General features: G+C 48.3%; 117 protein-coding genes, 1 tRNA gene and 1 riboswitch (2 of these 119 running past the window's edge). Of the genes, 35 read left to right on the plus strand and 83 right to left on the minus strand.

Translation table 11 applies throughout. The features are described from left to right. The 47 genes from BWI97_RS07115 to BWI97_RS07355 all read right to left on the minus strand — a co-directional run. Positions 1 to 242, minus strand: the 5' portion of a protein-coding gene (locus tag BWI97_RS07115; RefSeq protein WP_102200510.1) for a hypothetical protein. It extends 166 nt beyond the left edge of the window; 242 of the gene's 408 nt are visible here — the first part of the coding sequence; its start codon is at positions 240 to 242; its stop codon lies beyond the left edge, outside the window. Between the two features lie 127 nt (positions 243 to 369). Further along, positions 370 to 603: a hypothetical protein gene (locus BWI97_RS07120; RefSeq protein WP_102200511.1), complete on the minus strand. Its 234-nt coding sequence runs from the start codon at positions 601 to 603 to the stop codon at positions 370 to 372. An 83-nt stretch (positions 604 to 686) separates the two neighbouring features. Beyond that, the gene (locus BWI97_RS07125; protein WP_102200512.1) at positions 687 to 1361 is read right to left on the minus strand and encodes a hypothetical protein; all 675 of its coding nucleotides are present in this window, start codon (positions 1359 to 1361) and stop codon (positions 687 to 689) included. A gap of 89 nt (positions 1362 to 1450) precedes the next feature. Then, positions 1451 to 2431, minus strand: coding sequence for a hypothetical protein (locus BWI97_RS07130; protein WP_146010888.1), 981 nt, complete (start codon positions 2429 to 2431; stop codon positions 1451 to 1453). A 95-nt stretch (positions 2432 to 2526) separates the two neighbouring features. Then, entirely contained in the window at positions 2527 to 2994 is a 468-nt protein-coding gene (locus BWI97_RS07135) for a hypothetical protein (protein WP_102200514.1), read from the minus strand. A 13-nt stretch (positions 2995 to 3007) separates the two neighbouring features. Further along, entirely contained in the window at positions 3008 to 3883 is an 876-nt protein-coding gene (locus BWI97_RS07140) for a S49 family peptidase (protein WP_102200515.1), read from the minus strand. 80 nt (positions 3884 to 3963) lie between these two features. Continuing rightward, positions 3964 to 4518: a hypothetical protein gene (locus BWI97_RS07145; protein ID WP_102200516.1), complete on the minus strand. Its 555-nt coding sequence runs from the start codon at positions 4516 to 4518 to the stop codon at positions 3964 to 3966. 190 nt (positions 4519 to 4708) lie between these two features. After that, positions 4709 to 5203: a hypothetical protein gene (locus tag BWI97_RS07150; RefSeq protein WP_102200517.1), complete on the minus strand. Its 495-nt coding sequence runs from the start codon at positions 5201 to 5203 to the stop codon at positions 4709 to 4711. 285 nt (positions 5204 to 5488) lie between these two features. Continuing rightward, entirely contained in the window at positions 5489 to 8965 is a 3477-nt protein-coding gene (locus BWI97_RS07160; protein ID WP_102200519.1) for a hypothetical protein, read from the minus strand. 17 nt (positions 8966 to 8982) lie between these two features. Next, the gene (locus BWI97_RS07165; RefSeq protein WP_102200520.1) at positions 8983 to 10458 is read right to left on the minus strand and encodes a hypothetical protein; all 1476 of its coding nucleotides are present in this window, start codon (positions 10456 to 10458) and stop codon (positions 8983 to 8985) included. A gap of 16 nt (positions 10459 to 10474) precedes the next feature. Then, entirely contained in the window at positions 10475 to 10993 is a 519-nt protein-coding gene (locus BWI97_RS07170; protein WP_102200521.1) for a hypothetical protein, read from the minus strand. Positions 10994 to 11051: 58 nt separating this feature from the next. After that, positions 11052 to 11321 (minus strand): hypothetical protein, encoded by a 270-nt coding sequence (locus BWI97_RS07175; protein WP_146010889.1) that lies wholly within the window; start codon positions 11319 to 11321, stop codon positions 11052 to 11054. Positions 11322 to 11369: 48 nt separating this feature from the next. Continuing rightward, on the minus strand, positions 11370 to 12779 hold the full coding sequence (locus BWI97_RS07180; RefSeq protein ID WP_102200523.1) for a hypothetical protein: 1410 nt from the start codon (positions 12777 to 12779) through the stop codon (positions 11370 to 11372). Continuing rightward, positions 12779 to 14485 (minus strand): DUF5977 domain-containing protein, encoded by a 1707-nt coding sequence (locus BWI97_RS07185; protein WP_102200524.1) that lies wholly within the window; start codon positions 14483 to 14485, stop codon positions 12779 to 12781. Before BWI97_RS07185 ends, BWI97_RS07180 begins: the two co-directional genes overlap by 1 nt. Before the next feature lie 377 nt (positions 14486 to 14862). Beyond that, positions 14863 to 15297, minus strand: a complete 435-nt coding sequence (locus BWI97_RS07190; protein WP_102200525.1) for a hypothetical protein — start codon at positions 15295 to 15297, stop codon at positions 14863 to 14865. Then, positions 15290 to 16132 (minus strand): hypothetical protein, encoded by an 843-nt coding sequence (locus BWI97_RS07195; RefSeq protein WP_102200526.1) that lies wholly within the window; start codon positions 16130 to 16132, stop codon positions 15290 to 15292. The genes BWI97_RS07190 and BWI97_RS07195 overlap by 8 nt, the downstream gene beginning before the upstream one ends. 65 nt (positions 16133 to 16197) lie before the next feature. Further along, positions 16198 to 16614, minus strand: coding sequence for a hypothetical protein (locus tag BWI97_RS07200; RefSeq protein WP_102200527.1), 417 nt, complete (start codon positions 16612 to 16614; stop codon positions 16198 to 16200). Continuing rightward, a complete protein-coding gene (locus tag BWI97_RS07205; RefSeq protein ID WP_102200528.1) occupies positions 16614 to 17243 on the minus strand; it encodes a hypothetical protein in 630 nt (209 codons plus the stop codon). The genes BWI97_RS07200 and BWI97_RS07205 overlap by 1 nt, the downstream gene beginning before the upstream one ends. Then, positions 17168 to 17947: a hypothetical protein gene (locus tag BWI97_RS07210; RefSeq protein ID WP_102200529.1), complete on the minus strand. Its 780-nt coding sequence runs from the start codon at positions 17945 to 17947 to the stop codon at positions 17168 to 17170. Before BWI97_RS07210 ends, BWI97_RS07205 begins: the two co-directional genes overlap by 76 nt. 3 nt (positions 17948 to 17950) lie before the next feature. Next, positions 17951 to 18931 (minus strand): DUF6712 family protein, encoded by a 981-nt coding sequence (locus BWI97_RS07215; protein ID WP_102200530.1) that lies wholly within the window; start codon positions 18929 to 18931, stop codon positions 17951 to 17953. Further along, positions 18931 to 20235 (minus strand): hypothetical protein, encoded by a 1305-nt coding sequence (locus BWI97_RS07220; protein ID WP_102200531.1) that lies wholly within the window; start codon positions 20233 to 20235, stop codon positions 18931 to 18933. Before BWI97_RS07220 ends, BWI97_RS07215 begins: the two co-directional genes overlap by 1 nt. Before the next feature lies 1 nt (position 20236). Then, positions 20237 to 20614: a hypothetical protein gene (locus tag BWI97_RS07225; RefSeq protein WP_102200532.1), complete on the minus strand. Its 378-nt coding sequence runs from the start codon at positions 20612 to 20614 to the stop codon at positions 20237 to 20239. Positions 20615 to 20661: 47 nt separating this feature from the next. After that, positions 20662 to 21087, minus strand: coding sequence for a hypothetical protein (locus BWI97_RS07230; RefSeq protein ID WP_102200533.1), 426 nt, complete (start codon positions 21085 to 21087; stop codon positions 20662 to 20664). Beyond that, positions 21087 to 23870 (minus strand): hypothetical protein, encoded by a 2784-nt coding sequence (locus BWI97_RS07235; RefSeq protein ID WP_102200534.1) that lies wholly within the window; start codon positions 23868 to 23870, stop codon positions 21087 to 21089. Before BWI97_RS07235 ends, BWI97_RS07230 begins: the two co-directional genes overlap by 1 nt. Before the next feature lie 79 nt (positions 23871 to 23949). Further along, entirely contained in the window at positions 23950 to 24210 is a 261-nt protein-coding gene (locus tag BWI97_RS07240; RefSeq protein WP_102200535.1) for a hypothetical protein, read from the minus strand. 58 nt (positions 24211 to 24268) lie between these two features. Further along, on the minus strand, positions 24269 to 24475 hold the full coding sequence (locus tag BWI97_RS07245) for a hypothetical protein (protein ID WP_102200536.1): 207 nt from the start codon (positions 24473 to 24475) through the stop codon (positions 24269 to 24271). Positions 24476 to 24485: 10 nt separating this feature from the next. After that, on the minus strand, positions 24486 to 24635 hold the full coding sequence (locus BWI97_RS27615) for a hypothetical protein (protein ID WP_158242707.1): 150 nt from the start codon (positions 24633 to 24635) through the stop codon (positions 24486 to 24488). Between the two features lie 12 nt (positions 24636 to 24647). Beyond that, complete coding sequence (locus BWI97_RS07250; protein ID WP_102200537.1) at positions 24648 to 26036, minus strand: hypothetical protein; 1389 nt, start codon at positions 26034 to 26036, stop codon at positions 24648 to 24650. A gap of 40 nt (positions 26037 to 26076) precedes the next feature. Next, positions 26077 to 26679: a hypothetical protein gene (locus tag BWI97_RS07255; protein ID WP_102200538.1), complete on the minus strand. Its 603-nt coding sequence runs from the start codon at positions 26677 to 26679 to the stop codon at positions 26077 to 26079. Then, positions 26676 to 26939 (minus strand): hypothetical protein, encoded by a 264-nt coding sequence (locus BWI97_RS07260; protein ID WP_102200539.1) that lies wholly within the window; start codon positions 26937 to 26939, stop codon positions 26676 to 26678. The genes BWI97_RS07255 and BWI97_RS07260 overlap by 4 nt, the downstream gene beginning before the upstream one ends. Before the next feature lie 58 nt (positions 26940 to 26997). After that, positions 26998 to 27327 carry a hypothetical protein gene (locus BWI97_RS07265; protein WP_102200540.1) on the minus strand — a complete coding sequence of 110 codons (330 nt, stop codon included), beginning with the start codon at positions 27325 to 27327 and terminating at the stop codon, positions 26998 to 27000. Further along, positions 27324 to 28388, minus strand: coding sequence for a hypothetical protein (locus tag BWI97_RS07270; protein ID WP_102200541.1), 1065 nt, complete (start codon positions 28386 to 28388; stop codon positions 27324 to 27326). The genes BWI97_RS07265 and BWI97_RS07270 overlap by 4 nt, the downstream gene beginning before the upstream one ends. A gap of 98 nt (positions 28389 to 28486) precedes the next feature. Further along, a complete protein-coding gene (locus BWI97_RS07275; protein ID WP_102200542.1) occupies positions 28487 to 29413 on the minus strand; it encodes a hypothetical protein in 927 nt (308 codons plus the stop codon). An 84-nt stretch (positions 29414 to 29497) separates the two neighbouring features. Further along, entirely contained in the window at positions 29498 to 29728 is a 231-nt protein-coding gene (locus BWI97_RS07280) for a hypothetical protein (protein WP_102200543.1), read from the minus strand. Then, complete coding sequence (locus tag BWI97_RS07285) at positions 29728 to 30648, minus strand: amidoligase family protein (protein WP_102200544.1); 921 nt, start codon at positions 30646 to 30648, stop codon at positions 29728 to 29730. Before BWI97_RS07285 ends, BWI97_RS07280 begins: the two co-directional genes overlap by 1 nt. Before the next feature lie 353 nt (positions 30649 to 31001). After that, entirely contained in the window at positions 31002 to 31280 is a 279-nt protein-coding gene (locus BWI97_RS07295; protein WP_102200546.1) for a hypothetical protein, read from the minus strand. A 117-nt stretch (positions 31281 to 31397) separates the two neighbouring features. Further along, positions 31398 to 31589, minus strand: a complete 192-nt coding sequence (locus tag BWI97_RS07300; RefSeq protein ID WP_102200547.1) for a hypothetical protein — start codon at positions 31587 to 31589, stop codon at positions 31398 to 31400. A 151-nt stretch (positions 31590 to 31740) separates the two neighbouring features. Next, entirely contained in the window at positions 31741 to 32163 is a 423-nt protein-coding gene (locus tag BWI97_RS07305) for a hypothetical protein (RefSeq protein ID WP_102200548.1), read from the minus strand. A 38-nt stretch (positions 32164 to 32201) separates the two neighbouring features. After that, positions 32202 to 32357 carry a hypothetical protein gene (locus BWI97_RS27620; RefSeq protein WP_158242708.1) on the minus strand — a complete coding sequence of 52 codons (156 nt, stop codon included), beginning with the start codon at positions 32355 to 32357 and terminating at the stop codon, positions 32202 to 32204. Positions 32358 to 32488: 131 nt separating this feature from the next. Continuing rightward, entirely contained in the window at positions 32489 to 32917 is a 429-nt protein-coding gene (locus BWI97_RS07310) for a hypothetical protein (protein WP_102200549.1), read from the minus strand. A gap of 403 nt (positions 32918 to 33320) precedes the next feature. Further along, a complete protein-coding gene (locus BWI97_RS07315) occupies positions 33321 to 33644 on the minus strand; it encodes a hypothetical protein (RefSeq protein ID WP_102200550.1) in 324 nt (107 codons plus the stop codon). After that, complete coding sequence (locus tag BWI97_RS07320) at positions 33628 to 34161, minus strand: hypothetical protein (RefSeq protein WP_102200551.1); 534 nt, start codon at positions 34159 to 34161, stop codon at positions 33628 to 33630. The genes BWI97_RS07315 and BWI97_RS07320 overlap by 17 nt, the downstream gene beginning before the upstream one ends. A gap of 375 nt (positions 34162 to 34536) precedes the next feature. Then, on the minus strand, positions 34537 to 34857 hold the full coding sequence (locus BWI97_RS07330; RefSeq protein WP_102200553.1) for a hypothetical protein: 321 nt from the start codon (positions 34855 to 34857) through the stop codon (positions 34537 to 34539). Positions 34858 to 34869: 12 nt separating this feature from the next. After that, complete coding sequence (locus BWI97_RS07335) at positions 34870 to 36237, minus strand: helix-turn-helix transcriptional regulator (protein WP_102200554.1); 1368 nt, start codon at positions 36235 to 36237, stop codon at positions 34870 to 34872. 7 nt (positions 36238 to 36244) lie between these two features. Continuing rightward, positions 36245 to 36787 carry a hypothetical protein gene (locus BWI97_RS07340; RefSeq protein WP_102200555.1) on the minus strand — a complete coding sequence of 181 codons (543 nt, stop codon included), beginning with the start codon at positions 36785 to 36787 and terminating at the stop codon, positions 36245 to 36247. A gap of 135 nt (positions 36788 to 36922) precedes the next feature. After that, positions 36923 to 37001: transfer RNA gene (locus tag BWI97_RS07345), tRNA-OTHER, on the minus strand. Between the two features lie 663 nt (positions 37002 to 37664). After that, complete coding sequence (locus BWI97_RS07355; RefSeq protein ID WP_102200557.1) at positions 37665 to 37937, minus strand: hypothetical protein; 273 nt, start codon at positions 37935 to 37937, stop codon at positions 37665 to 37667. A gap of 134 nt (positions 37938 to 38071) precedes the next feature. On the opposite strand from BWI97_RS07355, the gene BWI97_RS07360 reads away from it, so the two are divergent. Both BWI97_RS07360 and BWI97_RS07365 read left to right on the plus strand, forming a co-directional pair. Then, complete coding sequence (locus BWI97_RS07360) at positions 38072 to 38521, plus strand: helix-turn-helix transcriptional regulator (RefSeq protein WP_102200558.1); 450 nt, start codon at positions 38072 to 38074, stop codon at positions 38519 to 38521. Positions 38522 to 39044: 523 nt separating this feature from the next. Next, complete coding sequence (locus BWI97_RS07365) at positions 39045 to 39602, plus strand: hypothetical protein (protein ID WP_233207774.1); 558 nt, start codon at positions 39045 to 39047, stop codon at positions 39600 to 39602. A 275-nt stretch (positions 39603 to 39877) separates the two neighbouring features. Here the strand turns inward: BWI97_RS07365 and BWI97_RS07370 are convergent, their stop codons facing one another. From BWI97_RS07370 to BWI97_RS07410, 9 genes are all read right to left on the minus strand, one after another. Continuing rightward, complete coding sequence (locus BWI97_RS07370) at positions 39878 to 41236, minus strand: Gfo/Idh/MocA family protein (protein ID WP_102200559.1); 1359 nt, start codon at positions 41234 to 41236, stop codon at positions 39878 to 39880. Positions 41237 to 41682: 446 nt separating this feature from the next. Then, positions 41683 to 42210, minus strand: a complete 528-nt coding sequence (locus tag BWI97_RS07375) for a ferritin-like domain-containing protein (RefSeq protein WP_094810831.1) — start codon at positions 42208 to 42210, stop codon at positions 41683 to 41685. A 174-nt stretch (positions 42211 to 42384) separates the two neighbouring features. Next, positions 42385 to 45537, minus strand: a complete 3153-nt coding sequence (locus tag BWI97_RS07380) for an efflux RND transporter permease subunit (protein ID WP_102200560.1) — start codon at positions 45535 to 45537, stop codon at positions 42385 to 42387. 92 nt (positions 45538 to 45629) lie between these two features. After that, positions 45630 to 46685 (minus strand): efflux RND transporter periplasmic adaptor subunit, encoded by a 1056-nt coding sequence (locus BWI97_RS07385; protein ID WP_102200561.1) that lies wholly within the window; start codon positions 46683 to 46685, stop codon positions 45630 to 45632. 18 nt (positions 46686 to 46703) lie between these two features. Then, positions 46704 to 48044: a TolC family protein gene (locus tag BWI97_RS07390; RefSeq protein ID WP_102200562.1), complete on the minus strand. Its 1341-nt coding sequence runs from the start codon at positions 48042 to 48044 to the stop codon at positions 46704 to 46706. A gap of 38 nt (positions 48045 to 48082) precedes the next feature. Continuing rightward, positions 48083 to 48562: a MarR family winged helix-turn-helix transcriptional regulator gene (locus BWI97_RS07395; protein WP_158242709.1), complete on the minus strand. Its 480-nt coding sequence runs from the start codon at positions 48560 to 48562 to the stop codon at positions 48083 to 48085. A 150-nt stretch (positions 48563 to 48712) separates the two neighbouring features. After that, positions 48713 to 49117, minus strand: a complete 405-nt coding sequence (locus tag BWI97_RS07400) for a hypothetical protein (protein ID WP_102200563.1) — start codon at positions 49115 to 49117, stop codon at positions 48713 to 48715. A gap of 143 nt (positions 49118 to 49260) precedes the next feature. Next, positions 49261 to 50754, minus strand: coding sequence for a glycoside hydrolase family 130 protein (locus BWI97_RS07405; protein ID WP_102200564.1), 1494 nt, complete (start codon positions 50752 to 50754; stop codon positions 49261 to 49263). A gap of 106 nt (positions 50755 to 50860) precedes the next feature. Further along, positions 50861 to 53122 carry a glycosyltransferase family 4 protein gene (locus tag BWI97_RS07410; protein WP_094811018.1) on the minus strand — a complete coding sequence of 754 codons (2262 nt, stop codon included), beginning with the start codon at positions 53120 to 53122 and terminating at the stop codon, positions 50861 to 50863. A gap of 268 nt (positions 53123 to 53390) precedes the next feature. Between BWI97_RS07410 and BWI97_RS07415 the strand changes: the two genes are divergently transcribed. After that, positions 53391 to 54242: an SDR family oxidoreductase gene (locus BWI97_RS07415; RefSeq protein WP_102200565.1), complete on the plus strand. Its 852-nt coding sequence runs from the start codon at positions 53391 to 53393 to the stop codon at positions 54240 to 54242. A 54-nt stretch (positions 54243 to 54296) separates the two neighbouring features. On the opposite strand, the gene BWI97_RS07420 is transcribed toward BWI97_RS07415, so the two are convergent. From BWI97_RS07420 to BWI97_RS07435, 4 genes are all read right to left on the minus strand, one after another. Continuing rightward, positions 54297 to 54740, minus strand: a complete 444-nt coding sequence (locus tag BWI97_RS07420) for a response regulator (protein ID WP_102200566.1) — start codon at positions 54738 to 54740, stop codon at positions 54297 to 54299. A 167-nt stretch (positions 54741 to 54907) separates the two neighbouring features. Continuing rightward, on the minus strand, positions 54908 to 55237 hold the full coding sequence (locus tag BWI97_RS27625; RefSeq protein WP_158242710.1) for a hypothetical protein: 330 nt from the start codon (positions 55235 to 55237) through the stop codon (positions 54908 to 54910). Between the two features lie 28 nt (positions 55238 to 55265). Continuing rightward, the gene (locus BWI97_RS07430; protein WP_102200567.1) at positions 55266 to 55811 is read right to left on the minus strand and encodes a hypothetical protein; all 546 of its coding nucleotides are present in this window, start codon (positions 55809 to 55811) and stop codon (positions 55266 to 55268) included. Between the two features lie 153 nt (positions 55812 to 55964). After that, the gene (locus BWI97_RS07435; protein WP_102200568.1) at positions 55965 to 57308 is read right to left on the minus strand and encodes an FAD-binding domain-containing protein; all 1344 of its coding nucleotides are present in this window, start codon (positions 57306 to 57308) and stop codon (positions 55965 to 55967) included. Between the two features lie 142 nt (positions 57309 to 57450). On the opposite strand from BWI97_RS07435, the gene BWI97_RS07440 reads away from it, so the two are divergent. From BWI97_RS07440 to BWI97_RS07450, 3 genes are all read left to right on the plus strand, one after another. After that, positions 57451 to 58047, plus strand: a complete 597-nt coding sequence (locus BWI97_RS07440) for an outer membrane beta-barrel protein (protein ID WP_094810689.1) — start codon at positions 57451 to 57453, stop codon at positions 58045 to 58047. A 250-nt stretch (positions 58048 to 58297) separates the two neighbouring features. After that, on the plus strand, positions 58298 to 59020 hold the full coding sequence (locus BWI97_RS07445; RefSeq protein WP_158242711.1) for a carboxypeptidase-like regulatory domain-containing protein: 723 nt from the start codon (positions 58298 to 58300) through the stop codon (positions 59018 to 59020). A gap of 278 nt (positions 59021 to 59298) precedes the next feature. After that, a complete protein-coding gene (locus tag BWI97_RS07450) occupies positions 59299 to 59694 on the plus strand; it encodes an Hsp20/alpha crystallin family protein (RefSeq protein WP_102200570.1) in 396 nt (131 codons plus the stop codon). A gap of 132 nt (positions 59695 to 59826) precedes the next feature. On the opposite strand, the gene BWI97_RS07455 is transcribed toward BWI97_RS07450, so the two are convergent. Then, complete coding sequence (locus BWI97_RS07455) at positions 59827 to 60276, minus strand: hypothetical protein (protein ID WP_158242712.1); 450 nt, start codon at positions 60274 to 60276, stop codon at positions 59827 to 59829. Positions 60277 to 60335: 59 nt separating this feature from the next. On the opposite strand from BWI97_RS07455, the gene BWI97_RS07460 reads away from it, so the two are divergent. After that, the gene (locus tag BWI97_RS07460) at positions 60336 to 61052 is read left to right on the plus strand and encodes a YebC/PmpR family DNA-binding transcriptional regulator (protein WP_094810697.1); all 717 of its coding nucleotides are present in this window, start codon (positions 60336 to 60338) and stop codon (positions 61050 to 61052) included. A gap of 119 nt (positions 61053 to 61171) precedes the next feature. Here the strand turns inward: BWI97_RS07460 and msrB are convergent, their stop codons facing one another. Beyond that, a complete protein-coding gene (gene msrB / locus BWI97_RS07465) occupies positions 61172 to 61723 on the minus strand; it encodes a peptide-methionine (R)-S-oxide reductase MsrB (protein ID WP_094810699.1) in 552 nt (183 codons plus the stop codon). 194 nt (positions 61724 to 61917) lie between these two features. Here msrB and corA point away from each other — a divergent pair, with 194 nt between their 5' ends. Both corA and BWI97_RS07475 read left to right on the plus strand, forming a co-directional pair. After that, on the plus strand, positions 61918 to 62997 hold the full coding sequence (gene corA / locus BWI97_RS07470) for a magnesium/cobalt transporter CorA (RefSeq protein ID WP_102200571.1): 1080 nt from the start codon (positions 61918 to 61920) through the stop codon (positions 62995 to 62997). A gap of 96 nt (positions 62998 to 63093) precedes the next feature. Beyond that, a complete protein-coding gene (locus BWI97_RS07475; RefSeq protein ID WP_102200572.1) occupies positions 63094 to 65436 on the plus strand; it encodes a bifunctional UDP-N-acetylmuramoyl-tripeptide:D-alanyl-D-alanine ligase/alanine racemase in 2343 nt (780 codons plus the stop codon). A gap of 48 nt (positions 65437 to 65484) precedes the next feature. On the opposite strand, the gene BWI97_RS07480 is transcribed toward BWI97_RS07475, so the two are convergent. Together BWI97_RS07480 and BWI97_RS07485 are read right to left on the minus strand one after the other, a co-directional pair. Further along, complete coding sequence (locus BWI97_RS07480; RefSeq protein WP_094810703.1) at positions 65485 to 66156, minus strand: hypothetical protein; 672 nt, start codon at positions 66154 to 66156, stop codon at positions 65485 to 65487. A gap of 130 nt (positions 66157 to 66286) precedes the next feature. Next, positions 66287 to 67489 (minus strand): hypothetical protein, encoded by a 1203-nt coding sequence (locus BWI97_RS07485; protein ID WP_233207775.1) that lies wholly within the window; start codon positions 67487 to 67489, stop codon positions 66287 to 66289. A gap of 114 nt (positions 67490 to 67603) precedes the next feature. Between BWI97_RS07485 and BWI97_RS07490 the strand changes: the two genes are divergently transcribed. Continuing rightward, positions 67604 to 69067 (plus strand): MFS transporter, encoded by a 1464-nt coding sequence (locus tag BWI97_RS07490; RefSeq protein ID WP_094810769.1) that lies wholly within the window; start codon positions 67604 to 67606, stop codon positions 69065 to 69067. Between the two features lie 47 nt (positions 69068 to 69114). Here the strand turns inward: BWI97_RS07490 and BWI97_RS07495 are convergent, their stop codons facing one another. After that, positions 69115 to 70770, minus strand: coding sequence for a sensor histidine kinase (locus BWI97_RS07495; protein WP_158242713.1), 1656 nt, complete (start codon positions 70768 to 70770; stop codon positions 69115 to 69117). Between the two features lie 193 nt (positions 70771 to 70963). Then, a complete protein-coding gene (locus BWI97_RS07500; protein ID WP_102200574.1) occupies positions 70964 to 71737 on the minus strand; it encodes a response regulator in 774 nt (257 codons plus the stop codon). Between the two features lie 1083 nt (positions 71738 to 72820). Here BWI97_RS07500 and BWI97_RS07505 point away from each other — a divergent pair. The 3 genes from BWI97_RS07505 (at position 72821) to BWI97_RS07515 (ending at position 74931) form a co-directional block, all read left to right on the plus strand. Continuing rightward, positions 72821 to 73855: a PmoA family protein gene (locus BWI97_RS07505; protein WP_102200575.1), complete on the plus strand. Its 1035-nt coding sequence runs from the start codon at positions 72821 to 72823 to the stop codon at positions 73853 to 73855. Between the two features lie 91 nt (positions 73856 to 73946). Continuing rightward, positions 73947 to 74465, plus strand: coding sequence for an AAA family ATPase (locus BWI97_RS07510; RefSeq protein WP_304529125.1), 519 nt, complete (start codon positions 73947 to 73949; stop codon positions 74463 to 74465). Position 74466: 1 nt separating this feature from the next. After that, complete coding sequence (locus BWI97_RS07515; RefSeq protein WP_094810713.1) at positions 74467 to 74931, plus strand: methylglyoxal synthase; 465 nt, start codon at positions 74467 to 74469, stop codon at positions 74929 to 74931. An 80-nt stretch (positions 74932 to 75011) separates the two neighbouring features. Here the strand turns inward: BWI97_RS07515 and BWI97_RS07520 are convergent, their stop codons facing one another. Then, a complete protein-coding gene (locus BWI97_RS07520; RefSeq protein ID WP_094810715.1) occupies positions 75012 to 76181 on the minus strand; it encodes an MFS transporter in 1170 nt (389 codons plus the stop codon). A gap of 47 nt (positions 76182 to 76228) precedes the next feature. Continuing rightward, positions 76229 to 76624, minus strand: a complete 396-nt coding sequence (locus BWI97_RS07525; protein ID WP_102200577.1) for a DoxX family membrane protein — start codon at positions 76622 to 76624, stop codon at positions 76229 to 76231. Positions 76625 to 76846: 222 nt separating this feature from the next. Between BWI97_RS07525 and BWI97_RS07530 the strand changes: the two genes are divergently transcribed. Then, a complete protein-coding gene (locus BWI97_RS07530; protein WP_146010890.1) occupies positions 76847 to 77377 on the plus strand; it encodes a GNAT family N-acetyltransferase in 531 nt (176 codons plus the stop codon). A 64-nt stretch (positions 77378 to 77441) separates the two neighbouring features. Here the strand turns inward: BWI97_RS07530 and BWI97_RS07535 are convergent, their stop codons facing one another. Beyond that, positions 77442 to 77876 carry a hypothetical protein gene (locus tag BWI97_RS07535; RefSeq protein ID WP_102200579.1) on the minus strand — a complete coding sequence of 145 codons (435 nt, stop codon included), beginning with the start codon at positions 77874 to 77876 and terminating at the stop codon, positions 77442 to 77444. Positions 77877 to 78045: 169 nt separating this feature from the next. On the opposite strand from BWI97_RS07535, the gene BWI97_RS07540 reads away from it, so the two are divergent. Both BWI97_RS07540 and BWI97_RS07545 read left to right on the plus strand, forming a co-directional pair. Beyond that, positions 78046 to 78672 carry a DUF1080 domain-containing protein gene (locus BWI97_RS07540; RefSeq protein WP_102200580.1) on the plus strand — a complete coding sequence of 209 codons (627 nt, stop codon included), beginning with the start codon at positions 78046 to 78048 and terminating at the stop codon, positions 78670 to 78672. 215 nt (positions 78673 to 78887) lie between these two features. Further along, positions 78888 to 80528, plus strand: coding sequence for a M1 family metallopeptidase (locus BWI97_RS07545; RefSeq protein ID WP_102200581.1), 1641 nt, complete (start codon positions 78888 to 78890; stop codon positions 80526 to 80528). Between the two features lie 162 nt (positions 80529 to 80690). Here BWI97_RS07545 and BWI97_RS07550 read toward each other — a convergent pair whose 3' ends face one another. Next, positions 80691 to 80876, minus strand: coding sequence for a hypothetical protein (locus BWI97_RS07550; protein ID WP_094810725.1), 186 nt, complete (start codon positions 80874 to 80876; stop codon positions 80691 to 80693). A gap of 52 nt (positions 80877 to 80928) precedes the next feature. Beyond that, positions 80929 to 81777: an SPFH domain-containing protein gene (locus BWI97_RS07555; RefSeq protein ID WP_094810727.1), complete on the minus strand. Its 849-nt coding sequence runs from the start codon at positions 81775 to 81777 to the stop codon at positions 80929 to 80931. 533 nt (positions 81778 to 82310) lie between these two features. Here BWI97_RS07555 and BWI97_RS07560 point away from each other — a divergent pair. From BWI97_RS07560 to BWI97_RS07570, 3 genes are all read left to right on the plus strand, one after another. Beyond that, complete coding sequence (locus tag BWI97_RS07560; RefSeq protein WP_304529126.1) at positions 82311 to 83066, plus strand: DUF4290 domain-containing protein; 756 nt, start codon at positions 82311 to 82313, stop codon at positions 83064 to 83066. 82 nt (positions 83067 to 83148) lie between these two features. After that, positions 83149 to 84456, plus strand: a complete 1308-nt coding sequence (murA, locus tag BWI97_RS07565) for a UDP-N-acetylglucosamine 1-carboxyvinyltransferase (RefSeq protein ID WP_094810731.1) — start codon at positions 83149 to 83151, stop codon at positions 84454 to 84456. Between the two features lie 112 nt (positions 84457 to 84568). Continuing rightward, positions 84569 to 85555, plus strand: coding sequence for a polysaccharide deacetylase family protein (locus BWI97_RS07570; protein WP_102200583.1), 987 nt, complete (start codon positions 84569 to 84571; stop codon positions 85553 to 85555). A gap of 54 nt (positions 85556 to 85609) precedes the next feature. On the opposite strand, the gene BWI97_RS07575 is transcribed toward BWI97_RS07570, so the two are convergent. The 5 genes from BWI97_RS07575 to BWI97_RS07595 form a co-directional block, all read right to left on the minus strand. Next, on the minus strand, positions 85610 to 86362 hold the full coding sequence (locus BWI97_RS07575; RefSeq protein ID WP_102200584.1) for an NIPSNAP family protein: 753 nt from the start codon (positions 86360 to 86362) through the stop codon (positions 85610 to 85612). A 132-nt stretch (positions 86363 to 86494) separates the two neighbouring features. Next, on the minus strand, positions 86495 to 88645 hold the full coding sequence (locus BWI97_RS07580; RefSeq protein ID WP_094810735.1) for a carboxy terminal-processing peptidase: 2151 nt from the start codon (positions 88643 to 88645) through the stop codon (positions 86495 to 86497). Positions 88646 to 88798: 153 nt separating this feature from the next. Next, on the minus strand, positions 88799 to 89560 hold the full coding sequence (locus BWI97_RS07585) for an FKBP-type peptidyl-prolyl cis-trans isomerase (protein WP_094810737.1): 762 nt from the start codon (positions 89558 to 89560) through the stop codon (positions 88799 to 88801). A 238-nt stretch (positions 89561 to 89798) separates the two neighbouring features. Further along, positions 89799 to 91199, minus strand: a complete 1401-nt coding sequence (locus BWI97_RS07590) for a hypothetical protein (protein WP_102200585.1) — start codon at positions 91197 to 91199, stop codon at positions 89799 to 89801. A gap of 364 nt (positions 91200 to 91563) precedes the next feature. Then, positions 91564 to 94749: a DUF5689 domain-containing protein gene (locus tag BWI97_RS07595; protein ID WP_158242715.1), complete on the minus strand. Its 3186-nt coding sequence runs from the start codon at positions 94747 to 94749 to the stop codon at positions 91564 to 91566. 383 nt (positions 94750 to 95132) lie between these two features. Here BWI97_RS07595 and atpA point away from each other — a divergent pair, with 383 nt between their 5' ends. The 5 genes from atpA (at position 95133) to BWI97_RS07620 (ending at position 100853) form a co-directional block, all read left to right on the plus strand. Next, on the plus strand, positions 95133 to 96722 hold the full coding sequence (gene atpA / locus BWI97_RS07600; protein WP_094810743.1) for a F0F1 ATP synthase subunit alpha: 1590 nt from the start codon (positions 95133 to 95135) through the stop codon (positions 96720 to 96722). Between the two features lie 79 nt (positions 96723 to 96801). Next, positions 96802 to 97683, plus strand: coding sequence for an ATP synthase F1 subunit gamma (gene atpG, locus BWI97_RS07605; RefSeq protein WP_094810745.1), 882 nt, complete (start codon positions 96802 to 96804; stop codon positions 97681 to 97683). A 213-nt stretch (positions 97684 to 97896) separates the two neighbouring features. Further along, entirely contained in the window at positions 97897 to 98859 is a 963-nt protein-coding gene (locus tag BWI97_RS07610; RefSeq protein WP_094810747.1) for an alpha-E domain-containing protein, read from the plus strand. A 153-nt stretch (positions 98860 to 99012) separates the two neighbouring features. Further along, positions 99013 to 99759: a peptidase gene (locus BWI97_RS07615; protein WP_094810749.1), complete on the plus strand. Its 747-nt coding sequence runs from the start codon at positions 99013 to 99015 to the stop codon at positions 99757 to 99759. Positions 99760 to 100001: 242 nt separating this feature from the next. Beyond that, positions 100002 to 100853: a transglutaminase family protein gene (locus BWI97_RS07620; protein WP_102200587.1), complete on the plus strand. Its 852-nt coding sequence runs from the start codon at positions 100002 to 100004 to the stop codon at positions 100851 to 100853. Between the two features lie 4 nt (positions 100854 to 100857). Here BWI97_RS07620 and BWI97_RS07625 read toward each other — a convergent pair whose 3' ends face one another. From BWI97_RS07625 to BWI97_RS07640, 4 genes are all read right to left on the minus strand, one after another. Beyond that, positions 100858 to 101109 (minus strand): NifU family protein, encoded by a 252-nt coding sequence (locus tag BWI97_RS07625; RefSeq protein ID WP_094810753.1) that lies wholly within the window; start codon positions 101107 to 101109, stop codon positions 100858 to 100860. A gap of 93 nt (positions 101110 to 101202) precedes the next feature. After that, positions 101203 to 102312 carry an Mrp/NBP35 family ATP-binding protein gene (locus BWI97_RS07630; protein ID WP_094810755.1) on the minus strand — a complete coding sequence of 370 codons (1110 nt, stop codon included), beginning with the start codon at positions 102310 to 102312 and terminating at the stop codon, positions 101203 to 101205. 125 nt (positions 102313 to 102437) lie between these two features. Further along, positions 102438 to 103430 (minus strand): GSCFA domain-containing protein, encoded by a 993-nt coding sequence (locus BWI97_RS07635; protein ID WP_102200588.1) that lies wholly within the window; start codon positions 103428 to 103430, stop codon positions 102438 to 102440. Between the two features lie 56 nt (positions 103431 to 103486). Then, on the minus strand, positions 103487 to 104164 hold the full coding sequence (locus BWI97_RS07640; RefSeq protein WP_102200589.1) for a YggS family pyridoxal phosphate-dependent enzyme: 678 nt from the start codon (positions 104162 to 104164) through the stop codon (positions 103487 to 103489). A 148-nt stretch (positions 104165 to 104312) separates the two neighbouring features. Between BWI97_RS07640 and BWI97_RS07645 the strand changes: the two genes are divergently transcribed. The 11 genes from BWI97_RS07645 to moeB all read left to right on the plus strand — a co-directional run bounded on the left by BWI97_RS07645 (position 104313) and on the right by moeB (position 113779). After that, on the plus strand, positions 104313 to 105287 hold the full coding sequence (locus BWI97_RS07645; protein ID WP_102200590.1) for a hypothetical protein: 975 nt from the start codon (positions 104313 to 104315) through the stop codon (positions 105285 to 105287). A gap of 172 nt (positions 105288 to 105459) precedes the next feature. Next, positions 105460 to 105822, plus strand: a complete 363-nt coding sequence (gene rpsF / locus BWI97_RS07650) for a 30S ribosomal protein S6 (protein WP_094810761.1) — start codon at positions 105460 to 105462, stop codon at positions 105820 to 105822. An 83-nt stretch (positions 105823 to 105905) separates the two neighbouring features. Then, a complete protein-coding gene (gene rpsR, locus BWI97_RS07655; protein ID WP_094810763.1) occupies positions 105906 to 106157 on the plus strand; it encodes a 30S ribosomal protein S18 in 252 nt (83 codons plus the stop codon). An 87-nt stretch (positions 106158 to 106244) separates the two neighbouring features. Further along, complete coding sequence (gene rplI, locus BWI97_RS07660; RefSeq protein WP_094810765.1) at positions 106245 to 106688, plus strand: 50S ribosomal protein L9; 444 nt, start codon at positions 106245 to 106247, stop codon at positions 106686 to 106688. Positions 106689 to 107123: 435 nt separating this feature from the next. Continuing rightward, a riboswitch (TPP riboswitch) is annotated at positions 107124 to 107218 on the plus strand. Between the two features lie 102 nt (positions 107219 to 107320). Further along, positions 107321 to 107524: a sulfur carrier protein ThiS gene (gene thiS, locus BWI97_RS07665; protein ID WP_094808180.1), complete on the plus strand. Its 204-nt coding sequence runs from the start codon at positions 107321 to 107323 to the stop codon at positions 107522 to 107524. Position 107525: 1 nt separating this feature from the next. After that, a complete protein-coding gene (gene thiC, locus BWI97_RS07670; RefSeq protein ID WP_102200591.1) occupies positions 107526 to 109391 on the plus strand; it encodes a phosphomethylpyrimidine synthase ThiC in 1866 nt (621 codons plus the stop codon). Next, positions 109388 to 110152 carry a hydroxymethylpyrimidine/phosphomethylpyrimidine kinase gene (locus BWI97_RS07675; protein ID WP_102200592.1) on the plus strand — a complete coding sequence of 255 codons (765 nt, stop codon included), beginning with the start codon at positions 109388 to 109390 and terminating at the stop codon, positions 110150 to 110152. The genes thiC and BWI97_RS07675 overlap by 4 nt, the downstream gene beginning before the upstream one ends. Then, positions 110149 to 110781, plus strand: a complete 633-nt coding sequence (locus BWI97_RS07680; protein ID WP_102200593.1) for a thiamine phosphate synthase — start codon at positions 110149 to 110151, stop codon at positions 110779 to 110781. The genes BWI97_RS07675 and BWI97_RS07680 overlap by 4 nt, the downstream gene beginning before the upstream one ends. Beyond that, positions 110753 to 111529: a thiazole synthase gene (locus BWI97_RS07685; RefSeq protein ID WP_102200594.1), complete on the plus strand. Its 777-nt coding sequence runs from the start codon at positions 110753 to 110755 to the stop codon at positions 111527 to 111529. The genes BWI97_RS07680 and BWI97_RS07685 overlap by 29 nt, the downstream gene beginning before the upstream one ends. Before the next feature lie 70 nt (positions 111530 to 111599). Continuing rightward, positions 111600 to 112715 (plus strand): 2-iminoacetate synthase ThiH, encoded by a 1116-nt coding sequence (gene thiH / locus BWI97_RS07690; protein ID WP_102200595.1) that lies wholly within the window; start codon positions 111600 to 111602, stop codon positions 112713 to 112715. Next, positions 112712 to 113779, plus strand: coding sequence for a molybdopterin-synthase adenylyltransferase MoeB (gene moeB / locus BWI97_RS07695; RefSeq protein WP_102200596.1), 1068 nt, complete (start codon positions 112712 to 112714; stop codon positions 113777 to 113779). The genes thiH and moeB overlap by 4 nt, the downstream gene beginning before the upstream one ends. On the opposite strand, the gene BWI97_RS07700 is transcribed toward moeB, so the two are convergent. The 3 genes in view from BWI97_RS07700 to rfbC are tightly spaced (at most 52 nt apart) and all read right to left on the minus strand, a layout consistent with a single transcriptional unit that may run on beyond the window. After that, a complete protein-coding gene (locus tag BWI97_RS07700) occupies positions 113750 to 114316 on the minus strand; it encodes a thiamine phosphate synthase (RefSeq protein ID WP_102200597.1) in 567 nt (188 codons plus the stop codon). The two genes, moeB and BWI97_RS07700, sit on opposite strands and share 30 nt — an antisense overlap. Further along, positions 114313 to 114834, minus strand: coding sequence for a hypothetical protein (locus tag BWI97_RS07705; RefSeq protein ID WP_102200598.1), 522 nt, complete (start codon positions 114832 to 114834; stop codon positions 114313 to 114315). The genes BWI97_RS07700 and BWI97_RS07705 overlap by 4 nt, the downstream gene beginning before the upstream one ends. A gap of 52 nt (positions 114835 to 114886) precedes the next feature. Further along, a protein-coding gene (rfbC, locus tag BWI97_RS07710; RefSeq protein WP_094808171.1) for a dTDP-4-dehydrorhamnose 3,5-epimerase crosses the window boundary here: on the minus strand, positions 114887 to 115343 show its 3' portion. Its footprint extends 113 nt past the window's final position; 457 of the gene's 570 nt are visible here — the last part of the coding sequence; its start codon lies beyond the right edge, outside the window; the stop codon is at positions 114887 to 114889.

A 115343-nucleotide genomic window follows, 5' to 3' on the forward strand; every position in this document is an offset into this window, starting at 1 on the left:
GCTTGGGAGGTTGCTTTGGGAGTTGTTGCCTTTGGCGGAGCCTTGGGTTTCACTTCCTTTTTTTTTACCTCCTGTACTACTGGAGGAATAACTTGTGTGCTGCTTGTGGAGCTAAGGTCGCCAGCTTCTGCGAGTTGTGCAAGGATTTCGTTGACTTTTGCTCGATTTGCTTCTGTAGGATTGGCAGTTTGTGCCAGCTGAGCCAGGTGGAGTTGTGCCTGGAGTTTTACGATTGATGCCATAAGGGTTCGTTTGGTTAAAAAAATAGCCCGAAAGACCGGGCTATTTTTTAGAACTACTACTCAGTATTACGTTAATCAATTGAAACCAAGATGAAAATGTTAGATGGTTTGAATTGCTATTTAATTATTACTTTTTTTCAACTTCTGCCGCTGGTTCTGCAGCAGCGTTAAGTGCGGGTGTGGATTTGGGTTTGCTTTGGGTTACTGCTTTAAAAAGCTTACATCCGGCTTCAATTACGCGTTCAGCGGTTTTATCATCCTGGATGGATGAAACCGAACGAGTCTGGCCATCGATGTAGTAATGCTCTGTTTCGGCTTGTTCCTGAAGACCGGCAGGGATTTCGTATTTGACGAGTGCCATCTGTTTAAAATCTAAGTATCTTGTTGTAAAAAGTGAAAGTGAATAGTAAGCCCGGGCAGTGGCGGCTGCCCGGGCGGGCCTGCCTAGACGGTTTCTGCAGGCAGGGGTTCGATGGCGAACACTACCGAGTTGTTCATTGGCAACACCGGCGTCATGTAGCCATCATTCTTACAGGTGAAGGTCATCTCTTTCGGATCAGCACCTTTTGCACCTGAATCCCCACTGATTTCAAGTTCGAGCGGCACCTCGGTAGTACCGATCACATAGAGCTGGTTGTCGTTACCCCGGGCAATGATCACGCAAGGCACGTTCAGCAGAGACGTGGCCAGTGCAATCGACTGCTTATCAATCCGGGAAACTTTAAAGGTGATATTGTGCTCGAAAGACTGGTTACCTACTTTACCTTTTGAGGCAAAACCAAATTTAGTTGTATCGTAAGCAGCTTGGATTTCGACGAATTTAGCGGCTGCAGGGGTTGAGATCAGGGGGATGGTGCCTGCAATCTCACCAGCTACCCCATCTTCATATTTGGGCCACTCTACGTCCTGGAAACGGTCAATGGGTGCGATGTACAAACGCTTGGATCCACCAGGTTTTGCCCCACCAATCTTCCGACGTAGACCCACCAGGGCAACAGCCCCCATCATTGCGGATCCACCAGGTACATTGAAAAGATTCAGAAGCATTTGCTGACCAAACAGAAATGCCCCAAATACTAAAAAGCCGATCAAATGGCTATAATTTTTAAGTTTTTTCATGGTATATACTTTGATCTGATAGTAGGATTCGGCTCCTAAATAGTAGCCGAATCCAGTTTAAGTTAGGGGGAAAGGAAGGCGGCTAAACCCTAGTATTTGCCGTTATGGAACATGAAGTTTCCGTAGGCATAGTCGAAAAGACCACGGAAGAATACGTTGACTTTCAAGCCCTTCAGGTCATCAATAATTTTGATTTTATTGATACCTACATCAGAATCCATACCGAAAATCAGGTTTGATTTAGGGGCAACGATGATCGTGTCTTTTTCTGCTAGACCAGGATCTTCTACGAACGTGATGCCGTCGTAATCATCCGGATGTGAAGCGGTTTCACCGGGTCCAACGGATTGCGGAAATTTCGTACGGCGGTTCCGATCATACTTCAGCTTGGTTGCTTTAGCAAGACGCATTTCCAAGGGATACGAAAGAAGATCCTCCTTGTGTTTTAGGATTGCATCACAGATACCCTGAACGTGATCGTAAGCGTTTTTTTCATCCAGAGCGGCCGCTGGGGTGATCACGTGCTCTTCGGGAATATCTGCATCGCTGCCTGCAGTACCGGCAGCGACTTTTTTCAGAATACCATCCACTGCATTAGCAGCTCCGGTACCAGCAGCGTTCCGGCTCCCTTTAAAAGAACCGTTTCTACGCATGAAACCGCCCTGAGCACGCAGAACTTCCCGAAGGAACATCAGCTCTAACGGATTGTCTAACGCTTCATTCACATCAGATACGCCAGTAAATTGGCGAGTATGAGATAAAGCGATACTCAATACCTGAGAACGAGGAATGTAGAAGTCGAAATCAACGTTCTGCAGCTGAGCTTTACGCAGGTTTAAGGCAGAAGCCTTGGCGGGCTTGAAGTCATCATCAGCTACCCGGGCCACGTCAAACGCCGTGAGACTGTACAGGTAGGCTTGATCTTCAAGGTAGGTAGTGGTAAAATCGTTTTGAAGAGATTCAAATCCTTCCCGAATAATATCGGTGATCAGGACAGGACTCTCTTCAACGAGCGTCATCACGTCCTGGGGAAGTGATGAAACATCAGGGGTGGAAGAAGTATAGGGCATAGTTTAAGTTTGGGATTTTTGCCCTGGCTCCCGGCTTGCCCATAACTCAGGCAAACGGGGAGCACGCGGGGCCATTAGTATTGTTATTCAGGCTCTTATTTCGCTTTTCTCTTAGCAGCGTTGGCTACGGTCATTTCGTAGGCAATCCGGTTGGGGTGGTTGGCACTGAGCTTCGCAATCTTCTCAGGTAGAGCACCTTCCCCTTCACTGGCGTCAGCTTTACTCGTTGAGCTGTCGATGGCTGCTTTGTGGTTATCGTACCAGCCTTGCAGCTTACCGTTGGTTTCCTTAAGGCCATTGGCTTCGGCCTCCAGCGTGGAGTGCTTGCCTTGCAGATCCTTCAGGCTGGCTTCGGCCGTAGTGGCCCGGGTAACAGCAGCTTCTAAATCAGCTTTCATTTGCTTGTTGCCATCCTGGAGAGCTTCGATGCGAGCAGCTGCTTCGCTGGCATCGGTCGTGAAAGAATTAAATTGCTCGGTGCTGAGCTGCTCACTGAGAACCTTTGCCGAATTCGGAAAAAGGTCCGACATGACCTGCGTGATGGGTTTGGTTTGTTTTGACATTTAAGTTTGGGGGTTAGGCATTTTTTGCGAGTTGTAAGGCCCGCGTGATGGCCTGGGATAGTGATCCAACGCGATCGGCAAGACCTAGCTCCAGTGACTTTTTGTTTTTGAAAACAGCCCCATTAAACGCTTCATCGCTAGTGATTTTACCTGCTCGGCCCCGGCGAACAAACCCTACAAATTCATTTCGAGCCTCTGTCATCTCCGCTTTCATGGTGCTTATTAGCTCAGGTGTAAGCGGCTCGATGCCGTTGACCCGGTTTTTCTGCTCACTGCCATCCGCCCGGATGATCTGTACGTTTAATCCCTCTTTTTCCAGTGCTTTGGATTCATCCAAGTACACAGCCAATACACCGATTGACCCAATCCGGGTCTCGGTTTGGTCTTCTAACCAGAATTCTTGGGTTTGGCTGGCAACGTAGTAAGCAGCTGAACAGCAAAAGGGAGTTTGGCTGATCATCGGTTTGGCCTTCTGAAAGTCAATGATTGACTCGGCCAGCATCCGGGTAGAGTCGACGGTACCTCCCGGGGAATACGGGCGAAGGACAGCGGCATGAATGGAGGGTTCGTTCTTAGCCAGGGCAATGATTCGGGCAAGTTGCTCATTGCCAATATTGCAATAGCCATTACGGCTCATACTTCCTTCGATGGGGATAACAGCTACTTTACCCCCACCGGCTTTCTGGAATTGTCTTAAGAGGTAGCGATCCTCGGTTTGATCGCCAAATTCGTCTTCGGGCGAAGCGAGAAGTGAAGAAGAAGACTGAGCTCGCAGATAAGACGGAAAAGGTTCCTTCCCTGCCTGGAGGCGGGGAAAGATGATTCCGCTCATTTGACTGGCAAAATCACCATTAATGTACCATAGGCCTGAAAAAGTATGTCCGGTCATGCTGCCGTCGCGTGTTGTAGTGTTTGAGGCTACGAACTTCCGCGATGACAGACATGATCTAAAGGACGATAATGATAGGCTCAGTTACCCCCAAAAGCGAAAGAAAAGGCCGAAGAGAACGCGGAGCCGGGATTTTGGGAAGGTAAAGAGCTTATATAATAGTAGGGATGGGCAAAGCGGGAAGAAAACGTAAATAAAGTTGTGTTTTGATCGGTAACGCTCCGGGAAGTGGCCAGGGCCATACCGTTACCCGGTTCTCCTGCCATCCCATAGAGACCTGATCGTTCCCGCCAGCAGACCAGCCAACGCTTGCCCTGGTGTTTATTGATCCAGGCAGAAAGTTTGGGATGATTGCGAGGTATTCGCATACTGATTGCAGGACTGTAGGAGCTTCCATCCTCACCTTCACCTTGGGATTCGTTGAGTGAGGCCTCTTTTGCTGGGAAGCTGAATATATAGATGACGGCTTCCGGCTTGAATTTAATGCAGCTGATAGGTAAGGTAAAGTCCGGATCCACTCCATAAGGAAGATCAATCGATTCAACCTGCTCGATGTCGATCAGGACTAATCGGTTTAGGTAGCCTGGGGCTGGCTGAGATGCCCAATTCCCCACGCGTTCAGTCGTTAATTTCATGGCTTTTGAGCGGACGGGTTTTGCTAGGGTTCCCGCTTATTGAAAAACTTATAATTCACGGCGTTTCAGGCTTTTAAGCCTAATTCCCAACCTTACTAAACGCCGTTTTCGCTGACGAAACACCGTTTTTGCTGACCAATCGCCGAAAACGCTGACGAAACGCCGTGAAATTTTTTTATTTTTTTTCTACCTAAACGGCCACAGACATGGCCTGGTAGAAGGTCAAATCACCTTGGAACTTCTGCTGGTGAGAGGCCATTTTCGCTTCCCAATCCTTGACAATTTTAGCCAGGGAGTTTACCGACACTTCATCATCAGTGATCGAATACATATCCAAGAAACGGCGGACATGTGGCTCGTAAGACTTGGTAAAGGTGTAACCCGATAGACAGTAGTTTATAACAGCCTGTTCAAACTGTTCTTTTAAAATCAATCCCAACACTTTTGCTCGTATCGGCGGGATGTGCAGTAGCTTCGGCTCTTGATACATCGATACTGTGATGTGACACTCCGAGGGCTTCTTCGTGGGTACACTCGTATGATTTTTCTCTAAAAACGATTCAACCAGGCGGCCAAGTGGCTCGTCTCTTCTAAGCGTAATGATACCGTCTTTGACCAGGTGGGTTTGTAGGAGGTACTTTTCTACATAGGTAGGTACGGGGATGTCGAATTTATAACGACGCATGACAACTCGGTGGTTTGATTAAGTTAGTTTATAGGGGCGGAACTATACGGATGTGGGATAATCAAATTCACAAAAAGTGCGTCAGGGCTTTCGGTACTTAAACTTATTGAAAACCCGATCAAAGGCAGACTGGCGAAGCAATAGTACTTTAGTCAGGATACTTGCCCACCGGCCAGTCCGGAGGGCACGCAGGGCATAGTACAAAAAAGGAAGGGGGCTTAACAGCCAGAAGAGTAATTCGAAGATGATACGTTTTAGCATAGGTGAATTCGCTTTTAAATATACTTACTTTCCAGATAAAGATGAAATCCCGCCGATGATCGCGTCGAGTCGACCCGCCTGATTGGTTCCCCAAATCGCTCCTTCCACGTTACGAACGGCTCCGGCCGTCTCAGCGGTCGTGCCTACAACCCGGTTTAAAAGTGCCGAATTTTCAACACAGGCATCCCGGATGTCCTGAAGGAACTGTAACTGCATTTCTCCCTGCTCCTGAGCCTGAGCGGCCATGGCACTGGCTTCCGCAGACGCTCCGGCCATATCAGCCCCATCGTATCCGCCAGCGGCTCCCAGGTCTTTCATCATGGCGTCAGCATCGGCCTGAGCTTTATCAGCTTCTGCCTGAGCTTCAGCTTTCATTCGTTCAGCTTCCTTACGTTTCTTACTACCAAACAGGGCAAACGTTTTTTCCCAGAACGGAGCAACAGGTACGTAAGAGCTATACGAGCCACCATCCCCGCCTAGCTTTCCCCCATCGCGGTACGAGGGTGACGTGTTGATCGGTTGGAGTTTGCGGTTTTGGCTTTGCCAGGTTAGCTGATCCAGTAAGGGTTCGTGGTACTTGGAGGCTTCTCTTGAGAGAATGTACATATACTCACCACCTTCAGCTTCACCCACTTCCCGGCCGCTAGCCCGGTCCACCATGGCGATCCCACCTTCACCGTATTTGGATCCGTGCCGGCCGCCTTCGAGTACTCCAGCATTCCTGACTTTACCCCCCTTGGCAAACGTAGGCTCCGGTTGTGACTTGATCATGCCGACCTGGATAGCACTGGCTGCAATGGTAGCGGCCATAAATACCAAGTTTAGGGGAAAAATACCTGAAGCCAGGGCTTTCACGGCTGCAACGGCCCCGTTGATCACGGCACTGGCTATATCGGCCTTTTGCTGAGCCTTCCAGGCTTTAAGTTTTGAAGCTTTCTGGTCAGCTGCAGCTTTATCATCGATGTCCTTTTTGGTCGCTTCGAACTCCTCCTTGGCATCGATGGCCATCTCATCATACTTCTTATTGATGTCGGTCTTTTTATCGGCCAGATCCTGCTCAATTTTCTTAGAACCATCTGCTCCGAGCTTGGTCTGGTACAAGTTCTCTTTTACCGTCAAAACCTTATCATCACGTTCCTTCTGCAGGCGTTCGGCTTCCTCCTTATTGCCCTGGTCACGAGCGGCTTTAATCCTTGCTTGATAGTCGAGTTCGAGCCGCTCTTTCTCCCGGGTGAACCGTGTATTCAGATCGGTTAATTCTGCTTTAGAAAGCTTTTGAGCCAGCAGCTCCTGCTCCAGACGTTCCATCTCGGCTGCTTTCTCCGTCTCAATCTGTTTGATACGGGCCTGTTGTTGCTCATCTAAATCCTGAAGTCGTTGTTTTTTAGCTCGCTCAGACTCAGCAATTTCCCGATCAGCACGTTTCTGGGCCAAATTATTGAGAAAGCTGGTAGCAGCGTTAGCAATAGCCCCTACCTGATCGGCATACTCCATAGCAGCCTTGGCCCGGGCTGATAGGGAAGCAGAGTCTTTCTGAAAGAGGGAAGCAATTCGGCCGATAGCATTGGTATAATTCCCCTGATCCAGATCGTTGATTGCGTCGGTAAAGGCTGAGAAGCGATTACGACGCTGCTCTAACTTATCTGCCTCCAGAGCAGCTACTTCACTATTATTCTGGTCTTGATTCGCTTTTCTTAACGCATCATACTTTGCCTGAATAGCCGTAAGGGTTTCTTCCAGTACTTCTTTATTAGAAATCGACTTACGAGCCTTCTCTTCTTCAGCTGCCTGTTCATCATCCAGACTCTTTTTCGTATAGGTTAAGTCCAGATCCAACCGATCCTTTTTGATAGCAAAAAGGCGACGGGCATTATTACCGGCTAAGGCTTCCTGAGAGTTAAGTATTGCGACATTGGCATCATACTCCAGCTTACGGAGATTGGCATTCTGCTCCCGCTCCCGGGTAGCGTACTCCGTTTTAATCAACTCGATATCACGCTTGGTATTTGACTCCAGTAGCTTCAGAGCAGCGGCCTTTTCCTTTTCATCCGTGATTGTTTTTTCAATCCGGAGTTTTTCATACCCTGCTTCGAGTTCGGCCTTTTTCTCCTTACGCTTCAACTCGTCCGTCTCCATTTCCATGGTCAAACGGGCGAATTCATTAAGAGCTTTCTGGCGGTTAATAGCAACTTTCCCTTCGTCTTCAGCCTGAGCCTTCCGGATTCCGTCAATTTCGGTCTTCAGCCAGTCCTGGATCTTCTTCTCCATCTGAGCCAGTTGCTCCTTATCCGCAATTGACTTCCGGGCAATGGCTAACTCCGAATCAGCAAATCCTTGGGCTTTTTTGATTTTCTTAACGAATTCATCCTCCAGCCAGCGTTCATTGAGTTGATCCTGACGCTTCTGGGCATCGGCCTTGATTTTCTCAATATTCTGGGTGTGAAGGGTTTCTTCAGCTTCCCGCTCCCGATCCAGCTGGGCCTTAGAGGCCTTGGAATTCTTAATACGGTCCAGCTCCCGCTTGTGCCTGATTTCTTCAGCAGCCTTTTCCCGCTCCAGATCATTCTCAATGGCTTTTACTTTCAGATCATCTGTACGCTTGATAGAATCCTGAGTTGCTTTAAAAGCCTCCTTGGCCCGTTTTTCACCGGCTTTCTTTTCGGTTTCAGAAATGACATTCTGCGTTTTCTGGGAAAGATCACCAGCCGCAAGTTCAGCTTCCTTCGTGACTTTTTTGGGAGCATCGACAAAGGCTCCAGACCATGCTTTTTTTACGGAGTCAAAGCCATCTGTAAACCCTTTGACAATGTTTGTACCACGCTGTTTGACCTGATCCCAGGCTGCTGTAGCTCCGGCAAAATCCCCACTAAAAAACTTATTTAAAGCATCTCCAGCGGATAGCAGCATTCCAAAAGTATTGATCAGGGTGCCGACCGTGACCACAATTGCTACCAATGCCGTCTGAAGTACGGCCATGATTCCGCTCAAAAACTTCATGGTGTTACCGGCTGAAGCAGTTTGGTTTTGAAGGCCGGGAAAAAGGATATATACCAATTGCATGACATACTCCCCCACCTTGCCAAACCATACCCCCATTTCCCGGAGGATCATGTTAAAGGGTCCAGACTTTTCGGTCATTTCAATAAAGAAATTGATACCCTTTAAAATCAGATTCAAAAAGAAATCAAAGACCGGTTTCAACCCTTCGCCAATTGTTACCCGGAGGGCTTGCATGCCGTCACTCATATTGGAAACTTTTCCGGACATCGTTTCCATCATGGCAGCGTTAGAATTCGCTACGCCATTCATCTGACCCATCGACACCATCGCGGCCTTCACGGCTTCTTCCTGGGATTTAAAGGATTTGACGACTTTGCCATTGATGACAACGTCGAATCCATCTCCCATCTTTTTCACTTCCGTAGTGGCTCCTTTGAAAGAAAAGCTCAGATCATCCCCGGCTTTCTTGCCCCGGATCCCGAATTCTTTTAAACGCTCCATTTCGCCGGTCTGAGCATCTAAAAGAGCTTCGACGTACTGATCAAAGGTTTTACCCTGCTGGCCGCTAAATCGGCCATGGCCATCATCTCTTTTTTAGTCGGGTAGATACCCCGATTGACCATTTTTACGTACCCATCCGTCAATTCTTCAACCCCGTAAATAGTCTTGGCTGCCATGTCCTGTAAGGCTTGCATGGACTCTTTGGCAGCAGCAGAAGCTTGCTGAGCGGCAACCTTTGCTTCAGCAGCGGTTTTCGTAGGTTTGGTAAAGGCGTTGGTAAGAACGGCCTCGTACTTTTCAAACTTGGCCGTGTCTTCAAAGATGACTTTACCAATCGAGATGATCGTATCGAGAAGCCACAGGATCCCGCTGGCTGCCAGTATTCCCTTAAAACCCGTGGTAAAAGTGCTGATATAGCCCATTACCCCCTTCTCACCATTCTTAAATTCAGCACTGATCTTCTTTACATCCCCTTCAACTTTGCCCAAATCGGCCTGGGTTTGAGCTAGGTTTTTCGTGGCAGCGATAAACTTTTCGGTACCAGGCTTCAACTCTTTTAGCTCAGCGTTCAGGAGTTCCACCTTTTTCTTTAGATCACCGTAGCTGAGTTCGCTATTCTTGGTCGCTTTGATCTGGGTATTGATCTCCGTGGTAACGTCATCAACCGACTTTTTGACGTTGTCGTAATAGGTTTTCGTCTGCTGGAGCTTTTTACTGGTGTCGATAAATTCCTGACTTTCGACGGGGAGCTCACCTAACTTCTTACGGAGTAATTCGGCCTTTTGTCCCAACTGATCCAGGGTAAGCTTGGAGTCATCCGTTTCGAGGAGTTTTTTGTGAAAAGCTGCTACCTCTTTCGAACTCTTAGCCAGAGCCTCCGTAGTGCCATTTACATTTCGGGTCACTTCATCGTAGGCCGCCTTTGTCTGCTGTAACTTTTTACTGGTGTCGATGAATTCCTGGCTTTCAACGGGGAGCTCAGCCAGTTTCTTTTTTAAGAGTTCGACCTTTTGACCCAGCTCGGAATAAGTAAGACCGGAGTCTTTACTCTCCAGCAATTTTTTCTGAAACGCTGCGGCGGCTTTCTGGCTTTCTTCCAGAGCTTTAGAGGTTCCGTCAACCTCCTTTTTAACTTCCTCCAGTCGGGTTTTGACCTTATTGAGTTCGGCCGTTTTGGCCACAAATTCAGCCGAACCTGGAGCAAGTGTTTTTAACTCTTTGGAAAGCGTACGGACCTGCTTTTCCATCTGGCCATAGGTCGCCGTGGCAATGTCAAATTCCTTTTTGACAGCACGAATAGTCGTTTCCACCTGGTTCATTTCCTGACGCAGTTCCTTCCAGCGATCAGACTTTTTACCAAGCGGATCCGTTTGTTCAATTTCCTTAAGTTCTTTCCTAAGGTCTTTTGCCTTTTGTTCGAGCTTATCAAGAGCCTCCATAGCGGACTTGCCCTCGATGCCAAACTCCAGCACCTGTTTGTCGGTAGTTTGCATAAATTTTTGGGGGTAGTTAATCGGCAAGGATCTCTCTCAATTCCTGAATAGCCAGGCGGGCACCGGCCTGGGAAACTTCGCTCCGGAGAGCTCCCATTTTTCCTTTGACTACTTCGTTGTAAATCCCTCGGTAGCCCCGTTTCACGTCAGGTTTTTGCATCCGGGCTTTACGAATAGCCCAGGCAACCCGTTCGATGGCAATGGTTTCTGAAGAAGGAGTCCGATCACCGTAGCCGGGTACGTAAAAGCGGTCGATTCCGGTTTTTTCGACGAAGTACTCCATGGCAGCCAATGGTGGCATGCGGGCGTAATGCATCGAGCGTAAGTCTTTGATGCGGAAGTAACCGGCCGTCTCGACCATTTGGGAGATGTAAGTGTTACCGGCCTGAAGGGATTTGATTTTAAAAGAGTCCAGCAACTCTCCAGTCAGCTCCAGTCCAGCTGATCGAATACGGCGTTGAAACTCAGAGACGGCTTCCCGAACAAATTGTTCGAGTAATGCCTGAAATCTTTTAGAGGAAAGAGAAAGCCCCATAGTCTTGCCTTTTTTAGGAACTATGGGGCTAGAAAGGCTTTTGAAAGGACAGTATTCGCTAAACTTCAGCGGGAAACTCTATAACTTCTATCTCTGAAACTATTGACTCTATCTGTGCAAAGATTTTTTTTGCATCTACATTGTCATCAACCTTAATCACTAGAACTGTCAATTCATCATTATCTGAAAATCTCTCAGATAAAATCATTTCTTTTTTAGCGTCATCCATAGATGCATACTCATATCCAAGCTCACTAAGTTTAGTTTTTGCGGCTTGTAACTCATCGGTTTTGTGAAGAACTACTAGGTATTGCTTTGAATGTTTCATTTGGTAAACCATTGATAAGGGGCTTACAAAATTAACATTTAATATAAATCAATTCTCTAGTACTAGAAGAGTTGATACTGTTGATGTTAAAGGTAAATTTCCTGATACTCTAACTATGAAGTAATTGCATCCGTTAACATGAATTGATTTTTTGAAATTTAGTGTAGCAATATCCGTTTCGTCGAGAATCATCTGAGCATCCAGATAAGATAACCCCCTTCTAAACTTCTCCGTTCGCTGCCAGCAGGTTTCAAACACACCTCCTACCCCATTCCAAAAAAGGCTTTTTCCAGCCAGTGTGGGCAGTGCCCGGGGCAAACCACTTTGCAGGCCGTTCCAGAGTAGGAGCCGGGGCGACCAGGTACTGGCCAGCTGGGAGAAGAGTTCGGTGGATCCTACTTGTTTAGTCGAAGCTAAACCAGATTCCTGATCGATCAGCAGCGTACTGAAGGACGTGGTGAGTTTGGCAATGGATAGATCCGGAGCAAACTCTGGAGTCAGGTAATCGGCCAACTGCTCTGGTTTATCTTTCTGCAACTGATCCCCTGAATCCAGCGACATCGACAGCTGCAGGCGACGGTTTCTTTCGATGATCTTTCTTCCCCCTTTCACGAGTTTATCCGACCAGTCAAGCGTGGCCGGTGTGCTCAGGATATCATCCGTCGCATCGATCTCCAGCACTTTGTTAACCGTATCAAACGTAAAGCTCAGATTCAAGAGTTTCCGGAGTTCGATCAGCAGCTGGATCAGCGTCATTTCCCCGGGGAGATGTCGGGTGAGCGTGATCTGCTGCTGGGAGTCCAAGGCCCGGGTATTATACAGGACGAGTTGAGACCAAACCGGATGCTGGAAAAAGGTACCCTTAAGCGTTGTGCCGGTAAGGGCCGCGATCTTTTTAAGAACGTACGAAAGAAACGGCATCGGCACTAAAGGACCAGCCTGGTAGGATCCGGAGCCGTAATGATTCACTCTCCCAGAGTATCCTACGCTGCCTCCATTAGTCCCGTAGTAATCCGGATTAACGATCGTCGGAAAACAGTACGCGGGCTGGCCAGTATCTAAAAGCACTGGCGTGATCACCCCCGGCCTGGGCACTGTGCCCAGATCGATCTCTGATAATTTCTGGAATTGATAATCTCCAAAAAACTCTCCGATCGGCTGTACGGCCGTCATTTGAATGGCGAACGCGGTCACGTCGGTCACCAGGGCCAGGCCTTCGTGGATCAGCTGGCCGTTATAAAACTTTTGCAGGAAAAATCGGGGAAGGTTGGAGCCTAAACGGGGAAGATCCAGAAAACCCAATATTCGTCGGTTTCGCTGACTGAGCGGTATGGAGGGTACTTGAACCTGGTCGGTATAAATGTCCTCATACGTGAAATATGGATTCACTTTTTCAAAGCTGGCACCTGCTGAAGGGGCCAGGTCAATGACCTGGCCATTAATGCGTAATTCGACCATTATTGCGATACTTCTACGTAGATTAAAGCCTTGTCAGGAATGACCAGACCTTCAAATGGGGTGATTTTTACGATTGAGGCCGTAGGAGCGTTTTGGAATTCCTCCGGAGTAAACGTTCGCTTATAGGCAGGCACTTCCCCTCCATTGATAAACATGGTAAACGTCAGGGGCATATTCCATCCGGAGACGTTGAAGTAGTAGTTGACATTTCGAGGAAAGATCATATCCGTGGGCGAATTCAGATACACGTAGTTCCCAGGTTTACCGGCCCAATCCGAAAGGAACCAGGTATTCCCATGGGCGGGCTTACTGCGATCGCCAGTTTCGATACCGGGACCACCGGCCAGACCCGTTGAGTTGCCTTTTGGCCGGATCAGACGCAGACTAAAGAAACCAGCTGGAGGCGGAGCCACGGTGTAGTACTGAGGGCCACCACGTACGCAGCTTCCGTACTGATTAGCATACTCCTGCGTATCCAGGCTTTTGGCTTCAGCTTCAGCCTTCGCATCAGCTTCTCCGGAATTTTCGCCTCCATACTTACCAGCTGCAATACTGATAGGTGCAGCGTTTCCTACGTAACCCACTTGACAATCATTTTTAACAAAACTTGTCATCCGGGAAATTGCCACATTGGGGTACGGAGTAGATCCTTTAACGATGCCAGGAATAGGGACGGCCGCGATATAATCTGGATCCCCTGGCATGTTAGGCTTGACGATAAAGGGGACGAAGGGCGTATCGTCGTCCGCATAACGCTTCTCCAGTTTTACCGGACGGCCGTTGCCAGTCCGGAGTCCATTGGGATCCAAAAGGTGTTGAAAGCCTATCCCCCGCCAATATACTGGCCGGGCTTCCTGCTCCGGAGCTACTAGAAGACTTGAGAAGTTATTCTGCTGAGCGGTATAGCGAAAAGAGAAGGTTCTCGACATGAGTCCAGGCGATGCTTCAATATCCAGAATGCTATCGGTCATTAACTCCAGCGGCTGATGTCCCTTCTCAGTAACCAGGTACCATTCTTCAGCGAGCAGCAACTCATTCAGGTAACGCAGCTGCTCGGGACCACACGTAGGAAAGTAACCCGTAGATACGGTGAGTTCCCGATCGCCGGTACGATCAATGAGGTACATTTCAGAAAAATCCAATTGAGCAGCTTGCGGCCGTTCACGGCTGGCCATCGAGCGGGAAACTTTGAGTGACTCACTCCCCTTACCTACTAAACGCAGGGAATCGAATACGTGGAAGGAGTTGCTAAAGAGTAGGCAGCGTTCCTGAGCCTGGTACCGATGATCAATAACGTACGTGCGGACTTCAGAAAACCGCATAAAATCCTGGTTAGCGAGCCATACTTTGTACGATTTAACCTGGCTGGCGTCCTGAATACCCAAGGCGGCCGGTCCTACCGGAGCTCCCATGATCTGGCAGTACTGTACACCCGCTAGCGAGTCCACCGTGATGGTTTCAGCAGGCTTGTCAAAATAAGTAATTTCAGCCCGCAGGCGTACCTGAGTGGGTAAGGGCGAGAAATTCATTAGGAAGTATAAATAAACCTCCTGCTTTCCGCTTACCAGCGGCCGGTCGGGCTGCCAAGTCAGGAACGGACGATTGGCTCCCTGGTACGTCGAAAAGAAGCGTTCACCCCATCCTTGGAAATCTTCCTCCAGCAAACCCGCTTTTATGGCCCATTCCGGGCTGTTTAAGCGACTCATTTGAAAGAATGGACTCATTATACTTTCTGCAAGAATATAAGGCGTTGTGAGCGAACTAATGATAAAAAGGCCTTTTTGTTCAAATTCTGGTTTTTTGCGTTCAAGAATGGAGTCAAGCTCGGTGTGGAACGGGAAAAAGGCTCCTTCGTAACTGGCTATTTCTCCCTGTATTACTGGAGGCTTTTCACGGCCTGGCAAGGTCAGTAGTGTTTGATAGGTACTTGATCCGGTAAAATCCGGAACTCGGATTTCAAGGTGATACTCAAGGCCTGTCCGGTCAGGAACCGTCTCTGGATCTATGGGTGCTATATTGTGCTCGATACGGTTTCGAGCCAGCTTAAGGGGACGAAAGGAGAGTTCAGATAAAAAGGGATCGATCATAGTCCACCAGGCATTAAAATTGAAAAGTTAAATTCCCATCCAATCGCGTCGTCAACCCATAAAGGCCGGATCGGCTCAAATTCGACATCGTAAGTGAATTCAAGTAGTTCATCGTGCTCGTAAGCATCTTCACGCATGCGTTTGATCACAGTCTGAATTAGCTCTATAGCACCCCCAAACGCCTCGTTACGGGATTCGTAGTCTTCCAATTTTACAATGACCCAAGCCAGCCCTTTATAGCGTGCGTTTGCGGTTTCATTGGTTCCTTGGGTGCGAATCGTAGGCAGCTCAAGGTGCAATAGCGGATAGGCAAATTCATCAGCATGCTTGGAGGCCCGGACTACTGCTTCTGTTTCGGCCACGTAGACGCTGCCAAACTCTTCGTCAAAGCGTTTGAAGTACTCTTCAAACTGTTTTAGGAGGTTACTCATACGTTTCTTCAGGGGAATGTTTGGGGGCAGTATCCTGCATTTCTTTGATATGCTCAAGGGTTTCAAAGACCAGGGTGATGTTACTGGCTTCAACCTGCTGCACGGTACCCAGGAGCTTGGTTTCGGCGACTTGGAAAGCCAGATCCCGAATGGTCAGAAGTTGATCCAGCCAGGCGAATTCATGAGGTTCGGCATCGGGATCCTGCGAGGATCCGGATCCAGAGCTCTCAAATACGGGATAGGTCTCAAATAACCACCGAAAGTTCGAGACGAAATACTGCAGGACAGCGGCTGCAATTCCGGCCTCCAGGTTAAGAAAGACTTTAGCCCGGGCTTTAATGGTATGCTCATTAAACGGCTCCCGGAGATCTCCCTGGTAGCCGACTGAAAGCGGCGTTAAGCCGGTCACGCCCGGGCGGCACAACGTGGCAATGAGATTAGTGAGGTTCTCTGGCCGCTCTTCGGGTACGTAGTAGAACTGATAGAGGTAGGTTAAGGCCGTAACAAACTCATTAAAAGTCACGGACTGCAAGGCTGGTCCAGGCAGATAATAAGTCACTCCCTGGTGAGAGAAACTCTCAAAGGGCTGCTCATCGATGGGTGTTTCAAAGGTCCAATCGATCAGCCTGCAGAGTTCATTGATCTGCCAAGCCACGAGTTTCTTAAAGGTTTTAGGCGGTACCGGATTGATGTAACTGAGCACCTTCAGGCGGCCAGTAGCAGTACGGCCATTTGAGTATACAGCCAAGAGAATGGGAAGCACTTGGCTGGCTGGAACTTCTTTCCAGCACGAGGGCAGTTCGTACCAGCTATATTCAATATGAAATCGTTTCATAAAAAGGCAAAATACAAGGAATAAAAAAGGCGTTTACTGGCTGCAAACGCCTTTTTCAAGATAAATCAACGGGAGGATATCCAGGAGGTCAGACATCTACCTGAATAAGCTCCTATCCGCCTTCGAATCGGCACATCCTGTCCATCGCGGTAATACACATAAAGAGCTTGATTGACCGAATGGCTTTCTGGACCATCTGGGCCAAGAACTACCAGCGAAAATTGTTCTGAATGGTGATAGGTATGATACTCCATGCGGTAAGCTGTATGGCCATTACCAAGATCGTAGGGAACGTTTTCAAAGGTCTGTTCAACCCAACTGGGTTTATAGCGATGCTCCAGAACCTGGCCAGTGACGGTGATCGTTTTACCGCCAACACAATCGACCATTAAAAAGCAGATGAATAGTATTATCACCATCACCAGGCTCATTCCCGTATAGACTTCCCAATCGTCGACAAATTTTTCGAATAGCTTTTTCATCACAGTGATTTCGGTTCCTCAAGGGATTTGACGTAGGGGGTAATGTGGTTGGCGACTTTGCGAACGTCCCGCCAGCGGCGACGCATGGGAAAGTATACGCCTTGCTTGGGATTATTGCCCTGGCTATTAAAAGCAACTGTTGTGATATAATCGTCGTCTTCAATATCCCGCCGAATAGGTTCTGCCAGGCCTTCGATGTGTGACTGGTACAACCAGACGACGTCCATCTTTTTGGGCATTTTGATAAACCGGCCGGTGGTTCTGGTATAGATCACCTTTTTGGCATCAACAAACCAGCTTTTTACAGCTGCTGGCCCTTTAATCGGCAGCATGATCCCAGCCCGGGTAGCGGTGAAATACAGGCCTGCTGCACAGTAGGGTGCCGTTTTGGGGGAACCGGCAACCTTGTTATAGAGATAAATTCGTGGGTGGTCGTTATGATTCGTTTTTTCACGTACCCAACTTTCGGCCTTTGCTGAGTCCAGCCAAGTCTGCCGGAGACGCTCTTCTTTTTGTTCGAGCGTCTCGATCGGCTTCTTTACCTTGGGATTGCTTACGGTTTGGGCGAAAACGCCAACGAAAGCAAGAATGAGCAGACCAATAAGACCGTAACGAGGATACGTTGCCATGAGGTTAAGTTTTGATCAAATTCAGAAGAGAAGTCTTTTTTAGATTTTACAAAAGGAAGCATGTACAGCAGTACCCGGGGGAAAAAGATCGCCAGGATCGCCAGCACGGAAAGCAGGTTATACCCAAGGGCCAGCTTCTCAAAAAAGAGTTTTTGAATCGAATCTAATCCGTACGGATTTGACTGAATTTCCTGGGTTTTATTCTGCAGGATGATCTCAGCACGAAGCATAAAAAACTTACTGTAGCAGTAATAAATGAAGAACAGGAGACCAGACACCTGCAGGGCCGGTATTGCCCAGCGTTTTGACTCTACCACCTTTTCTACAGGGGTCGGATCATTGAAGAATAATCCTAGCTTACGCCCCAGAGCATCGGCATGGTCTTGCACTTCGGAGGCCTTACGAAGCATGAGCACTTTCGTATCTTCATCCTTCGTGCGGGCGGCTTCAGCCCGATATCCTTCGGCTTCTTCAGTCAGATCGTAGTGTTCTTTGAGCTGGCGATCGTGTTCAGCATCAGCAGCAGCTTTCTTTTGCTCGTCGAGCTGGCGAGTCTTTTCTGCCAAGCGGTCCGATTCGGCTTTGAGTTCAGCTTCTGCTTTTGAAAAATCAGGGGCCGATTCACTTGAGTCAATAGCTTCTAAAGGATTGACAAATACGGTTTTAGGGGTGTTTCGCTGAAGCGTGCGAGATTGCATTTTCATGGCTTACAGAATAAAGGATTTTTTATGGTCATTGGTAAGAAAAAGAGGGGTGCGTTGGGGACTGGCCAGCTTACGCTCGTAGTACGAGGGAAAGACGGTTGCACTGGCGGACCGCTCAAGATAGGTCTTGATCCGGGCCATGGCAGCGGCGGCATCACTGGTCAACTTGGCTTGCTGTTGCTGTGAAATCCGCTCCTGAGACCCTGAAGGTTGCTGAGCAAAAGCATCCTCGTAAGTCGATATTTTTAAGCCATCAGGATACAGTTTAAACTTAAGGTCCGGCAATGCCATAAGCATGGCCTGGGGAGCTATGTATTCGCGGCACAGGTCCAGCAGCTCCTGTTCCTGGTAGAGCCAGCCCATATACATCGGTTGCTGCCATTTTGCCTTCAGTTCGTTTAAAAGCGTGCTGGTAAGTACTTCACTTAGCTCCCGTTCGCAAAGAGCCATATACGGCTGCAAAGCCGTGTAGGTGCGGTACCGATTCTGGGTTAGCGGCAAGAACATGGTGAGTTGGCGGGCCGTCCGGAAAAAGTACTCGTTGCAGGCTTTGTAAGTGGTAGAATTTAACCACTCCGGAAACGCTTCTGCATTATCAAAGAGAAAATAAAGCAAGTCCTCCATTTCCTGATCGGCCGTATCAGCCGTCGTCCGGAGTAGCTCAATGTACTTCCACTTGGGTAACTGATCAGAGTTATCAGAAATTTGCGTTTTAAGGCCCAGATCACCGGCCGAAATATCCAGATACGGGAGGGCCAAATAGTAGGCGTACCAAGCGACCGTGCGTTCAGCCATTTCACGTAGTACGTCGTAGGCATCCCCTTTGTAGTCTTCCAGAGCAGCGTACAGCTCCCGGCCTATCTTGGGTAGTAAGTACGTGCGTTCAGCCTTCTGAACCCAAAGCAGCATCTGTTTGAAGTTGCTGTCTTTGCTGAAGCCAGGCACGTGTAGCTTCAGGATTTCGGTGGAATTGATGAGTGGCATTAGTCGATGGGAGCTGAAACTTTCTTGGTACCACCATGCTGCTGATCGAGCGTGGTCATTTGCGTATCGATGATCTGGAAGTCGAGATTCCGTTTCTGGAACTTCTCAGGGAAGTTGATCCGGGCGGCCGTTCGCACCGGCCGGAGCAGTGGTCCTCGATCTGGTGCGTTTTTGATGATTTCGTAATCGTAGGCCAGACGGATCTGACTTCCGGATCCGCCCGATGACGAACCCATCTCGATGCCAGCCATCACCGGCAGCAGTCCCTGAGAAGCAGCCGCTGAACGGTCGGCGTAACCGGCTATCTTTTCAAAAGCGTCATCGTTCATTTCGTTTTTCATCGGCTCGATGATCACGCCCGGAATAGGTTTGCCTGATTGAGGGTCTATCATGTACCGGGTCAAAAGAGCCTTATTGACGTTCTTCACTCCCGAAAGCCAGGTATCCAGTTGATTCTGTAGAGCTAAGAAGGCGGCATCTTTGGCATCTTCTGAGTCCAGATAGTCGAAATAATCAGCCGGTATTTTGATCAGGTATTTGATGTTGTAGCCATTGCGGATCCCGTTAATGTGGAACTCCGGGATTAAGTTGGCCAGCGTCATTACCTTGTTTCCACCCCACCAGCCCGCAAAGGGGTAATACGGTTGACCTGGGATGGGTTCGCGGACGAACTGGATCGAGAATGGAAGAGCGTCCGGCTGGAATTTATTAAAAGCCGGTACGGGTACCTTTTTAGCCATCCGGCTATGATAGGAGCCAAAGCTATCACACAGGGCAAACCCATTAGCTTGATCGTTTTTACCGCGGGCAATTCGGCATTCAAACAGATCGCGGGTTTTCAGGGTTGCCCAAATGCCCAGGCCTTTGGTAGTACGCCTTTGCTCAAGATGCTGCTCAATAAAGGCTCCCCATGAGAACACCCACTGCCAGGCGGCCGCCTTCACATATTCGAGCACTTCACTTTCCAGCCAGTCCTCCAGCTCCGGATCATAAAAGGGAATGTGCTGCACCTTGTTATCGACGACTTGCTTTTCAAAAACGCCGACTCCTGAACCCGATAAGAACTTCACTTTCGTGGCCATAAACTGCAGAGCCTTATCATTTTCTGACATGAGCTTGTGCATTTCGTTGGGTTTTGCATCATTTGGTCCCCAGGGGAAATGATCAGGATATAGTGCAGAAGATGCCTGGTAAAAAGATCGCGATTGAGTAAACGCCTGGTCCTGACGACCGACAAGCGTCACGATTGCCGCGTGCGTTGAGTTACCGACGTAGCCGGTGGTTTTAGATAAGGTGGTTACCATTTTAGTCAGTGGGGTGTATAATCCGGAACCACACGTTGAATCCATGCGGCCGGTAATGAGTCAGAAGTCGGAACTTGATTGCTTTGGGCTTTTTCGACGTGGGCGTTTCTTTGACCAGGATGACGTTGTTATGCTTGACGCTATAGAAAGCCTTTTTGCCAGGTTCTTCTTGAGTCAAATCAGCATCTTCATCCCGGGGAGCCTGGTCAACGTCGGCAAGTTTGGAAAACCACTTGGTCACGCCGATCTTCTGACCAACCTGGTTGTTGGTTTTGAGGTATCTGAAGTCGTGCTTTTTGAGCTGGCCTTCATCATCTAGATCGTTGTGAAAGGCAGCCAACACCGACCGGCGTTGAATTGTAGGTTCGTCCTTTTCCATGCCTCGAAATTGGGTTGGTTTCAAGGCATGGGAAAGGACGGATAATGTTAGAGTACTTCGTAAGTTGAAGAGTCGAATTGGCCGCGTTCTACGTTACTCTCAAGCAGCCGTTGTACTAAATCTAATTCCGTAAGAAAGGCAAGCATCCCCTCGAAGTAGGCAAACTCTGGAATGGCTCCGGGCGTGCCCCCGGGTACGTTGAGACCCGTCGACGGATCCACGAGCTTCCGGTCAGAAGTTTCGAGCCGGTAACGCTTCAGGCCATCCCCTTTTCCAAAGTAAGCAATTGGAATTTCCTCGGTGATTTCCACTCCTTCAATTACTTGGGTTTGTTTGCGGTAATGGAGTACGGCTACCTCCAGCACGATTGTGCGGGCTTCGTGATCGATGTGACGGCGGTGTTTGCTTACGAGTAAGCGTCGAAGAATGCCCCCCTCTAAGGGGAGCATTTCAATATCAGCGAGATGAAACATTATTGAATGAGGGAAATTTCAGGTTCAGAAAGGACACTTTTAAAAAGGATGAGCCTATCAAAATCGAATCCTACGTTGTTGTTGGTTGCGATTCCGCCGATAAACAAGGGCTTTACGGGTACCAAGCTGCTTGGCGGCATGTTATAGGCCGTAGTAAGCGGCCCCCGATCCGTTCTCGCGGTCATGTTGGGAGTAACTCCTGAAGAAGTCGTTACAACCAGCCGGTCGAACGTATTAAGGGTATTCGAGCGAAGCCCTGTCACAAATGTTCCCCCTACGGCTCTAAAGATGTTAGTCCACACAGAGGCCGTAGCTGAATCTTTTGAGATGCAAAAGCCCGGCTCTCCAGAGCTGGCCGATGTCCCTAGCAATACCATGCGGTTACTCGTATAGCCAGTGATATTGGCAAACTGAAAATCTAGCGACATGCCTACCCCATCATGCAGGAACGTCCAGTCAGCGGCTGATCCTGCACTCATGCGGCTTTCTATAGCGATGAAGCGAATGAAAGACCCGTTATTTTTCGCGTTTCCTGTCAGGAATAGTTGGGGCTGTTGTGCGGTCGTAGCGTTCGTAAAATGCTGAGTCCCCACCTGGTTATATATCGTCTTGACAAATAGCGTAGTGCCTGCCGCCCAATCGGTTAATCGCCCACCGGCTGACACGGCGGAAAATCCTGAAACGCCGTCCTGAGAATCGAAAAATACGTCGGTTTCGGCATTGTCTGAAGCCCGGCGAACCTGCAAAACGGGACCAGTATAACCCGCTGTCAACCGTCTTAAACCCCATGCGGCAAACGCGGTAAACTGGTTTAAAGGCAAGGCCAGATCACCCGACAAAAACCATTCATTCTGGCCAGTTTTACGAAGCATAAGCGTATCGCCTACTTGCTGGGTTCGCATACGCCCGCCCTTGCTTCGAATCGTTACGCCGGTCGCTGGCTGGATTGCTATCGATCCAAGTCCCTGCTGCTGGACTACGATTTCGGCCCCTACCGGAATCGCTACGCTCGAATGCAAAGGAATCGTCACTTGGGTAACGGCAATCGAATCCACTGGAATGATCTTGCTGACATCGGTTGTCGCTAAGGTGAGGTTTGTACTGGTCAGGCTTAACGGTTTGTACAAGGGAGCTGCAAACGCCTTTACAGCCTGCTGTGAGGCTGGCAATTCAGCAGAAGGGGTTACCCCGCCCATTGCACTGTCGTTGAGTACCCGGAAAGAGGTTTTAGGTATAGGCTGGCCAGTTGTCTCCGTGTATGGGATCGCACGGTTGGTAAGCGAAAATTGAGGGCCGTACTGCTCGATACCGCTTACTCCGTCCCCGGTGTAGCGAGTTGACGGATTAATGAAATCAAACCGAACCCCGAAAAGAGGGTCAGCCGCAGTAATAAACGTGAAGACTAATCGGAACCACCCCCCTCCTACTGGAATAAGTTGGGTTTTCGTGACGTTAGTAGGGTCACTCCCCTGCGTCGTCACCTGGGTAACAGTCGCTGTAGTTAGGTTAACTTGGTAACGACGGTAGTTGCTGTAGGCGAAATTTTGCAATAACCATACGGTCATCACCGGCCGTCCTGCATCCCTCAAGAAAATTGAAAAGGTAATTTCCTGAGCAACCGCGGGCTTCGTATGTCGGTAGGAAAAAACGTGTTCAACGTTTACGACGGTTGACTCGATCAAAAGTTGAGCCACCCCCCCATCCGGTGCGGCACTCCCCGCCCGTTGACCTAACTCCAACCGTGAGGTAGGGCCGCTCGCACTGTTTGGAAAAAGGTTCTCAATAAAATCGAATGCAGTAAGGCTTGCAAATTGCCCCTGATAGGCAACAGTATCAGCCAGGGCCGTTTGTGCAGTCGTAGCTGAACCAGCGGCCGCAGTTTGAGAGGCCTGAGCTGCTGCCAGAGCTGACTCTGCTCCAGCTCTGGCGGTTTCTGCACTGGCCTGAGCATTTTGAGCAGCTACGTTAGCCTGATCAGCCGCACCAGCTGAACCCGCTGCGGCCGTAGCCGAATTAGCCGCGTCGGTTGCGGATCCTGCAGCTGCATTTTTTGAAGTTTGGGCTGACGTTTTCGCATTTACGGCATCCGTGCGGGCTGCTTGTGCGTCGGTCTGAGCCTGCTGAGCCGCTTGCTGAGCCTGGTTGGCTGACGTAGCTGAATCAGCCGCAGCAGCCGCTGATCCTGCGGCCGACGAAGCGGATCCAGCGGCCGATCCCTGAGAAGCTTGAGCAGCTTGGGCCGCGATCAAAGTTTCACCACGTGCGGCCATCGACACTTCGGCCGATGAAGCCGAAGCAGCCGCTGAGTATTGAGCAGCCTCTTTTGCCTGAACTGCCCCTGTAGCTGATCCCGCAGCGGCCCGGGCCGAATTGTCTGCGGCCGACGCGGATCCAGCGGCCAACGCCTGGGAAGTCTGAGCAGCCTCCATGGCTACTTTGGCCGATGATGCGGATCCTGCTGCCGACGTGGCTTCTGTGATAGCTTTCGCAAGCATCTGCTCCATTTCGCCGAATGGCTCATTAGGCGGACCTTCTAGATCCACAAAGGTATATTCCGTCTGGCCCTGAGCACGAACACCCAAGCGGGTACCTTCCCATTTGAATTCGATATTGTCTCCTTGAACCCCTTTCAGGTTTACAAAGTGATACTCAGGTTCCCCTTGTTGACGAACGCCCAAGTGGGTGCCGTGCCAGACGTATTCAATCGACTTGCCAGGTATAACGTCCGGTACCGGATCACCTATGAAAAGTTTTACGACGGCGGTAGGATTAATTTGATTCATTGTGGTACAGTAACGGAGGATTTAACGATGAAAGCTCCCTCCAGAAGAGTTTGAATGTCATCGAACGAGGTGTAGAATTTTATATCATAGCGATACTTGCCAGGCTGAATTTTTCGCATGCGATCAGCCGTAGCGTGAAGCGTGATAACCTGACCATTTTTTTAATGGATCCATCAGCACTTGTAAAAGCAATGACCGGGTTAGTGGTACCGGCCAGACGGACCTGGCACTCGAAACGGTAAACTTCCGGAGGCAAGATGAGAGGCAGTTCAAAGGACTGCTCGAATAGATTGCCACGGATCACGGACAGATCATAGGTGGCGGGTACAAAGCGAGGCATCAGCTGTTCGTTTTTTCTTCGAAAGTGATGCCTCGTAAAGCTTTCCTAAAGGACGGATTTAATCATCGTCTTCGTCGTCATCGTCCCGATAACGCTTGCGGTCCAGATCAACGCGGAGCCGGATTTCTAACTCCAGCAGCCGGTCGTGTAGCTGATCCGTTCGTTTGATGTAGTTGTTTAATCGTTTGAGGTACTCATTGAGGAAGTAGCCAACGATCACAATTAGGGGTGCCTGATTAACCAGGTTACCAATCATTTCTTGCATAAGGGTAGTTTTAGGGGTGGAATTGATCTCCCCAGGGATAGTGCCCGGGGTTTGCGGGCCGGTTGCCCATCTGGTGTTTTTTTCGCCTGGCTCGTGCCTGGCGTTTGCGTTCCCGCAGGATGAAAACCAGCGGGAACAATCGGCGGAGAAATAAGAACATAAGGACTATTTATTAACCTACCATTCCGATCAGAGGAATTCGGGATCCGGTACCGGCGAAACCATTACGCTTGTACCGGCTGCCGTGCTTCTGGGTTAGGTAGTAGTCGACGGTATCGCCAAAGTGCGGAGCTAACTCCTGTGGGCCGGATCTATTTTCAGCATCTTTATTTTTGGTAAAGTCTGGATCCATGGGTGTGCGTTGCATCGATGTGACCACGACACGGCCCTTCTTGGGATGAAAGCGTACTTTGGGCAAATGGGTCTTCGTTTCCTTCAGGATATCGTCAATAAAGAAGTGCTTATCCTTGTGGAGCCAGTTGAAGCTTGTGGCTTTCAAAACCACCTTCCAGCCTTCTTTTTGGAATACTTCGGCAAAAACTGAAAACTGAGTGGTGGTCGACTGTGCGGATTTCGATTTCGCGTTCCGGTCCCCGTACAGATGCAATTCCTTGCGGCGGTGGTTTTTGTACTGATCCAATACTTTAAAAGCCAGCTTTTGGACCAGGTTGATCTTATCCTTTACGTCGGGCTTCACAAAGATTGCATCGATGCAGTTTTCCTGAAGAGCCAGCGTCTCTTGCCAAACCGTACACGAAGTAAACCCGGCGTTGGCATCCATGGAAACGGCCAGTACCTGGTCGGTACGATAGTCGTTCTCTGTAATCACCCACAAACCCGTTTCATCGTCAAGTTCATAGTTTTGAGCAGCCAGGTTGAAGTGCTTATCTGTCGACAGACTCGGATAGAAGGTATTCGGCACTTCGGTGAGCCGCTGATTTAAGTATTCGACTGCGAACTCGAGTTCCGGAGTAGTACGCTGAGCGTTCTCTAAATACCCAGCGGGAAGGAAGGGATTTTCAAAGGCTGTCGTCTCCTGAAAGTAGTATTTGTTGGGAAATTGTTTGGCCAGCTCTTCGAACTTGTACACCCATTGCCCTTCCTGATGCCAGGGATTCGAAGAGAAATACATGAACGAGTTATTTAAATGGCTGTCGAACGTTAAGGGTACCCGACCCACCGAAGGCACGAGAATCTTGTTTACCCAATCTTCTTTGAACCAGGCGGCTTCGTCAATGAAGGCCTGGCTGTTATTGGAGCCACGGTTTGTATTAGGCCGATCATAGCTTTGCAGCTGCAGAGCGTAACCCGTGATGAACGTGATCAAGTTGTCATACTTTTTAGGGGCATACGCGGGCTTTGGCCAGTGTCCGGGCGGTTTCTTGAACATGACGAAATTACCCCGGCCAGTCTTTGGATCATAAGGCCTCCAGCCGTATTCAGCCCACACTTTATCCGATTGCTCGAGCAGAATTTCCAAGCAGGTAGCAAACGACACAGCCGCAAAAACGGACTTCGCCCGGGGCAAAACGCGGGCAGATTCTCCAATGCACCGAAGCAACGTATTTGTTTTACCAGAAGCACGGCCAGCAATGAGAGCTTTATTCTGTTGACGTGCTCTCAGGAATTGCAATTGTGCCCGACTCACTCGGATTTTCTGAGTGTTGGGCGGCATCGTCCGAGGTTTGCTCGGTTGAATCTGCTTCTGTGACTTCTTCATAGGTGGTATCTTCGATGGCTTCGTATTGGAAATGCGTGACTACGTCGTAGGCTTTCGGATCATCCGTTTGCTCCGGATCCGGCTCATACAGGTTATTGAGCTTGTTGATCTGGTTCATGATTCGCTCATAATTGCCCAGATCGGCGGGAAGGTCCATGCCGGACTCAGGATCCGTGCCCGGGCTCAGGCACATCGATGCGGCACGCTGGAGCTTTTCGATTTGAAAGCTTCGTTCGGCTTTCCGGTGGATTTCGATGGTGCTGCCGTAGAGATCAGCGGCCTCATTGACCACCCGGTTGGCCATCTGCTTGGAAACTTTATACCGAGTCATCACATACTTGACGACGTCCGATCGGGTGTATCCGTCATCGGCCAGCTTGTCCTGGATGTCTTCGTACCGGCTCAGATACGTCATCTCTTCTTCAGACAGGATCATGTCTCCTGTGTAGTAGAGTTTGTACTTGTCGAGTTTCTCGTTTTTCATAAGGGGGGTATTTTTTGAAGGAAAATGTAAGCACCGACAATGGCCACGACCCGCCAGGCCCAGCGTTCGACGTTAGCCCAGGTGAGCTTGCTTCGAGTCTTTTCAAAGAGCGTATGTAGCTCGACGTAGGCCCGCTCCTGCTTCTGGTTTTTGTCCTGGAGTTTGAGGTTGTCAGCTAGTAACCCGAGCTTTTCCGTACTCCAGCTCACTCGCTGGCCGGTCAGCTGCTCGATGCGGAGTTTGGCGATTTCAAACCGCATGAGTGAGTCCAGGATCGCGTTGGCATGGGAAGCGAACTCTTCGACTTCCCGGAGCGAGTCACTTTTTGCCGGTGATGTAGCGATTGACTGCCCGTATAGATTGTTGCTGGGAAAGGTTGCGAATGCTATCAGACTTAATGCGAGAGCGTAGAAGTAGGTTTTCATCCTGTTTTTCAGAAATGATGATGTCTTTACTGGCCAGTTTGCCAGCGTAGTGAAGGGAATCCTGATAGGCCTGAGCACGCTCAGCCTGATCCCGGGCCTCAGTGAGTTGTGCACGGTAGGACCGCTTACAAACCAGGTAAGTGGCTCCGGAGCCAATGCCCCCTCCAATCAGTAGACCCACGGCGGCCCCAAGTGCGAGAATGCCCTTAAAATCAAATTTCATAGTTCAACGGCGGCGTTTACTTCGGGGGAAGTGATCAGACAGGGGGAGCTGGATCCGTGAAGGGGCTTGTTGGCCAAAAGGCGGCCCATGTTGAGCAGTCTCGTTTTAGAGTACACACAATCATTTTGAAAGGCCTGAACGATGTTTACCCCACGCAGTAGGAGCGGCCCACTGCAGTCATGGGAAACGGCCGAAGTAGTATTATCCGAGGCAGCATTGGAGACCAGGCCTTTGCACTTGATTCGAGTATCTTCCAGAATTAGCGTAATGGCTCCGGCCGTACGGATGGCTCCCCGCACCAGGTCGGTAGTCAAGTTACAGCGAATGAGTTTTTGAATAACGCCAGAAGACGGAGCACCAGCCCCCCAATAAGCATGGCTGGGGGATTCCATCGTACACTCAATAAAGGTTGCGTTTGAGCCGATGTAGCTAATGGCAGGGCCACTGATCCGGGCACCTCGAACCGTTAATTCGCCTGCGGTATCACCTGTCCAGAACGTGGTACCCCCTACTCTATACGAAATGATCTCTTCAGCATCGATGGTAAGTTTGGTGGATCCAGACCATATCTCAACCGTCTGATCATTGGCCTCGATACGTCTTGCCTGAATGTAAACGGTAGAGTTGGCCATGCCCATCGTGATGGCGTAGTCTCCAGTGGTTTTGATCGTATCGAAATTATAAAAGGCAGCCCGGCAATTGGAAGTACTCAATTCACCTTGAATGGCGGCACTCCCCGTAAAAATTACAGAAAAGCCGTTTCCATTGACGTTAACCCCATTTTTAGGGTAAAGCCGCTCGGTAAGGTTATCCTGAAGGATGATCATGTCACCGGCTACGGCTTTTAAGTAAGCCAGGTAATATGACGAGTACGGCGTTGGTACCCCTTCGTGCAACAGGATCACTTTCGTGTCCGGACGAAGGTACCGGCGAAGTACGGTTTTGATAGTTTCCCGGAGGTGTTGGGGCTTAATATCCTGATTATTGCCATCAGGTAGCTGCCGGTCAATTTCAGCCTCCAGATCAATCAGGGGATTAAGGTGTTTAGGGGAATCGGCCATAGGGTCTTTTTTAGGCCAATATTCTTACCTTATAAGGCGAGCGGAAAGGACGGGAAATAACGAAGGCTCTGAGATAGCCTCAGGGCCTTCGTTATTTCTTAGCTGTAAACAACTGGAGTATCAGGACAAAAATCCCAAATTTTACCTATATCATCAGCATCCATCCAAGTGACCATGTCATTAATGATGCTATCGATCTTTGAATATACTCTAAGCCTGAGATTATCACCTGGCAAAACATCTTCTACTTGATAGATTACAGCATCAACTAGTTCCAAATTCCTATCTACATAATTGGTTTCAAATGCGAGATTCACTCCTGAAAATCTACCAGCCACACTTGGATAAATTATTCCATCAAATTTCCTTCCAGTATTGTCATATGTACTATTAACATATAATTCGTAAAGTGCTGTAGTTAGCTTATAGTAATATCTGTTTTCATCATTTACCTCTTTTAGAAACCATTCCGACATATAATTATCTAAAGCATTGGTATGCTGTCTCTGACTAGTAAACCTCATTGGGTCATCCCGCAGCATTTTTAATATTCCAGATTTTGATTCATGTTGCCCCAATGATTCTACTATTTTGTTGTAGCCCAAGGTCACTAAATGTAATTCATCCGTGCTATTTTCTTTAGGAGCAAATATTGATCTTACTACATAGTCACCCTTTTCAGGTCTTATCTCAAAAACACCAATTGCACTATCATCACTACCATAGAAGACGGGTTTTTTCAATGTGTTACATCTCCCTGGTTTACAAAACCTTTCTAATATATTTTTACAAGGGTATGAAAAGCGTTTCGGATGACTAAACTCTTTTTGCACTTCTTCTAGCCCTTTTGCTGTGTAAGATTGAGCTCTATAAACTGGCATTGGATCTAATTTGTAATTTGTAACCCGAAATTCTGCACTTACTAATAGCTCATTAAGCGGCAAGACGAAATATTCAGCGGGCTGTCTCGTATCTCTCGCTAATTGAAGTATGCGGTCTAGGTATGCTTTTTCTAGAGTCGTCATGTCTGTGTGGTTAATAATTACATAAAAAATCCCAAAGTATATATACACACTTTGGGATTAAGGTTATCAAACGAAAATATAAAGCTACTCTTTCCGGCTCAGATAGCCCATCGTAACCAGGTCGCTTACAATTTGAGCGTGGTCACGGCTGGTGATAAGCGTGCCGTAAAACTCGTGTACTCGGATGATAAAATCATCCAGGAACGCCTCCAGCTCCTGATCAGCCGCGAATCGGCTGCCATTGCGAAGGTCTTCTAGTATTTCGGTTGGGGAATTACCCTTGAGTAATTCCCCGAATTCGGTTTCGTATACCATTAGGCCGCTAATTGATTGATGCGGGTTTGAAGGTAATTAATAATTTCGGGCTGTTGAAATTTCTGCAGGCTTTCAAAGTTGGCTTCGGCCCGGGTTACTTGCTTCTTTTTTGAGTACTCAACCAGGTTGTGCAAAAACAGGATCCAGTTGGAAATCTTTTCAAATTCTACCGTTCCTGAATGCTGGCGAAATTCAATCGTCTTGTGGCGAAGGTAGGCCTGCAGGTTGATTTTTTGAAACCGGGTGTGCTGGAGGTTAATCAGCTCCCGGATGGTGTTGGCTTGTCCAACCCGTCCAGCTAGGATAATTACTGACTGGCAGTATCTATTTGAATCTTCTCGGCGGCTTAGGGGCATAAAACTATCAATAATGCCTTCGTAATGAGCGTAATTGATAACCGTATTTTTCAGCTGGTCAATTCCGAACCCTTCTGCGTCAAAGTGAATGTGAAGGCCGCAAGTCTTATTGATTTTTGCCCGTAGCTGGCTTAACACCCTGCAAACTGTCTTTACTTGCTCCAGCCCGGTTAAGCCTTCTAAAATCGGGCTTACTAATTCGAAAGTATCCGTTCCCTGTACGCTTGAGTCTGATACCGTTTTCCAATGGCTACGGGTGCTGTGGTTGTATCCTTCGGTCCAGCACTCGATCCCTGCAGCTCTTAACGCGGTTGCCAGTTGTACGGGGTTTACGCCGTGGGCTTCAATTTCAATTCCAAACTTCCGGTTGAAGGTCGTGAAGGTGAAAGCCTTTTTGCTAGTTACTCGTTCGGGCCAGTATTTAGCGAAAACGTTTTGTACAAATCCGTAATTACCTCCTGTCAGGTCGGCTACCTCTCTACGGGTTAATCCGAGGGCCAAAAGCTGGCGGATTTTTTCGGTTTTCGTTAAGGTTGCGTTTCCTAAAATTACTTGCGTATTCATCTGATTTACTGCGTGTTATATTGTTCATTTGATGATTCAAAGCACGCACTTTCCTGCCCGGAATGCAAGTCGTTCCGGCACTTTATTTTCAGATAAATGTCTGGTTTTCTGGCGGTTATAATTAGGCAACTAAGGACCAAGCTTCTTTATACGCATCAAGCCGACACCTGGCCTGATTACGGAATGATTTCGACTCTTTATTGTTCAACTTGTAGGTATAAGAGTACTTGTTCCCTTCTACGATCTCGAAAAATTCGATGGAGTAACCCGACTTATGATTCATAGTTTGAATCAGAACTTTTTTAGCTTCCATTGTTAATGAATTAGCCCGGGGCGTTGGCCCCGGGCGATTCTTATTTTCCTTCTAACTGATCGTATAAATTTTCCTGCTCTAAGAATTCTCGAAAATCGATCTCTTTACCTGAAGCTTCGTAGCTTTTAAAGGCCGGGGTTTGCATGATCACCAGGTTGCTTTGTAAGTCTGCTAGCTGGTTAAGCTTCGTACTCATCTGAAGGTTAAAATCTACATCTTCAAAAAAGTACTTGTTGGGGTTAGCCAGGCTTAATTTGATTTTTTCGATTCGGGCTTGAGTTTGCTCTGGGGTCAGGGTTTTTAAAAGGCTAGTATTCATTGTGTTGTGAAAAATTTAGTTCGGGCTGCAACCCGGTCAACCTCCGTGGTTGACAATTCAAAGGTACAGCTTTTTTCCAATATTGCAACACAAAAAAGGAAATATTTTTAGAGATTTTTACTCACGATTTTTTAGCACCAATTGCTCCAGCCATTCAGTCGGATTTTCTTTTGATTCAATGATGGCTTTTACTTCAGGCAGGATTCTGAAGGTTTTTGTTACCCGAACCTGGCTAGGATCTTTTGGCGTACGCCCGGGGCTTTTAGGTGGTTGATGGGGCTTGCCCGTTTCTTTGTTGTAGCCTTTCATATATATTTGCAGAGTTGTGAAAGTGCCCTCCCCTGCAAGGGAGGCTTTCTGCCCGGGGTCTGCAAACTACCGGGCTTTTTTATTGCCTGTTGAGAAAAAACACCCCCGCCAGCAGAGCCAGCGGGGTGTAAGCACTTTGAACATTAAACCATTAGGCAGCAAGGCCTGATGGGTATCTTTTGTTCCGGATTAGCTTCAAGTCGTTTAGCTCCGGAATGATTACTACATCTTCTTCAGGAATGATCCCGCGTTTGATCCAATTATAAACCGTCTGAATATTATCGATGCCGTACGCTTTCTGGTACCGGCTTACGGTCAACCACTCAGTGAGCGGGTAGATTTTCCCTCCGTATTTAATCTCAGCTTCTTCTTTTAAAACGTTTATGCCTTCGCCGATAAAGTCGACCTTCTGCTCGGCAAAGTCGAGAATATCAGAACTGTACTGCTGCTGCTGCTCCGGGGTCAATGAGTCCAGGAATGAGAATGCTTCCTGCTGAGCCTGGAGGCCTTCCTCTTTCGTCTGAGCTTCCAGAATGCGGGTAAAGTAGGTTTGAAGTTGTTCTTTGATATTCATTGTTTTTATGGTTATGGGAGGGTTTCCCCTCCCGTTGGTTACTTGCCTTTGCCTCTGAGCTTTTCGAGTTCGTCTAGGTACTTTTTAAGTCTTTCGAGTAAGCCGTCTATTTTCTCTTGGTCTTTGGGGTCGGCTACTGCTAAAAACCGCTTTGTGGTGTTAATTAGTAGCTCCCACTTTTCTTCATCTGACATTGCTTATTGGTTTAATGTTCGATACAAAGATAAGGTCTGTTTAGTTACTAAACAAGTCTTTTTGAAGATATTCAAAAGAAATCCTCTGATTTGATAGTCAGAGGATTAATAAATTAAATACCTGCTTTAGTTTAGATTTTTCGGTACTCATTTTTTTGAAAACCCGACTTCGTGTGATCCAAGACCCATTCTTCGGAGTAGCCGTGCTCAGGAGTCTTATTGATTTGTACCGTAAGCGTGTTGTTGGGTTCGTCTATAGCCAGCACTTCGCACTCTCCGATAAACCACATCGATAGAAACTTAAGACCTACTACAATTTCAATGGTAACGGGGACACCGGCCAGATCAGCCATACTTCGCCAGCTCCAGTGGCTTACCTCGTGCCAGCGTTTTTGGTCAACCATGGCTTGGATGGTGTTCCGCTCAACTCCGATCACATTAGCTAGATCATCCGGGAATTTACCATTGATGGCTCCGCTCTCTGAGGCTGATTTGTAGCGAAGCATGAATTCGCTGATTTGTTTTTTTTGGTCGGTGGAAATGGGTAAGTAGCTAGGCATTGGATTGTGTGTTGAAAAAACGAAATACTTTAATGATCATCTCCAGCGGCCAGAGAATAACTATCGCAAAAAGTGAGTAAAAAGTGGCGAGCGGAATCCAGAAAAAAACGGCCAATAAAATGTTCGTAGCCCTGATCATGATTGATTTTTAGGTATCTTTGCACTGTCTGAATTCACCGCTAAGGCGGCGGGTTTTAGCCTCCGGCTGGTAACCGGAGGCTTTTTTGTTTTAGAGCATTTGCCACCAGGCGACAAATTTTTCGGCTAAGGCTTCAGCGGAATAAGCGATGGCCAGAAAGGCATAGGCAATAAGGAGCAGCAGCCCTGCTCCGAGAAGTAGGTTGATCATGGTTGTCTGAATTCGATTTGGGTTTTAAAGAGCCTTGGTTGGTAGAGTCAAGGCTTAAAGAACGAAGGGGGTAATTTTGAGATCCACCAGGGCTTTGTCGATTTTACCTAGTAGCATGTTATCGGGCCTGTAATGAGTCCGGCCCAGCCAGATCGTCATGGCTACGCTGAGCCGCATACTAAACTTGTACTCATTGCTGGGCTTTCGCTCAGACCAGGTATGAACTCTCCTTTCAAGTTCGTCCGAGTACTCGGCCAGGGCAATCTCGTCGGGTCGGAAAGTGTATCCGCTTTCAAAGTCTTGCTTACGGTCATGGCAGATAGCGAATAGGCTGGCGAATTCTCTTACCGTTAGCTTGAGATCAATTTTTTGGATCATTTGCCTTCCAGAGTAAAGTAAGTCCGAACTGTTGATTTACGGCCTCAATCGCGTTTACGTAGGCCTCATACTTCGTTTGATCGAAATCATGGATTTGCGTGGTAAGCCTTAAAAGCCGGTCTACAAACTGCGAACCCAAATCGCACTGTTCCATAACGTTATGGCTGGCCTGCTCCCCTTCAATTTGCGACCACATATTCTTGTAGGTGTACCGCTCAAGTGCCTTTTCCAAATTATTGACGGCCCCTTTTACTCCTTGATCATATAGGGAGGTATCTTTCATTTCATCCAGCCGATTGATAAAAGAAGTTGAAAGAAAGGTAAGCTCTAACGCAACTGTTAATTCTCTCTTTGAAAGTGCCCGGGGGCCATTGTTAATCTTTTTGGGCTGACTCCTCCGTTGGATCCTGTTTTTAATTAGTACCTCCATCAGCTGTGATTTTTGCCCGTACGTGTCACTGGGGAGTTGGTTAGATCCGAAACCGATCCGCGAAAGGTCCAATGCTGAATGATTCATAAATTATTTTTACTGAGTGAATTACTAAAAAATAGTTAGTTGACTTCCTTTGACTTCTTCAGGGATATTTATTCGAAAAACCTTATCTCCCTGATAGCTGAGCCAACAATCGTCCTTTTTGATGTAGCCGTTTAAGTAGGAAAACTGATGCTCTGCTTTCATCACCTTCTGACCATTTGCGAGATACGTTCGTAAGTGAATACACCTGATGTAATAGCATCGCTGGCCTGGCCAAGTATCCTTCAGGAAATAGCAGTCTTTTCGATCTTCGGGTAAGTCGGAGGTGATTCTTTCGACTATGAAAGGGCCAGTGTTATAGCTGGTTTTGACCCAATCGCCCACTTTAATTTGATATTCGGAGGGGGAATCCATGGCTTAGTTGTTGTCGATATCGATCCAACCTTTGCCTTTCACAAATTGAGCGATGCGTTTGCCCCGGGTACCGTTGTGGTTTTCAAAAATGGCCCCTTCTACTACTCGACCTTTCCAGCCATCGCAGGCTTCGTGCTCGATTCTGTATTTCCAGTACTGAAGCCAGTAAGCGGAGTTACCATGCTGCCACTTGCCACGGTACCGGACGTCGCCGCTGTAGAAGGGTCTTTTGTTGCCGTCCACGAAATGAACGATGGCTACCAAGCTGGCTTCGGCCTTAAGGGCTGTAGCGTCGAAGGCGGGTTTTTCTTGTCTGTTACTCATTGGTTTGGGTTTTTACTTTTTTGTCTGAATTCGTTTTGTGAAACCCTCGGTTTTAGCCGGTGCCTGGCTAACTGCTGAAGCTGCAGTGAGGAATTTCTCGTGGATATTTTGACCGTATCGCTTCATTTGCTCCTCGAGGTAACGGAAAGCCTCGAGGTAGGTCTTCGCCTGCAGACGTTTCGGTGCTCGGCCGTGCAGGTGTTGCTGGAGGTGGCGAATGGCCAGGCTCAAACGTTGGGTTACGTAGGCCGTCCGGTAAGCGGTACGATTGGCAGCCAGCCAGTTATCTGTGTTGCGGAAACCGCGTTGGTTTTCTTGGCAGAAGTAGCCGGATCCTGGTTTGAATTTGCTGTACGGATCCGGAGGATATCGATCAGCGTGGCGTTGGTAGTACCCAGCGGCCAGCTCGAGTCGTTTGAAGAGCTCAGTTTGGTACTCATCCCACTCTTTCTCAGTGAAATCGACTTTGAAATTGCGGTACACCCCCTGGGCAATTTCCTGAAGGGCTTGATTCTCTTCAATTTTAGTGAAGCTTCGGCCGGAGTAGAGCAGCTGTTTGGCATATACCCAAAAACTGGTGAGGTACCCCTCGAAGATGGCCTGACGCTGAGCGGGTGTTCGCTGCCCTTTGGCTGGTCTGGAGTTATCCACAGATCCGGCCGCCGCCCCCCCGGCCCCCATTGTCACTGTGACACCTTGGTATTGAGTACCCGTTTCGGCTTTCAAGGGAGGCTGTTGCCGTTCGGTGTTGCCTTGATTTTTGTTGCCTTGTTGGGTGTTACCCTGATTTGTTGCCGTGTTATCCCCAAATCCACATCCTTTTATTGTTTCTGTTTTATTGTTACCTTGATTTATACTGGCATTATTAAGCGGCAAATTTTGCAAAATCAAGGTGGGAAGGCTGCTCGCAGGCATTTGAAAAACAGGCTTTTTCACTCGGCTTTCCCCATCCTTACGGCCAAACAGGATTTCTGTGGAAAGGTATACTTCGAAATCGGCCCGGGTACCCCGGAACTTACGTTTAGAGACCAAGCCAGCCTCCTGAAGCTTCACCAGATGTGTATAGGCAGTACGCTCACTGCAGCCCCACAGGTTCGCCAATTCAACCCGGTTAGTTAAAAAGCCCGGCTCCCCACCTTCGAAGCCCTTATCGCCTAACTTGCGATGAGTTTGGTGTAAATGGCCAATATACAGGCTAATAAGGTCACGGCCGGTTTTACGAACGCTGGTACTTACTTGCTTGGAGTGCAGTACTCGTTTCCGAGTACGGCCGTCTTTAAACGTCTGAATGATTTCTTCGGTGGGCTGCTGCTCATTAAGCTGATCAGCTAGGGTTTTCCAGCGGCTTCTGGCGGCTTGCGGGTCTGGGAAAGCGTACATAACTTACTTAGAAAATACTTACTTGGGTTGTTTCAGGGCTTTTTGGGGTTTCAGCGGCCAATAGTTTATCGATTTCGTTTTCACGCTGGATGGCTTTGGCTTTGGCGTAAGAGGATCCTGTTTTGAAGTATTCCTTCTGATGTATACGCATAGAAAGAGTCAACTCGAGTATTTCTTCTTCAGGGTGGGAATGAAGGACGATGGCCATTAAATCATCCAGGCGTTTCTCTTCAGTCTTGGCTAAATCTAACAAAGGTTTTGTTCGCCGACTGAAGTACATTTTTTGTGCTTTCCGGGTATTGGCTAACGCTTTTTTGAAAGCCTGGAACGTGCCGCTCGAGCAATCGAAAAGGTAGCCAGAAGTAAGACCCGGCACCAATTTCTCGTATGAAAAAATGAAGTTGTCAAAATCGGCTCCATCTCCATTTGTCAGGTAATATTTCTCACCATCCAGGCGAAAGTAAAACCCTTCAGGAACAGTAAACTGACCTTTGTTTTCGCTCTCGAGCTTGATTGGCTCGCGTACTTCAATCCAGTCTGGAACGTTCATGGCAAACTAAAAATTTAAAGTCCCCCCAAACCCCCAACCTTAAACGGTCAGGGGTATACGTCATTTTTGCTTTCGGGCTTCGGGCCTTACGGCGGTGGAAGCGGGATTTGGTCCCACGGCTGGTGCCTACTTCGGTGGTGCATGGAGTAGGATTCGAACCTACATACTTCAGTTATCCGCCAATAATGAAGGCCTACCACTCGGCCATCCACGCATTTGATTTGATAATTTTAAAAGTTAGCCCTCCGGGAATCCGGAGGGCTATAACCGGCAAAGAATTAACCCACACCTTTAACTATTAAACGTTATGAATTCAACCATAACCTTTAACTGTTCGGCAATTAGGATGTCCAATCCTAATCGTGGCTGGTACGGGAAACGATCCCGCTCTACCCTTCTGCCAACTACCCCTCCAGCCTTCTGCAAGCTCCCGTCGTTCCGGTCACCCAGCAGATAATGTTTTACAACTTTTCACGATCCAAAAGAACGCAGAACCGTAGTTTTTGAAAGGACAAGTTTGTCCATCACTCAGATGAGCCTGGTACCAGGTATCTGAACGTTTGTCGATGCCAGCGAGAATGACTTTGTAATGCTTCGATATCCCATCCATCCGGGATTCTTCCTGATACTGGATAAGCCTCCAGCAATCTATTCCATCAGCCCTTCGATACTGTATCCACTCCACATTCATTGCTCAAAGCAGTTCGGGTCGGTTTTAAGAATGTAGGTGAATACATAAGCCGCAAAGAGAGCTTGTGCGACTTGGGCGAATAATGATAACGTTTCCATACTTGGTGGTTAACCCACCCCTTTCTAAAACTTTGGACAATTCGAAATATGGCAGTTAGGGTGCCGAGTACTATACAGATTTCAAACATTAGGCCGCCTGATGGCAGTTTTCTAATTTTAAAAAGGGGACATGATTATTATCGAAATCCTCATGGGTGAACCCTAAGTACTTAACCAAACAGCTTCTGACCCAAGATGGCGTTTTTCGTAAATTATAGTCCTCTTGGGGAAGAATTGAGCGGGTAAACGTTTTAAGGAAATCATGCCGAACCAAGTCAGCATTTAACTCATTCCAGAGCTCCTTATTGGTTTCTTTCAGATGCTCGTAATGATCTTTGATGGTCGAAATACTGCCGTTCATACCTAAAAATCCGGTTTTCGGTTGTCTTTTTGTTGACTTGTTGCGTATCTTGTTACAACATTTGCAACGATTTCTGATTCAAATGTAACATCACTTTTTTAATATTGTCAAATATTGATGTAAAATATTTTTCTATGGAAGAACGAAAGATAGCTATAGGCCTGATTTTAAAGAGCCTATCTAAACAGAAGGGAGTATCTGTTAGTGATATTTCTAAAAGTCTTGGTGTTACAAGACAAGCAGTATATCATGTATTTGCTTCCAGACTGACCATGGAAGAAGATGAACTTGTACGCTGGTCAGAAATATTAGATACTCCAGTTGCCGAAATTTTAGACAGAGCAAATGGAAATTCCGACACAAGTAAAGTTAAGTCAAACGAAAGTTTGAATTTTGGCAATGAAGTAGTAGAAAGGTTTGAAGAGCACTTCAGGAAGATGGAAGAGTTCTACCATGAGCAGCTCCGAGCCAAAGATCAACAGATCGAGAAATTACTCGGTTTACTGGGAAAATCTGAGGGGTGTCCGGTAGCCAATTTGAACTCTGCAGAGTCAATTCAAAATGAGGTCGGCGTTGCTGCCTAACTCGTTTTTTTTTGGTTCGCGGGCACAAATTCGGGTACACCCCTGCTTACCCTTGAGGTAAGTTGGCTAACAATCAAATAGTTATTCTCCTATTTTCAGTTCTTGTAGGAGGCTCTAAGTCGTAATACAATGATTTACCGACTTTTTTGTTGTGTTTGGGGGTTTGTCAGAGTGGCGTCGTAGACGTAGAACCGGAGATGTACCGATTGCAAATCGGGGCGAGCGGGGTAAGTTCTTTTCTTGCTAAGTTAACTCGTCTAGTACAATACGTTTGCATCAGATTAACTTTAATAGTCCTATCGCTTCTACCCCTCCCCACCCCATTGGGGCCATAATTAACCGATCTGGGGAGTGGGTATTTCCCGACTATCGTTCTACTTTTTATTAAGTCATCAAAACACAAACCATTCACTATCAAATACTTATATCTAAAATCTATCCTCTATTTCCTATTCTGGTACGTCTGTTTATAGATAATGGTCATGTAGTTTAATCCTCAACGCTACTTAAAGCCCTTAAAGCCATGGAAAATGTAAATACGATGACGACTGGAACCGGAGCGGTGACGGGCGTATTCAATAATACAAAAGATGCGGAAAACGCGTATAACGCCCTGATTAATCGGGGTTATTCGTCGAATGATATATCGGTACTGATGTCGAACGCGACGCAGGAAAGTTTCCGTACGAGCGATCATGAATCTGAGCTAGGCAACAAAGCCATGGAAAAAGCGGGTATCGGTTCCGCCATTGGTGGCACCGCCGGTGCCATTCTCGGAGCCATTGCAGCGATTGGTACCGTGGTAGCTTTGCCGGGTTTGGGTCTGGTCGTAGCTGGTCCTCTGTTGGCGGCTCTTACAGGTGCCGGAGCGGGTGGTTTGACGGGTGGTATCATCGGTGCCCTGGTCGGCTCAGGTATTCCGAAAGAACGGGCGGAGTACTACGAAAGTAGCATCAAAGAAGGCGGTATTGTCATTGGCGTAACGCCAAGAACCCAGGAAGAACGCGAAGTGATCGCAGACGAACTGGAATCCCACAACGGACACGAAATCCACGGGAAAGCAGTACCTACCACGTATTAAGAGTTTTTAGTCTATCCAACCCATGAACAGAAACGCCGTTGCAGTATACTGCAACGGCGTTTTATTTGGTGTATGGTATGAATAGGTTTGATGGCGTTTAAAGTTTAAGAAGGGTTGACTAGAGTTTAAGGTTTGATTAAGTTTGAGTTTCATGTATCTCAAGGCATTACTAAAACAAATCCCTTCTCAAATCATTTAAACGTATTGCAAACATTAAACCAACATCAAACTTTAAATCCAATCAAACTTCTATCAGACCTTAAACCCTGCCCCTCCTATCCCCGCTTCGGTTCCGTTCCCCGGAAGGTGTCGAGCTTGTCGTATTTCTGTAGTTTGACGGGTTTGCCTTCCCGGGCTGACTGGTAGATGGCTTCCATGATAATGTGATCCTGAAGCCCTTCTTCGCCCGGCGTGAAGGGTTTTTTATCCTGCTGAATACAGTCCGAGAAGTGGTCCATTTCCAGAGCAAACTGGTTTTTCTCCGCGATCTTCGGCTCTTCGTTGTACTCCACGGGGCCTTCGGCGTGCGACTGCTTCATCGACAGACCTTTATAAGCAAAGGCGGGTTGCATACTCATCCAGCCCTTTTCGGCCAATACTTTGTAGGTACGGTTTTCGTGAGCGGCGTAGGCGGTCGCACAATTGGCGAGTACGCCGCTGGGGAAACGCATTTGCCAGGTCACATTTTCTTCCACTTCCTTAAACAACGGATCGCCGGGCGTGGAGTACTGGTACCCCATCACCTCGGTGGGCTCTTCGCCTAAGGCGTACCGAATGGTGTTCAGACAGTACAATCCAATGTCGGGTAAGGACCCACCGCCAGCCAAAGCTTTCACATGACGCCAGTGCGAAGGATTGGCCGTGTACTGAGCATTCGTTGCTTCAATGAATTTTACCTTACCGAATTTCTTCTGACGGATCGAATCGCGAATCATGGCGTGGTAAGGCTCGTACTGAATCCGGTAGGCAATCATCAGTTTGCGGTTGGCCTGTTTGCAGGCTTCAATCATCTGACGGCATTCCTCGGGCGTATTGGCCATGGGCTTTTCGCACAGAATGTGTTTACCCGCCTTGGCTCCGCGAATGGTGTACTCGGCATGCAGTCCGTTGGGCAGTACAATGTAAATGGCCTGTACCTCCGGGTTATCTTTTAGCTGATCGTAGGTCTGGTAATTGTAAATGTTCTTTTCCGGAACGCCGTACTGTTTTGCCACTTTCAGGGCCTTTTCCCGGTTACCACTAACCAGAGCCGTCACTTTCGACTTTTTGCACTGAGCCAGAGCAGGCAGGATTTCATCGAGCGACAAGTGCCCCAGACCTACAATGGCGTAGCCTACGCGTTGTTCTTCGGGTTGCGGACTAGGCGTGGGGCCAGCGGCCTGCTCGGTTTCTGCCTTCCAGGCCTCCAGTTCAATGGGTTGTTCGGGTTTGGAAGGATCCGTATTTTTAGCGGGCGGCGAAGTGGGCTTCACCCCATCGGTTTTGCCCTGACCTAAGCTGATCTGACAGGCGGCTAATCCCCCCGCAATGCCCGACAAGGCGAGTCCCTGACCCGCCCGGCGTAAGAACAATTGGCGGGACACCGTTTTCTTGTCAGCCAAAAGGTCAGACAACATGGAATCTAAACTTTTCATGGTATACGTGCTATACGTGAGTTGGATAGTAAGCTTTATGCTGAGAAAAAAATGTGCCCATTGGGAAGGAGATTTGAGGTTTGAGATTACTGGAATTTGAAGTTTGAGCTTGGAATAGTTTAAGTAGTGTTTGAGGTTTCATGGAAGGATTGTAAGGGTTTTGTTTATAGCTGGTTATACGTTTTTTGACTGGACTGCTTTTCTCTCTTTAGCTATTGATCTTTGTGGATGGTCTGATGAGTGAGCGTTCGGGCGTGAATCTATGTAAGGCTTTGGAATCGGGGTTTGTTCATCTCGTTTCCCAGTTAACAACTCATAAAACCCGGCGGTACGTATAGTTATTTCCGAACGAACAGGCACAAAAAAAACGAGAGGTGTCGGACCTCTCGTTTGGGAAAAGCGGGCCTTCCAAAAAAAGGACATCCACCTTTCAATCTCAATTTCTATTACTCAGCCGTAGCCGTCGTATTCACGAACGATTCCGCCAGCATCGTTAACTTCTGATCGGTGGCTTCTTCTTCCTGCAGGTTGGCATGGAGCAGACGAGCGGCTTCTTCATAACCTAGAATTTTCGCCCAGGCTACCAGCGTTCCGTAGCTGGCAATTTCGTAGTGCTCTACCTTCTGACAGGCGGCAATGATACCGGCGTCACGGGTCAGACTACCACTTTGCGTTTCAGCAACGATGTCTTCGCCTTCGTCTACCAGTCCGGCCATTGCCTGGCATTTTACGCCTTCCGCTTCCAGACCCAGCGAAGAGAATACCTGATTCAGACGCTGAATCTGTCCTTCCGTTTCGGCCAGGTGCGTACGCAGACCTCCTTTGAGTTCATCCGTCGTCGCGGCGGTTTCCATCTCGGTAAGAGCCGTCGTCAGTTTGTTTTCAGCCCAATAAATATCTTTCAATTGAGCAACGAATAGTTCTGAAAGGCCCTCGGCCTTGTCCATTTGAAAAAGACTAGCAAGACTTGCCATAATAAAATACGTTTGGGTTGATTATACGCTACGTATATACGAAAACCATATACCAATCCGCGGAGGGGCAAGCCAGCCTCACCTTCGAGTAGCCGCTTCCCCAGAAGTGTGGAGCAAAAAAAACGGCTTCCCGAATGTATTCCGGAAAGCCGTTACCTATTGTTAATCAGATCATTACTCGTTCATAGCCCGTGAGACGGTAAGCTCTTCGGGCTTCTGCGGACGGGGTTCTTTTTTCTGAAAACGAGCGATAATTCGGTCTACTACCAGATATACGGAAGGTACGACGAAGAGCGTCAGCACCAGCGAACTCGTCAGACCACCAATGATGACCCAGGCCATACCATTTTTGGTTTCGGCCCCTGCCCCACTGGCTAATGCAATCGGCAACATACCGAAGATCATGGCCAGCGTAGTCATCAAAATCGGACGAAGACGTTCCTTACCCGCTTCCACCAGAGCCGCAACTACTTCTTTTCCTTCGGCTTTCAGGTGGTTGGCAAAGTCTACGATCAGGATGGCGTTTTTCGCGACCAGACCCAACAGCATGATCATACCTACAATCGAGAATACCGTTAAGCTTTCCATCGTCAGAGCCAGAGCCAGCAAGGCACCAATCAGAGCGACGGGAATCGAGAACAATACCACGAACGGATACACGACGCTTTCGTACAGAGCCACCATGATGAAGTACACCAGCAGGATAGCCATGATCAGAGCCAGTCCCAGACTACCGAAGGCATCGGACTGCTGTTGCAACTGACCGAGGTACTGAACTGAGATTCCTTCACCCAGTTTGACATTGGCCATTTTCGCCTGAATGTCGGCCCCTACCGTACCCACCGGACGTCCGACGACCTGCGAGTTGATGGTAATCGAAGACAGACGGTCGTTCCGTTCCAGTACACTTTCTCCAATCCGTTCGTCTACCTGAGCAAATTGCGACAACTGGAAGGTACGTCCCTGGTTGTTGACGAACAGCAGGTTTCCTACGTCATCCGCACTACTGCGGTTGAATCGGTCGAGATTGACCAGAATATCGTACTCGTTCCCGTTCTGTTTGAACTTGGCCCGGTCATCGCCCCGGAAAGCCGTTTGCAGGGCCATTCCTACGTCCGAAGCATTGATACCCAGTTGGGCCATTCGCTCCCGATTCAGTTTGATGGATACTTCCGGTTTTGGATCTTTCACGGAATACTTCACATCCTGCGTACCCGGCGTGGATTTTACAATATTCAATACCTGAGCGGCCGCTTTCCGGATGGAGGGCATATCGGTACCCTTCACGGCAATCTGAATGGGAGCTTCGGAAGAACCAACAATACCTACGGGGCTTACGGTTACTTTCACCCCCGGAACCTTGCCGATTTCTTTCTTGATTTCAACCCCAAACTCATCCGTCGTGTACGTCCGCTCTTTTTTATCGACCAGCTTGACGTTAATATCGGCCAGGTTACTGTTTGACGTGGAGGATAGGGCGTTACTTGTATACCCTACGTTCGAGAAGACGTTCGTTACGCCGGGATGTTTCAACAGAATCTGTTCGGCTTTCTGTACGGCTTCGTTCGTCTGGTAAATGGAAGCAGTTGGGGCTAACTCCAATTGCACGGCAATTTCCCCCTGATCGGATTGAGGCATGAAGGCCGCTCCAATAAAGCCCGCTGGTACCAGTGCAATTGAACCGACAAACAACAGAATGACGATGATAAACACCCAGCGTTTGTGACCCAGGGCTTTTTGCAGTACACCACCGTAATAAGCAATGATCCGGTCGATGAAGCGTTCAAAACCGAGGTTGATTTTACCCCAGAGCGTATTTTCTTTCAGGTGCTCCAGCTTGCCGAAACGCGATACCAGCAACGGCGTAATGGTAAAGGATACCACTAAACTCATCAGCGTCGAGAATACAACGACCAGAGAGAATTCGCGGAGGATGTTACCGATCAAACCACCCGTCAAGGCCAGCGGTACGAATACCACGACGTCCACCAGGGTAATGGCCAGGGCGGTAAACCCGATTTCGCTCCGTCCGTCGATAGCGGCCTGTCGTCGGTCTTTACCCATTTCCATGTGTCGGGTAATGTTCTCCAGAATTACAATGGAGTCATCGACGAGGATACCCACCACCAGCGAGAGTGCCATCAGCGTCATCAGGTTCAGCGAGAATCCTGACAGATACATCAGCATAAACGTCGGCACAATGGACGAAGGCAGAGCCACCAGTACGAACAATGACGACCGGAAGCTGTGCAGGAACAGCAACATCACGACCGATACAATCGCCACGGCCAGGAATAAATCGTCCACTACGGCCTCAGCTGAAGCCAGCGTATACACCGACTGATCCGCCGCAATATTGAATTTAAGGCCGATGGAAGCGTACTGTTTTTCCAGTACCCCGATTCGCTCGCGTACGAGTTCACTCACTTCTACGGCGTTCGCATCACTCTGTTTCAGTACCTGCACCCCGATGGAAGGAATACCGTTGATGTGGTTGATGGCCGTTTCTTTGGCCGTTCCGTCCACGACTTCGGCAACATCCCGTAACAATACATCACCACCGCCGGGCGTATTACCGCTGGCGAGTCGACGAGCAATGATCAGGTTACGCATTTTTTCCACCGACTGTACCGTGGCGTCGAAGTGAATGGAATACTGCGACTGTTGCGTTTCAATCTGACCCGCCGGATAACTGGCGTTGGCGTTGTAAACCGCCTGCGATACCTGACCGATGGAGATGCCATAGGCCCGTAATTTCACGGGATCGACATTGACCTGAATTTCTCGTTCGGCACCACCAATCAGGTTGATCTGACCTACCCCGGCTACGTTGGAAAGCTGGGGCTTGAGTTTTTCGTCCAGCAGATCGAACAGTTGCGTGGGCGACAACTTGGCCGTAACCCCCATCCGGAGGACGGGTAATTCGTCCGTGGAGAATTTATTGATAATCGGATCGTCCACATCTTCGGGCAACAGCGAGAGAATCTGGTTGATTTTCCGCTGGGCATCCTGTTGAGCCAGGTTCACGTCGGCTCCGTTTTTGAGCTGAAGTACGACAGAGGAAACCCCTTCCTGCGAAGTAGATTTGATCCGATCAAGGCCTTCGAGTGAAGAAAGTGCGTCTTCGATGCGTTTGGTCACGTTGGTTTCCACTTCATCGGCGGCAGCCCCCCGATATACCGTAGAAACACTGATGACGTTCGCCTCGAATTTAGGCAGCAGGTTGTAAGACAACTGCTGGTAACTGATGACCCCAAAGAGGATGAGTACCGTAAAGATGGTAGTCACCAGCAGAGGTCGTTTTATGGCTACTTCGGTTATCGACATTTCTTTTTAGTTTACTGTTTTCAGTTTACGATTTTCAGTTTTCTGCCCTTCCAATGGTTAGCCATTGAAAACTGAAAACGCTAAACTGTAAACTATTTATTGACTTGTACGGCAGTGCCTTCGCTCAGGTTGATCTGGCCGGTAGTGACTACTTTTTCGCCGACGTTAAGGCCTGACAATACTTCGATGAAATCACCCAGTTCGCGGCCGACCTGAATTTTACGCTGTTTTACTACCTGTCCCTCTACAACGTATACGTAAGGATTTTTCACACTTTCCACCAGAGCCGTACGCGGAATCTGCAGGGCCCGCTGATTGGATTTCTGCGAGAAATCGACGTTCACGAACGTACCCGCTTTAAGAAGGTTACCGTTCTGAATTGTGATCTCTACGGGATAGTTGTGTTGTTCATCTCCCTGTGGAGCAATGTAGGAGATCGTACCATTGAATGTGCGGTCGGGAAATACATCCGTCGTTACTTTCACGGCGTGACCTTCTTTCAGTGTATACACGTCTTTTTCGTTCACCAGCACCTGTACTTTTAAACGGTTAATATCTAGCACCGTACCCAGTACCGTACCTACGTTGACGTATTCACCCGCTTCTACATTTTTCCTTACGACCCGTCCGCTAATGGGAGCTTTGATGGTTGCGTCCGAAATCTGTTTTTTGATTTGCTGAGCCTGGTTTACCGCGTTGTCGTAATTGTACTTCGTGTCGTTTACCTGCAATTCCGTAGCAGCGTTACCGGCGTACAGGGTGTTATAGCGGTTTACGTCTTTCTTCAACTTATCGATGTTCAGTTGCGTAGCTTCCAGCGATAACGCTTTCAGCTCATTGTCCACCTGTACCAGCGTCGCTCCCTGCCGGACGGCTGTACCCAGTTCAAAATTCACTTTCAATACTTTACCCGCGGCAGTGGCCATAATGTCCGCCTCCCGGAAGGGAATCAGGTTCCCCGTTTTCACGAGTTGCTGCGATACGTCGCCCTCCTGTACCGTCGCTACCGTTACCGGAATCTGGACATTGGTCGTGGTGGGCACTTGATTCTTTTCATCGAGCTTCTTCTTGTTCGACGCTAGCTGGAAGCCGATTAAACCAAGAATGGCAACCAACGCTAGAATGATAATTATTGTAGTACGTTTCATGGTTCTAGGGAAAGACGTCTAAAGTTGATTATAGAAATTCAGGAGTGTACCCTGCGATTGTTCCAGATCCAGCTGAGCCTGGTAATAGTTAATGAGTGAATTGATGTAGTTAGACTGAGCCTCGCGGTACGACTTATCAGCGTTCAGCAGGTCCGTCAGACTTTTCGTACCCTGTTTGTATTGCAGGGTCGTAATGTCGTATACTTCCTGGGCCAGTTTCACCGTCCGATCATCGTTTTCCGTATTCGTTTTGGCTCGTACCAGTTGCGATTCCGCATTGTTGTACTGTAACTTGAAGGACTCTGTATTCAGTCGTTGCTGCTCTTCCTGCGTGAGTACCGTCAGTTTATTTTGCTGATACTGGGCATCCCGACGGAAACCGTCAAAAATGGGAAGATTCAATCGCAGGCCTACCGTACCAAAACCGAGGAAATTCTGAAACGCCCCACTGAATTGATTCGAGAAAGAAAGCGTACCGTAACTGGCGTTAGCCGACAGTGTGGGCAGATAACCCGCTTTCGTCCGTTCCATATTGATGCGTTGCAAATCCAGATTCCGCTCACCTTGCTGGAAACTGACCAGATTGTGGTAATCGAAATCCTGCTTCTGTACTTTAGGCAATTGCTTGACAATGTTCGAATCGCTCAGCGTCAGCGGCTGATCCTGCGATACGCCCATCTGAAACTTCAGCTGATTCAAGGCCAGCTCCAGCGAGTTTTCGGCCAATACTAATTGTGAACGAGCATTGTTGTAGCTTACTTCCGTATTCGTATAATCCACGGGTTGAATAACACCGTTGTCCCGCTGCAGTTTCAGAATCGCTAACACCTGTTGTGTACGGGCCATGTTATCTTTCAGCAGAGCAATCTGCTGCTGCGAAACGAATACCTGGTAATAATTCTTGGCCACGTTGTATACGATGTCCTCCTGAGTCTGACGGGTATTAAGTTCAGCCAGTTTCTTATTCGGTTCGTTCGCTTTAATACCCAGCAACAGCGTCTTATCGTAGATGGTCTGCGTTGCCTGAGCCGCCACATTCGTCTGGTACTTCTGCCCAAAAGCGATCGTCAGGGGTTCGGGGTTACCAAAGGTATTGGCCGGAATTACACTTCGCTGTAGCTTGATGTTGTCCGTAAAGTTACCAGAGCCCGTAACCTGCGGCAGGTACTGTGAGATGGCTTCGCGAGCCTGCTGATTAGCCGTTTCAACCTGATACTGGGCCAGCCGTACGCCACCGTAATTTTTGAGACCGTATTCAATACATTGCTTTAAGGTCCATCCGGGCTGAGCATTTTGAGCTTTGCTGAGTGAAGGCAGAACCGCCATCAGCATTGCAATCAAAAAAGAGTTCGTTTTCATGGATACTGTTGATATGTCAATAAATTCAAATAGGAAGATTACTTTTCATTCTGCTGAGCCAGCTCATCGATTTTACTACGGATCTTCAGGAGCAGGGCAATCTCGGCTTCGTCGAAATGTTTCTCAATCTGGGTGTTCATCTGCTCCAGCGACTCGATTGCTTTTTCAGCGACCAGCTTGCCCGCGGGTGTTAACACCACTACGTTTTTTCGCTTGTCCTGATCATCAGTTGTACTTCTGAGATAGCCATCTCGCTGCAAAGTCTGTATAGAACGCTGAATACCAGCCTTATTCTTCTGCAACATATTCGCAATGTCCTGTTGCGAAGGAGGATTTTTCAATACATACAGCGTAATTAAAATCCGAATTTGTTCAATCTGTAAAGCGTAACCTAACTTGAGTAAGCCTCGATTGGTGTCACGGACAATCAGATGAGAGAGGCCCAGTATGTTGACGACAAACAGCTTTTTGATTCGTTCCAGTAGAGCCTTGTCCGTCAGTTCATATTCGTCTTTCATGGAATTCATGCTGCAAAACTAATATTCGTTTACATATCAACCAATACCGTTGATAAAATGTTTCCACCGGCCATCCCTTTTTTTAGGCATAAAAAAACCTGCTCATGAACGCCATGAGCAGGTTTTGTACTGATCTATTGAAGTGACTGACTAAGCCGTACGCATCGTACGTAACCAGTTTAAATTATCGGAGGCTTGTTCACGGTGCTGATGGAGATTCTTGTACAATTCAGGAAATGCCATCAGGCAGCGATGTTGCATAACGGATTCAAACGCATCCATCAGGGAAACGGTACCACGTTCACAAACTTCCAGTTCTTCGTTCCAGTCCATCTGATTCGAGGTTGGATACAATTCTGCTTGATTTGTCTCTTCCTCCCGACGACCATATTGCCGTGTATACATATTCAATTCATCAGCCAGCGAACCATTTTCCTGGTTGATTCGCATCAGGCGATTACGCAAACGTGGCATTTTGGCTCCCAGGCTCAGGTGAGCAAAGTTGGGTTGACAGCTGCGGGCGACCCGTAGCAGTTGTCCCAATTGCTGAAGCATTACTTGAAGTTCGTTAGGTGCAACACTACCCATAGGATACGAGATTTTGGAATGACGGATTCTTCTAGTCAAGTAGTATAGGAAAAGTGTGCCGTTCGGGAAATCAGGAAATTTTCACTAAAAATTGGGAAACTATGCCCCACTTATTTTTCCTGAAACTCAGCTACTTCCGCATTTTTCCCCAATGCAATTTCTTTCCGCAAGGCTTCCATCAGGTCTTCCATGGCAATGGTGGCAAAGCCCGTTGAATAGTCAGACATGGCGTAGGGAATTAGTAAACGGTCAGCATGAATGACTGCTCCGCAGGTGTATACTACGTTGGGTACGTACCCTTCCCGTTCTTCCCCTTCGGGTGTAAGAATCGGATACGGCAGTCGGGCCAGCACTTTCTGGGGATTGTCCAGATCCAGCAAAAAGACGCCGATACAGTATTTCCGCATGGCTCCTACCCCATGACTGAGTACCAGCCAGCCTTCAGGCGTTTCGATGGGTGAACCGCAGTTACCCAACTGTACGAACTCCCAGGGATACTTGGGAGCCAGCAGCAATTGACTCGTTTCCCAGAAGTACAGATTGTCTGTTTCCATCAGATAGATGTTTTCTCCATCCTGACGACCCAGCATCACGTACTTACCATTGATTTTGCGGGGGAACAGAGCCATTCCCTTATTCTTGACTACATCACCAGCCATGGTTTTCACCCGAAAGTCCATAAAATCTCGCGTTTCGAGTAACTGCGGGAAAATGACCCGTCCATTGTATGCGGTATAGGTTGCGTAATAGACTTTGCTGCCATCATCTTCCATGAACTCCACGAAACGGGCGTCTTCCATCCCGTTCATTTCATTCGGAGAATAAGGGAACAGAATTCGCTCACTGAGGGCCCGGTCATCGCTGTAATGTACTTCATAGTTGGCTTTCATCAACGCCAATATCCCATCCCCCGCTACGCGGTGAGACGGATAGTTGGGGTCTTCTTTCACAACCGGGTACACATCCGAATACGAGACTTCCTCAGGCAGGCGACTGGCAATGCTACTGGCAAAGCCATCATCCAGCCCTAGTTCATGAATTTTCTTTTTGAATACATCCAGCGTCAGATGGGCTTCCGTGTAGGAATTAGGCGGCGTTACGTACCGCGAGTGGCCATCCAGCCAGATACCGCAGTTCTGATCGACAAATCCGGAACGGAAAACAATGGACGAGATATGACCTTCGCCCGTAGCTCGTAAACTGATAATAAATCGGCGGCAACCTTCGGGAAGATTGGTCTGATCGGGGTGCCAGACGATTGAAGGATTAAACAGAGCGGCGGCTTCCAGGGCGTATTCGTGCGTGAAATAAGCTCCAACCAGTAATTGATGTAAGGGGCTTAATTCCTTCGGCAAATTGAAAAAAGAAAGAATCTCTTTGGCCCGGCGGTCCAGATAAGCTTCGACTGCCTGGTGCCGGTGGCGGAATTCCTGAAAAACCTGAGCCAGCTCCTGTTCTACTTCTTCTTCGGTTAGCGTTAGTAAACGATTGACGATCAGTACCATGCGTTCATTTCCTAAATGAAAAGGGCGGAATAGTACCCGGTGCGTGTCCGGTTTTATGATCAGGGGATAACGTTCTACGTTTAACAAAGATTCGCTCATGTCATGGAGACAATTAAAGTGAATGTTCTCAACTCTGAACTTTTCCTGAGAAAAGCCAAAATTGAGAACAAGAAAAGTTCAAGAACTAACGGTCGGGTAACGATCGCTATTTAGCTTTCACTGAATTTTTTTCGCTTTTCTTTTGGCTTGTCTGCTGTTGAACCTGAGCGGCACGAATTTCGGCACGTGCCATCAGATAAGCCAGACAGGATTCAGCTCCCTGATTATAGTTCACCGAATGTGGTTGTAAGCCATCGTAACATCCTCCTGAAGACTCGTCATACAACGCAAGTCCCGTATCGTTTTTGCCTAAATACCAGGCAAAAGCGGTATCGGCAGCCTCCCGCCAGATGTCAAGACCCGAGTAGGCATACGCTGCCAGATAAGCTCCAATGGAAGCGGCGGCCTCCAGGGGTTGCTGATCATATACGGCAGGCTCACTACCCATGGGATAAAATCCTTCAGAACCAATCGCCCGGAAGTGTCCCTCGGGGGCTGTCTGCACATCCCGAAGCCATTCCAGTGTATGCAAACCTACCAGTTGATGCTCGGGTACGTCTGAGCAAAGTAAAGCCTGGGATAAACGGGCGTTATCGTACGTCAAAATAGGTTCGAACCAATACCAGTACGGACGAGCCGTTTGGCGTAATAAGGCACATAGCCGATCACCCAATTCTCGACGGAGTTCCTGCTTATGACGGTCGCCCGGATAGCGGTGTAAAAACTCCGAAAGACCCAGCATAGTGAAGGCCCAGCTCCGGGGCGACGTCATCTCGAGTACTTTATCAATTGAACGGTTGAATAAATCCTGAGCCCAGGCCCGCAGGTCGGGACGACGGGTCCGGGCGATTAATCCACCCAAAGCCCAGATGGCCCGACCGTGACTATCATCCGACCCGAAGCTTTCCAGCCACTCGCGTCCATAAGACATGAAGTTGCGGAAGCGGCCTACCTGCGGATCGAAGGCATGATTCAGGAATGATGCAAACACGTCAATCATCCACGGAATTCGGGCATCTACGATTTCACCGTCCGTATCGAGCCACGAAGCCAATAGTAAAGCCCGGGCGTTATCGTCCGTACAATAGCCTTCTTCGCGGTGCGGTAAGGTGTACCGGGCGTGCTGAATGATTCCCGTGGAATCAGTCAGTCGGTATAAGTGATCCAGCTTTAACGTTGGTAAGGCATCAGCATTCAGATCGAGTCGGTTGGTTACGCTATAACCGAAGAGTCTGTGGTACGAACCAACGGTTTCATGCCATACCATCTGCCGACTGTATTGATAGGCTTCATTGCGAAGTTTATTCCGGTAGTCTGGCTCATCGAACAAATGAATTAACGCTTCTGCGATGGCCTCTGAGGAACCAAAAGGTACCAGTACACCCCGTCCATCGGCTAGTAATTCCTCCGCGTGCCAGTATGGTGTCGATACTACAGCTTTTCCACTTCCTACGGAATAAGCCAGCGTACCGGAAGTGATCTGAGCCGCATTCAAATACGGAGTCAGATAGACATCAGCCATTTGCAGGTACTGAAGCAAATCTTCTTTTTCGACGAATCGATTATGGAATTGTACGTGTTCGGCTACGCCTAATTCTTCAGCCAAACGAACCAGGCTAGTCCGATACGCTTCGCCGTGTTCACGAATCAGGTTAGGGTGCGTAGCTCCGAGTACAACATATCGCAAATCCGGATGTTTCTTCACTACCTCAGGCAATGCTGAAATAGCGGTTTCGATACCCTTGTTGGGAGAGATCAATCCAAAGGTGAGTACTACTTTTTTGCCATCCAGTCCAAAACCTGCCTTGGCTTCATCCGGATTGGTAAAGGCAACATCTGGAATGCCGTGCGGAATGACTACAATTTTTTCGGGCTCGATTTCATAGATATTTTCCAGGAACTGGCGTCCACGCTCCGACATCACCACTACAAAGGCAGAACGGTCAGCGATCGCCCGTAAAATCCGATCCTGATCGGGTGAAGGTTTTTCCAGAATGGTATGGAAGGTTGTAATCACGGGCATTTTCAGCCGATCAAGCAGATCAATCACATACTCACCCGAATTGCCACCGTAAATCCCATACTCATGTTGCATGCACACCACCTCAACTCCCGACTCATTCAGGTAGCGAGCCGTTTGTACGTACGCTGAACGACTGTTCTGATCAAAGGTATAGCGAACTTCTGAAGGGTAATCGTATTCTCCCGGACGGTCTTCAACCGCTACCACGAACGTATCAAGATCCGCGTATCGTTCCTGAAAGTGGGTACGTAAATCGTGCGTAAACGTAGCAATACCACATTGACGCGGTAAATAATCACCCAGGAAAGCAATACGGCGTACAGGTAGAGTATCGATTAATTTCATAAAAAGCTCATTGGTGTTCATACGACTGGTCTTTATATACAAGTGAATCTTTTCCTCGTCTCGTTCAACAGGACTCAAAAGTCCTACCCTTTTAACAAAAACCTAGTACCAAAACACTTTTCAGGCAATTTGCGGGTACTTCTGAAAGGTCATTATGAAATTGTGGCAATTTTTCCCCGATTACCAATCCTCACTTCACCTTTGTTAAGTACAAACTGAGGTATCATTTTTTTGCAATTCATGCGACCAACCAAAAGATAATCCAACTATGCAAACACCAACACCAGCCCAAACCCAGCCGCATCAGCCCGGTATTGAAGCCGATATGCACCCCCAACCCATCTTCATTCGGGACTCCTACAAGGGTGCTGACAAGTTACGCGGCAAAGTAGCCCTGATCACGGGTGGCGATAGTGGGATTGGCCGGTCGGTAGCCGTTCACTTTGCCCGCGAGGGAGCCGACGTAGCCATCGTTTATCTGGAAGAAAATGAAGATGCGTACGATACCCGCAAACTCGTTGAAGCCGAGGGCGTACAGTGTCTACTCATTCAGGGGAATATCCAGCATCCCGAGTTCTGCAAAGCGGCGGTTGAGAAGACGGTTCAGCATCTGGGCCAACTGAATATACTGGTCAATAACGCAGCAGAACAACACCCACACGAATCCTTCGAAGACCTCACGCAGGCGGAACTGGAAAACACGTTCCGTACCAATATTTTTTCCTTTTTCCATTTTACCTGGGCCACTCTGCCCCATTTGAAAGAAGGAGACAGTATCGTCAATACGACTTCTGTAACTGCGTTCCGGGGTAGCCCTTCCCTGGTTGACTATGCCTCAACGAAAGGAGCCATTACGGCTTTTACGCGTTCACTGTCCGAACAACTGGCTGAAAAAGGAATTCGGGTAAACGCGGTGGCTCCCGGTCCCATCTGGACGCCACTGATTCCCGCCACCTTCCCAGCCGAAAAAGTGGAAGCGTTTGGCAAGGATGTACCCCTGAAGCGGGCCGGTCAACCCTGTGAGGTAGGCCCCTGTTACGTATTTCTGGCCTCGGAAGACGCTAGCTACATTACAGGACAAACCCTGCACCCGAACGGCGGTACGGTCATTAATGCCTAAAAAGCATCTTAACGAAAAAGGGAAGTGCGATTCGAATCGCACTTCCCTTTTTCGTTACTCGGGTAATTCGGCGGCATTAAACCAGAAACTGGCCAGTTGCTGAATCAGATCGAGCGTTTCGCGGTACGTATTGGGTTTTACCAGATATGAGTTGGAGCCAAGCTGGTAGGATTCCTGAATATCAAAAGGCGAACGTGAGGTAGTAAAGACAATTACTGGAATGGATTTTAACGAATCATCCGCTTTTATTTCGGATAAAACCTCCTTCCCACTCTTGCGAGGCATATTCAGATCCAGCAGAATCAACCCGGGCCGAGGACTTGATTCAGGATCTGCGTATCGACCTCTTCGTTTGAGATAATCGCAACATTCTTCTCCATCCGCCACAAATCGTAGTTTAACAGGATGATAGTACTCTTCCAGAGCATCTTTAAATAAATCCTGATCGTCGGAATCGTCATCTGCCATCAGCAAAACGAAATCCAGAGGTTTTTTCATGCGGAAAGGATCGCTAATTCGCTAGTCATCCCCTATCGATCCATAAAAAGGGCACTAGTGGAATTTTAACTAATCGCTGCACAAAACTGTTTAGGAAGCGTACAAAAATAAAATCCGGCCGCCAGACCGGATTTTGCACTACCGTAATCGCCTGTACGTACGTCAGACTAATTGGTGTTTGTACGTGTGTTGTCTCCGTACATCTCATGCGACGGATACGGCTTCATGATTCCATTTTCACGCGTATCCAGTTGCTGAATTTCGTCGAGTTCGTCATCGCCGATGACAATATCCGAATCGGTTGAAAAATCCTCGTCGATGACGGGCTCTTGCTCTTCCGTAAGCTCTTCGTCCTCATCATCGTATACTGTCAGATCTTCCTCTTCGTACTCCTCATCGTCCAGATCTTCAACATTTTCGTCCAGTTCATCTTCATCTGGATCGGGAGCCAGGGACGCTCGAACGTCTTCTTCGATGGCCTCATTAGGATTAATCATAGCTGTGTATGTTTAGAAAGTTGATAATTTATTCGATGCGAGTAAGCTGGTCTACGGCAATTTCCCCCTGATCGGTCAGGAGCACTAACGTATTACGACCCTGCTGCTGACTCTGTCCCATCCCCAGCACAAAATAGGGTGCGGTACTATATCGTTCACCGGAGTTCAGAGCCAGTAAGGATTGTTCAGGATAAAATACGTAGGAAATTCCGTTTTGTGTTCCTTGCCAGCCACCCGTGAGTGTCTTTTCGGGCTCGGTTGTCTCTGCCTCTTCCGTTGCTCCCAGGGGTTGTTCCTGGCGGGCGTAGGCCTGAGCGGCAGACACTTCGGCATAGGCGGACGACTGAGCCGCCAGTGGAGCCAGTTGTTCGATTAATTCGGTTACGCGGGCTTTCAGCGTATGATTGTTCCAGTCACCGATCATGAGCATTCCATGTTGCCATTGACCCTGACCGCCCAGTTCGGGTGAGCTAAATTGTACCTGTTTGCCCTGCGAGCGTACTAATCCATCCCAGATATGTTGTACGACCGGCAAACTGAAGCCAAATCGCTGAGCCGATTCTTCCAGTATCATTGGTGTTCGTTCTGCCATATGCCTTATTTTTTCTTCAGACACAGAAAAATTTGTACCAATCGTGCCTCAAAAGGGCTTTGTTTTCCTAAAAATCAAGCGTTATTGTCGTTAACAAACGCTAATGTTTTCATAGTCAGTTACTCGTATCTGGCGTTACCGGGAAATTTTAGAAGCAATGCTTTGCTTCCGCACCGTGCGTGGAATCCAACTCCTGGGCGGTACTGGGTACGATCTGCCCAAATACACGCCGTACTGTCGCTGCTCGGCAGGTCGCATTCGCCAGGGTTCGTACAGAAAACGTGGCGGCAGATGAGCCAGTTCCGGCAACCAGATCCGCAGAAAGTGTATGACATCCGATAAGGTACGAGCCTCTTTTACTGGATTTAGAAATTTTCTATTCGCACGCCTACTCCGATAGGCATCCAGAAGCATCGGATCAAAGTCAAGGGATTGCCGGGCCATCCACTGCCAGCCTTCGGCTTCGAACTCAGGCAGGCGTTGCCGCAGTACCGAAGTCAATAGCTCTCGTAACCGGGGAATGAGATAACCCGTTTCGAGCAAACAACGCATCGCGGCATCTACCAGCGGCAGACCTGTCTGCCCTGTTTTCCAGGCTTCGAACCGGTCGTCTTCCTCCCGTCGCTCCGGAAGGGAAGCAACAGCAGGTTCGTACCAGCGAGCCTGTAACCGATCGTGTAGCCAGAGTTTTTGCTGAAACAGTTTCAGATCATGGCTGTAAAAGCCCTCCTTAATGGCTTTGGACGCCGCCTGATACACTTCCCGAACCGAAAGGTTTCCCCAGGACAAATAAGCGGACAACCGGCTGGCATTATACCGACTCAGGTACGGGTTATCTTCCGCCCGGCTGTATTGCACCGACCGGATTTTGATAAAACTCGTCAGCCACTCCCGAGCCTGCGTAAAGCCGCCACGTTGGAAATGGAAGTCGCGAATATGAAAGGGATGCAAGTCATCCACGGCGGACAGATGTTCCGTAAAGCCAGCCCCGAGTGATACGGTTTTCAGTTGCGATAAGTCGAGCGGTGGTATGGGTTTTCGCATCACCTGCTGCCAGCGGCGTTTGCCGTCGGCTTCCTGAAGGTCTGCTCCCGAGACTTTCGGGAAGCGTACCCACTCTACTCCTTCGTTGTGACAATATTCCTGAATGGCCTGGTTGCGTTGGTGAAGCACCGGCAGTCCGGTTTCTTCGTACGAGAAAACAGTTTCTACGCCGTACCGGCGGTGCAGCCGCTGCAGTACGGCCAGAAAGTCATTCCGAATAATGTGCAGGGTGTGATGCTGCTGCTGAAAGGCCGCCGACAACTCCTGAAGTGACTCCCGGATAAATCGCCCGTGGCGTTTATCAAAATGCGGATCTTTTAGCAAGAGCGGTTCATAACAAAACAGCAATACTACTGCCTGTCCTTCTGCCAGAGCCGCCTGTAGCGGAAGATGATCCGACCATCGTAAATCTCGCTGAAACCATAAAATATTCATACTGATCCTGCCATTCTATTCGCTGAAAACGAAAGAAGTATACCAACTCGAGCCATCGAAAGAAAGGCTCATTCATATAGAATTTGACCGTCTGGCCGTTTTAGCTTTGTTTTGTGAATAAATTTAGAACATACATCGGCCGATGCTTCGACGAATTCTCCCCCTTTTGTCCCTGATTTTCATTACGTTGCTTGGTACAGAAGCTTCTGCTCAGGTGCTACACCTCAAGCCTCACTATGGTTTAAAAGCCGGGCTTACTTCAGGTTATACCATTCGCAGTCCGAAAGGCGACGTTGTTTCCCGCTTTAATTCAGGCCTGCACCTTGGTGGGTTTTACCGCCAGCGTTTCAATAAATTTGTGATTCAACCAGAAGTGGTCTTAACGCAACGCGGCGGTGCTCTGAAAGCCAATAATGTCGTCACCCGTAACTCCTTCTACTATGCCACCGGAGCTGCCGTATTTGGCTACGTTATCACCGAAGGATTGACACTGGAAGCGGGTCCGGAGTATGCCTACGCCATCAACGGCCCGGAAAGCACGCCCCGTGGACCTAACAACCGCAGTGACTACGGATTTACCGCTGGTCTTCGGTATGACTTCATGGATGCTGCCGACAAGATTAGCCTGAACTTACGCTATAGCCGTGGTTTTAATAATGTGATTACGACCGAACCCGGTGTAAATTTCTACAATCAGGCCGTTCAGATTTCGCTGATTTATAATTTTTACAAAGAGTAGTCGTTATTCAGGAAAATAAAAAGAATAAAAAAGACGCCCGTAGGATGCAACCTGCGAGCGTCTTTTTACATCTGCCCCCCGGAGCCTCCGCCTGCGTTTCGGCAATGGCACGCGTTTGGTACGATTGTAGATTTTGGGAGAGGAAATACGGGGTTTCATCCTCTAAAATCTGATAGTAGCCATGAATACTCGTCGAAAAGCAATACATTTGTTTACAGTAACATTTGCCAAGGGCAATTCTTTATTCTGCATGACAAAACGATTAATCATAGCACTTTCGGCCCTTCTGCTTGTGGGTTTATCCGCAGAGCACGGCATGGCCCAGGGGCAAGTTAAAGCGATTCAGTTCTCCGGCGTAGTTGTGGGTGGAAAGCAATCCGAAGTTTTGCCCTCCGCTACGATCAATATTGCCAACACGGGACGGGGTACGGTTACCTCCAACAATGGTTTCTTTAACATTCCTGTTTTTCCGGGTGATAGTATCATCTTTAGCTATACGGGTTATCGCAGACAATACCTGATCATTCCAAAAAACTATAACGAGCCCTCCTATTCGGCCAAGATTCAGTTACGGGAGGATGCTATTACACTGCGGGAGGTGAAAGTTTATCCTTTCCGGAATTTCGAAGAGTTCAAGAAGGAATTCCTGACCATGAACTTACCCGATCAGCAGGAACGCGAAGCATTGGCTCGCAACATGGATCCCGATTACTTACGCAGAATGGGAGCCATGCAGGGCTCAGGTGTAAACTCCAGCTTCCAGGCTTCTCAGAATCAGATTAGCAACTACAACGCCAATAAAGGTTTTGCGAGTACCATCCCTTTCTTCAATCCGCTGGCCTGGGCGAGCTGGATTAAATCAGTGAAGGATGGAGCCCTGAAAGACAACTCCTGGAAGGAGATTTACAAAGACGCTCCTACGCTGAATACCAACCGGGATTCATACATCCGGCAACAACGTCGAAACAATTAAAGGTTTAAGAAGCTATATTATTAGGGAGGCTGGTTCGTGAAATCAGCCTCCCTTTTTTTAGATCTTTATTCGCCAATTCACTCGTCTTTTCTTTTGGTAAGTCGCCTGAACAGCTCTTGTACTAATCCGCTATAAAATAGGTTTATGACGCTACAGGCCCCATTTTACCTGTCAAAATAACAGAAATCGTAGAAATAGGTCTACATAATTCTGCCAGTTTGGCTTGAGTCTTCTTCTGGAAAGGTGTTTTTCTATATAAGGGAAAAACCCATAAAGCCATGAAACCGCAAATCTCAGTACCGAAAGAAATTCTCGCTAATATAGACTTTGCAAATACGTTGAACGGTGGTCGGACTGAATCATTAGTCTGGGTAAACCGCGGCGAGGCGGGCTATGAAGTATTTGTAAAAATGCCAGGCGTTGATCCTGATGACTTACAGGTTGATATTGAAAACGGCCACTTATGGCTGTACACCCTGCACCCTGTATTGAAAGTAAACGAAGAGGAAGAAGTAGAAAGCTTCTTACCTTACACGGTGGGCGATCTGTTGATTCCGAGTGACGTAGACGTCGAACATATTTCGGCCCGTTACCGCAACGGACGTTGGCGAGTATTCCTGCCTTTCAGCGAAGATGAAGGATTACAACGTCACATTGATCTTGATTGGGAATAAGTAATTGTTTGGTCTTTCTTTTGGACTGGGATTGCTTAGAAATACGTTAACCTATAAGAATATCTGCCAACGCTCTGAGGGGCGTTCAGACTCATAAAAAAAGAGGCTTCTAGTAATTAGAAGCCTCTTTTTTTATTCCTTCCGGTCAGCCGATTCCTTTCGATCGGTCATTACAGTATCGGCAATCGGGACGGGTTCTTCATTTTTCACTTCCTGCTCCTCGCCGCCCTCATCGTGGGCCATTTCGTAGCTTTCCTTGAGGTTTTCGGCTTCAGCTACCGGATCCTGTACCTGACGGTCCATGTCCTCATCGCGAAGGGGATAGCTTACGCCCGGATCACCCTGACCGGGGTCGGTGCTATAGCCTTTTTCCGGGTCACGTTTTTCCAGAGCTTGGTAATGATGCTTGTGCTGATTATCTTCCTGCCACTCCAGATCATGCTGGGGTTCTTTGCGGGGATTTTCTTCCTGATTCGTATTCATGACAATATCAATAGTTCGTTTCCCTAAGAAAACGAAAAGACTATTCCAGCTTCCCGCCCCTACGCATTCGGAAGTGAGGCTACTTTTGTACTTTTGCAAAAAATAGGTTCGCTGGAATAATTTGTAACGGACAACTCAATAACGATTAACTACTTAGTATGGGAAGAGCTTTTGAATTCCGAAAAGCCCGTAAGTTCAAACGATGGGGCCAAATGGCCAAAACCTTTACCCGAATCGGTAAAGACATTACGCTGGCGGTAAAAAGTGGTGGTTCTGATCCCAACTCCAACTCACGCCTGCGGGCCATGATTCAAAACGCGAAAGCGGCGAACATGCCCAAAGACAACGTAGATCGGGCCATTAAACGAGCGACGGCGAAAGATCAGGAAGACTACAAAGAGGTAGTATACGAAGGCTACGGCCCGCACGGTATCGCCGTTTTGATTGAATGCACGACCGACAACACCAACCGGACGGTAGCCAACATCCGTAGCTACTTCAACAAGCTGGGTGGTAGTCTGGGTACGTCTGGGATGCTGGATTTTATCTTTGATCGTAAATCCGTATTCAAGATTGCCAATAGGCCGGGGCTGGACATTGAAGAGCTGGAACTCGAACTGATTGATTTCGGTGCAGAAGAAGTATTTCTGGATCCAGAAACGGATCAGGTCATTATTTACGGCGAATTTACCGCTTTTGGTGGCTTACAACATTTCTTGGAAGAGAACGGTTACGAAATTCAGGGAGCCGATTTCGAGCGTATCCCCAACGATACGAAAGAACTCTCCGAAGAAGAAGCCGCTGACATGGATAAACTGATTGAACGTATCGAGGAAGACGACGACGTTCAGAACGTGTATCACAACATGCGTTAATCGGTACTGATTGATACCAACAAAAAGGGCGGTAACTCTGGTTTACCGCCCTTTTTGTTGGTAGTATCATCCGCAGAAGGCTCTTCTTATTCAAACGTTCAAACCTTTCAAACCTTGCCCTACTTCACCGCCTGCTGACTCTTATCATCCGGTTCAAAATCCATCACAACGGAGTTCATGCAATAGCGTTTGTGCGTAGGAGCCGGACCGTCATCAAACAGGTGACCCAGGTGACCGCCGCAACGTCCGCATAAAACTTCGATCCGATTCATGCCGTGCGAACGATCTTCCTTGTACTCGACGCTGTGCGGCCGCATCGTTTCGAAGAAGCTGGGCCATCCGCAACTGCTGGCAAATTTGGCATCTGACTTAAACAGAGCATTACCGCAAGCCGCACAATAGTACGTACCGCGGCCCGTAAAGTTCCAGTACTTACCCCGGAAGGCCCATTCAGTGGCCGCTTCCCGGGCTACGGCATATACTTCGGGTTCGAGTACTTTTTTCCATTCGGCATCGGATACGTTCAGTTTCGTAGTATCGGTGCGGGAATAATAGGGATTCTTCGTTTTTACGTCCATTTTCTTGGGCTTCTTATCCTGTGATTGAGATTGGCAACTGCCCATAACAACCATGGTACAGACCATAAACAAACTCAGCAGCGTTGCTTTCATAGCCGGTTTTAGAAAAATGTTATGCCTTTAGTACTTAAACCCTAAACGATAGGGCAACGTTCGGGACTGCGTAAGTTTTTTGGTGCCCTGAAATATCCCTGCCCGTACTAAACCTAGCCCAGATTTTTACGTTTATAGTTCCGTACCATGGACCACCCTTCTTAGGCAAACGGTCCATTCACTATCGCATCTTCATGTCTTCACGTAATCATAAAATCGAGCGTAAAAATTTGGGAACTTCACCCGGTACGCTTCAATACATAGGATTGCCCCTTGATAATCAAATTAAAATTACCCGGATTGATTTTACGCTGGAAGGGCATCAAAAGAAAATTGTACAGAACTATTCCGAAGCCAGCCCTTCGACAACGGGGATCACCTGGCTGAATATCGACGGCATTCATAAACCCGAAGTCATTGCTGAAATCGGTCGCCTGTATCAGCTTCACCCGCTCATGCAGGAGGATATTCTAAACACGCTGCAAAAGCCCAAGTTTGAGTTTTTCGGGGAGAATACCCTGTTCATCGTACTGAAGTGGCTGGAGTATAATCCCCACACGCGTGAGGTAGAACCTGAACACGTAGCCCTGGTACTGGGGCCTCGCTGGGTACTTTCGTTCCAGGAAGAACGGAGCCGGGATATTTTTGAAGTGATCCGAAAACGTATTGAAGCCGGTGCCGGCAAAACGCGGCAAAATGGAGCGGACTATCTGCTGTATGCCCTGGCGGATGTAGTAGTAGATCAGTATTTCCGGGTGCTGGATTGTGTGGAAGAAAACCTGGATCGGCTCGAAGAGGCCCTGTTTAAAAATGCCGAGCAGAAGCACCTCGAAGAGATTTATACCGTTAAACGCGAACTGGGCGTGATGCGGAAAGTGGTTACGCCACTACGGGAAATTACCCTGAGTCTTTCGCGGGAAGCTCCCCTGAACGGGCAGTCGCTGATTTCAGCCAATACGGAAATTTATCTGCGGGATTTGTACGATCACATCAATCAGGTAAACGAAACTGTAGAACTCTACCGCGACCAGATGACCAGTTTGATGGATCTGTACAATTCGACCATTAGTAACCGGCTGAACAATGTAATGAAAGTACTGACCATCATATCGGTCATCTTCATGCCATTGACCTTCGTAGCCGGTATCTATGGGATGAATTTTGAATACATGCCAGAACTACACTGGCGGTACGGCTATCCTTTCGCGATGGGTCTGATGGCGGTGATGGTCGTGATCATGCTACTCTGGTTCCGGCGAAAACACTGGCTGTAGCAACGTTTTTGTTGGTTCCTTCGTTGCTTTCTTTATACATTACGGACCCGTAGTAACGCCGGACTTTCATTATCGTATCGTTTTTATTCGCAGTACATGACCATTTCTGCTCGCTATTTACTTACCGACAGCCGTCAGATTACCAGTCCCGCTGATTCTGTATTTTTCGCCATCCGGGGGCCGCACCACGATGGACATACCTTTATTCCTGAGTTGTACCGAAAGGGCGTTCGGGAATTCGTTATTGAAGAGGCCCAATTTCAGACGCAGGCTTTTCCAGAGGCTCAGTTTCATGTGGTGCCCAATGCCATTCATGCTTTACAGGAAGTAGCCGCCGAGCATCGTCGGGCTTTTTCTATTCCCGTTATTGGCATTACGGGTTCCAACGGAAAAACCATCGTGAAAGAATGGCTAGCTCAGCTGCTCAGTCCGGACTTTGTGATTTGCCGAAGTCCCAAGAGTTATAATTCCCAGTTGGGCGTACCGCTGTCCGTGTGGTCGCTTGACGCTCATCATACGCTGGGCATTTTCGAAGCGGGTATTTCACAGCCCGGTGAAATGGCTCATCTGGAAGCGGTAATCCAGCCTACCATTGGCATTTTCACCAACATTGGTACAGCTCACGACGAAGCTTTTCAGGATCGTCGACAGAAAATCCGGGAAAAGCTGGAGTTATTCCGTCACGTCAAAACTTTCGTGTACTGCCGCGACTTTACGGAAATCACGGCGGAACTGCCCGACTTTCTGCCCGCGGATTGCCAGATTCTCGGCTGGTCGAAAACCGAAGCCTGGCATTCCTTCACTACCCAGAGTAACATCAGTCAGGCCTGGTGGGAAAACCTCAACCACTGCATTGTCCTCTTACGTCATTTTGGAATTCCGGACGAAGAAATTCAGCGACGCATTTATGCCCTGCGTCCCGTATCGATGCGGCTGGAGTTGAAAGAAGGCATCAATGATTGTTACCTGATTGACGACAGTTACAATAATGATCTGGCTGGTCTGAAAATGGCCTTGGATTTTCTGTCGAATCAGCACGAACGTCCGCACAAAGTGGTCATACTTTCAGACCTCCTGCAAAGCGGGGTAAACGAGAGCGAGTTGTATACGCAGATTGCCCAGTTGCTGAAAGACAAAGGCGTAAATCAGCTGATTGGCATCGGCGAAGCCCTGCAACGCAACCAGATGGCCTTTGCTCTGCCCGCGAAGTTTTTTGAAAGTACCGAAGCCTTTCTGGCGAAATACCGTACTTCTGATTTCAGTGACAGTGTCGTGCTGGTCAAAGGGGCCCGTACCTTCCATTTTGAAGATATCATTCGGAAACTTTCGCTGCGAACGCACGGAACCATTCTGGAAGTAAACCTGGATGCTTTATCCCATAACCTGAATTATTTCCGGGAAAAAATTGGTCGTCAGACCAAAATCATGGTCATGGTGAAGGCCTTTGCCTACGGAAGCGGTATCGAGGAAGTGGCGAATCTCTTACAATTCCACCGCGTCGATTACCTTGCCGTAGCGTATCCGGACGAAGGCGTTCGTTTGCGTAAAGCTGGTATTCAGCTGCCCATTCTGGTTTTGAATACCTCGCCGGAAAATTTTCAGCAGGTACTCGATTACCAGCTGGAACCGGAAATTTACAGTCCCCGCCACTGGCAGGAATTTGTTGATTTTCTCGGCGACCGTCAGCTTTCCACTTCCGTTCACATCAAAGTGGATACGGGCATGCATCGGTTGGGTTTTGAAGGAAAACACCTGGACTGGCTAACCGATCAAATCAGTCAGCATCCGGAAATTCGCATTGCTTCCATTTTTAGTCACCTGGCGGCCGCCGACGAAGCCGAGCACGATGCTTTCACGCATCAGCAAATTTCCAGGTATACGTTTATGGCCGACCACATTACGGCCGTTCTCCCCTACCAGCCCATTCGACACCTGGCGAATTCGCCGGGACTGGCCCGTTTTCCCGAAGCCCGCTTCGACATGATTCGGCTTGGCAAAGGGTTGTACGGTACGGCGGTCTTACCGGAGGATCAGGAAAACCTGAAAACGGTAGGTACGCTTAAAACGGTGATTTCGCAGATTAAGGAAGTCCCCCAAACCGAAACGGTTGGCTACGGTCGCCGGGGCGTATTATCCCGGGATTCCCGGATTGCCACCATTGCCATTGGCTACGCCGACGGCTTTGATCGTAAATTCAGTCGGGGTACCGGTAAGGTATTGATTCAGGGTCAGTTATGCCCCATCGTCGGCAATATCTGCATGGATATGAGTATGGTGGATGTTACGGACATTGACTGCTCGGAAGGGGACGAAGTGATCATCTTTGGGGATTACCCCTCCATTCGTGATCTGGCTTCCTGGAGTGGTACCATTCCCTACGAAATTCTGACAAACGTAGGCGAGCGGGTCAGCCGGGTTTTCTACCGGGAAGGTAATTAAAAGCGAAGGCCCCCGGCAACATTGCCGGGGGCCTTCGCTTTTAGCTCGTTAAGGTTTTCGGTTCTTCACCGTATCTACGTTCTTCTTTTGATCTTCTACCTGCTGGTTTACCTGTTGTACATCGCTGTATAACTGCACACTATCGGCCCGGAGTTGAATCAGCTCTTTTTCATTGTCTTCGAGTCGCTTTAGTAATTTGATTTTCTCGGAGTGATTATCTTTCAGATTACGAAGGTTCCGATCTGATTTCCGTACGACCTCCCGTTGTTTGTCGCTGGCTTCTTTGAGGCCTTTATCCGCCTCGGCTACCTGCGACTGGTAATCAATGTCCTTATGGAAATCCCGCAGAATATCTTCTACCTCCCGTCCGTAATTGTTGGTACTCGAAGCGTATTCATAATTCCCCAGATCAACGGACATGAAGATTGACGTACTGCCCCGCCGGGTATCCAGCTGACTGACAATCAATACATTTTTATCGTAGAAGGGCACTTTGGCATATTCCACTTTGTACACTCCTCCCCGTTCACTCAGTACCCGTCCGTATTGACTGAGTTTCTTCTTCCAGGCTTCTTCAATAATTTTCTCCGCAACCGACGATGTCGTCACATAACCCGTCCGCTTTACTTTGGCAATTTCCTGTTCAACGGGTTTCACCGAAACCTGAGCGGAGACTACTGATCCCAGCAATAACAAGCCCAATACAGGTAACATTTTCATGGTCTTACGTATCATTTTTTATAAAACTAAGATGGAATAGAACAAAGGACAGAGCCTGCGTTAGCTGGATTATCGTCCCATCGAATGTATGCTAAAAAACAATTGGTACGAAAAAATTAAATAAAAATACTTAGGGTGTGGTCTGTACTTTTTCCGTGATCAGGATAAGCTTATTTTGCCGCTGATCACTGGTGGCAAATAAGTACTGGTTCCCCCCTTCATTCAGGTTAAGCTTTTTACGGAGATCCGCGACACTCATGGGAAAGTTACGTACCGTCAGGTTCGCTTTCCCTTCAGGCACCCATCGCCGAATCTCTTTTTTATCCGCTTTCGTTACCGCCGTTATTCGAAACGTTCGACCGGGAAAATCGGGTACGAGTGCCTCCGAAGTATACAGGTGACTACTCGGAGCCAATTTATACAAGCCTCCCTGAGCGATTCGTTTAAAAGCTCCGACTTTTAACAGAGCCGCATTGGGCTCGTAGAGGTACGTCAGGGGTGGAGAAAAAGGAGCGGTATACGACTGCTCTTCCGATCGTCGGAAGGAGAACCGCTGCTCCTGCCCATTTCGTAGCAGGTGTACCGCCGTAATTTCAGGTTCCTGCGGTACCCTCCGCAAGTGTAGTAATAATTCTTTCACTTCATCATCCACGGCTACCACGTAGACGTGGGCTACGCAATCCAATTGTTTCACTGCCAGATCGATGTCCAGCATGGGTGACACTTTCACCAATACATCGGCTGCTTTCCCCAGTAATAAATCTTTATGTTCCAGTACATTCGGTTCACAATCGGCTAACTGGACTACCTTCTGACTACTGCGGTCTCGACGAGCCGGATCCAGATAAAGCCAGTCGAAGGTTTCGGTACTTTGTTCGAGCCAGTCCATTCCGTTTCCCCTTACCCACATAATACCCTCAGTCCTACTTAACTGCCTAAAATTGTATTCCGTCAACTCGGCTAATTCCGTTTGTTGTTCGCAGTACGTAGCCCGCTTGAATCGGGCACTGGCCGCCCAGAAATCGACGCCCATGCCCCCTGTTAAATCGGCGTACCGATCGCCCTGCATGAGACTTGCCTTCCAGCGAGCGGTTCGTTCGGAAGAAGATTGTTCCAGTGAAAGTATACTCGGAAAAAGAACCCCCGGTTGAGCGGCCCAGTGGGGCAATTTTGTCCGGGCTTTCTGGCCGCATTGAATCTGCTGGGCTATTTCCCGAATGGGCAGATCCGGGTACCGGGAAGCCCCGAGCAGTAATTTCTGCCAGTCGTCATTCTGGTGTTGCTGAATGAATGCCTGAACTTCGGGTCGGGCAAGAGTGGTAATCAGTGACATAAGATAAAAGCAGACGTAAATCAGCGACCAATCGGGGCTTTTACATCCAATATTCAACGAAATAACATTATTTTGGGAAAAACGCAGCCTCCAGTATTTCTTAAACCTCTATTCATGCAAACCAAAAGTTTACCAAACGGCCCAAACGTTACAAAGCGTCGATTGTGGGAAGTTATTTTTGCCTCTTCGGCCGGTACAGTCATCGAATGGTACGATTTCTACATTTTTGGCAGTCTGGCCGCTATTATTTCCACTAAGTTTTTCCCACCGGATAACCCTACCGCCGCTTTCTTGAGTACGCTGGCTACGCATGGAGCCGGTTTTGTGGCCCGCCCCTTTGGAGCGGTCGTATTTGGTCGATTAGGCGATATGATTGGCCGCAAGTACACGTTTCTGGTGACGCTGGTACTCATGGGGGGCAGTACGTTTGCCATTGCCTTCATTCCTCAGTATGGTTCCATTGGCTTGATGGCTCCCGTTTTATTGCTGGTTTTACGCGTTTTACAAGGACTGGCCTTAGGTGGTGAATACGGCGGAGCGGCGACCTATGTAGCCGAACATTCGCCCGATAACCAACGGGGACGCTATACCAGTTTCATTCAAACGACGGCTTCCATTGGCTTCTTCGTTTCCATTCTGGTGATTTTGGGTTGTCAGTATGCCCTCGGTAAATCAGCTTTCAATGACTGGGGCTGGCGATTGCCTTTCGCTTTATCGGGAGCTTTAGTAGTACTCTCCTACTTCATCCGGCGAAACATGGATGAGTCGCCCGCGTTTGCTAAACTTAAAAAAGAAGGAAATCTATCCAAAACACCCCTCCGCGATAGTTTCAAGAGCCGCGACAACGTCAAACTCATGCTGATTGCGATGTTCGGGGCGATCATTGGACAGGGTGCCATCTGGCATACGAGTCAGTTTTACGCTCAGATCTTTATTACAAAAATTTTGAATGTCGAGTACGGGTCGGCTCAAACCGTCATGGCCATTGCCGTTACCTGTGCTACGCCTTTCTTCGTCATCTTTGGTGCTTTATCGGATAAAATTGGCCGAAAGAAAGTGATGATGGCCGGACTGTTGGGGGCTAGTCTGTTTTTGTACCCTCTCTACCAAGGTATGGATCGACTGGTAAATGGTGGTACGATTCTTCAGACCGTAATTAAGGATACTTCGAAAGTAACCACCTTTGAAGATGGCAAAGTGATTACTCAGACTACTGTAAAACTACCTAATCAACAAGTAGATGAACGAACGGAAGTTCGTCTGCCCACGCAAACCCTCTGGTTATTAGGATTACTGGTTTTCATACAGGTACTATTCGCCACCATGGCTTACGGACCGATTGCCGCATTTCTGGTAGAGTTATTTCCAACTAAAATCCGGTACACCTCGCTTTCCATTCCGTATAACGTTGCGAACGGTATTTTTGGTGGCTGTTCCCCTTTTGTAGCGACCTGGCTGGGCAGTTTGACTGGCTCAAAATTTGCCGGTGTTTATTACCCGATTTTCCTGACGGCCATGACCTTTATTGTCGGAATGATTTACATTAAAGAGACCGCTGGAAAACGGCTGGAGGATTAAAATAAAACGTCCCTGCTTGGATCATACCATCAGCAGGGACGTTTCTTTTACTCTTGTACGGGCATGATTAAATCAAACCGGGTACCGTTTTCATTACGTACATTCAGAATTGCTCCAATCTGTTCACTTAGTAACAGAATCAACCGCTTACCAAACGATCCGGTAGGTTTTTTCCAGGCGTTCATATCGATACCCGGACCATTATCTTTAATCTCTAAATGCAATTGATCCGTTTCGTTGAGAATAATACTCAAACTGGGTTTTGAAATCTGATCAAAGGCATGCTTAAAGGCATTCGTAATAATTTCATTCATGATTAACCCCAGAGGTACCGCTACTTCTACGTCCAGCTCTACGGATACAATATCTACTTCCAGATCAAAGTTTTCTTCCTTAAATCCGTACGCATAGAATAACCCCTGTACGAGGTCATGAATGTACTCTTTCATATTGACCTTCGTTACGTTATCACTTTCGTACAAACGCTGGTGAATTAAAGACATCGCTTCTACCCGCTGCTGCCCTTCCCGAACGGCTCGTACGGCTCCTTCATCCTCCAGTCGGGTTGATTGCAGACGTAACAAACTGGAAATAATAGCAAGATTATTCTTTACCCGATGGTGCAGTTCCTTCATCAGATTTTTGAGTTGTTCCGATTGTTCACTGACGATCGTGTTTCGCTCCGATAAAGCCCGGTTTGTTTTTTCTAATTGCTGATTACCCCTGCGAATGATTCGATACTGTACGGCTGCTACGACCAGCAACAAAATCAGAATACTCATTCCTCCCAATAACCACCAGAACTGCCGGGACTTTAATTCATTTTCATCATCCAATCGCTTGATTTCCAACTCTTTTTCTTCCGTACGAAAGCGGGTTTCCGCTTCTATCAGTTGCTGCTTCTTATCGAAACTGGTTACACTGTCACGGGCGACTACCCATTCCTTATGATAATTCAGGGCTTCCTTATATTGATTCCGGTGTTCTGCAATACGCGTCAATATATCGTAAACCTCAACGTAGAATCGATATTTTTCCGGCTGATTTTTAGACCAGGCTAAGGCTTTATGTGCGTATTTTTCTGCTTCGTCAATGCGGTTTAATTTAATCAGTGTATTGGGATAGTTAATGTAAACATAGCCTCTTAAATAATCCATGTTCAATTTATCGGCGAGCCGTAAACATTCCTGATACGTTTGTTCAGATTGCTCAAATTGACCCGCATTTTTATAGATAATGGCTCTGTTTAACAAAATGGTACTCTTCTTCGCTTCCCCTTCACTGTAATCCAGGGCTTTCTGATTATATTGAAGAGCCTTGGCAAAGTTTTTACGCATGTCCTCTACCGTTGCCAGCTCCATATTAAACTGACCAATCATTTCTTTATCTTTGATCTGCTCAGCCAGTTTCAGCCCTTTCTTGAAATAGTTTTCAGCCGAGGGATATTCTTTCAGTGAAACGTAAGCAAACCCAATATAGTCCAGCATAATGGTTTGCTTTTTTACCTGTTTCATTTGCTGGCTAATCTCCAGTGCTTTTTGATAATACAAAATAGCTTCAGCAGGATTGCTTTTATCCATTTCAAGCATACCAAAAGAGAAATAGGCACGTGCCAGCTGAACAGAATCTTTCGTTTTTTCAGCAATGCGTACTAATGCTTCAATCGCCATTTTTGCTTCCGCGAATTGCGTACGATTTCGCATTCTGCTTTCGTACTCAGAAAGCGAGTCAAACTGAGCTTTCGCTGGTAAATTCTCAACCGTTTTTAAGTATTCGTTGTAGGATTGATCAACGGACGACTGGGCCCACCCGGCAAGCGATACACTTCCGAGGCAAAAAAGTAATACTACTTTCAAAAGGGACATTTTCCTGGCGGGTAGATAGGGGTGTAGAAACTTACTGAATCTGAAAAATCCGCATAAATTCATCTTTGTATTGCCTTCCCAGCGGAATAGCAATCATATCCACCATCACTTCGCGTTCATTAAAACTCTTGATTTTACGAATGTTCAGAGCGTACGAGCGATGAACCCGAATAAGCTTTTCGATGGCTAATCGGTGTAGCGTCATACTTAGCGTTAATCGAATGGAATATTTTCGCTCATTCGTTACAATGGTGGTATGCGTATTATCCGCTTCCAGGTACAGAATATCTGCGGCATCAATTCGCACAAACTGATAATTATGTTTGATAAAAATAGACTGATCTATTTTCAGAATAACTTCGCGGGACAGGGTGTCTTTTTCCGATGCTTTAACGGCATCTTTGAGCGAATTATTTCCTTCACGAACGGAGAAGTTTTGAATGGCCAGTTCAATAGCAATATTCAAATTTGCCGTATTAACAGGCTTAAAAAGATACGCTGCTGGAAAGGTAAGTTTAGCCCGATCGCGGGTTTCTTTATCCGCTAAAGCAGTAATGTAAATAACAGCAACCGGACGAAAAGCCAATAGATGATTAATGGTTTCGATGCCATCCCAATCACCTTTGATATTAATATCACAAAGCACTAAATCAACCTGATTTTTCTGATAGATTTCCAGGGCTCTCCGACCATTGTTGGCCATTCCTACTACTTCATAACCCTCAGCCTCAAGGGTATCACACAAATCCATCGCCAGTACTGCCTCATCTTCAATAATCAATACACGGATTTGATTCTCTGACATACTCGTCAATTTTTACTAAACAAATGTCAAATAAGACTTGAATTGAGGTATTTACTACTACTCACTATTCCTATCGCTTAAGCATCTACGAATCTATCTGAATAAAATTGAATTTCTACAGGTTAAGTTTAAATTATTGGTGGTTTCTTAAAGGTGTAAAACTAATAAACGGGACCGAAGGGGCCCCGTTTCGTGCACATAATGTTACAAAAATAATCTTTACTATAGGCGGGTAAAAAAACGGCGGCACCTTAAACACAGGAACCATTTAATTGGTATGAAAAAAAGTACAGTGCGAACCAGGGCAGGGCGACGACGACGTTCGATTTCAGTAGCCTTGCAATACGGACAACGGGTGGTGGTGGCGGTCATAGGCAAGCATTTAAACAGTAAATCAGGTAACCAGGGTAGAACTGTTACGAAGGCTCGTTCACCAGAAGTCTATAGCTACTGATGAATGCGGGTTGTGACCCCAATTGTACGGACCATACTCTAATTGAAAGGGTTCAGCTTCTTACTCGTTTGCCCTCTTATAAAAAACCTCCCCCCTTCGCTCAGAGTATCATGCATGGGTTAATTCAAACCGGAATCAAGGCTCTTATTCAAAACATACTCAATTGAGCTCTGTATCACTAAGGCTGCTTTGTCAGAAATCCTTTTGGCGGAAATTTCGGTCAGAAAGTGATGCAAGTATATAGCTTCAGGAAGTGTAAAGTAGCTAAATGTAGGTAAACATGCCGGTACAGGCTGTTAAGAACCTATTTTGGATAGTGAATGGAGAAGCCGGTTTAAAAAAGATGTCATTATTAAATAAATGCAAATTAATTTTTTGTTTTCCTGGATGTTATCTTATTCAATCTACTTTTAAACTCAGAATTAACCGTAGGAACGAGTATTCGTTCCTACGGTTAATTCTTGAATCTTTCCTATTTTAGCTTTCGCTGTCAGAGACGTATATTACTAATGGATCCCCTTATGTCAGGCAGTAGATCATCGGTTCAAAACAAAAAAATAAAAAGACCTTTGAGGGGTCGTACGCCCGGAAAAGGTCTTTTTTAGACCAGTACTTACAAAACCGATGGTATGAATCACGTCTCTAGACTTATCACCACCGCCCTGCTGCTTACGGGTACGTATGCTTCAGGCCAGAAATTGATTGAATTAAAGTCCAACGAAAAGGCTAACAAAATAGATGTAGTCGTGGACGGCAAACCTTTTACCAGTTATTTCTACCCCGGCGAGGCGGTACTAAAAAAAGCGGTATTGTATCCTGTATACTCGCCCCAGGGCAATCTGATTACCCGGGGCTGGCCGCTGGATCCCCGGCCGGGCGAACGGGTAGACCATCCGCACCACGTGGGTGTCTGGTTCAACTACGAGGACGTCAACGGTTACGATTACTGGAACAATTCCAACACGCCGCCCAACCCGAATGCCAAATATGGTACCATACGTCATACGGGCATTAAATCCAAAAAGGACGGCAAACGGGCCGAGTTAACGGTAACCGCCGATTGGGTGGAAGACAATGGTAAAGGCAAAAAAGTACTACAGGAAACAACTACTTATTTCTTTACGGCTTCGGACAAACAACGCATCATCGATCGCATCACGGTATTGAAAGCCGTGGAAGATGCCCAATTCAAAGATGTTAAAGATGGTATGTTTGCCATCCGGGTAGCCCGGCAACTGGAACTTCCCTCGACGAAAGCCGAAAAGTATACGGATGCCAACGGTGTTGTAACTGCGGTTCCCAAACTTGACAATACCGGAGTAACCGGCAATTATCGTTCGAGCGAGGGCGTAGAAGGAGCCAAAGTCTGGAGTACCCGCGGTCGCTGGATGAATTTGACGGGAAAGATTGGTAAAGAAGATGTTTCCATTGTCCTGATCGATCACCCGAAAAACGTAAGCTATCCGACCTACTGGCATGCCCGCGATTACGGCCTGTTTGCTCTGAATCCCCTAGGTGAAAAGGTCTTTACCGAAGGAAAGAAAGAGCTGAATTATCAACTCAAGAAAGGTCAATCCGTTGTCTTTCGCTATCGCATGGTGATTACTTCGGGTAAACCCACGGATGCCGAACTGAATAAACTGGCGGACGCGTTTGCGAAATAAACTTTTGCAGGCTCTCCCGATATGAAAAACCGTAAGGCTTCTGCTTTACGGTTTTCGCTTTTTATAGATTTTTGCTTTCACGAAATTTTTAGTGACCCGATCCATGAAACAAGTCCTTATTTTAGTGGGCGTCAGCGGAAGCGGGAAATCGACCTGGGCCAAAGAATTCTGTCAGAATGAAACGAACTGGTTACGGATCAGTCGGGATGAACTTCGCCGCAGTTTGATCCCCGTATCCCTGGGAGCCTACTGGCACTGGCCCAAAGAAGATCAGGACCGGATTGAGCGGCTGGTCGATCGACTACATACGCGGTTGTTGCTGGATGCCTTACGCGATGGCTGGCAAGTCATCATGGACAATACACATTTGAAAAAGGCTTATTTCGACACGTACAAAACCTTGTTATTGCGTAACGTCCCGGCCTTTGAGATGCAATATAAACTGTTTGATCCACCCCTGGAAGTTTGTCAGGAACGAGATCACCTACGACCCGACTCCGTGGGAGCCAATGCCATTGCTCATCAGTATGCCTTCCTGCAGGAGTTAAAAACTACTTTTGATTTTAAACCTTTCACCTGGCCTGCTGCCAGCCCTAACCTAGTAATTTGAAATGCCAAACCGACACCTTACCCCCCATAAACGCATTGCCCTGGTGGCTCACGACCATAAAAAGGCTGAAATCTTAGACTGGGCGATTAAAAACCGTGATTTTTTAAGTCAACACCAGCTTTTTGCAACGGGTACTACGGGCCGGCTTTTGGAAGAGACCTTGAAGGTCCCGATTATCAAACTGCTTTCGGGTCCGCTGGGAGGTGATCAGCAGATTGGAGCCATGATTGCCGAGGAAAAAATTGATGCAATTATTTTCTTCTGGGACCCTATGGAATCACAGCCGCACGACCCGGATGTGAAAGCTCTTTTACGATTGGCCGTCGTGTGGAACATTCCCATGGCCTGTAACCGGGCTACCGCCGATTTTCTGCTAACTTCTCCCTTCATGCATCAGGAGTACGAATCGCAGTTGACCGACTACAGTACGTATTTAAAACGGCAGGTTCGGGAAAACCTGACCTAAGTACTGACTTTAAGATGCCTTCGTTGTACAAGAAAAAGCCCCATCCGAATGGATGAGGCTTTTTCTTGTACTCGTATGAGTTAAGCCAATACTTCGGTTTTTGCTACACTTTTCTGACGGAAATACATCATCACGGCCATCAGGAAGCCCGTAAAGGCCAGCATCGCTCCTACCCACTGCGGCGAAGTATAACCCAGACCCGCAGCAATGGGAAGGCCACCCAGATACGCACCCAAAGCATTACCAATATTAAAGCCCGCCTGACTAACCGACGAAGCCAGCATTTCGGAACCGTTGGCGGCCCGAATCATTAGAATCTGGATGGGTGCTCCAAGCGTAAACGAAATGGCTCCCGTTACGAAGGTCATGACCAGTAATGGTATTTTGAAGGGAGCTACGAAGGATACCACGATCAAACAAACCACCATTAAGGATAAGAATAAAGCCGTAGCTTTGATCGGTGAAATGGAATCGGCAGCCATCCCGGAGATGAGATTTCCTACGGCCATTCCAACGCCCGCCAGTACTAAAATCCAGGTAATCTGATCGCTTCTGAAACCGCCCACTTCCGTCAATAACGGAGCGATATAGCTAAACCAGGCAAACAGTCCGCCCGTACCAATTGCCGTAATACCGAGAATTAGCCAGGGTTCAACCCGGGTAAACAGTTTCAGATCTTTCAGGATACTAGACTCACTGACGGGTGGCATAGCCGGCAGTAACTGTTGAATACTCAGGACCGTAATCAGTCCAACGACCGCGATAATCAGGAAGGTAATCCGCCAGCTCATGGTATGGCCAATGTACGTACCCAGCGGCACGCCAATGATATTGGCAATGGTCAGTCCGGCAAACATCATGGAAATCGCTTGAGCTTGTTTTCCCGGCGTAGCCAGTCGACTCGCCACTACGGCACCTACGCCAAAAAAGGCTCCGTGCGGTAGACCCGAAAGTAAACGGGTCAGCATCATGATTTCGTAATTTGGGGCAAAGGCTGACAAGGCATTACAGAAGGTAAACATAGCCATCAAGCCCAACAGGATCTTTTTGGGCGGGTAATTGCCCGCGATGCCTACCAGCAAGGGAGCTCCCAGTACGACACCCAGGGCATACGCCGAAATCAGGTGCCCGGCTACGGGAATGGAAATGTTAAGCGTACGGGAAATATCCGGTAAAATTCCCATCATGACGAACTCGGTCATTCCGATCCCAAAGCCGCCTACGGTGAGTGAAAACAAACTTTTTTTCATAAAATTTTCAAAAGGGAATACGAACCAACGTATACAATGGGGAACTATTAGCGTAGTCGTTTGTCGACCGCATAAGCATTATGCGTATCCACAAAAACCAGCAAAGTACAGCAATACGCCGCGTGAATGAGCTGGCTGGGAATGGCCCCCCAGTCTTCAATCATCGACGAACCGAAAATCAATAAAATCATCACTACCGCACCTGCCACTAAAGCCTGACGCGTCATCCAGCCGATCAACAGCAACACTCCTACCAGCAACTCAGCCACTGGCAACGCGTAACTAAAGGGCAGCACCAGTACTTCGGGTAACATGGAATCTTTAAATTTCCCCAGCATCCAGGCACTGAAACCGTTTAATTTAGGTATTCGTACCAATCCATGGCCCAGCATACTCATGGCCAGGGCCAGACGAGCCAGTATAAAAGCAAGGGTCTGATTCATAGATAGAAACAGTCAGTAGGATAGATTGATCATTACGATACAAAGTTCAGTAAATGATTCCAGTTAAATTAAAAAAGTACAAAAAACGTTTCCAATTCTATAAATATTCTAATTAATTGGTTCGTCAATGCAATTGACTTCAATTGGAATTAAAATAAGGCAGGTGTACGAACACATTCATTCTTGTTTTCAGGCACGTTCGGTTCATTAATTTTTTCTGTCATGTCATTTTCTCGCGTACAGGATAGCCATCATCCTCAGTTTTTACAAATCTGGAAGTTGCTGGAAACGGCCTTCCATCCGGGCGAACGTCGCTCGCTGGCGTCCCTGAAACAAGTCGTACTAGAAGAGCAAATGCACTTGCTCGTTTGGGGAGAATCGGTACAGGCAGTAGCCGTATTGTGGAAATTCGGGGAATTTGATTTTCTGGAATACGTGGCAGTGGATCCCAGCCTGCGGGGCCAGGGCTTGGGTACCACGCTAATGCAGGCCTTACTGGCGTCCCTGGAGAAGCCTTTCCTGCTGGAAGTACAACCGGGTACGGACGCCCCGAATCAGGCCCGAATTCGATTTTACCAGCGACTGGGCCTGCACCTCAATCGTCACACGTATTTTCAGCCTCCGTACCAGCGAGGCGGGGAAACGTTCCCCTTACAAATCATGTCAGCCCCACACTTACTCGATGAAGCTGATTTTCTGGCGTATACCTTGCTCATTAAAAATGAAGTCTACGAGCAATGGTATGAAGCTTAGTAGGCCGAAAACAAAAATTGCCAGCAAAGGCTGGCAACTCTTTGGAAGCACGAATTTCTGCCTCCTATCTCTTTCCTAACAAGCGGTAAGTCAGGCCCGCAGCGAGTCCGCCAGCCAGGTACCAGCCGATGGTCATCAGTTGCGTGGCCGTTGTGCGGTTACTGGGTTTTTCACCCAATCCCAGCGGACCTGGTAAAAAGACGGCTCCTAACCCAGCGGCTAAGCCTAAAATGGCTCCGTTTCGAACGCCATTTTTGGGCGAGTCCAGACTGACAAGGCCGTAATAGGTAGCATTGGAAGCAATATCACCCGCCAGGGATGCTTTATGAAGCGTTTCCTCGGAAGGCGAAATACCCGAAGGCAAAAGTTTAGACAAAGCCCGTTTGCCCAGTATATCAATACGCGGAGCATTGGGAACGGTTTTACGAGCGGTTTCGTGCAGGAGTGTGAGCGTACAGGCTCCCACAAACCCGCTGGTAGTTGCTGCTAAAGAATCCATAGGTTGTTTCGTCGTTTTGTGCCAGTATTGTAAATAATGTATGCCAGTATTCACTAGCGATTCAGCCAACCGGCATTGGTTTTACGTATGTAAGGCATCCGTTTGTTTCAACAAACGATTAGCTTTACAGTTCTGAGTTCATAAACCTCTATTTTTCTTTCATAATCGTATGAAAAAACAACTGCTAGGCCTGGCGATACTCGCTGGCCTGAGTACGGCCTTTACGCCTCCCAAACCCAAATGGATTTCATTGTTTGATGGAAAAACCCTTAATGGCTGGAAAGTCGGTAAAAACGCTGAAACTTTTCACGTCGAAGACGGTACCATCAAAGTAGCCGGACCAGTGGCTCACCTGTTCTACGAAGGGCCTGAACAACCCTTCAAAAATTTTGAATTCAAGGCCAAAGTAAAAACGATGCCGGGCTCTAATTCCGGTATCTACTTTCATACGGAATATCAGGAATCAGGCTGGCCAGCTAAAGGCTACGAAGTGCAGGTCAACAATTCACACACCGACTGGAAACGCACGGGTAGTTTGTACAACGTACAGGATGTGAAGGAAGTGTACGTCAAAGATGGGGAGTGGTACACGGAACAAATTACTGTAGAGGGTAAACACGTGACCATCAAGATTAACGATAAAACGGTCGTTGATTATACCGAACCCGATAATGCCGATCGACCCGCCGACATGAAAGGCCGGGTGATTAGTTCCGGGACGTTTGCCTTACAGGGCCATGATCCGAAAAGTGTAGTATATTTTAAAGATATTCAGGTACGCCGCTTACCCGACTGATCGGAGCTTAAGACCAGCTAATGAGATACATAAATTTTTAAAAGTCAGAAATTTATGTATCTCATTTTTATACTTTGACGTTATAGGCTTATCAACCGTTATGCTATAGGAATTATGCCTTACCTAGTAGCTATTTTACCTTCCATAGCCTTATCTTTCGAGTAAATTACGTCTTACTCCCTTACCCAATACGCTATACGTTTTGTAAATTTTCTATGCGATTTACCTTATTTACCTTGTTGCTTGTAGGGTTAATGTACCCAGCCCATGCCCAGACGTATGAATTTACCCGCAATGACACCCTTCGGGGTACAATCACACCCGAACGTTCCTGGTGGGATCTGAATTTCTATCGGTTAAACGTTCGATTCAGCCCTTCTGACAGTTCCATCAAAGGCAGTAACCAGGTTTTTTACCGGGTACTCAAACCCGCTCAGGTACTGCAAATTGATCTTCAGCGGGCAATGACCATTACCCGCGTTGAACAGGATGGAAAGCCCCTAACCTACCGTCAGGACGGGGATGCTTACTTTATCAAACTTACCAAACCACAGGTTGTCAATCGTACGGAATCCCTTACGGTTTATTACGAGGGCAAGCCGCATGTAGCCCGGAATGCTCCCTGGGATGGCGGTTTTGTTTTTTCCAGAGACAAAGCCGGCCAACCTTACATTGCAACGGCCTGTCAGGGACTGGGAGCCAGCTCGTGGTGGCCCAACAAAGACCACCCCTACGACGAACCGGACAGCATGATGATCAGCATTACGGTTCCCAAGCCCCTGATGGACGTTTCCAACGGACAGCTCAGAAGGGTGATCGACAATTCTGATCAAACCAGAACCTTTGAGTGGGCCGTCGTTAACCCCATCAACAACTACGGCGTAAACCTGAATGTGGCCAATTACAGTCACTGGTCTGAGACCTATCAGGGCTTGAAAGGCCCGCTGGCTTTGAATTTTTACGTGTTGCCGGAACATCTGGAGGTCGCTAAAAAGCAATTTCAGCAGGTTCCACAAATGCTGAAAGCCTTTGAATACTGGTTTGGCCCCTATCCTTTTTACGAAGATGGGTACAAACTCGTGGAAGTGCCGTACCTGGGTATGGAACACCAGAGTTCGGTTACGTACGGAAATGGCTTTAAAAACGGCTATTTGGGTCGCGATTTGTCGGGTACAGGCTGGGGTTCCAAGTGGGATTTTATCATTGTCCACGAGTCGGGACATGAGTGGTTTGCGAATAGCATCACCAATTACGACGTAGCCGATATGTGGATTCATGAAAGTTTTACCAACTATTCTGAATCACTGTTTATTGAATACTATCACGGCAAAGAGGCTGCCGCCGCCTACATTATTGGTTGCCGGAAACTCATCCGGAATGATCGGCCGGTCGTAGGTACGTATAACGTAAACCATTCCGGTTCGGGAGACATGTACTACAAAGGTGGAAGCCTGTTACATACCATTCGTCAGATCGTCAACAACGATGAACGCTGGCATCAGATGTTGCTGGGCCTGAATAAAACGTTTTACCATAAAACCGTAACGGGTGCTCAGGTAGAAGCGTTCGTGGGTCAATCATTAGGTTTGAATTTAACCAAAGTGTTTGACCAGTACCTCCGCGACATCCGTATCCCGACGCTGGTATACCGTATCAGAGATCATCAGCTGGAATACCGCTGGGAAGATTGCGTAGCTGGTTTTGATATGCCCGTCAAGGTAAAAATCGGCGAATCAGAAACGCTAACGCTACTGAAACCAACCCCAAACTGGCAGAAGCTAAAAGTAAAAGACGCGACTTCTATTGCAGTCGATCCCAACTTCTACGTAAAAAGTAAAATGCTTTCAGCGAAGTAATACGTAGGACTGGATCAATCAGCGGTGTAGCTTTCGGAAGTGTTGGCTATCGATAAAAAAGACCCGAACGGCTCATCCGTTCGGGTCTTTTTTATTGGTAGTCAAGCAAACGTGAGCCATTAGAGGTTGCCGTATAAGATGATTTAATGTCTGGAAATCGGCTCAGTCGCTCTGTCCCCCTTTCTCTCTGGGAAGGCGATTTTTTGCTTTTAAAGCTTCGTGTAGTAAATATTCAATTTGTCCGTTCAGACTGCGAAATTCATCGTCGGCCCAGCGTTGTAAGGCCTCCAGTTCATTCGGAGCCATCCGCAGTACAAATGCTTTCTTCGCTTCTTTTTCTTTTGCCATGTTATCATTCTGGGAAAACCTACCCTCTTCCTTGCCTCCCGTGCTTCTCGCATTAATGATACAAGGTACCCGCATTGATCACCGGATTTGCCGACTTGTCCGAGCACAACACCACCAGCAAATTACTGACCATGGCGGCTTTTTTCTCTTCATCAAGCATGACAATCTGATCCTCGGTCAGGCGTTTCAGGGCCAAATCTACCATTCCTACGGCACCTTCCACAATTTTCGTACGGGCAGCGACCATCGCCGTTGCCTGTTGCCGCTGTAACATGGCGTGGGCAATCTCTTCGGCATAAGCCAGGTGCGTAATGCGGGCTTCCAGTACGCGTACGCCCGCCCGGGCCAGCCGTTCGCGGAGTTCAGCTTCCAGCTTTTCGTTGATCAAATCGCCACCCGAGCGAAGCGTAATTTCCTGCTGATCGTCGTCGAAATGATCATAGGCGTAACTGCCCGCCAGATGCCGCAGGGCGGTATCGCTCTGTAGCTTGACGTAGTGCTCGAAATTGTCTACTTCAAATTTAGCCTGCACCGCGTTTGCCACCTGCCAAACGACTACGGCTCCAATGACAATGGGATTACCCAGATGATCGTTTACTTTAATTTTATCACCTTCCAGACTCCGGGCTCGCAGGGAAATTTTGATTTTGGTGTACAGCGGATTCGACCATTTAAAGCCTGATTCCTTGACTGTACCTACGTAATTACCGAACAAAACCAGCAATTTCGCCTCATTAGGGTTTACGATGAAGAACCCCGGCGACAAAAGAACCGCCAGAATCAAAGCCCCAATCCCCATGACCTCATTCGTTTGCATAAATACCAGAAATACCCCCACGAGGAGCAGTACTACCAGAGCCATGATTGCCCCGGACAACGGTCGTATAACTTTTTCTTCCATAGTATATTGATATTAAAATGATATTACAATACTATCACTTTTTGAGCAAAACTGAAAGTCACGATGCTCCGAAAGTATTAGAGGTAAATGCGGGGGAAGAATCGTTGGAAAGTACCCATGAACGGTAGAAAGATGCTTGCGTGATCTCTGGAATAGTCAATCCAGTGAGGACGTTTGGTAAATGGCGTAAATGCGTGCTTTTATCTTTCGGCTCGTATGGTTTTTTACGTACGACTGGAAAGTATTGTCCCCGTAAAGCGTTTTTAATTCACTAAGACTTCTGGTACATTACTTGTGTAGTCAAAAGCGTCCGGTTGATTCAGGGATACCGGTTAGTGGTATTTTTCTGCTTTTAAAGCGGAATTATTTTACCAGTTCAGAGGTGAAATAACCTTGGAACTTGTATCCTTCTTTTTACATTTGCAAAACTTCACGAGTACATTGGGTTGACTCTTCGCTCGGTTACGCCAGACGCTTGGTCAGGGCTTTGCCACATTCTACAACCCATCTACCTCGTCCACTGAAAACAACACATTCGATTGAAAGAATACGGAAGTAATATCCAAAAACTGGTGGACTATCTCGTAACGATTCAGGAACGCGAGAAACGCACCAAACAAGCTTACGTTCTTATTGAGCTGATGCGGCAAATTCACCCTAATATGAAAGAGGGGCAGGATTATACCAATAAGCTCTGGGACGACTTGTACATCATGTCGGGTTTCCGCCTCGATGTAGACAGTCCGTTCCCTCCGCCGTCGCCCGAGGCCATTGGAAAGAAACCGAACAGTGTTCCTTATAATACGCATAATTTACAATTCCGTCATTACGGCCGTAACCTGGAAGTGATGGTCGAAAAGGCCATTTCGCTGACGAATGAGTACGAGCGTTGGGCTTTCGCCAGTTACATCGCCAAAATGATGAAGAGTTTCTATACGGCCTGGAACAAGGACAATGCCGACGATTCGACGGTATGGGAACACCTGCGTATCATCTCTAAAGGCGGCCTGAACGCCGAAATTGAGCGTATCAAAAAAGAAGGCTACTTAGACATTGCTCCCCGCGACCGGTACTCAAGTAATACGGGCGGCGGTAACAGCGGTGGCGGTCATCACCACTCCTACTCGCATACGCCGCACAACCGTCCGCATCGCAACGAGCGAAGCGAACGGCCAGATCGAAATGAGCGGAATGAACGCTCTTCGTCGTTCCAACGCCGCAACGGACCGCCGAGCAACAATCGCAATAACAACAACAGTCACTTCAATCGTAATAACCGCAAAAAATAGTTTATAGGATACCGTTCCTCAGCGAGGGCTGTACGTAGCCTTTTGCCTGAGACTGTTCACCCCATAAACGGTTCATCAGCTAATGGCTTCATTTAAAGTAACAGGAGGAAAAAAACTGCAGGGCGAGATCATCCCGCAGGGTGCAAAAAACGAAGCACTTCAGATTATCTGTGCGGTACTTCTCACGAAAGAAACCGTCACGATTCACAATATCCCCGCCATTCGTGATGTCATCGCCCTAATTGACCTCCTGGGTGATATGGGTGTGAAGCTTACGCATTTGAGCGAAACGTCCGTACGCTTTCAGGCCGATGACGTCAATCTGTCGTACCTCGAAACGGAATCGTATAAAACCAAAGCAGCCTCGCTGCGGGGTTCCGTGATGATGCTCGGACCGCTGCTGGCTCGTTTCAAAAAAGGAAGAATCCCCCGGCCCGGTGGTGATAAGATCGGCCGCCGTCGCCTGGATACGCACTTCCTGGGTTTCGAACGCCTGGGTGCAAAATTTGACTTTGATCCCGAAGACGGCGGTTTCTATAAAGTGGATGCCTCCAACCTCAAGGGTACGTACATGCTGCTGGACGAAGCGTCTGTTACGGGTACGGCCAACGTTCTGATGGCTGCCGTACTGGCAGAAGGCACCACCACCATTTATAATGCCGCCTGTGAGCCCTATTTACAGCAGTTATGCAAAATGCTGGTACGCATGGGTGCGAACATCTCCGGCATTGGTTCTAACCTGTTAACCATCGAAGGCGTATCCGAACTGAATGGTACGGAACACACGATGTTACCAGACATGATTGAAATTGGTTCCTTTATTGGGATGGCTGCCATGACGCAGTCGGAGCTGACCATCAAGAACTGCTCCGTACCTGATCTGGGAGTTATTCCGGCCGTATTTCAGAAGCTGGGCATTAAACTGGAAATTCGTGGTGACGATATTTTCGTACCCGCTCAGGATCATTACGAGATTGAAACCTTCATCGATGGTTCCATGCTAACGGTAGCCGATGCTCCCTGGCCCGGCTTCACGCCCGACTTGCTGAGTATTGTGCTCGTAACGGCCATCCAGGCGAAAGGAACGGTACTCATTCACCAGAAAATGTTCGAAAGCCGCCTGTTCTTCGTGGACAAACTCATTGAAATGGGGGCTCAAATCATCCTCTGCGATCCCCACCGGGCTACAGTCGTGGGCATGAACCGGCATATTCAGTTACGCGGCATCCGCATGACTTCACCGGACATCCGGGCGGGCGTATCGTTGCTCATTGCTGCCATGTCAGCCAATGGCGTTTCCATTATTGATAACATTGAGCAGATTGATCGTGGCTATCAGCACATTGATACGCGACTGAATGCCATCGGTGCAGAAATTATACGTCTGTAATCAACGAATGGTAATAAAAGCCGGTGCCTAAGGGTTACCGGCTTTTTGTTTTTAAAGGATGCTTAACTTAACGGATTCAAGTACAGTCAACTATTTTCACCTCTCTCCTGCTATGCTGTATCGTTCACTTTTGCTTGCACTAGGTATTATTGGACTTCATCAAGGTACTCACGCCCAGACTTACGCTGAAAAACTCGGATTTCCCAAAGACCGAAAAGTCATCATTTTACACGTGGATGACGCCGGAATGAGTTACGACTCGAACGAAGGTACTCGTAAGGCCCTTACCACAGGTGTAGCCAATTCCACGAGTGTAATGATGCCTTGTAGCTGGGTACCGCATTTCATGAATCTGGCCCGTCAAAACCCTACCTGGGACGTAGGCGTACACCTGACGCTCACTTCTGAATGGGCGGGCTACCGCTGGCAACCACTAGTGGGTAAAGAAAAGGCTCCGGGTCTGTACGACACGCAGGGCTGTTTTTATCCAAGTGTGGAAGAAGTAGATCGCCACGCGATGGCCGACGAAGTAGAAGCCGAAATACGAGCCCAGATTGCTCAGTTCCGGGCTTTTGGTCTGGAGCCTTCGCACATCGACTCACACATGGGTACGCTGTTTCAGCCCAAGTTTGTAGAACGGTACATTAAAGTGGGAATCGAGGAAAAAATTCCGGTCATGTTTCCTGGGGGCCACAACACGCTCATCGGTGCCAGTCGGAACCTGGACGCCAACCTGACCAAAGCCATTGGACAAAAACTGTGGGCGGCTAAATTACCCGTCCTTGACGATTTGTTCAGCGATACGTATGGCTGGAATTTACCCGCTGGTCAGCAGCCCTCCGATCAGAATCTGAGAGCTTTCAAAACGCAGAAATACGTAGAGCTGCTGAAGTCCTGCCGACCCGGCCTCACCATGATTATCATGCACTGCACCGATCCCACGGTTGTATTCAATCGGATCTCGGATTCGGGGCCTACGCGGAAAGGTGACTTACTAGCCATGCTGAACCCGGACCTCCGCCGCTACATTGAGGACAACCAGATTATATTGACAACCTGGCGGGAGACTAAAGAACGTCGTTTAAGGATCAAGGAATAAAAAAGAGCGGCTTCGCCAAATGGAAGCCGCTCTTTTTTCAGCGATCCAAGCTGTTTATTTCAAAGGTGAAAAGTCCGTTGGAACGAGGTATACTGAGGTTACGGATTCGGTTAGTGAGCCGTTGGCTAGCTTCTCCGAAGCCGTCCGTACCGATACCCACTCCGGGTCCTCCCGAAAGGCTTTGAAAGCCGCTTCTCCGGCCTCTTTACTCTTTTGGGTAAGCAGGTACATCAGGATGTTGTCGGTATTGTCTTCGGTCCAGTACACCAGGTTCGTCATCCCGTGCTTTTCAAATAGTTTAGTGGTATGATTCCGAAAGCGAGCCAGCAACAGGGGCAAATTATAGGGCGTCGTTTTGTAGGTTCGTAATTGAAACACCCGATTGCCCTTTTGATCAATCTGAAGCTGGGGAGAGAAATCAGTCGTATGGAAAAACTTACTGATCACTTTTGAAACAATACGGCCATTTTTTTCGGACTCGGAAGAGACTTTCTTCCATTCCGGATCACTGCCAAACGCTTTCCAGCTCGAATCCCGAGCTGCCCGGTTTGGGTACGACAGGAAGTAAATCAAACAGCTATCCGGCTTGTGCTGGGGTACGAAATAACCCACGTTCGTCATGCCATGTTTTTCGAAAATCCGCATGGTGTGATTACGGAAACGGGCCATCAGGTCGGGCTGTTTACCTTCGGGTGAGTAATAGACCCGCATTTCGTACAGACGGGTATCCACAGGAGCTGGCGTATTGGGTTGAATAAAAGCGGCAAATAAACCTACGCAACAAAGCAGAATTACAGCAGAACGCATGACGTTAGAGGTTAAATAAGAAAGAAAGCAGACAAAGGTCTGCTGAAATCCGTAATTAGATGCGTACGATCATAAAAAAAGAGAGCAGAATTTTAACGTTCTGCTCTCTTAACTATACGATCTATACGAAGTTTACTTCAACGAAATCCAGTCAGCCAGAATACGCGTGGTTTCTTTCAACTCGGCATCTTCTTTAAATTTGCTGATGAAATTTTCTTTCATCTTCTGACGGGTATCTGCCGAGGCTACATCCTGACCAGGCATTCCTCCACCCGAAGCTCCCAACTGAGCAATCTTGTCGTTGAGCAATACTACTTCGTAAGGGTTTTGCTTGTCCGTTCCTAGCTTCGCCAGTTCCTCTTTCCGTTTCTTAGCTTCTTCCAGTTCCTTCCGCCGAGTGGCTTCATTAAGGGAAATCATTGATTTATCCTTGTTTTTCAGAAAATCTCCAACCTCTGCCGAAAGGCGTAACAAGTCAGGATCAGCTTTGAAACGTTCGTTATACCGACCCCGGAGTTTATCCAGTACATTCGGCGTCAGGCTCGTGTATTCCGTGAATACGCTCGGCTTAATCTGATCCCAGGGCAAAGCCGTAGGTTGTGAGCTTTCGCCAAACTCTTCGGCACTGAAACGAGAAGGCAGCTCAATATCAGGCGTTACCCCTTTATGTTGCGTACTGCTACCCGTAATCCGGTAGAATTTAGCCCGGGTCATTTTCAGTAAACCTACCTTATCCGTTTCCTTTGGCAGGAACTGATTCAGATCCAGCAGCTGCTGTACGGTACCTTTTCCGTAGGTCGTACCACCAATGATGATACCGCGTTTGTAATCCTGAATAGCTCCGGCAAAAATCTCGGAAGCCGAAGCACTGAAACGGTTTACCAATACAGCCAATGGTCCGGCGTATACCTGTTGCGGATCCGGATCATCGTCCGCGTCAATCCGGCCCATGGCATCTTTTACCTGTACGACTGGACCGTCTTTAATAAATAGACCCGTCAGCTTGATAGCTTCATCCAGTGAACCACCGCCGTTGTAGCGTAAGTCCAGTACCACACCGTCTACTTTGGCCTGCTTAAACTGTTCCAGGAAACGCTGTACGTCGCGACTGGTTGAGTTATAGTCCTTGTCGCCCTTCCGCATTTCTTCGAAGTTCTGATAAAAGCCCGGCAGCGTAATGATTCCGATGCGGTACTCTTTCTTCTCGAACGTCATCGGTACTACCTCGGCTTTTGCCACGCCTTCTTCCAGCTTTACCTTATCCCGCACGATTTTAATCTCGCGAGGCATACTACCCGGCAACGCATCCGACTTCAGAATATTCAGTCGAACCGTCGTTCCTTTCGGACCACGAATCAGTTTCACTACATCGTCCAGACTCCAGCCCACTACGTCGACCATCTGACCCGAAGCTCCCTGCCCTACACCCACGATACGATCATTTTCGTGGATCAGACCACTCTTCATGGCGGGTCCGCCCGGTACCAGTTCCCGTACTTTCGTATAATCATTCTCGGGCGTTAGCGTAGCACCAATGCCTTCGAAAGACTGAGCCATTTCATCCTTAAAACGCGAAGCATCCGGCGGAGCCATGTAGCTCGTGTGCGGGTCAATCACTTCGGCGAATGAATTCATAAACGTCTGGAAAACGTAGTCGCCTTTTACCTTGCTGGTCTGTTTGTCCAGATTGGTATAGCGTTCTTTTAACAGACGATAAATAGCCGTATCCTTCTTACCCTGAAGCTTGTAATCCAGAGCCTGGCTTTTCACGATTTTCTGCCAAAGTTCATCCAATTCGGCAGGTGTTTTGGCCCAGGATACTTTATCGCGATTGGTTTCGTACGATTCGTCCTTGGTAAAATCGAAAGGTTTATCCGTCAGTTTAGTTACGAACTGCATCCGTTCGTGAAAACGCTTCAGGAACAGATTGAAGAGATCATACGCGGGCGTTAGATTACCGCTTTGCAGGTAATCATCCATCTGGTAGCGATACTTTTCAAACGAGGCTACGTCCGAAGCCAGCAGATAGGCTTTACCATTATCAACTTCTTTCAGGTAGTTATCCCAAACTTTGGTCGAAAGCGAATCATCCAGCGGTACCCGACGATAGTGGTAGGACGAAAGAATGGTAGTCACAATCTTTTCGACCTCTTTCTGAGAAGCAGTGGGAGCTAAAACAACGGGCTGATCGGTACTAAGCTTCTGAGCTACTGAAGGACGTTCAGGCTGAAACCCCAGTAACACCAGCGGCACAAAGGCGAGCAAATAGCTTTTCATAGACATGTTATCTTGAGGCGTTAATCGTCGGAGATGCGGGACATTCGTGGACTTTTCAAGTACGTATTCCTGAAAAAAAAATAATGCCTACATCGTCACTCTAGCCTTGGCTCCTCTTTTTTCGTCAGAATAGAAAGTCGGCGTTGGGCCCAACGATTTTTACTTTTCAATTTCTAATAATTCAACATCAAAAATTAAAGCTGAATACGGCTGAATCTGACCGGCATTCCGTTCTCCGTACGCAAGTTGATACGGAACAAACAGGCGGAATTTTGAACCAACCGGCATTAGTTGCAACCCTTCCTGCCATCCCTGAATGACGCCATTAAGCGGGAAGCTGATGGGCTCACCCCGATCAACGGAGCTATCGAATACGGTTCCGTCAATGAGAGTTCCGTGGTAATGGGTTTTTACTTTATCCGTCAGAGCCGGTTTGGGTCCCGTACCTAGTTTTAATATTTTGTATTCCAGTCCACTAGCTGTAGTAACAACACTATCTTTCGTTTTGTTCTCTGCCAGGAATTTTTCACCAGCCAAGCGATTTGGTTCGTATTTCTTAGCGTTTTCAGCCTGCGTTTGTGCCTGTGCCTCGGCTTGCTTGGACTGCATCTGCTGACTGAAATTTGATAAGGTAGCCTGGTATTGATCCTGGGTAAGGGTAAATTTCTCGTCTTTGGAATCCCGGATAGCTTTCGCTACCAGATCCAGATTAAGACCTTTCAGCATCGGGTTTTTCAAACTGCGGGCCATGTCCATACCGATGGCATAACTCACCGAATCCATCGGCGTCTTCAAGCCTACGGCGGCAGCCGCCGCGGGGACGGGCTTTTTCACGGCAGGTTTAGGGGCGGGCTTCTTAGCTTGGGCAAAGGCCGTCATGGAACATGACACCAGCAGAATTGCAATACTACTTTTTTTCATGAAAGAATACTTTCGGGGAAAACATCCGAATTCCTGAAAAGGATGAGGATTTGAAATGATTAGAATGAACGAAGATATAAATTACTTTCTATTATTTCCTTAAACGCAAATCAACGGCAAAAATTATGAGATGAACGGACAAAAAATACGTTTACGCCCCTTTCAGGCCCTTTGATAGCTTCCATAAAAAAAGCCGTACTGGTATGACCAGCACGGCTTTTCAGACTCATTGATAGCTCTAGTTTATCAAGTGTACCAGTTCACCCTGGTTTTTGATGGTTTTTGCATAAAACAGGCCACTGACCGAAACCCGATGATCCTTCTGAATGGTAACTTCAGAACTGTACGCGGGTATACAGTTACAATTCCAGGTTGAGGGATCTGACCAGGCACCGCTTTTAAGGGAAGTCACATTTACCGGATCAGGCGTTGCTGAAACCGGAGCTTTAGCCATGACTGGAGTCGATTTGGTCAGGAACGAAATATTTTTCTGCGGTTCCGTAATGGCACTTACCCAGCCTTCAGCGGCTCTTTTCTGACCATTCTGATTGAAGTGCAGGTTATCCATACGTCCATCACTTTCGATGGTATTCAGATCGGGGCCCGCGTATACGTCACTGACCGTGGCCACCAGGTTAAGCTGAGCCCGCGTAATGTGTTCCGACGAGTTATCAGCATCTCCCGGATTGTACCTCCCGTAACATTTGCCCCCTATCCAGCAATCCTGAGCAACCAGCCAGGCTAGGCGACCTTGGCCTACTTCCTCCCGGGTTTTTGCAATGAGTTTAATGTAATCATCTTCAAACGATTTACCCACACTACCTCGGTCATTCACCCCATGCCCGGATAAAATAGCCCGGATACCAGATTGCGGAACGTACTTTTTCAGGGTGTTCCGGATATTAATGTACGGATGCCGAAGATTGTAATTGATAAAACCGTGTTGGAAGGGAATGTTGTAAGCTGCTTTATAGGTCAGTTCAATATTAGTTCCCCCGATAGCTGCGTTGTAAAAAAGTACGGGTACTTGCAGGCGTTGAACCAGCATTTCGCCCAGTCGTCCCCAGAACCAGCGGGGAGCTCCGGGAGCCATTCCACACTGCTCGCAAAGCTGCGAAGGAGCCAGAGGCGGTAACAGGTCTGCACTGGCCGTCTGATACCAGTATGCATTCCAGTTGGGAGACGTTTCCCGAAAATCAATCGTGTTTACCTGATCACGAAATACCTGGTTTGACTCTTCGTACGGAATGGAAGGGCTATAACCATCCCCTCCCTGTGCATTGGAGTGACCTACCACAAGAAAGACTTCTCCAATCCCTACTTTTTCGACTTTAGCGATGGAACCTACTTGTGTTTGTCCCTGTACCCCACGAATTTCAAGATCATAGCGACCGCCAGATCCCTTCAGGGCTCCACTAAATACGCCATTTTGCGGGTTGTTTTGAATCGTCTGCCAATTGGTAGCTGTACCTCCTTCGCCTGAACGAGGCACCAGGCGAGCCTGCACCGCACTAACGGCCTGGCTGATTTTACCTGTTATATACAGGTCGGCCTGATTGGCGTTATCGCGTTGGATGACGGTACGTGTGACCGGAAAAGAAACACTAATCTGAGCATGTGCAAATGAAGTGATTCCCATTGTGGCAGTCAACAGAAATCCTTTGAGGAACGGGCAAAAGTTCTTCATTGATAATATGATAAGGTAAAATTTTGGCGGCAACCGTACCTTTTATGCTCTCAATAATCGCATTAAAAAGGGTAATTCACTAGTATATAGCTTTAAATGCAAGATGGAGTTAATACACAAGGATACGAGGAATTTTACTATAAAACCTAATCTCTGCTAAATTATTTAAAAAAATAAGCCGTACTCATGCAATAAATGCTGTAGTACGGCTTACGTAAACTATAAATCTGATGCTCAATCGACTAACCGTCTCCTGGTCAACCAACCCTTCAGCAAGTGAACTGCTGTAATCCAGCTAAACGGTGAGTAATTACCCTTACTGCTTAATGATCATTCTACGGACCGTAGAATGACCTTTCGTTTGAATTTCAAGCAGGTACGTTCCTGCGGGTAAATCCCCGAGTTCTACCTCATTTACACTGCTCTTTTTCAGTAACTGGCCCGTCAGTGTACGTAACTGAATGCTCTGTACCTGTTTGCCATCGATCTTCAAGGAGCCCGACGTTGGGTTTGGGCCTACCTTGATCACCCCAAATAGTTCAACGGCAATGGAACGGGAGAAGCTATATTTTCCGTCGTTATCCATTTGCTTTAACCGGTAGTAGTTCAGGCCTTCGGCAGGGGTAACGTCCGTGAATACGTAAGCCGTCTGCTGCGTAGCGTTGATTTGACCTTTTACGGTACCAATCGTTTCGAAGTCCTGAGCATTTGCACTGCGTTGAATTTCAAAATAGGCATTGTTCTTCTCGCTGGCTGTTGACCAGATCAGTTCCACCTGAGACAGTTCCGTAGTCTTGCCTTTGAAATCCAGCCAGGTTACGGGCGTAGGCGTTTCTTCTACGATTGAAAGCTGGGTAAACGTGGGGTAGTGATCAGAGGTATTGTTCCGATAGCCACTAATGCTGGGGCGTAAGGAATAGACACCAGCAACTGCTACTGAAGTAGCCATGGCACGACCGCTGCTTACGGGCAACAGAATCTCGTTCGACACAAATACGTGATCGATGAAATCAGGATAGCTTGCCGTACTTGAACAACCTGAATTGCTGAAAATCTGGGTCACGCTGTTCCAGTTCGCATTCGGACGCGTATCGCTGATATTGGTTGTATTGGGATTGGCGTAAAGAAAAGCCTTCACACTACTGATCTGGCCGGTACCGGTGATGGACTGATCGACGTCGTCATTGAAGTCACCCGCCATCACGATTCGCTCGTTGGTAAACTGACTCTGCAGCGTATCATACAGTACTTTATAGTCGTAAACCCGACGATTGTACGAAGGTACATCCGAACCCGATTTAGCGTGCAGGCCAATGAAATGCATCCGCGTAGCTTCCGTAGCTCCGTTCAGTTTTACATCAGCCGTTAACAGGAAAGGCAGACGGCCAGAGGCCCAGAACTGTGAATTATTGCCCGTCGGATAGCCCGTCACGGGAGCCTGCGTCAGCATCGGGCGGGAAGAAATCTTCGTAATCTGATCGGTACGATAAATGATACATACCCGTTGCCCTGCCGGATCGGGATTGGCAACCTCCGAATACGAATAACGCGACGAACACTCACCCGCGTACTGACGGGAAGGATACGTCTGGTTCAGTCCCTGAATAATGGAACCAAAAGACGTTGCGGGGTCGGCAGGGTTACTGGCGTTATAGCTACAGACTTCCTGTAACATAAAGACGTCCGAACCAATACCGTTCAATACCGTCTTTACATTAGCCAGTTGTAAGGCTTCGTTGGTAGGCCCGTAACCGGTATTACCCAACCACTCTACGTTCCAGTTGGTAACTTCCAGCTTTGCTTCATCCGTGGGTGCCGAAGCTGTACCACAACTGCCGCCCTGCAAAGGTGTTGAACCGGGCACGTCATCTGTAGAACGGGGCAGAATCTGACAGCCATTATTAAAAATGGTAACCACTCCAGTGGGTTTAAAAGCAGTCGTAGGGCGAGTTGCACCGGACAGATTGGTGGAAGACAATACCCGCATGATCAGGCCGTTGCTCAGCGTATAGTTCGTATTGGCTCCAGCGAAGGTCGCCCCCGCCGGGCTCGTAATGGTTACGTCTTCGTTGATCATTACCAGTTCTCCCTGATGGTTGCACAGGTCACTGCTGGCAATGACGAGTGGCGTTACGGGACTATTGCCCGCCGTAGTCTTCTGAAAACAGGTCAGCGTTGCTAATTCTTTTTCAGTGTTGTACAAGGTCAGCGTACCCGTCACTTGCACCTCGTCGCCGATCTGAAGTTCTTCCGGCTGAATACCCGCCTGATCGTAAATCAGAATACCGCCCGTTGCATCCTGGATGTAGATGTTCGTTCCGGAATAGATTCCCGTAACTCGTCCTGTTACCGTAAAAGCATTTCCAACAATACCGCTACGAACGGATGAAATCGTGGCAGAAGGTGCCGAGCAGGGTTCATTGCCTGTTGGGGCAGGACTTACCGAGCCGCTTACGGTCACAGAAGTAGATTGTCCCGATCCGGCAATTGCGATAGTACTCGTCCCAGTAGCAGGATATTGACCCGCAGCCAAACCGCTTTTCAGGCGAACATAGACGGGTGTAGCCGTCAGGATCGAATCGGTATAGGTAAGAGCTACCTGATTAGCAAACGTTGCATTATCCAGCGATACTTCAAAGTTGGTCGGAGCCGTCACCGAAATTTCGCCAGGAATACCCGTCAGATTTGCTCCACTTACGGTAAAGTTTTGCGAAGGGCTGGTTGTGGTGTTTTCAACGTAAGTAAAGCCAGTCAACGTCGTTTTTGAAGTGGAGACTAAAGGCGTGTTCGAATCCTGCGTCACGAACGTTATGGATACATCATCGATAGACATCCCGTGATCCGTTCCCGAATGGTCAGGATCATACCAGCGAAGCAGAATTTCCTTTCCGGGCAATACGGTTAAATTGGCCACCGATTTAGCGAGAACTTTCCGATTGGCCTCAGCATTTCCATCTAAAAGTCCAGCTGCAACCTGAGCAGAAGTCACAACAGGTGAAGTGAAATCCAGGTCCTGGACTGGGATAAATCCGCCGGGCAACTCTACATTGGGTGATAGAGCAGTACTATCGCCGGTGTGATACGAGAAAGCAACCGTATTAGGAGTAGGCGAAGCAACCCGCCATTGCTCACCTGCGTACGAGAGGGTAAAGCCCGTGATGGTTTTTCCCGTATTGTTGACAAAACGGATCCCATAAGCGAAGCTACCAACTGCCGCATTACTGGAGCCAAGAGAACCTAAGGCCCGGTCAGTGGTAGTGTTCCCAAAGCTATACAGTCCTCCAGCATTACTGGATCCAGTACCTGCCACAATCGTTGTTCCGGTTCCGGTACGAACGCCGTAGATCCCTGTCTTGCCATACGAAGAACCGCTGCCATTCGCATTATTTAACCAGGGGGCTGTTCCACTAGTCGGCAGAAAATTGAAATTTTCCGTGTACGTGAGCGAACTTGTAATGGAAATCTGCCCGAATGCAGGTCCTATCCAAAGGACACAGAGCAAACTTATGCAGCATAGAGTTTGTAGAAAGTGCTTCATACAAATGTTTGAGATGAAAAAACAAAAAAGACTTACAAAACTAGGAAAGAAGAAAAGGCGGTTTTTATGAAGATAGGTTAAGAATTCTTTAATTAATTCACGGTATTGGATTTATTCAAATTGTTCTCCAATTGATCCCATCAGACTCTTGTGGTACAAAAAGACAGGTAAGACAGCCTTTCTGAAAATAGTATAAAAACTAACAGGAAAAAGTTGCAAATACCTACGGAAAATCAAATTTCGTCGCTAATTTTGCGGGAAAATTTTCAGAGTACGTTCGCTTTCCAGCTCTGAATTTTTCGCATTAGTATTACTCTGAATTCAATATAACTTTCCAAGACTGCTGTATGGCATCAGTTAGACCCGACGAGGTATCGGCAATACTACGGGAGCAACTTTCCGGAGCAAAGTCAGCCGCCGAGCTCGAAGAAGTGGGTACGGTTCTCCAGATCGGTGACGGTGTGGCCCGTATTTACGGACTATCCAACGTTCAAGCCGGTGAGCTGCTCGCCTTTGAAAATGGCGTAAAAGCCCTGGCCCTAAACCTCGAAGAAGATAATGTCGGGGCCGTATTACTAGGTGAATTTTCCGATATCAAGGAAGGTGACACCGTAAAACGGACGCGTCAAATTGCCTCCATCCGCGTAGGTGAAGGCATGCTTGGCCGGGTAGTCAATACCCTGGGCGAGCCTATCGATGGCAACGGCCCGATTAGTGGAACCCTGTACGATATGCCCATCGAGCGTAAAGCTCCGGGGGTAATCTATCGTCAGCCCGTAACCGAGCCTCTGCAATCCGGTATCAAGGCTATCGACGCCATGATCCCTGTTGGCCGTGGTCAGCGGGAATTGATCATCGGTGACCGTCAAACGGGTAAAACCACCGTTGCGATCGATACCATTATTAACCAGAAAGAATTTTACGACGCTGGTCAGCCTGTGTATTGTATCTACGTAGCCTGCGGTCAGAAAGCTTCTACGATTAAGCAAGTAGAACAAGCCCTGCGTAAAGCTGGAGCGATGGACTACACTGTAATCGTGGCAGCCGCTGCTTCTGACTCTGCTCCGATGCAATTCTACGCTCCGTTTACGGGAGCAGCGATCGGCGAATATTTCCGGGATACGGGCCGCCCCGCCCTGGTAGTTTACGATGACTTGTCCAAACAAGCCGTAGCGTACCGTACGGTGTCTCTGCTGCTCCGTCGTCCGCCCGGACGCGAAGCCTATCCTGGTGACGTATTCTACCTGCACAGCCGCTTATTGGAGCGTGCTGCCAAGGTTATCGCCAATGATGAGATTGCAGCGAACATGAACGACCTTCCCGAAAGCCTCAAGCCGATCGTGAAAGGTGGGGGTTCATTAACGGCTCTTCCCATCATCGAAACCCAGGCTGGTGACGTTTCGGCGTATATCCCAACGAACGTAATTTCGATTACGGACGGTCAGATCTTCCTCGAATCCAACTTGTTCAACGCTGGTATCCGTCCTGCCATCAACGTAGGTATCTCGGTAAGCCGCGTAGGTGGTAACGCCCAGATCAAGTCGATGAAGAAAGTAGCCGGTACGCTGAAACTCGATCAGGCTCAGTTCCGTGAGCTGGAAGCTTTTGCGAAGTTCGGTTCAGACCTGGACGCCGCTACGAAACTGACCATCGAACGGGGTCGTCGTAACCTGGAAATTCTGATTCAGAAACAAGGAGCTCCCCAACGCGTAGAAGAGCAAGTGGCCATGATCCACGTTTCTACCAAGGGCTTGATCGATACGGTTCCGGTAAATCAGGTTCGCCAGTTCGAAGCTGACTTTATCAACTTACTCCGTGCTCAACACGCGGACGTATTAAAACAATTGAAAGCAGGGAAGTACGACGATACGATTACCTCTACGCTTGAGAAAGTAGCGAAAGAAGTAGCCATCAAGTACAACCTGGCTGTCGCCTGATCTGATGTTCGGTAGCCCGCTGCTGCCTTAGGCAGCGGGCCTTTTTCGCTCATGATCGAACATCTCATCATCCAACACCATGGCTAACTTAAAAGAAGTTCGTAACCGGATTGCCTCCGTGAACTCTACCCAGCAAATTACCAAGGCCATGAAAATGGTGGCCGCGGCTAAATTGCGGAGAGCACAGGATAACATCCTTCAAATGCGGCCTTACGCTCAGAAACTGGGCGAAATGCTTCGGACCGTATCGGCGGGAGCAGAAGCGGCCCAGGAAAATCCTTTCAAACAGGAACGCCCCATCGAGAAAGTTCTCATGGTGGTGATTACCTCCGATCGCGGTCTTTGCGGTGCATTCAATGCCAACGTAAGCAAAGCGGCAACGGCGGTAATCAATGAGAAATACGCCGCCCAGAAACGGGCGGGCAACGTTCATATTCTTTCCATCGGCAAAAAAGGCGGCGAATTTTTTACCCGTCGTGGCTATAAAGTCAACGCTCTGTATGAAGATACCTTTACTCGCCTGAGCTTCGGTGTCGTTCGTCAGGCTGCCGACGAAATCATGAACGCTTTTCTAAATAATCAATACGACATCGTAGAGATTGTTTACAACGAATTCAAAAACGTAGCTACGCAGATTGTTCGCGTGGAGCAGTTTCTGCCTATCGTTGAAAATATGACGCAGGAATCGGCTACTCCCGGCGACTACATTTTTGAGCCTTCGGAAGAAGAAATCATTAAGGAGCTGATTCCTAAATCGTTGAAAATTCAGTTGTACCGGGCTGTTCTGGAATCCAACGCATCCGAACACGGAGCCCGTATGACGGCCATGGATAAAGCAACGGACAACGCGGGTGAACTGTTGAAAAACCTGCGGATTGAATACAACCGCTCACGTCAGGCTGCGATTACAACGGAAATTCTTGAAATTGTAGCAGGTGCGGAAGCCCTTGCTGGCAATTAATACCCATTGATTTTCCCCTTTGCACCCTCATTCTTTCGGGAATGAGGGTTTTTTATTAGGGTATTCATCTAACTTGTCCATCCATCAACATTTCGTATTGATACATTCCAAAGTTATTCCAAACGAAATTTTGTTCGTTAAATACTTTACCCCATATTGAAGCATTATTTTTTATTTTTAGCAAATATTATTCCCATTTAAGCTGTATAAAGTATGCTGAGTCGCGTTGCAAATTCAATCTACTGGATGAATCGGTATGTGGAACGAGCCGAAAATTATTCGCGGTTTGTGGATGTGAACTTTAACTTAATGCTGGATTTACCGCCGGATGTAGAAGAACAATGGGAACCCCTGATTATTGCGACTGCCGATAACAAACTCTTTTACGAGCACTTTCAGGAACCAAGTCGGGAGAATATTATCTTCTTCATGACTTTTGACTCCCGTAACCCCAACTCTATCCTCAGTACCTTACAGTATGCCCGCGAAAACGCCCGTACCATTCGGGAAACCATCTCGCGGGAAATGTGGGAACAGCTTAATGCCCTGTACTGGAAAGTCAAGGAAGCAGCCTCGCAGTCGAAGCACTGGGAAATGCGGCATTTCCAGGATTTTTACGAAGAAATCAAACTCGGGTGTCAGACTTTTTACGGTATCATAGAATCGACCATTAGCCGGAATGAAGGCTGGCACTTCGCCCGGCTGGGCCGGATGCTGGAGCGGGCCGACAAGACCACGCGTTTTCTGGATGTAAAGTATTTCACCCTCCTACCCGACGTCGGTGCCGTTGGTTCGCCCCTGGATTTATTGCTGTGGTCATCGGTTCTGAAGTCCGTATCGGCCTACAACATGTATCGCCAGCGGTTCCGGAATATGTCCCCGGCTCATATTGTGGAGTTCCTGATTCTCGAAAAGAACTTTCCCCGTTCGGTTATGCATTCCCTGAAGCGGGCGGAACTTTCCCTGTACGAAATTTCTGGCGGTTTCATCGGCAATAGCTATACAAACAAGGCCGAACGCGTCCTGAGCAAACTGCGAAGCGAAATTGAGTTCATGACGATTGAAGACATCTTCAGTACGGGTCTGCACGAATTTCTGGACAATTTCCAGTCCAAAAACAACGCCGCAGGAGCAGCCATTTTTGAGACCTATTTCGACTTGAAACCCGTCATTTAGAGAGCATTACTCATCCCCTTGCGGACCACATGAACGCCCTTTTTCAAATAATTAGGAAAGGATCATAGCTCTAAGCCCTTAGCATATAGCTATTTTTTTACATTTGCAGGGGAAGCTATTCGATTCATTCTCCCCAATCCAATTCTATTACACATGACGTATTGCCTTGGCATCAAAACAAAGACCGGCTTAATCGCTCTGGCAGATACCCGCCTTACCTCGGGTTCGGAAGTGACTACGAACAAGAAAATTTCCATTCACCAGGTAGAGCACCATTCCCTGTTTATCATGACCTCCGGGTTACGATCGGTCCGGGACAAAGCCATAACCTATTTCCGGGAAGTGATCGCCGAACGGGATGCCAATTTCAATAAGCTTTATAAGGCTGTGAATGCCTTTGGTGAACAGGTTCGACGGGTAGCTCTGGAAGATAAAAGTGCTCTGGCAGAAGCTGGACTTTCCTTTAACCTGTATGCCATTGTGGGCGGTCAGTTACAGGATGACGATGAGCATAAACTCTACATGCTGTACCCCGAAGGTAACTGGATTGAAGTAGGCCCAAATACGCCTTTTTTTATTATTGGCAATACGGGTTACGGTACGCCCATTCTGCGACGTAGCTTACGGTATGAAACTCCGCTGAAGGATGCCCTGAAAATTGGTTTCCTTTCCTTTGATTCAACGCGGGTGAGTGCCAATGACGTCGATTTCCCCATTGACATTGCCGTGTATGAACGCGATAGTTTTCATATCACGGAACATCGCTTTGAAAAAGAAGACGTCGAACAGATTGCTCACCAGTGGGGAGCCCTGCTGGTGTCGTCGGTACAACGACTTCCCAGTGACTGGATGAAGCCCGTTTTTGAAAATCACGAACAGCAAATCTTAACTGATCAATAAGCAAAAAAGCCCGCTACCGGTAGCGGCTTTTTTTGCTTATTGACGCCCGTGGTAAAGCATCGAAACCGTTTATGTTTTACCTTTTACTCGCCTCCGATACGGTATAAGTTTTGGAAATTTTGCCCTTTTTCCATACATTGCATAAACAAGGTGGGCCAATTCGCCCGTTTTTGTTCGTCGCTCTCCCCCGCGTAAGATTGGTTTTTTCTTCATTGGCTCTGCCTTAAAACCATTTAAAATCAATGCAATATCGCGTCCGTCATCAGCTTACGTACAACTATTCGAATGCTGTTACTTTGAGTCCGCATCGGCTGTATCTTCAGGCTCGTTCCAGTTCCTACCAGCAGATTAAAAGCATTAAAATACAGGTGAGTCCCGAGCCGGACAAAATGATTGGCATTACCGACAGCGAAGGAAATACCCAACATCTCTTGTTTTTCAGTACGCCTACCACGCAATTGCAGATTCTGGCTGAAAGTGAAATTGAGTCTACGCTGTCCAATCCTTTTGATTTCATTCTTTATCCGTTTGAACATCAAAAATTGCCCATCAAGTATAGTGACGAAGAACGTCGACTCCTGACACTGTATCTGGAAAAGGAAGGCATTACGCCGGCCGTTGAACAGTTTACGAGACTCATCGCTACGGAATCCCGCTGGGATACGCTGCAGTTTCTCATTCGTTTGAATGAGTGCATTCACGAAGAATTTTCGTACGAGATTCGCGAAGAAGGATTTCCGCAAACGCCGGATTACACCTTGCAAAACCGACGGGGTTCCTGCCGGGACTACGCTACGTTGTACGTAACCTGTTGCCAGTGCCTGGGCTTGGCGGCTCGCTTTGTAAGTGGCTATTATTTTGGTAATGCGGATGAAACGCAGTACCTGCACGCCTGGGCGGAAGTGTATTTGCCCGGAGCGGGTTGGCGAGGCTTTGATCCGACGCAGAATTGTCTGGCCGCTGATTCTCATTTGGTACTGGCCGTTTCGGCCTTCCCGGAAATGATAAGTCCGGTACACGGAACGTATACCGGACCTGCCGAATCTGCTCTGGAGACTTCAGTCGAAGTCGTACCTTCAGCAATTTTATACTAAGCGACTATAAGTTAATCGCTACAATACTACTTACTTCAGGAACCTGCCGACGGATGGCGTCTTCGATGCCTCCGCGGAAGGTCATGGCTGACATCGTGCAGGAACCGCAGGCTCCCATCAACTCCAGCTTCACTACCTTATCGTCCGTAATTTCGATGATACGAACATTGCCTCCATCCGCTTCGAGGTAGGGACGAATGCTATTCAAAGCCTGTTCGACTTTTTCCATCAAGGGATGTTCGAGATTCGTTTCCATGCGTGTGTGATCATGCTTTTAATCTGCCTGCGTTAAAATACCGCCAGGAACAGTGTGTTCGAATAATTGTATAAATACTCCTGCTCTTTGCTCTTAGACGGTCATTTCAACCGGTTTCGTTTTTTCAAGCGTTGCATTCCGAATGGCTACCTGCTGAGCCAGTGCTTCGGCGGTTTTCTGGAAGGCCAGAGCCGTTAGCGAATCGGTATACGTAGCGGCGGGGCGACCTTCATCTCCGGCTTCGCGAATGCCCTGTACTAACGGAATTTCTCCCAGAAAAGGCAATTCGTAGTGTTCAGCCAGCCATTTGCCACCCCCTTTACCAAACAGATAGTATCGATTTTCGGGTAGCTCGGCGGGTGTAAAATAGGCCATATTCTCGACGATTCCCAATACCGGCACATTAATTTGCGGTTGCATAAACATTTGCAATCCTTTTTTGGCATCCGCCAGGGCTACTTTTTGCGGTGTGGTTACGATTACTGCCCCCGTGACCGGAGCCGATTGTACCAGCGTTAGGTGCACGTCGCCCGTTCCAGGAGGTAAGTCAATCAGCAAGTAATCCAATTCGCCCCAGTTTACGTCGCCCATCAACTGTTTAAGTGCCTGACTCGCCATCGGGCCCCGCCATACCATCGGACTGTCCGCCGGTACTAAAAAGCCCATGGAAATCATCTTAATCCCGTACTGCAAAATGGGATTAATCATATTCTTTCCGTCTATTACGGTTACAGTCGGTTGGAGATCTTCCGCTCCGAACATGACCGGAATGGAAGGTCCGTAGATGTCCGCATCCAGGATTCCGACCTGAGCACCTGCATTTTTCAGGGCAATGGCCAGATTCGCCGTAACCGTTGATTTACCAACACCGCCTTTGCCCGAAGCAATGGCAATGACGTTTTTAACCGATGCTAAAATGGTTTTGTTACCGAAAGCCGTAGTCGTTACGTCCGCTGTCATGTTCACCACGATGCGTAGTTCCGGATCCACCAGGGTATGAATGGCATCCTCACAACGTTGACGAATGAGCTCTTTCAGGGGACAGGCTGGCGTCGTTAATACAACCGTAAACCGGACCTCACCAACGCCCAGTTCTACGTCTTTAATCATGTTCAACGTAACCAGGTCTTTCTTCAAGTCCGGTTCTTCTACGGTACTCAAAGCCCGTATAATATCTTCTTTCTTAATTCGTAATTCGCCCATAGTGATAATCAAACGGGAGTGAACGGGCTAATTCCGCGTTACCGACCGTTCCTTGCTAACCACAAAGGTAACTAGTAAGTTTCTTATCGACCCAGCTTATCGCAATCTCTTTGTAATCGATTGGTTCAGTGGCCCAGAGCCTGCGTAATGCGTTGTATTCGCTCGCTTACTTCCGCCCGTTCCGGACTTACATTTACGGGCATCCGTTCAAGATCGGTCAGCAGTTTAGTAAGAAACTGAAGATGAACCACTGAATTTTCCTGAAAAGGCCGATGATTCAGGGCTTTGGTAATCTTCTCCCAGTCTTTTGTAAACTGTTGAAGCGAGGCATCAAAATACGTCTGCTGAAATTTTTCGAAGATATACGCTTCGGCCATTTCACTGGGATGAACTAGATCACTCGCGTAAAATCGGTAGTCCCGTAAATCATCCAGCAGGAGTTCATACGCCGGAAAATACATGACATCGGCATAATCGCTTACCAAGTAATGACAGGCCGCCCGGAGAATGGACTTACTCACTGAATTATCCATCATCCCATCCTTGGCATGACGTACCGGACTGACGGTTAGAAGTACACGTAAACCAGGATTTACCGCCTTTAATAAGGCATACACGGTGCCAAACTCTTTGCAAATGGTCTTGACACTCAATAAATCGCGATCAAAGATGCGGCCGGGTTGCTTATGGCAGTTCGCCACGTACGCAGGCGGTTCCAGCAATCGATACGCCCAGGCTGACCCCAGGGTTAGTACCAGTAAATCGGCCCGACGGAGTTCTTCGGCTAATTGATCCAGCTCCCGTTGCATCCGTACTCGCAATTCCTGCTGACTCGCAGCGGCTACGCAGGAATGCGTATCGTAATGCAGCCAGCGGCCGTCTCGTTCCAGAAATAAACGATCATCCACGGGCTCCTTGGCCAGAGCATACTGCAAAATTCGGTACAGAGCCAGCGGACTGAATAAGGTACCAAAAGGTTGGTACATCCCTTCGATTTTATGAGCCTGTAACCGCTTTCCGAGTACTTCAGCAAAGCAGGAACCCATCGAAACGACCCGGGATTGTAAACCTAGTTTCCAGGAAGAAGGAGGAATGGAAAATTCGGTGCGAAAGTGCATGCCGTTTTACATTTTCAGGGATTCGGCGTCCGGTTTAAACGCCGAATCCCTGGATCTTAGGCGTATTCACGAGCTCCAAAAATAGCACTGCCTACGCGAACAAGGGTACTACCTTCCTGCAAAGCCGTCTCGTAATCGCTGCTCATGCCCATCGACAACTCTTTGAGTTCACAACGCTCGGACACGGGCACGGTAGCTTTCATGCGTTCGAAAAATTGCTTCAATCCCCGAAATTCCAGTCGAACCTGAATTAGATCATCGGTATTAGAAGCCATACCCATTAAACCCACGATGCGGATGTTTTTTAATCCGGCCAGGGCTTCGGAGTGGAGGGCTGCTTCGGCTTCCTGCTGGCTGAAACCAAATTTGGTCTCTTCCTGAGCAATGTGAATTTGGAGCAGACAATCAATCACCCGCTTCGCCTTGGCTGCCTGCTTATTGATTTCAAGCAGTAGTTTAAAACTGTCTACGGAATGAATCAACGATACAAACGGAGCAATGGGTTTTACCTTGTTGGTTTGCAAATGACCAATCATGTGCCACTCAACGTCTTTCGGCAACACTTCCCACTTCGCTACCATGTCCTGTACTTTATTTTCGCCGAAGGTTTTGCATCCGGCATCGTACGCTTCCTGAAGTACTTCTACGGGGTGAGTCTTGGTAACGGCAATCAAACGGGCCGGGTAGCCAGCCATGTTTTTGGTAATTTTATTCAGATTTTCAACGATGTTCATTCGTAAAACGTTTATACAAAAGTAGTGCTTATCTAGGCTATGTACTACTTTTACGAGTGATTGTCCGCCTAATTCTCCGGTAAGTGGTTGACTTCTCCACGCTTAGGCGTAGTTTTGTCTGCCCGTACCTCCATCATTATTACTCTATATGGAACCATACGATTACACCCGATCAACACCGAAAAAAGATTCTGACAAGAAAAGTTACTTCATTGCAGCTCTCGTCGTGATGGCCGGACTGGTCGCAGTATTAGGCTTTTTGTACTTTAAAGAACGTAATGAACGTGAAACATTATCTTCTCGCTCAGTAGTTCAGAAACGAGAGATTTTAAAGGCGAATACTAAACTCGATTCCATTGCAACCCAGCTCGACGCCAAAATTGCCGAAATACGTATGCTTGGCGGCAATATCGACGAATTGATGCAGTTAAAAACGCAGTTGGAAATTGACAAGCAGCGACTGGTAAACGCAACGGCCGATGAAATCAAAAAGTTTGAAGCCAAACTGGAACAGTATAAAGATTTACTGAAGCAAAAGGACCGGGATATTGTTCGTTTGAAAGAAGAAAACGGCTCGTTAACGACTCAGAATCAGGAGCTAGCTACCAGTAATGAGGGACTAAAAACGGAGCTAAATTCGGCCAGACAGGCGTACGACGATTCCGTTAATGCTCTTAAAGTCAACAACAAAGAATTAAACGATCGGATCAGCGTAGCGGCGGCTCTGAAAGCTCAGAATGTCATGGTATACGCCATTAATTCGAAAGGTAAAGAGCGGGAAAAAATCAAAGCCGACAAAATTGATCAAATTCGAATTGCTTTCGGGCTGGGCGATAATACCCTTACTGAACGTAATGGCAAGGAAATTTTCGTTCGCGTCCTTGATCCTACCGGAGCGGTTATATCCGATATGGCCACCGGTTCGGGAACGTTTATGTACCAGAGTAAGGAAATGATCTATACTGTTAAAAAGGATATTACTTACCAGGGAAATAACCAACAGGTAGACGTGATCTATAAACGTAACATTCCCTTTAAGAAAGGGAAGCATACAATTGAGCTGTACGCCGAGGGTGTGAAAATTGGCGATGGAATCTTCGAGGTCCGTTCTGGTTTATTTTAGATAATCCGCGTTTTACTGCTCAAAGGCGTCCTGACCGTAGAGGTCAGGACGCTTTTTTTGTATTCACTACTGCTTTTTTCCAGGGAATGTTTTTGCAGATCATAGAATTTACGTACTTTTGCGGCTCATTTTTCGAGTATTATCCTTTTTATCACATTTTCCGTACTAACACATGTCACAAAAACAGTACGAGACAGTATTCATCCTCACTCCCGTTTTGTCTGACGTCCAGACGAAGGATGCTGTCGACAAATTCAAAAAAATTCTGACCGATAACGGTTCTGAACTGATCCACGAAGAATCTTGGGGTCTGAAAAAACTGGCCTACCCGATTCAGGGAAAAGGAACGGGCTTCTATCACCTGGTAGAATTCACAGCGAACCCGGACGTAATCGCTACGCTTGAAACGGAATACCGTCGTGATGAGCGGGTAATGCGTTTTCTGACGATTGCTCTGGACAAGCATGCCATTGCGTACAACGAACGCAAGCGTAAAGGTCTGGTGGGCAAGAAACAAGAAGCTCCCGCTGAATAACTAAACGTTAGTAGTTATTCGTTGCTGGTTGTTTGATTGAACAACTAACAACTGATAACCAACAACCAAACTATTCCACGACTATGTCATTGCAGAACGAACCTCTGGATAAAAACCAGAACCGCAAAAAATATGACCGCTTCAAGAAAGCCGGCATTAAATACATCGATTACAAAGATCCTAACTTCCTTCTCAAGTTATTGAACGAGCAAGGTAAGATCCTTCCCCGCCGTCTGACGGGTACTTCGCTCAAAAATCAACGCAAAGTGGCTCAGGCTGTGAAACGTGCTCGTCACATTGCCTTGTTACCTTACGTTGGCGATTCACTGAAGTAGGTTTCCGTTTTTGGTTGTCGTTTCTGATTTTAACGAACAACTTAAAACTGTAAACAGAAAACTTATTTAAACTCATTTACGAAAGAAATGGAAGTTATTCTCAAAACCGATATCGCGGGATTGGGTTATAAAAACGATCTGGTAACGGTTAAACCTGGCTACGGACGTAACTACCTGATTCCCCAAGGCTTCGCGGTAATGGCCAGCGAAACCAACAAAAAAGTACTGGCTGAAAACATCAAGCAAGCCGCTCACAAAGCTGAAAAGCTGAAGAAAGATGCTGAAGATTTAGCCGCAGCAATCGGCGATCTGACGCTGGAAATCCCTGCTAAAGTAGGTGAGAGCGGACGTATCTTCGGTCGTGTAACGAACACGCAAATCTCTGACACGCTGAAAACGAAAGGATTTGACGTAGATCGTAAGAAAATCACGCTGGATTCTGAAGTAAAATCACTCGGCGAATACACTGCTACGCTTGACCTCCACAAAGAAGTGAAGCACAAAGTGAAATTCGTAATCGTAGGCGAATAAGCTTCAATCCCTCTTAAAAAGCCCTGATCAGGATAATCTGGTCAGGGCTTTTTGTTTTTTACCCGTTTGCCTCTGGCACCCTCCTACTTCGCTACATTCGCTGTTGCAGATTTGTAATGCACAGGATTACAAATCCTTTCCAGACCGCTTTCGGATTGCCAATCCGAAAGAGCCACTTCAATACAGACTTGCCAACCCCAAAGGGGTTCAATGTCATTAGCTCCGTATTTCATACGTGAATCAGCCAGCCCGGTAGGCTTAGCCTACCAATTTTTGCGTCCGTAGCAAATGCTACGGACAACGCGTCCCGATAACTTTATCGGATTTACTTCACCGGAAACCGCAGCGGCGGCCGCTGAAAACGGCAAACCGAAAACTTAAAACTGATTTTCCTAGGTAAACGCCCAAGTCTTTTTACCTTTGCCTTGCTGAAAAGCCAAACTTTAGGGGTGCCCGTTGTTTCGGGCTGAGACATACCCTTTGAACCTGACCAGGTTAGGACCTGCGTAGGGAAAAGTGAGGAATCTATTTCTTTCCGGGAAAGCATCCGTACGCACGGCTGTTTTCGTACTTCTCCACTCGTTTCGTCTCTCCCCTACTGGCTTGTGCTTTCATGCGACATGAAACGTCCCATGACCGTATTTGTCAACAACCAAGCCGTTCAGACGAAAGACGCCGTGTCTTTACGTTCGCTGCTGACGCAACTAGAGCTTGCCGAGAAAAAAGGCATCGCCGTTGCGGTCAACAACGCCATTGTCCCCCGTCTTACCTGGGACCAATTCATCGTATCCGAAAACGAGAAAATCACTATTCTTCAAGCCACTCAGGGAGGTTAACATGAAAAACGAAAAACTGCCAACGCCTCAGACCATCACGCGGGAACCCCTTACCGGCTCCCGGAAGATTTACGTTCCCGGAACCCTGCACGACATTCGCGTCGCCATGCGGGAAATTACCCTTTCGGATACCATCAGCTATATTGGAGACAAGGAAGTGCGTCAACCCAATGCTCCCGTCACCGTCTACGATACCAGCGGCCCGTACACCGACCCTGAGGTGTCGATTGACCTGAAAAAAGGATTGCCCCGCTTACGCGAAAACTGGATTCAGGAACGCGGCGATGTTGAACAACTGTCTGGTTTCTCTTCCGAATACTGCCGTGAACGCATGGCCAATCGTAGTCTGGATTCACTCCGGTTTGACCACATTCGCTTGCCGTTACGGGCTAGAGCAGGCCAAAACGTTAGCCAGCTACACTACGCCCGCAAAGGCATCATCACCCCCGAAATGGAATACATTGCTATTCGGGAAAATCAGCGAATTGAGGAACAGTCTGCATCGCTAAGTCACCAGCATCCGGGTCAGAGTTTCGGAGCCAACACGCCTAAAAAGCTCATTACACCGGAGTTCGTTCGTCAGGAAGTAGCCGCTGGACGGGCCGTCATTCCTTCCAATATCAACCACCCAGAAAGCGAACCCATGATCATTGGCCGCAATTTTCTGGTGAAAATCAATACCAACATTGGTAACTCCGTGGTGACTTCCAGCATTGAAGAAGAAGTTGAGAAAGCCGTATGGAGCTGCCGCTGGGGTGGCGATACGCTGATGGATTTATCAACGGGCAAGAACATTCACGAAACCCGCGAGTGGATCATCCGTAACTGTCCCGTACCCGTGGGGACTGTACCCATTTATCAGGCTCTGGAAAAGGTAAACGGCAAGGCGGAAGACCTGACCTGGGAGATTTTCCGGGATACGCTCATCGAACAGGCCGAGCAAGGTGTAGATTATTTTACCATCCACGCCGGCGTGTTGTTACGGTACATTCCGCTAACGGCCCGGCGTGTCACGGGTATCGTTTCACGGGGCGGTAGTATCCTCGCGAAGTGGTGTTTAGCTCATCACAAAGAAAACTTCCTGTATACGCATTTTGAGGAAATCTGCGAAATCATGAAGGCGTACGACGTGTGCTTCTCCCTCGGCGATGGCCTGCGTCCCGGCTCGATTGCCGATGCCAACGATGCCGCCCAGTTCGCCGAACTCGAAACCCTGGGTGAACTCACGAAAATTGCCTGGAAACACGACGTACAGGTCATGATCGAAGGCCCTGGCCACGTACCCATGCACCTCATCAAGGAGAACATGGACAAACAGTTGGAACACTGTCAGGAAGCTCCCTTCTACACCCTGGGACCGCTCACGACGGACATTGCTCCGGGCTATGACCACATTACGTCCGGTATCGGAGCCGCCATGATTGGCTGGTTTGGTACGGCCATGCTGTGTTACGTAACACCGAAGGAACACCTGGGCTTACCCAACAAAAAAGACGTAAAAGACGGGGTAATTACCTACAAGATCGCCGCTCACGCCGCCGACCTGGCGAAAGGCCATCCGGGGGCTCAGTATCGCGATAACGCTCTGAGTAAAGCCCGTTTTGAGTTTCGCTGGGCTGATCAGTTTAATCTCTCGCTCGACCCGGATACGGCCCGTGAATTCCACGACGAAACGTTACCCGCCGAAGGTGCCAAACTCGCTCACTTCTGCTCCATGTGCGGCCCTCACTTCTGCTCAATGAAGATTACGCAGGAAGTACGGGCGTACGCCGAAGAGAATCAGTTACAGCACGAAGAAGTCTTCGACGAAGCAATGAAACACAAAGCGAAGGAATTTGTCGAACAGGGTGGAGAAATCTATTTATGATTCAGACCGAACGTCCGTACGTCCTCAGCATTGCCGGACTCGATCCCAGTGCCGGAGCCGGAATCCTCGCTGATGTGAAGGTTTTTGAATTGAATCAGGTGTACGGCCTGTCCGTCTGTACCGCCCTGACCATGCAGCACGACGCGGATTTCCGGGCTTTGGAATGGGTACCGTTACCGACGATTCTGAATCAGTGCCAGCCTTTGTTCGAACGGTATCCCATTGAAATTGTAAAGGTTGGTCTGATCGAATCGTTCGCCGTACTGGATCAGTTGACGGACTGGCTGCTTCAGCAAAATCCGGGTATACAAATCATCTGGGACCCCATTCTGAAAGCCTCTGCCGGATTTACGTTTCACGCAGAAAGCCCGTACGTAGCCTTTGAATCAGTACTACGACGCCTGCGAATCCTGACGCCCAACGCCTGGGAAGCTCAGCAACTAACCGGCATCGATTCGCCTCTGGAGGCGGCGAAAGTGCTTAGTCAGTACTGCTTGGTTTACCTGAAAGGAGGACACGTTGAACCCGTGGAAGAAACCGTTACGGATTATTTCCTTCGCGAAGGGGAAGTACTGGCCGCGTATCCGGCTCCTCATCTTCCGCAGGGTGAGAAACACGGCAGCGGCTGCGTACTGTCTTCGGCTCTGGCCGCCGGACTGGCCAAAGGGCAATCGATTTCAGAAACGGGTAGATCCACCCGTCAGTACATGAACCGCTATCTGGCCAGCACGCCGTATCTGCTGGGTTTTCATACACTATGACTATTAGTTCGTTTCACTACATCGTTACCCAACCCGAGCAGGCCGCAGTGGCCTGCTCGGCGGGGGCCGATTGGATTCAGCTTCGCCTGAAAAACAAACCGTACGAAGACTGGAAAGCCATTGCTCAGGAAACGCAGGCCGTTTGCCAGGCTTCGGGAGCCCGACTAATCATCAATGACAATCCGCATCTGGCCGGAGAAATCGGGGCTGACGGCGTACACCTGGGCAAAGAAGATATGCCCCTTGCTGAGGCTCGTAAGTTAGTAGGTTCGGAGGTGATTATCGGCGGAACGGCCAATACGCTCGAGGATATTGTTCGGCACTCCCAAAGTGGAGCGGATTACATCGGTCTGGGCCCCTATCGCTTTACCACCACGAAGGAAAAACTCAGCCCTATTCTGGGACTCGCTGGTTACAAAGGCATCATGGAAGCTTTGCAACAGCAAGGAATTTCCATTCCGATTATTGCCATTGGGGGAATTACACAAACCGATGTCCCACTCCTGCGGCAGGTGGGGGTTCACGGCATTGCCGTTTCCTCAGCCGTTTCTGCCGCGGCTGATCCCGCCGAACAAACCCGTTTGTTTTTAACTCTTTTGCATGCATCCGTCACTGACCATCGCCGATAAAACCTTCACGTCCCGCCTCTTCACGGGTACGGGCAAGTTTGGGTCTTCTTCACTCATGCGGGAAGCCCTGCACGCTTCGGGTACGGAGCTAATTACGGTAGCTCTCAAGCGAGTGGACGCTGCCCATACGCAGGGGGATGATTTGCTTTCCCACCTGCCGACGGCCCATCTGTTACCGAATACCTCGGGCGTACGAACGGCCCGCGAAGCCGTCTTTGCCGCCCAGATGGCCCGCGAAGCTCTCGAAACGCACTGGCTGAAACTTGAAATTCACCCCGATCCGCGATACCTGCTTCCCGATCCTATTGAAACACTCAAGGCGGCGGAAGAACTCGTAAAGCTGGGCTTTGTCGTCCTGCCTTATATCCACGCCGATCCCGTTTTGTGTAAGCGTCTGGAAGAAGTAGGCGTAGCCGCCGTTATGCCTTTGGGGGCTCCCATTGGAACGAACAAAGGCCTGCGAACGCTGGATTTCCTGGAAATCATCATCGAACAAAGTACCGTTCCCGTAGTCGTGGACGCCGGTTTAGGGGCACCTTCCCACGCCGCTGCCGCCATGGAACTCGGAGCCGACGCCGTACTGGTAAATACGGCCATTGCCGTTTCATCCGATCCAGTACGCATGGCTCAGGCGTTTAAACGAGCCGTCGAAGCCGGACGCATGGCTTACGAAGCCCGACTGGCCCAGCCCATTACCTGGGCTCAGGCCAGCAGTCCGCTAACGGCTTTTCTGGACGAGCTTTCGTAAGAATTCTCATTCGTAGCATTCACTACGGTTGTTGCCCTGTTGTAGGTCCGACCGTAAATCAGATTCTGGTATGTTTAAAGATTGGTTTGACCGCTATGCGTGGGATACGGTCGTTCGTGACATTCAGGAGACCACGCCCCAGCGGGTCGAGCAGGCCCTGGCAACGTCCAAACGCAGTCTGGATGATTTCAAGGCGTTGATTTCTCCCGCGGCTCTACCGTATCTGGAACCGATGGCCCAGCAAAGCCGCCAGCTCACGCAGCGGCGTTTTGGCAAGACGATCCAGATGTACGCCCCGCTGTATTTGTCCAACGAATGCCAGAACATCTGCACGTATTGTGCCTTTAGTCTGGATAATAAAATCCGCCGCAAAACACTGACGGATGAGGAAATATTGATCGAAGCTCAGGCCATTAAACAGCTCGGGTACGACCACGTGTTGCTGGTCACGGGCGAAGCCAATCAGACCGTGGGCGTTGCGTATATCCAGCACGCCATTCGGCTGATTCGTCCCTTGTTCGCTCATATTTCGATGGAAGTGCAGCCTTTGGATCTTCCGGAGTACAAAACACTGATTGCCGAAGGTCTGCATACCGTACTGGTTTATCAGGAAACGTACCACGAGGAAACGTACAAAACGCACCATCCCAAGGGTAAGAAATCAAACTTCCGCTACCGACTCGATACGCCCGACCGACTGGGCAAAGCCGGTATACATAAAATGGGATTAGGAGCCTTGCTGGGCCTCGAAGACTGGCGGGCGGATAGCTTTTTCACGGCTCTGCACCTGCAGTATCTCCAGAAAACCTACTGGCAAAGCAAATACAGCATTTCGTTTCCCCGTCTACGCCCCATTCAGCTTACGGATGAGGTACACCGCTTCAAGTCGTGCATGAGCGACCGTGAGCTGGTACAGCTGATCTGTGCATATCGGCTGTTCAATGAAGATGTGGAGCTTTCGCTTTCTACGCGGGAAACGCCCCGCTTTCGCGATCACCTCATTCAACTCGGCATTACGAGTATGAGTGCCGGATCAAAAACCAATCCGGGTGGCTACGCCGTCGAGCCGGAATCGCTGGAGCAGTTCGAGATTTCGGACGAACGTACGCCCGCTCAAATTTCATCGGTAATCCGTAATCAGGGATACGTACCGGTCTGGAAAGACTGGGACCCTTCTTTTGTATGAACGAAGACGAACTCAAACGATACAGCCGCCACATTCGCCTCCCGGAGGTGGGTCTGGCCGGACAGGAACGCCTGAAAAATGCCCGTGTGGCCGTCGTCGGGGCGGGTGGACTGGGTTGCCCGGTACTGCAATACCTTACGGCAGCGGGCGTAGGGACGCTGGGCATCATCGACGGGGATACGGTCGAACTGAGTAATCTTCAGCGACAGATTCTGTTCTCAACCGCTCACATGGGTCGTAATAAGGCCGAAGTGGCGGCGGAAGTTTTGTATCAGCAAAATCCACATCTCGAATACGCCGTTCATGTCTGTTTCCTGACGCCTGAAAACGCCGAAACAATTCTGGCCTCTTATGATTTCGTCGTGGATGGTTCCGATAATTTCGCTACGCGGTATCTGGTCAATGATGCCTGCGTATTACTGGACAAACCGCTGATTTTTGGCTCGATTTACAAATTTGAGGGGCAGGTCAGCGTCTTCAATTACCGGGGTGGTCCCACCTACCGCTGCCTGTACCCAGAGCCTAGTGAACTGGAAGCCTGTAGCATCGTAGGCGTCCTGGGCGTTTTACCGGGCTTGACGGGTTGCCTGATGGCCACTGAAGTGATCAAACTGATTACGCAGATTGGTGAGCCTTTAAGCGGAACACTTCTGACGTTCAACGTACTGAACTTTTCCTTTTTCAGTTTTTCCTTTGCGTTGAATCCGGAAAACCAGCGGATCACCGCGTTGTCCGCCCCCGTGGAAATCATACCGGAGCTTTCCGTTGAGGAATGGCTCGCACGAATGAACGCAGATGAATCGTTGTTTCTGCTTGACGTTCGGGAGCCTCAGGAGTATGAACTGGATCACCTCGGTGGTCATCTTATTCCGCTTTCGGAATTGTCTGACAGCTACGAAAGTCTACCTCAAGATCATACCATCCTCGTTCACTGTCAGTCGGGCGTTCGCAGCAGAAAAGCGGTTCAGTTTTTGCAGGAGAAAGGATTTACGCGGGCATACTCCTTACGCGGTGGCATTCAGGCCGTTCGGGACTCAGCGAACCTGACTTTTCAATTCCCGTAAAGTGGCTACCGGATCCGGGTTTTTCCAAAGTGCTCCCATAACCGCAGCCCCGTCGAAACCGGCCTGCTGTAGTCGTGCGATGGTTCCGGCGTGTACGCCTCCCAAAGCGATCAGTTGGGGCAGCGGTTCCGTAGCTGCCGAGCGAATCGCCGCGATTTGCTGTTGCAGCTGCTCCAACGGCAGTGAAGGACCGTAACCGGGCTTACTGATGCTGGGAAACACGGGACTAAAAAACACCAGCGTTGCCCGTCCCGCCCACTTCGGCCACTGAGCTAGATCGTGAATACTGGTCGAAAAAGGGGCACACGACTTCAACGCCGCCTGTTCCCGTTCTTTCACGTGCCAGCGATGGGCTCCCGGAATCGGGGTAGCCGAAGCCACTAAAATGCGTTCAGCGGATGAATGCGGTGGCGGGTCCGCCATGAGGTTGGTTTTTCGCCAGTACAGGTAATCCAGACCCGTTTCGAGCAATGTTTCGACGAGTGAAGACGGCAGAGGTGTATCTTCAGTGATACCCACCAATAGAAATGATTTCATAGTTGTAGGCGTAAAATCAGCGTGCCGTCGGTTTTTTTTACCTGTATACGCCCGAGTTCCTGCCTATCCACTACAAACGGCTCATTCACCCGTAAAGCCGATTTAAACTGTACGGAAAAAAGTCGTAAGGGCTCGTGGAGAGACTGTTTTTCCAGCTCCGACAGTACCAGCAAGCCGGGGACTAAAGCCGCCGGACCGCGATGAATCGGGTTGTCGTCTCCCGTATGTTGCAGGTAGGCATCGATTTGAGCTTTGGTACAAAAGTTATCTCCTGCCTCCTGTAGTACCGAAACGGAAATTGGTTCAGTGGGTGGTTTTACCAGGAGCACAGTCAATTGATCCGCTCCCAGTGGGTGGCGTAGTACCACCATTCGGGCATTTCGCCAGTGTAGGCCCTGTTCCGTTTGCGAAGAAGCGGTTACCTCCAGCCGAGCGATTACGTACCCCCATAAGTCGGGCGACCGAAATGATTTCAGCACGTCTGCAATGGCCAGTGCCCGCGTAGAAGATTTATTCATAACCTAACGAAAAAGCCCGGCGTATACCGGGCTTTTCTGTCAATCAAACGTATTAGTTAACGGCCAGCTGAGACTGAAAGTCTTTCCAGGCAGGCAGAATCTGATCTTTTTCGGATACGATGGGAGCTTCGATCCCGTACTTTTCAAATTCCCAGTCGATACCCAACTCCGGGTCATTCCATAACAGACCTGACTCGGCGGGTTTATTATAAAGATGAGTACATTTGTACATAAACGTCGCTTCTTCAAGGGCAATGAATCCGTGAGCAAACCCTGGTGGTACCCACAGCATGTTCCCACGTTCTGCCGTCAGCAGAAATTTTTCGTGCTGGCCAAACGTCGAAGAATCGGGGCGGATATCCACCACCACATCGAGGACTTTTCCCTGTGTACATCGCACCAGTTTCCCTTGAGCATGGGGTGCGTGCTGACAGTGCAAACCACGTAACACGCCTTTTTTAGACCAGGAGTGGTTATCCTGAACAAACTGGCTAGCTGTTGGCAGGCCC

The organism is Siphonobacter sp. BAB-5405, assembly GCF_002872335.1.
Classification (GTDB): Bacteria; Bacteroidota; Bacteroidia; order Cytophagales; family Spirosomataceae; genus Siphonobacter.

Coding starts and splice junctions, on each gene's coding strand:
- BWI97_RS07120 (WP_102200511.1), bottom strand. CDS start 603: ATGGCACTCGTCAAATACGAAATCCCTGCCGGTCTTCAGGAACAAGCC.
- BWI97_RS07125 (WP_102200512.1), bottom strand. CDS start 1,361: ATGAAAAAACTTAAAAATTATAGCCATTTGATCGGCTTTTTAGTATTT.
- BWI97_RS07130 (WP_146010888.1), bottom strand. CDS start 2,431: ATGCCCTATACTTCTTCCACCCCTGATGTTTCATCACTTCCCCAGGAC.
- BWI97_RS07135 (WP_102200514.1), bottom strand. CDS start 2,994: ATGTCAAAACAAACCAAACCCATCACGCAGGTCATGTCGGACCTTTTT.
- BWI97_RS07140 (WP_102200515.1), bottom strand. CDS start 3,883: ATGACCGGACATACTTTTTCAGGCCTATGGTACATTAATGGTGATTTT.
- BWI97_RS07145 (WP_102200516.1), bottom strand. CDS start 4,518: ATGAAATTAACGACTGAACGCGTGGGGAATTGGGCATCTCAGCCAGCC.
- BWI97_RS07150 (WP_102200517.1), bottom strand. CDS start 5,203: ATGCGTCGTTATAAATTCGACATCCCCGTACCTACCTATGTAGAAAAG.
- BWI97_RS07160 (WP_102200519.1), bottom strand. CDS start 8,965: ATGGAGCGTTTAAAAGAATTCGGGATCCGGGGCAAGAAAGCCGGGGAT.
- BWI97_RS07165 (WP_102200520.1), bottom strand. CDS start 10,458: ATGCAAACTACCGACAAACAGGTGCTGGAGTTTGGCATCGAGGGCAAG.
- BWI97_RS07170 (WP_102200521.1), bottom strand. CDS start 10,993: ATGGGGCTTTCTCTTTCCTCTAAAAGATTTCAGGCATTACTCGAACAA.
- BWI97_RS07175 (WP_146010889.1), bottom strand. CDS start 11,321: ATGAAACATTCAAAGCAATACCTAGTAGTTCTTCACAAAACCGATGAG.
- BWI97_RS07180 (WP_102200523.1), bottom strand. CDS start 12,779: ATGGTCGAATTACGCATTAATGGCCAGGTCATTGACCTGGCCCCTTCA.
- BWI97_RS07185 (WP_102200524.1), bottom strand. CDS start 14,485: ATGAGTCGCTTAAACAGCCCGGAATGGGCCATAAAAGCGGGTTTGCTG.
- BWI97_RS07190 (WP_102200525.1), bottom strand. CDS start 15,297: ATGAGTAACCTCCTAAAACAGTTTGAAGAGTACTTCAAACGCTTTGAC.
- BWI97_RS07195 (WP_102200526.1), bottom strand. CDS start 16,132: ATGAAACGATTTCATATTGAATATAGCTGGTACGAACTGCCCTCGTGC.
- BWI97_RS07200 (WP_102200527.1), bottom strand. CDS start 16,614: ATGAAAAAGCTATTCGAAAAATTTGTCGACGATTGGGAAGTCTATACG.
- BWI97_RS07205 (WP_102200528.1), bottom strand. CDS start 17,243: ATGGCAACGTATCCTCGTTACGGTCTTATTGGTCTGCTCATTCTTGCT.
- BWI97_RS07210 (WP_102200529.1), bottom strand. CDS start 17,947: ATGAAAATGCAATCTCGCACGCTTCAGCGAAACACCCCTAAAACCGTA.
- BWI97_RS07215 (WP_102200530.1), bottom strand. CDS start 18,931: ATGCCACTCATCAATTCCACCGAAATCCTGAAGCTACACGTGCCTGGC.
- BWI97_RS07220 (WP_102200531.1), bottom strand. CDS start 20,235: ATGGTAACCACCTTATCTAAAACCACCGGCTACGTCGGTAACTCAACG.
- BWI97_RS07225 (WP_102200532.1), bottom strand. CDS start 20,614: ATGGAAAAGGACGAACCTACAATTCAACGCCGGTCGGTGTTGGCTGCC.
- BWI97_RS07230 (WP_102200533.1), bottom strand. CDS start 21,087: ATGTTTCATCTCGCTGATATTGAAATGCTCCCCTTAGAGGGGGGCATT.
- BWI97_RS07235 (WP_102200534.1), bottom strand. CDS start 23,870: ATGAATCAAATTAATCCTACCGCCGTCGTAAAACTTTTCATAGGTGAT.
- BWI97_RS07240 (WP_102200535.1), bottom strand. CDS start 24,210: ATGCCTCGCTTTGTACCCGCCACCTATGATCTGTCCGTGATCCGTGGC.
- BWI97_RS07245 (WP_102200536.1), bottom strand. CDS start 24,475: ATGCAAGAAATGATTGGTAACCTGGTTAATCAGGCACCCCTAATTGTG.
- BWI97_RS27615 (WP_158242707.1), bottom strand. CDS start 24,635: ATGTTCTTATTTCTCCGCCGATTGTTCCCGCTGGTTTTCATCCTGCGG.
- BWI97_RS07255 (WP_102200538.1), bottom strand. CDS start 26,679: ATGAAAAACGAGAAACTCGACAAGTACAAACTCTACTACACAGGAGAC.
- BWI97_RS07260 (WP_102200539.1), bottom strand. CDS start 26,939: ATGCGGTTTGAAATCGCCAAACTCCGCATCGAGCAGCTGACCGGCCAG.
- BWI97_RS07265 (WP_102200540.1), bottom strand. CDS start 27,327: ATGAAATTTGATTTTAAGGGCATTCTCGCACTTGGGGCCGCCGTGGGT.
- BWI97_RS07270 (WP_102200541.1), bottom strand. CDS start 28,388: ATGGCCGATTCCCCTAAACACCTTAATCCCCTGATTGATCTGGAGGCT.
- BWI97_RS07275 (WP_102200542.1), bottom strand. CDS start 29,413: ATGACGACTCTAGAAAAAGCATACCTAGACCGCATACTTCAATTAGCG.
- BWI97_RS07280 (WP_102200543.1), bottom strand. CDS start 29,728: ATGGTATACGAAACCGAATTCGGGGAATTACTCAAGGGTAATTCCCCA.
- BWI97_RS07285 (WP_102200544.1), bottom strand. CDS start 30,648: ATGAATACGCAAGTAATTTTAGGAAACGCAACCTTAACGAAAACCGAA.
- BWI97_RS07295 (WP_102200546.1), bottom strand. CDS start 31,280: ATGAATACTAGCCTTTTAAAAACCCTGACCCCAGAGCAAACTCAAGCC.
- BWI97_RS07300 (WP_102200547.1), bottom strand. CDS start 31,589: ATGAAAGGCTACAACAAAGAAACGGGCAAGCCCCATCAACCACCTAAA.
- BWI97_RS07305 (WP_102200548.1), bottom strand. CDS start 32,163: ATGAATATCAAAGAACAACTTCAAACCTACTTTACCCGCATTCTGGAA.
- BWI97_RS27620 (WP_158242708.1), bottom strand. CDS start 32,357: ATGTCAGATGAAGAAAAGTGGGAGCTACTAATTAACACCACAAAGCGG.
- BWI97_RS07310 (WP_102200549.1), bottom strand. CDS start 32,917: ATGCCTAGCTACTTACCCATTTCCACCGACCAAAAAAAACAAATCAGC.
- BWI97_RS07315 (WP_102200550.1), bottom strand. CDS start 33,644: ATGATCCAAAAAATTGATCTCAAGCTAACGGTAAGAGAATTCGCCAGC.
- BWI97_RS07320 (WP_102200551.1), bottom strand. CDS start 34,161: ATGAATCATTCAGCATTGGACCTTTCGCGGATCGGTTTCGGATCTAAC.
- BWI97_RS07330 (WP_102200553.1), bottom strand. CDS start 34,857: ATGAGTAACAGACAAGAAAAACCCGCCTTCGACGCTACAGCCCTTAAG.
- BWI97_RS07335 (WP_102200554.1), bottom strand. CDS start 36,237: ATGTACGCTTTCCCAGACCCGCAAGCCGCCAGAAGCCGCTGGAAAACC.
- BWI97_RS07340 (WP_102200555.1), bottom strand. CDS start 36,787: ATGAACGTTCCAGACTGGATTGAAGTACGCGAGCCAATCAAGCTCGAG.
- BWI97_RS07355 (WP_102200557.1), bottom strand. CDS start 37,937: ATGAACGGCAGTATTTCGACCATCAAAGATCATTACGAGCATCTGAAA.
- BWI97_RS07360 (WP_102200558.1), top strand. CDS start 38,072: ATGGAAGAACGAAAGATAGCTATAGGCCTGATTTTAAAGAGCCTATCT.
- BWI97_RS07365 (WP_233207774.1), top strand. CDS start 39,045: ATGGAAAATGTAAATACGATGACGACTGGAACCGGAGCGGTGACGGGC.
- BWI97_RS07370 (WP_102200559.1), bottom strand. CDS start 41,236: ATGAAAAGTTTAGATTCCATGTTGTCTGACCTTTTGGCTGACAAGAAA.
- BWI97_RS07375 (WP_094810831.1), bottom strand. CDS start 42,210: ATGGCAAGTCTTGCTAGTCTTTTTCAAATGGACAAGGCCGAGGGCCTT.
- BWI97_RS07380 (WP_102200560.1), bottom strand. CDS start 45,537: ATGTCGATAACCGAAGTAGCCATAAAACGACCTCTGCTGGTGACTACC.
- BWI97_RS07385 (WP_102200561.1), bottom strand. CDS start 46,685: ATGAAACGTACTACAATAATTATCATTCTAGCGTTGGTTGCCATTCTT.
- BWI97_RS07390 (WP_102200562.1), bottom strand. CDS start 48,044: ATGAAAACGAACTCTTTTTTGATTGCAATGCTGATGGCGGTTCTGCCT.
- BWI97_RS07395 (WP_158242709.1), bottom strand. CDS start 48,562: ATGAAAGACGAATATGAACTGACGGACAAGGCTCTACTGGAACGAATC.
- BWI97_RS07400 (WP_102200563.1), bottom strand. CDS start 49,117: ATGCTTCAGCAATTGGGACAACTGCTACGGGTCGCCCGCAGCTGTCAA.
- BWI97_RS07405 (WP_102200564.1), bottom strand. CDS start 50,754: ATGAGCGAATCTTTGTTAAACGTAGAACGTTATCCCCTGATCATAAAA.
- BWI97_RS07410 (WP_094811018.1), bottom strand. CDS start 53,122: ATGAAATTAATCGATACTCTACCTGTACGCCGTATTGCTTTCCTGGGT.
- BWI97_RS07415 (WP_102200565.1), top strand. CDS start 53,391: ATGCAAACACCAACACCAGCCCAAACCCAGCCGCATCAGCCCGGTATT.
- BWI97_RS07420 (WP_102200566.1), bottom strand. CDS start 54,740: ATGAAAAAACCTCTGGATTTCGTTTTGCTGATGGCAGATGACGATTCC.
- BWI97_RS27625 (WP_158242710.1), bottom strand. CDS start 55,237: ATGATTAATCCTAATGAGGCCATCGAAGAAGACGTTCGAGCGTCCCTG.
- BWI97_RS07430 (WP_102200567.1), bottom strand. CDS start 55,811: ATGATACTGGAAGAATCGGCTCAGCGATTTGGCTTCAGTTTGCCGGTC.
- BWI97_RS07435 (WP_102200568.1), bottom strand. CDS start 57,308: ATGAATATTTTATGGTTTCAGCGAGATTTACGATGGTCGGATCATCTT.
- BWI97_RS07440 (WP_094810689.1), top strand. CDS start 57,451: ATGCTTCGACGAATTCTCCCCCTTTTGTCCCTGATTTTCATTACGTTG.
- BWI97_RS07445 (WP_158242711.1), top strand. CDS start 58,298: ATGACAAAACGATTAATCATAGCACTTTCGGCCCTTCTGCTTGTGGGT.
- BWI97_RS07450 (WP_102200570.1), top strand. CDS start 59,299: ATGAAACCGCAAATCTCAGTACCGAAAGAAATTCTCGCTAATATAGAC.
- BWI97_RS07460 (WP_094810697.1), top strand. CDS start 60,336: ATGGGAAGAGCTTTTGAATTCCGAAAAGCCCGTAAGTTCAAACGATGG.
- msrB (WP_094810699.1), bottom strand. CDS start 61,723: ATGAAAGCAACGCTGCTGAGTTTGTTTATGGTCTGTACCATGGTTGTT.
- corA (WP_102200571.1), top strand. CDS start 61,918: ATGTCTTCACGTAATCATAAAATCGAGCGTAAAAATTTGGGAACTTCA.
- BWI97_RS07475 (WP_102200572.1), top strand. CDS start 63,094: ATGACCATTTCTGCTCGCTATTTACTTACCGACAGCCGTCAGATTACC.
- BWI97_RS07480 (WP_094810703.1), bottom strand. CDS start 66,156: ATGAAAATGTTACCTGTATTGGGCTTGTTATTGCTGGGATCAGTAGTC.
- BWI97_RS07485 (WP_233207775.1), bottom strand. CDS start 67,489: ATGTCACTGATTACCACTCTTGCCCGACCCGAAGTTCAGGCATTCATT.
- BWI97_RS07490 (WP_094810769.1), top strand. CDS start 67,604: ATGCAAACCAAAAGTTTACCAAACGGCCCAAACGTTACAAAGCGTCGA.
- BWI97_RS07495 (WP_158242713.1), bottom strand. CDS start 70,770: ATGCGAAATCGTACGCAATTCGCGGAAGCAAAAATGGCGATTGAAGCA.
- BWI97_RS07500 (WP_102200574.1), bottom strand. CDS start 71,737: ATGTCAGAGAATCAAATCCGTGTATTGATTATTGAAGATGAGGCAGTA.
- BWI97_RS07505 (WP_102200575.1), top strand. CDS start 72,821: ATGAATCACGTCTCTAGACTTATCACCACCGCCCTGCTGCTTACGGGT.
- BWI97_RS07515 (WP_094810713.1), top strand. CDS start 74,467: ATGCCAAACCGACACCTTACCCCCCATAAACGCATTGCCCTGGTGGCT.
- BWI97_RS07520 (WP_094810715.1), bottom strand. CDS start 76,181: ATGAAAAAAAGTTTGTTTTCACTCACCGTAGGCGGCTTTGGGATCGGA.
- BWI97_RS07525 (WP_102200577.1), bottom strand. CDS start 76,624: ATGAATCAGACCCTTGCTTTTATACTGGCTCGTCTGGCCCTGGCCATG.
- BWI97_RS07530 (WP_146010890.1), top strand. CDS start 76,847: ATGTCATTTTCTCGCGTACAGGATAGCCATCATCCTCAGTTTTTACAA.
- BWI97_RS07535 (WP_102200579.1), bottom strand. CDS start 77,876: ATGGATTCTTTAGCAGCAACTACCAGCGGGTTTGTGGGAGCCTGTACG.
- BWI97_RS07540 (WP_102200580.1), top strand. CDS start 78,046: ATGAAAAAACAACTGCTAGGCCTGGCGATACTCGCTGGCCTGAGTACG.
- BWI97_RS07545 (WP_102200581.1), top strand. CDS start 78,888: ATGCGATTTACCTTATTTACCTTGTTGCTTGTAGGGTTAATGTACCCA.
- BWI97_RS07550 (WP_094810725.1), bottom strand. CDS start 80,876: ATGGCAAAAGAAAAAGAAGCGAAGAAAGCATTTGTACTGCGGATGGCT.
- BWI97_RS07555 (WP_094810727.1), bottom strand. CDS start 81,777: ATGGAAGAAAAAGTTATACGACCGTTGTCCGGGGCAATCATGGCTCTG.
- murA (WP_094810731.1), top strand. CDS start 83,149: ATGGCTTCATTTAAAGTAACAGGAGGAAAAAAACTGCAGGGCGAGATC.
- BWI97_RS07570 (WP_102200583.1), top strand. CDS start 84,569: ATGCTGTATCGTTCACTTTTGCTTGCACTAGGTATTATTGGACTTCAT.
- BWI97_RS07575 (WP_102200584.1), bottom strand. CDS start 86,362: ATGCGTTCTGCTGTAATTCTGCTTTGTTGCGTAGGTTTATTTGCCGCT.
- BWI97_RS07580 (WP_094810735.1), bottom strand. CDS start 88,645: ATGTCTATGAAAAGCTATTTGCTCGCCTTTGTGCCGCTGGTGTTACTG.
- BWI97_RS07585 (WP_094810737.1), bottom strand. CDS start 89,560: ATGAAAAAAAGTAGTATTGCAATTCTGCTGGTGTCATGTTCCATGACG.
- BWI97_RS07590 (WP_102200585.1), bottom strand. CDS start 91,199: ATGGGAATCACTTCATTTGCACATGCTCAGATTAGTGTTTCTTTTCCG.
- atpA (WP_094810743.1), top strand. CDS start 95,133: ATGGCATCAGTTAGACCCGACGAGGTATCGGCAATACTACGGGAGCAA.
- atpG (WP_094810745.1), top strand. CDS start 96,802: ATGGCTAACTTAAAAGAAGTTCGTAACCGGATTGCCTCCGTGAACTCT.
- BWI97_RS07610 (WP_094810747.1), top strand. CDS start 97,897: ATGCTGAGTCGCGTTGCAAATTCAATCTACTGGATGAATCGGTATGTG.
- BWI97_RS07615 (WP_094810749.1), top strand. CDS start 99,013: ATGACGTATTGCCTTGGCATCAAAACAAAGACCGGCTTAATCGCTCTG.
- BWI97_RS07620 (WP_102200587.1), top strand. CDS start 100,002: ATGCAATATCGCGTCCGTCATCAGCTTACGTACAACTATTCGAATGCT.
- BWI97_RS07625 (WP_094810753.1), bottom strand. CDS start 101,109: ATGGAAACGAATCTCGAACATCCCTTGATGGAAAAAGTCGAACAGGCT.
- BWI97_RS07630 (WP_094810755.1), bottom strand. CDS start 102,312: ATGGGCGAATTACGAATTAAGAAAGAAGATATTATACGGGCTTTGAGT.
- BWI97_RS07635 (WP_102200588.1), bottom strand. CDS start 103,430: ATGCACTTTCGCACCGAATTTTCCATTCCTCCTTCTTCCTGGAAACTA.
- BWI97_RS07640 (WP_102200589.1), bottom strand. CDS start 104,164: ATGAACATCGTTGAAAATCTGAATAAAATTACCAAAAACATGGCTGGC.
- BWI97_RS07645 (WP_102200590.1), top strand. CDS start 104,313: ATGGAACCATACGATTACACCCGATCAACACCGAAAAAAGATTCTGAC.
- rpsF (WP_094810761.1), top strand. CDS start 105,460: ATGTCACAAAAACAGTACGAGACAGTATTCATCCTCACTCCCGTTTTG.
- rpsR (WP_094810763.1), top strand. CDS start 105,906: ATGTCATTGCAGAACGAACCTCTGGATAAAAACCAGAACCGCAAAAAA.
- rplI (WP_094810765.1), top strand. CDS start 106,245: ATGGAAGTTATTCTCAAAACCGATATCGCGGGATTGGGTTATAAAAAC.
- thiS (WP_094808180.1), top strand. CDS start 107,321: ATGACCGTATTTGTCAACAACCAAGCCGTTCAGACGAAAGACGCCGTG.
- thiC (WP_102200591.1), top strand. CDS start 107,526: ATGAAAAACGAAAAACTGCCAACGCCTCAGACCATCACGCGGGAACCC.
- BWI97_RS07675 (WP_102200592.1), top strand. CDS start 109,388: ATGATTCAGACCGAACGTCCGTACGTCCTCAGCATTGCCGGACTCGAT.
- BWI97_RS07680 (WP_102200593.1), top strand. CDS start 110,149: ATGACTATTAGTTCGTTTCACTACATCGTTACCCAACCCGAGCAGGCC.
- BWI97_RS07685 (WP_102200594.1), top strand. CDS start 110,753: ATGCATCCGTCACTGACCATCGCCGATAAAACCTTCACGTCCCGCCTC.
- thiH (WP_102200595.1), top strand. CDS start 111,600: ATGTTTAAAGATTGGTTTGACCGCTATGCGTGGGATACGGTCGTTCGT.
- moeB (WP_102200596.1), top strand. CDS start 112,712: ATGAACGAAGACGAACTCAAACGATACAGCCGCCACATTCGCCTCCCG.
- BWI97_RS07700 (WP_102200597.1), bottom strand. CDS start 114,316: ATGAAATCATTTCTATTGGTGGGTATCACTGAAGATACACCTCTGCCG.
- BWI97_RS07705 (WP_102200598.1), bottom strand. CDS start 114,834: ATGAATAAATCTTCTACGCGGGCACTGGCCATTGCAGACGTGCTGAAA.